At 67.3% G+C, this 111,873-nt stretch carries 109 protein-coding genes, 1 tRNA gene, 2 pseudogenes and 1 other annotated feature (2 of these 113 only partly in view); of the genes and pseudogenes, 52 read left to right on the forward strand and 60 right to left on the reverse strand.

All coding sequences use genetic code 11. The features are described 5' to 3' along the window. Positions 1 to 163, reverse strand: partial view of a hypothetical protein gene (locus EXE63_RS11815; protein ID WP_234904460.1) — the beginning only. The gene continues 197 nt to the left of window position 1, outside the view; 163 of the gene's 360 nt are visible here — the first part of the coding sequence; its start codon is at positions 161 to 163; the stop codon falls past the left edge of the window. Between the two features lie 194 nt (positions 164 to 357). On the opposite strand from EXE63_RS11815, the gene EXE63_RS11820 reads away from it, so the two are divergent. Next, on the forward strand, positions 358 to 1,629 hold the full coding sequence (locus tag EXE63_RS11820; protein WP_301335182.1) for a pyridoxal phosphate-dependent aminotransferase: 1,272 nt from the start codon (positions 358 to 360) through the stop codon (positions 1,627 to 1,629). Between the two features lie 49 nt (positions 1,630 to 1,678). Further along, on the forward strand, positions 1,679 to 2,884 hold the full coding sequence (locus EXE63_RS11825) for a YibE/F family protein (protein WP_168142120.1): 1,206 nt from the start codon (positions 1,679 to 1,681) through the stop codon (positions 2,882 to 2,884). 80 nt (positions 2,885 to 2,964) lie between these two features. On the opposite strand, the gene rfbA is transcribed toward EXE63_RS11825, so the two are convergent. The 4 genes from rfbA to EXE63_RS11845 all read right to left on the reverse strand — a co-directional run bounded on the left by rfbA (position 2,965) and on the right by EXE63_RS11845 (position 6,382). Further along, positions 2,965 to 3,828, reverse strand: coding sequence for a glucose-1-phosphate thymidylyltransferase RfbA (gene rfbA / locus EXE63_RS11830; protein WP_168142121.1), 864 nt, complete (start codon positions 3,826 to 3,828; stop codon positions 2,965 to 2,967). Beyond that, positions 3,829 to 4,194, reverse strand: coding sequence for a nuclear transport factor 2 family protein (locus tag EXE63_RS11835; RefSeq protein ID WP_105361772.1), 366 nt, complete (start codon positions 4,192 to 4,194; stop codon positions 3,829 to 3,831). It lies immediately after the preceding gene. A 119-nt stretch (positions 4,195 to 4,313) separates the two neighbouring features. Then, a complete protein-coding gene (locus EXE63_RS11840) occupies positions 4,314 to 5,051 on the reverse strand; it encodes a maleylpyruvate isomerase family mycothiol-dependent enzyme (RefSeq protein ID WP_168142122.1) in 738 nt (245 codons plus the stop codon). Positions 5,052 to 5,053: 2 nt separating this feature from the next. Continuing rightward, a complete protein-coding gene (locus EXE63_RS11845; protein WP_168142123.1) occupies positions 5,054 to 6,382 on the reverse strand; it encodes a cytochrome P450 in 1,329 nt (442 codons plus the stop codon). A 101-nt stretch (positions 6,383 to 6,483) separates the two neighbouring features. Between EXE63_RS11845 and EXE63_RS11850 the strand changes: the two genes are divergently transcribed. Further along, positions 6,484 to 7,101: a TetR/AcrR family transcriptional regulator gene (locus EXE63_RS11850; RefSeq protein WP_168142124.1), complete on the forward strand. Its 618-nt coding sequence runs from the start codon at positions 6,484 to 6,486 to the stop codon at positions 7,099 to 7,101. Here EXE63_RS11850 and EXE63_RS11855 read toward each other — a convergent pair. From EXE63_RS11855 to EXE63_RS11875, 5 genes are all read right to left on the reverse strand, one after another. Next, positions 7,098 to 7,799: an SDR family NAD(P)-dependent oxidoreductase gene (locus EXE63_RS11855; protein ID WP_168142125.1), complete on the reverse strand. Its 702-nt coding sequence runs from the start codon at positions 7,797 to 7,799 to the stop codon at positions 7,098 to 7,100. The two genes, EXE63_RS11850 and EXE63_RS11855, sit on opposite strands and share 4 nt — an antisense overlap. Continuing rightward, positions 7,796 to 8,383 (reverse strand): TetR/AcrR family transcriptional regulator, encoded by a 588-nt coding sequence (locus EXE63_RS11860; protein WP_168142126.1) that lies wholly within the window; start codon positions 8,381 to 8,383, stop codon positions 7,796 to 7,798. The genes EXE63_RS11855 and EXE63_RS11860 overlap by 4 nt, the downstream gene beginning before the upstream one ends. A 121-nt stretch (positions 8,384 to 8,504) precedes the next feature. Beyond that, positions 8,505 to 10,127 carry a DUF7159 family protein gene (locus EXE63_RS11865; RefSeq protein ID WP_168142127.1) on the reverse strand — a complete coding sequence of 541 codons (1,623 nt, stop codon included), beginning with the start codon at positions 10,125 to 10,127 and terminating at the stop codon, positions 8,505 to 8,507. 149 nt (positions 10,128 to 10,276) lie between these two features. Next, entirely contained in the window at positions 10,277 to 10,846 is a 570-nt protein-coding gene (gene dcd, locus EXE63_RS11870; protein WP_168142128.1) for a dCTP deaminase, read from the reverse strand. 23 nt (positions 10,847 to 10,869) lie between these two features. Next, positions 10,870 to 11,301 (reverse strand): cupin domain-containing protein, encoded by a 432-nt coding sequence (locus tag EXE63_RS11875; protein WP_168142129.1) that lies wholly within the window; start codon positions 11,299 to 11,301, stop codon positions 10,870 to 10,872. A gap of 57 nt (positions 11,302 to 11,358) precedes the next feature. Here EXE63_RS11875 and EXE63_RS11880 point away from each other — a divergent pair. Next, positions 11,359 to 11,432: transfer RNA gene (locus EXE63_RS11880), tRNA-Gly, on the forward strand. A gap of 129 nt (positions 11,433 to 11,561) precedes the next feature. On the opposite strand, the gene EXE63_RS11885 is transcribed toward EXE63_RS11880, so the two are convergent. After that, positions 11,562 to 12,059, reverse strand: coding sequence for an MlaD family protein (locus EXE63_RS11885; protein ID WP_168142130.1), 498 nt, complete (start codon positions 12,057 to 12,059; stop codon positions 11,562 to 11,564). A 25-nt stretch (positions 12,060 to 12,084) separates the two neighbouring features. Continuing rightward, the gene (locus EXE63_RS11890; RefSeq protein ID WP_168142131.1) at positions 12,085 to 12,759 is read right to left on the reverse strand and encodes a TetR/AcrR family transcriptional regulator; all 675 of its coding nucleotides are present in this window, start codon (positions 12,757 to 12,759) and stop codon (positions 12,085 to 12,087) included. A gap of 324 nt (positions 12,760 to 13,083) precedes the next feature. On the opposite strand from EXE63_RS11890, the gene EXE63_RS11895 reads away from it, so the two are divergent. Both EXE63_RS11895 and EXE63_RS11900 read left to right on the forward strand, forming a co-directional pair. Continuing rightward, positions 13,084 to 14,679 carry an MFS transporter gene (locus tag EXE63_RS11895; protein ID WP_168142132.1) on the forward strand — a complete coding sequence of 532 codons (1,596 nt, stop codon included), beginning with the start codon at positions 13,084 to 13,086 and terminating at the stop codon, positions 14,677 to 14,679. An 82-nt stretch (positions 14,680 to 14,761) separates the two neighbouring features. Beyond that, positions 14,762 to 15,163: a nitroreductase family deazaflavin-dependent oxidoreductase gene (locus EXE63_RS11900; RefSeq protein ID WP_168142133.1), complete on the forward strand. Its 402-nt coding sequence runs from the start codon at positions 14,762 to 14,764 to the stop codon at positions 15,161 to 15,163. Positions 15,164 to 15,229: 66 nt separating this feature from the next. Here the strand turns inward: EXE63_RS11900 and EXE63_RS11905 are convergent, their stop codons facing one another. Further along, entirely contained in the window at positions 15,230 to 16,183 is a 954-nt protein-coding gene (locus EXE63_RS11905; RefSeq protein ID WP_168142134.1) for a TIGR03557 family F420-dependent LLM class oxidoreductase, read from the reverse strand. Positions 16,184 to 16,355: 172 nt separating this feature from the next. Between EXE63_RS11905 and EXE63_RS11910 the strand changes: the two genes are divergently transcribed. Next, a complete protein-coding gene (locus EXE63_RS11910) occupies positions 16,356 to 17,603 on the forward strand; it encodes a DUF2252 domain-containing protein (RefSeq protein ID WP_168145535.1) in 1,248 nt (415 codons plus the stop codon). A gap of 21 nt (positions 17,604 to 17,624) precedes the next feature. Here EXE63_RS11910 and ppk2 read toward each other — a convergent pair whose 3' ends face one another. The 11 genes from ppk2 to EXE63_RS11965 all read right to left on the reverse strand — a co-directional run bounded on the left by ppk2 (position 17,625) and on the right by EXE63_RS11965 (position 31,881). Continuing rightward, the gene (ppk2, locus tag EXE63_RS11915) at positions 17,625 to 18,482 is read right to left on the reverse strand and encodes a polyphosphate kinase 2 (RefSeq protein WP_168142135.1); all 858 of its coding nucleotides are present in this window, start codon (positions 18,480 to 18,482) and stop codon (positions 17,625 to 17,627) included. An 18-nt stretch (positions 18,483 to 18,500) separates the two neighbouring features. Then, positions 18,501 to 19,520 carry an ABC transporter ATP-binding protein gene (locus tag EXE63_RS11920; RefSeq protein ID WP_168142136.1) on the reverse strand — a complete coding sequence of 340 codons (1,020 nt, stop codon included), beginning with the start codon at positions 19,518 to 19,520 and terminating at the stop codon, positions 18,501 to 18,503. Beyond that, a complete protein-coding gene (locus EXE63_RS11925; RefSeq protein WP_168142137.1) occupies positions 19,517 to 20,545 on the reverse strand; it encodes an ABC transporter ATP-binding protein in 1,029 nt (342 codons plus the stop codon). Before EXE63_RS11925 ends, EXE63_RS11920 begins: the two co-directional genes overlap by 4 nt. Beyond that, a complete protein-coding gene (locus EXE63_RS11930) occupies positions 20,542 to 21,504 on the reverse strand; it encodes an ABC transporter permease (protein WP_168142138.1) in 963 nt (320 codons plus the stop codon). Before EXE63_RS11930 ends, EXE63_RS11925 begins: the two co-directional genes overlap by 4 nt. A gap of 1 nt (position 21,505) precedes the next feature. Beyond that, positions 21,506 to 22,543: an ABC transporter permease gene (locus EXE63_RS11935; protein ID WP_168142139.1), complete on the reverse strand. Its 1,038-nt coding sequence runs from the start codon at positions 22,541 to 22,543 to the stop codon at positions 21,506 to 21,508. 2 nt (positions 22,544 to 22,545) lie between these two features. Further along, entirely contained in the window at positions 22,546 to 24,201 is a 1,656-nt protein-coding gene (locus EXE63_RS11940; protein WP_168142140.1) for an ABC transporter substrate-binding protein, read from the reverse strand. A gap of 183 nt (positions 24,202 to 24,384) precedes the next feature. After that, the gene (locus EXE63_RS11945; RefSeq protein ID WP_234904566.1) at positions 24,385 to 25,977 is read right to left on the reverse strand and encodes a hypothetical protein; all 1,593 of its coding nucleotides are present in this window, start codon (positions 25,975 to 25,977) and stop codon (positions 24,385 to 24,387) included. Between the two features lie 154 nt (positions 25,978 to 26,131). Continuing rightward, the gene (locus EXE63_RS11950) at positions 26,132 to 27,952 is read right to left on the reverse strand and encodes a glycoside hydrolase family 15 protein (RefSeq protein WP_168142142.1); all 1,821 of its coding nucleotides are present in this window, start codon (positions 27,950 to 27,952) and stop codon (positions 26,132 to 26,134) included. Next, complete coding sequence (zwf, locus tag EXE63_RS11955; RefSeq protein ID WP_234904461.1) at positions 27,945 to 29,345, reverse strand: glucose-6-phosphate dehydrogenase; 1,401 nt, start codon at positions 29,343 to 29,345, stop codon at positions 27,945 to 27,947. Before zwf ends, EXE63_RS11950 begins: the two co-directional genes overlap by 8 nt. Before the next feature lie 77 nt (positions 29,346 to 29,422). Then, the gene (locus EXE63_RS11960) at positions 29,423 to 30,826 is read right to left on the reverse strand and encodes an APC family permease (RefSeq protein ID WP_168142143.1); all 1,404 of its coding nucleotides are present in this window, start codon (positions 30,824 to 30,826) and stop codon (positions 29,423 to 29,425) included. Continuing rightward, entirely contained in the window at positions 30,823 to 31,881 is a 1,059-nt protein-coding gene (locus EXE63_RS11965) for a DmpA family aminopeptidase (protein WP_168142144.1), read from the reverse strand. The genes EXE63_RS11960 and EXE63_RS11965 overlap by 4 nt, the downstream gene beginning before the upstream one ends. A 93-nt stretch (positions 31,882 to 31,974) precedes the next feature. Between EXE63_RS11965 and EXE63_RS11970 the strand changes: the two genes are divergently transcribed. Further along, positions 31,975 to 32,586: a TetR/AcrR family transcriptional regulator gene (locus EXE63_RS11970; RefSeq protein WP_168142145.1), complete on the forward strand. Its 612-nt coding sequence runs from the start codon at positions 31,975 to 31,977 to the stop codon at positions 32,584 to 32,586. A gap of 3 nt (positions 32,587 to 32,589) precedes the next feature. Here EXE63_RS11970 and EXE63_RS11975 read toward each other — a convergent pair whose 3' ends face one another. Next, a complete protein-coding gene (locus tag EXE63_RS11975; protein WP_168142146.1) occupies positions 32,590 to 33,006 on the reverse strand; it encodes a DUF1398 domain-containing protein in 417 nt (138 codons plus the stop codon). A 28-nt stretch (positions 33,007 to 33,034) separates the two neighbouring features. On the opposite strand from EXE63_RS11975, the gene EXE63_RS11980 reads away from it, so the two are divergent. The 6 genes from EXE63_RS11980 to EXE63_RS12005 all read left to right on the forward strand — a co-directional run bounded on the left by EXE63_RS11980 (position 33,035) and on the right by EXE63_RS12005 (position 36,133). Next, positions 33,035 to 33,463 carry a MarR family winged helix-turn-helix transcriptional regulator gene (locus EXE63_RS11980; RefSeq protein ID WP_168142147.1) on the forward strand — a complete coding sequence of 143 codons (429 nt, stop codon included), beginning with the start codon at positions 33,035 to 33,037 and terminating at the stop codon, positions 33,461 to 33,463. Positions 33,464 to 33,601: 138 nt separating this feature from the next. After that, a complete protein-coding gene (locus tag EXE63_RS11985) occupies positions 33,602 to 34,015 on the forward strand; it encodes a phage holin family protein (protein WP_168142148.1) in 414 nt (137 codons plus the stop codon). Continuing rightward, a complete protein-coding gene (locus EXE63_RS11990; RefSeq protein ID WP_168142149.1) occupies positions 34,002 to 34,262 on the forward strand; it encodes a DUF3618 domain-containing protein in 261 nt (86 codons plus the stop codon). Before EXE63_RS11985 ends, EXE63_RS11990 begins: the two co-directional genes overlap by 14 nt. Next, on the forward strand, positions 34,259 to 34,552 hold the full coding sequence (locus tag EXE63_RS11995) for a DUF4235 domain-containing protein (RefSeq protein WP_168142150.1): 294 nt from the start codon (positions 34,259 to 34,261) through the stop codon (positions 34,550 to 34,552). Before EXE63_RS11990 ends, EXE63_RS11995 begins: the two co-directional genes overlap by 4 nt. Before the next feature lie 37 nt (positions 34,553 to 34,589). Further along, positions 34,590 to 35,609, forward strand: a complete 1,020-nt coding sequence (locus EXE63_RS12000; protein WP_168142151.1) for an iron-containing redox enzyme family protein — start codon at positions 34,590 to 34,592, stop codon at positions 35,607 to 35,609. A 134-nt stretch (positions 35,610 to 35,743) separates the two neighbouring features. After that, complete coding sequence (locus EXE63_RS12005; protein ID WP_168142152.1) at positions 35,744 to 36,133, forward strand: STAS domain-containing protein; 390 nt, start codon at positions 35,744 to 35,746, stop codon at positions 36,131 to 36,133. A gap of 45 nt (positions 36,134 to 36,178) precedes the next feature. On the opposite strand, the gene EXE63_RS12010 is transcribed toward EXE63_RS12005, so the two are convergent. Next, complete coding sequence (locus EXE63_RS12010; RefSeq protein WP_234904462.1) at positions 36,179 to 36,895, reverse strand: GAF and ANTAR domain-containing protein; 717 nt, start codon at positions 36,893 to 36,895, stop codon at positions 36,179 to 36,181. A gap of 184 nt (positions 36,896 to 37,079) precedes the next feature. Between EXE63_RS12010 and EXE63_RS12015 the strand changes: the two genes are divergently transcribed. After that, positions 37,080 to 37,763 (forward strand): ANTAR domain-containing protein, encoded by a 684-nt coding sequence (locus EXE63_RS12015; RefSeq protein WP_168142153.1) that lies wholly within the window; start codon positions 37,080 to 37,082, stop codon positions 37,761 to 37,763. Between the two features lie 10 nt (positions 37,764 to 37,773). Here EXE63_RS12015 and EXE63_RS12020 read toward each other — a convergent pair whose 3' ends face one another. The 3 genes from EXE63_RS12020 to EXE63_RS12030 form a co-directional block, all read right to left on the reverse strand. Next, on the reverse strand, positions 37,774 to 38,001 hold the full coding sequence (locus EXE63_RS12020; RefSeq protein WP_168142154.1) for a CDGSH iron-sulfur domain-containing protein: 228 nt from the start codon (positions 37,999 to 38,001) through the stop codon (positions 37,774 to 37,776). After that, complete coding sequence (locus tag EXE63_RS12025) at positions 37,998 to 38,696, reverse strand: HemK2/MTQ2 family protein methyltransferase (RefSeq protein WP_168142155.1); 699 nt, start codon at positions 38,694 to 38,696, stop codon at positions 37,998 to 38,000. The genes EXE63_RS12020 and EXE63_RS12025 overlap by 4 nt, the downstream gene beginning before the upstream one ends. Before the next feature lie 548 nt (positions 38,697 to 39,244). Next, complete coding sequence (locus EXE63_RS12030; protein WP_168142156.1) at positions 39,245 to 40,186, reverse strand: GlxA family transcriptional regulator; 942 nt, start codon at positions 40,184 to 40,186, stop codon at positions 39,245 to 39,247. A 107-nt stretch (positions 40,187 to 40,293) separates the two neighbouring features. Between EXE63_RS12030 and EXE63_RS12035 the strand changes: the two genes are divergently transcribed. From EXE63_RS12035 to EXE63_RS12050, 4 genes are all read left to right on the forward strand, one after another. Further along, positions 40,294 to 40,605 (forward strand): putative quinol monooxygenase, encoded by a 312-nt coding sequence (locus tag EXE63_RS12035; protein ID WP_006247389.1) that lies wholly within the window; start codon positions 40,294 to 40,296, stop codon positions 40,603 to 40,605. 1,245 nt (positions 40,606 to 41,850) lie between these two features. Beyond that, complete coding sequence (locus EXE63_RS12040) at positions 41,851 to 42,006, forward strand: hypothetical protein (protein WP_168142157.1); 156 nt, start codon at positions 41,851 to 41,853, stop codon at positions 42,004 to 42,006. Positions 42,007 to 42,191: 185 nt separating this feature from the next. Continuing rightward, a complete protein-coding gene (locus EXE63_RS12045; protein ID WP_168142158.1) occupies positions 42,192 to 43,961 on the forward strand; it encodes a cellulase family glycosylhydrolase in 1,770 nt (589 codons plus the stop codon). Positions 43,962 to 44,240: 279 nt separating this feature from the next. After that, a complete protein-coding gene (locus tag EXE63_RS12050; protein ID WP_168142159.1) occupies positions 44,241 to 46,127 on the forward strand; it encodes a cellulase family glycosylhydrolase in 1,887 nt (628 codons plus the stop codon). A 6-nt stretch (positions 46,128 to 46,133) separates the two neighbouring features. On the opposite strand, the gene EXE63_RS12055 is transcribed toward EXE63_RS12050, so the two are convergent. Continuing rightward, a complete protein-coding gene (locus tag EXE63_RS12055; protein ID WP_168145538.1) occupies positions 46,134 to 46,979 on the reverse strand; it encodes a glycoside hydrolase family 16 protein in 846 nt (281 codons plus the stop codon). 187 nt (positions 46,980 to 47,166) lie between these two features. Between EXE63_RS12055 and EXE63_RS12060 the strand changes: the two genes are divergently transcribed. The 3 genes from EXE63_RS12060 to EXE63_RS12070 all read left to right on the forward strand — a co-directional run bounded on the left by EXE63_RS12060 (position 47,167) and on the right by EXE63_RS12070 (position 50,564). After that, on the forward strand, positions 47,167 to 48,366 hold the full coding sequence (locus EXE63_RS12060) for a hypothetical protein (RefSeq protein WP_168142160.1): 1,200 nt from the start codon (positions 47,167 to 47,169) through the stop codon (positions 48,364 to 48,366). Positions 48,367 to 48,838: 472 nt separating this feature from the next. After that, positions 48,839 to 50,173, forward strand: coding sequence for an HNH endonuclease signature motif containing protein (locus EXE63_RS12065; protein WP_168142161.1), 1,335 nt, complete (start codon positions 48,839 to 48,841; stop codon positions 50,171 to 50,173). Between the two features lie 199 nt (positions 50,174 to 50,372). Next, the gene (locus EXE63_RS12070) at positions 50,373 to 50,564 is read left to right on the forward strand and encodes an FAD-dependent oxidoreductase (RefSeq protein ID WP_168142162.1); all 192 of its coding nucleotides are present in this window, start codon (positions 50,373 to 50,375) and stop codon (positions 50,562 to 50,564) included. A 28-nt stretch (positions 50,565 to 50,592) separates the two neighbouring features. Here the strand turns inward: EXE63_RS12070 and EXE63_RS12075 are convergent. Continuing rightward, positions 50,593 to 51,847 (reverse strand): annotated as a pseudogene (locus EXE63_RS12075) (IS3 family transposase). Beyond that, positions 51,432 to 51,563, reverse strand: a sequence feature (AL1L pseudoknot). (Overlaps the previous pseudogene by 132 nt.) Positions 51,848 to 51,965: 118 nt before the next feature. Here EXE63_RS12075 and EXE63_RS12080 point away from each other — a divergent pair. Next, complete coding sequence (locus tag EXE63_RS12080) at positions 51,966 to 52,667, forward strand: FAD-dependent oxidoreductase (protein WP_168142163.1); 702 nt, start codon at positions 51,966 to 51,968, stop codon at positions 52,665 to 52,667. 15 nt (positions 52,668 to 52,682) lie between these two features. Here EXE63_RS12080 and EXE63_RS12085 read toward each other — a convergent pair whose 3' ends face one another. The 3 genes from EXE63_RS12085 to EXE63_RS12095 all read right to left on the reverse strand — a co-directional run bounded on the left by EXE63_RS12085 (position 52,683) and on the right by EXE63_RS12095 (position 56,265). Then, positions 52,683 to 53,372 (reverse strand): VldE C-terminal domain-containing protein, encoded by a 690-nt coding sequence (locus EXE63_RS12085; protein WP_168142164.1) that lies wholly within the window; start codon positions 53,370 to 53,372, stop codon positions 52,683 to 52,685. Between the two features lie 169 nt (positions 53,373 to 53,541). Further along, complete coding sequence (locus tag EXE63_RS12090; RefSeq protein WP_168142165.1) at positions 53,542 to 55,401, reverse strand: Hsp70 family protein; 1,860 nt, start codon at positions 55,399 to 55,401, stop codon at positions 53,542 to 53,544. A gap of 96 nt (positions 55,402 to 55,497) precedes the next feature. Then, positions 55,498 to 56,265 carry a DUF3159 domain-containing protein gene (locus EXE63_RS12095; RefSeq protein ID WP_210000466.1) on the reverse strand — a complete coding sequence of 256 codons (768 nt, stop codon included), beginning with the start codon at positions 56,263 to 56,265 and terminating at the stop codon, positions 55,498 to 55,500. Positions 56,266 to 56,304: 39 nt separating this feature from the next. Between EXE63_RS12095 and EXE63_RS12100 the strand changes: the two genes are divergently transcribed. Further along, positions 56,305 to 56,784 carry a nuclear transport factor 2 family protein gene (locus tag EXE63_RS12100; RefSeq protein WP_168142166.1) on the forward strand — a complete coding sequence of 160 codons (480 nt, stop codon included), beginning with the start codon at positions 56,305 to 56,307 and terminating at the stop codon, positions 56,782 to 56,784. Here the strand turns inward: EXE63_RS12100 and EXE63_RS12105 are convergent, their stop codons facing one another. Continuing rightward, complete coding sequence (locus EXE63_RS12105; RefSeq protein WP_168142167.1) at positions 56,785 to 57,435, reverse strand: L,D-transpeptidase family protein; 651 nt, start codon at positions 57,433 to 57,435, stop codon at positions 56,785 to 56,787. A 77-nt stretch (positions 57,436 to 57,512) separates the two neighbouring features. Between EXE63_RS12105 and EXE63_RS12110 the strand changes: the two genes are divergently transcribed. Beyond that, a complete protein-coding gene (locus tag EXE63_RS12110; protein WP_168142168.1) occupies positions 57,513 to 58,955 on the forward strand; it encodes a bifunctional phosphatase PAP2/diacylglycerol kinase family protein in 1,443 nt (480 codons plus the stop codon). Here the strand turns inward: EXE63_RS12110 and EXE63_RS12115 are convergent. Beyond that, on the reverse strand, positions 58,909 to 59,598 hold the full coding sequence (locus EXE63_RS12115; protein ID WP_234904463.1) for a phosphatase PAP2 family protein: 690 nt from the start codon (positions 59,596 to 59,598) through the stop codon (positions 58,909 to 58,911). The two genes, EXE63_RS12110 and EXE63_RS12115, sit on opposite strands and share 47 nt — an antisense overlap. 83 nt (positions 59,599 to 59,681) lie before the next feature. On the opposite strand from EXE63_RS12115, the gene EXE63_RS12120 reads away from it, so the two are divergent. Continuing rightward, positions 59,682 to 60,164, forward strand: coding sequence for a hypothetical protein (locus tag EXE63_RS12120; RefSeq protein ID WP_168142169.1), 483 nt, complete (start codon positions 59,682 to 59,684; stop codon positions 60,162 to 60,164). After that, on the forward strand, positions 60,161 to 60,877 hold the full coding sequence (locus tag EXE63_RS12125) for an NUDIX hydrolase (RefSeq protein WP_168142170.1): 717 nt from the start codon (positions 60,161 to 60,163) through the stop codon (positions 60,875 to 60,877). Before EXE63_RS12120 ends, EXE63_RS12125 begins: the two co-directional genes overlap by 4 nt. 4 nt (positions 60,878 to 60,881) lie before the next feature. On the opposite strand, the gene EXE63_RS12130 is transcribed toward EXE63_RS12125, so the two are convergent. Next, a complete protein-coding gene (locus EXE63_RS12130) occupies positions 60,882 to 61,646 on the reverse strand; it encodes a trans-aconitate 2-methyltransferase (protein ID WP_168145541.1) in 765 nt (254 codons plus the stop codon). 19 nt (positions 61,647 to 61,665) lie between these two features. On the opposite strand from EXE63_RS12130, the gene EXE63_RS12135 reads away from it, so the two are divergent. Beyond that, on the forward strand, positions 61,666 to 62,553 hold the full coding sequence (locus EXE63_RS12135; protein WP_168142171.1) for an amidohydrolase family protein: 888 nt from the start codon (positions 61,666 to 61,668) through the stop codon (positions 62,551 to 62,553). A gap of 59 nt (positions 62,554 to 62,612) precedes the next feature. After that, positions 62,613 to 63,809, forward strand: coding sequence for an alpha/beta hydrolase family protein (locus tag EXE63_RS12140; RefSeq protein WP_168142172.1), 1,197 nt, complete (start codon positions 62,613 to 62,615; stop codon positions 63,807 to 63,809). On the opposite strand, the gene eccE is transcribed toward EXE63_RS12140, so the two are convergent. The 12 genes from eccE to EXE63_RS12200 all read right to left on the reverse strand — a co-directional run bounded on the left by eccE (position 63,799) and on the right by EXE63_RS12200 (position 79,314). Next, positions 63,799 to 64,698, reverse strand: a complete 900-nt coding sequence (gene eccE / locus EXE63_RS12145) for a type VII secretion protein EccE (protein WP_168142173.1) — start codon at positions 64,696 to 64,698, stop codon at positions 63,799 to 63,801. The two genes, EXE63_RS12140 and eccE, sit on opposite strands and share 11 nt — an antisense overlap. Then, on the reverse strand, positions 64,695 to 66,050 hold the full coding sequence (gene mycP, locus EXE63_RS12150; protein ID WP_272955814.1) for a type VII secretion-associated serine protease mycosin: 1,356 nt from the start codon (positions 66,048 to 66,050) through the stop codon (positions 64,695 to 64,697). Before mycP ends, eccE begins: the two co-directional genes overlap by 4 nt. 29 nt (positions 66,051 to 66,079) lie before the next feature. Beyond that, entirely contained in the window at positions 66,080 to 67,489 is a 1,410-nt protein-coding gene (gene eccD, locus EXE63_RS12155; RefSeq protein ID WP_168142174.1) for a type VII secretion integral membrane protein EccD, read from the reverse strand. Beyond that, the gene (locus tag EXE63_RS12160; protein ID WP_168142175.1) at positions 67,471 to 68,331 is read right to left on the reverse strand and encodes an ESX secretion-associated protein EspG; all 861 of its coding nucleotides are present in this window, start codon (positions 68,329 to 68,331) and stop codon (positions 67,471 to 67,473) included. The genes eccD and EXE63_RS12160 overlap by 19 nt, the downstream gene beginning before the upstream one ends. Next, complete coding sequence (locus tag EXE63_RS12165) at positions 68,332 to 68,619, reverse strand: WXG100 family type VII secretion target (RefSeq protein WP_057170423.1); 288 nt, start codon at positions 68,617 to 68,619, stop codon at positions 68,332 to 68,334. A 27-nt stretch (positions 68,620 to 68,646) separates the two neighbouring features. Then, a complete protein-coding gene (locus tag EXE63_RS12170) occupies positions 68,647 to 68,940 on the reverse strand; it encodes a type VII secretion protein EsxS (protein WP_105362393.1) in 294 nt (97 codons plus the stop codon). A 61-nt stretch (positions 68,941 to 69,001) separates the two neighbouring features. After that, positions 69,002 to 70,555, reverse strand: coding sequence for a PPE family protein (locus EXE63_RS12175; RefSeq protein ID WP_168142176.1), 1,554 nt, complete (start codon positions 70,553 to 70,555; stop codon positions 69,002 to 69,004). A gap of 1 nt (position 70,556) precedes the next feature. Beyond that, positions 70,557 to 70,868: a PE family protein gene (locus EXE63_RS12180; RefSeq protein WP_105362395.1), complete on the reverse strand. Its 312-nt coding sequence runs from the start codon at positions 70,866 to 70,868 to the stop codon at positions 70,557 to 70,559. Next, the gene (gene eccCa, locus EXE63_RS12185; RefSeq protein WP_168142177.1) at positions 70,868 to 74,824 is read right to left on the reverse strand and encodes a type VII secretion protein EccCa; all 3,957 of its coding nucleotides are present in this window, start codon (positions 74,822 to 74,824) and stop codon (positions 70,868 to 70,870) included. The genes EXE63_RS12180 and eccCa overlap by 1 nt, the downstream gene beginning before the upstream one ends. Then, a complete protein-coding gene (gene eccB / locus EXE63_RS12190) occupies positions 74,824 to 76,371 on the reverse strand; it encodes a type VII secretion protein EccB (protein WP_168142178.1) in 1,548 nt (515 codons plus the stop codon). The genes eccCa and eccB overlap by 1 nt, the downstream gene beginning before the upstream one ends. Beyond that, positions 76,368 to 78,206, reverse strand: coding sequence for a type VII secretion AAA-ATPase EccA (eccA, locus tag EXE63_RS12195; protein ID WP_168142179.1), 1,839 nt, complete (start codon positions 78,204 to 78,206; stop codon positions 76,368 to 76,370). The genes eccB and eccA overlap by 4 nt, the downstream gene beginning before the upstream one ends. A 229-nt stretch (positions 78,207 to 78,435) precedes the next feature. Then, a complete protein-coding gene (locus tag EXE63_RS12200) occupies positions 78,436 to 79,314 on the reverse strand; it encodes an oxygenase MpaB family protein (RefSeq protein ID WP_168142180.1) in 879 nt (292 codons plus the stop codon). 68 nt (positions 79,315 to 79,382) lie between these two features. Here EXE63_RS12200 and EXE63_RS12205 point away from each other — a divergent pair, with 68 nt between their 5' ends. Continuing rightward, complete coding sequence (locus EXE63_RS12205) at positions 79,383 to 80,063, forward strand: TetR/AcrR family transcriptional regulator (protein ID WP_168142181.1); 681 nt, start codon at positions 79,383 to 79,385, stop codon at positions 80,061 to 80,063. Positions 80,064 to 80,076: 13 nt separating this feature from the next. Here the strand turns inward: EXE63_RS12205 and EXE63_RS12210 are convergent, their stop codons facing one another. Next, positions 80,077 to 80,652, reverse strand: a complete 576-nt coding sequence (locus EXE63_RS12210; RefSeq protein ID WP_168142182.1) for a VOC family protein — start codon at positions 80,650 to 80,652, stop codon at positions 80,077 to 80,079. Between the two features lie 149 nt (positions 80,653 to 80,801). Between EXE63_RS12210 and EXE63_RS12215 the strand changes: the two genes are divergently transcribed. The 4 genes from EXE63_RS12215 (at position 80,802) to EXE63_RS12230 (ending at position 85,772) form a co-directional block, all read left to right on the forward strand. After that, positions 80,802 to 81,425, forward strand: coding sequence for a TetR/AcrR family transcriptional regulator (locus tag EXE63_RS12215; protein ID WP_210000474.1), 624 nt, complete (start codon positions 80,802 to 80,804; stop codon positions 81,423 to 81,425). Continuing rightward, the gene (locus tag EXE63_RS12220; RefSeq protein WP_168142183.1) at positions 81,422 to 82,555 is read left to right on the forward strand and encodes an alpha/beta hydrolase; all 1,134 of its coding nucleotides are present in this window, start codon (positions 81,422 to 81,424) and stop codon (positions 82,553 to 82,555) included. Before EXE63_RS12215 ends, EXE63_RS12220 begins: the two co-directional genes overlap by 4 nt. Continuing rightward, entirely contained in the window at positions 82,531 to 83,496 is a 966-nt protein-coding gene (locus EXE63_RS12225) for a 2-hydroxyacid dehydrogenase (protein ID WP_234904464.1), read from the forward strand. Before EXE63_RS12220 ends, EXE63_RS12225 begins: the two co-directional genes overlap by 25 nt. 86 nt (positions 83,497 to 83,582) lie before the next feature. Next, complete coding sequence (locus EXE63_RS12230; RefSeq protein ID WP_168142184.1) at positions 83,583 to 85,772, forward strand: acyl-CoA dehydrogenase family protein; 2,190 nt, start codon at positions 83,583 to 83,585, stop codon at positions 85,770 to 85,772. Between the two features lie 88 nt (positions 85,773 to 85,860). Here EXE63_RS12230 and EXE63_RS12235 read toward each other — a convergent pair whose 3' ends face one another. Further along, positions 85,861 to 86,640: an SDR family NAD(P)-dependent oxidoreductase gene (locus EXE63_RS12235; protein ID WP_168142185.1), complete on the reverse strand. Its 780-nt coding sequence runs from the start codon at positions 86,638 to 86,640 to the stop codon at positions 85,861 to 85,863. 42 nt (positions 86,641 to 86,682) lie between these two features. Next, entirely contained in the window at positions 86,683 to 88,365 is a 1,683-nt protein-coding gene (gene fadD2, locus EXE63_RS12240; RefSeq protein WP_168142186.1) for a long-chain-fatty-acid--CoA ligase FadD2, read from the reverse strand. Between the two features lie 55 nt (positions 88,366 to 88,420). Here fadD2 and EXE63_RS12245 point away from each other — a divergent pair, with 55 nt between their 5' ends. Continuing rightward, positions 88,421 to 89,674, forward strand: coding sequence for a DNA polymerase domain-containing protein (locus EXE63_RS12245; RefSeq protein ID WP_168142187.1), 1,254 nt, complete (start codon positions 88,421 to 88,423; stop codon positions 89,672 to 89,674). 233 nt (positions 89,675 to 89,907) lie between these two features. Beyond that, a complete protein-coding gene (locus tag EXE63_RS12250; protein WP_168142188.1) occupies positions 89,908 to 90,330 on the forward strand; it encodes an STAS domain-containing protein in 423 nt (140 codons plus the stop codon). Positions 90,331 to 90,484: 154 nt separating this feature from the next. Here EXE63_RS12250 and EXE63_RS12255 read toward each other — a convergent pair whose 3' ends face one another. Next, on the reverse strand, positions 90,485 to 91,213 hold the full coding sequence (locus EXE63_RS12255; RefSeq protein ID WP_168142189.1) for an SDR family NAD(P)-dependent oxidoreductase: 729 nt from the start codon (positions 91,211 to 91,213) through the stop codon (positions 90,485 to 90,487). A 19-nt stretch (positions 91,214 to 91,232) separates the two neighbouring features. Beyond that, the gene (locus EXE63_RS12260) at positions 91,233 to 91,835 is read right to left on the reverse strand and encodes a sigma-70 family RNA polymerase sigma factor (protein WP_234904465.1); all 603 of its coding nucleotides are present in this window, start codon (positions 91,833 to 91,835) and stop codon (positions 91,233 to 91,235) included. 150 nt (positions 91,836 to 91,985) lie between these two features. Between EXE63_RS12260 and EXE63_RS12265 the strand changes: the two genes are divergently transcribed. Beyond that, positions 91,986 to 92,750 (forward strand): SDR family oxidoreductase, encoded by a 765-nt coding sequence (locus EXE63_RS12265; RefSeq protein WP_168142191.1) that lies wholly within the window; start codon positions 91,986 to 91,988, stop codon positions 92,748 to 92,750. Here the strand turns inward: EXE63_RS12265 and EXE63_RS12270 are convergent. The 3 genes from EXE63_RS12270 to EXE63_RS12280 form a co-directional block, all read right to left on the reverse strand. Continuing rightward, positions 92,735 to 93,532, reverse strand: a complete 798-nt coding sequence (locus EXE63_RS12270) for an acyl-CoA thioesterase (RefSeq protein ID WP_168142192.1) — start codon at positions 93,530 to 93,532, stop codon at positions 92,735 to 92,737. The two genes, EXE63_RS12265 and EXE63_RS12270, sit on opposite strands and share 16 nt — an antisense overlap. Positions 93,533 to 93,641: 109 nt before the next feature. Beyond that, complete coding sequence (locus EXE63_RS12275; RefSeq protein ID WP_168142193.1) at positions 93,642 to 94,718, reverse strand: NAD(P)H-dependent amine dehydrogenase family protein; 1,077 nt, start codon at positions 94,716 to 94,718, stop codon at positions 93,642 to 93,644. Continuing rightward, on the reverse strand, positions 94,715 to 95,743 hold the full coding sequence (locus tag EXE63_RS12280; protein WP_168142194.1) for an aromatic ring-hydroxylating dioxygenase subunit alpha: 1,029 nt from the start codon (positions 95,741 to 95,743) through the stop codon (positions 94,715 to 94,717). The genes EXE63_RS12275 and EXE63_RS12280 overlap by 4 nt, the downstream gene beginning before the upstream one ends. A 57-nt stretch (positions 95,744 to 95,800) precedes the next feature. Here EXE63_RS12280 and EXE63_RS12285 point away from each other — a divergent pair, with 57 nt between their 5' ends. Further along, a complete protein-coding gene (locus tag EXE63_RS12285) occupies positions 95,801 to 96,412 on the forward strand; it encodes a TetR/AcrR family transcriptional regulator (RefSeq protein WP_168142195.1) in 612 nt (203 codons plus the stop codon). Between the two features lie 48 nt (positions 96,413 to 96,460). Beyond that, the gene (locus EXE63_RS12290) at positions 96,461 to 97,444 is read left to right on the forward strand and encodes an Acg family FMN-binding oxidoreductase (protein WP_168142196.1); all 984 of its coding nucleotides are present in this window, start codon (positions 96,461 to 96,463) and stop codon (positions 97,442 to 97,444) included. Here EXE63_RS12290 and EXE63_RS12295 read toward each other — a convergent pair. After that, positions 97,434 to 98,015 carry a TetR/AcrR family transcriptional regulator gene (locus EXE63_RS12295; RefSeq protein WP_168142197.1) on the reverse strand — a complete coding sequence of 194 codons (582 nt, stop codon included), beginning with the start codon at positions 98,013 to 98,015 and terminating at the stop codon, positions 97,434 to 97,436. The genes EXE63_RS12290 and EXE63_RS12295 overlap by 11 nt on opposite strands. A 228-nt stretch (positions 98,016 to 98,243) precedes the next feature. Between EXE63_RS12295 and EXE63_RS12300 the strand changes: the two genes are divergently transcribed. Then, positions 98,244 to 99,200, forward strand: coding sequence for a ferritin-like domain-containing protein (locus tag EXE63_RS12300; protein WP_168142198.1), 957 nt, complete (start codon positions 98,244 to 98,246; stop codon positions 99,198 to 99,200). A 78-nt stretch (positions 99,201 to 99,278) separates the two neighbouring features. Then, positions 99,279 to 100,217, forward strand: coding sequence for an acyl-ACP desaturase (locus EXE63_RS12305; protein ID WP_372513109.1), 939 nt, complete (start codon positions 99,279 to 99,281; stop codon positions 100,215 to 100,217). Here EXE63_RS12305 and EXE63_RS12310 read toward each other — a convergent pair. Next, a complete protein-coding gene (locus EXE63_RS12310; RefSeq protein ID WP_168142199.1) occupies positions 100,214 to 101,080 on the reverse strand; it encodes a LysR family transcriptional regulator ArgP in 867 nt (288 codons plus the stop codon). The two genes, EXE63_RS12305 and EXE63_RS12310, sit on opposite strands and share 4 nt — an antisense overlap. A gap of 331 nt (positions 101,081 to 101,411) precedes the next feature. Between EXE63_RS12310 and EXE63_RS12315 the strand changes: the two genes are divergently transcribed. The 10 genes and pseudogenes from EXE63_RS12315 (at position 101,412) to EXE63_RS12355 (ending at position 111,119) form a co-directional block, all read left to right on the forward strand. Continuing rightward, positions 101,412 to 101,933, forward strand: coding sequence for an MSMEG_0572/Sll0783 family nitrogen starvation response protein (locus EXE63_RS12315; protein ID WP_105361459.1), 522 nt, complete (start codon positions 101,412 to 101,414; stop codon positions 101,931 to 101,933). 11 nt (positions 101,934 to 101,944) lie between these two features. Continuing rightward, complete coding sequence (locus tag EXE63_RS12320; protein ID WP_168142200.1) at positions 101,945 to 102,844, forward strand: carbon-nitrogen hydrolase family protein; 900 nt, start codon at positions 101,945 to 101,947, stop codon at positions 102,842 to 102,844. Then, the gene (locus EXE63_RS12325; protein ID WP_168142201.1) at positions 102,837 to 103,133 is read left to right on the forward strand and encodes an MSMEG_0570 family nitrogen starvation response protein; all 297 of its coding nucleotides are present in this window, start codon (positions 102,837 to 102,839) and stop codon (positions 103,131 to 103,133) included. The genes EXE63_RS12320 and EXE63_RS12325 overlap by 8 nt, the downstream gene beginning before the upstream one ends. After that, the gene (locus tag EXE63_RS12330; RefSeq protein ID WP_168142202.1) at positions 103,130 to 104,404 is read left to right on the forward strand and encodes an MSMEG_0569 family flavin-dependent oxidoreductase; all 1,275 of its coding nucleotides are present in this window, start codon (positions 103,130 to 103,132) and stop codon (positions 104,402 to 104,404) included. The genes EXE63_RS12325 and EXE63_RS12330 overlap by 4 nt, the downstream gene beginning before the upstream one ends. 12 nt (positions 104,405 to 104,416) lie before the next feature. Then, positions 104,417 to 105,364 (forward strand): annotated as a pseudogene (locus EXE63_RS32885) (AMP-binding protein); the annotation flags it as partial. Positions 105,365 to 105,856: 492 nt separating this feature from the next. Continuing rightward, positions 105,857 to 106,912 (forward strand): MSMEG_0568 family radical SAM protein, encoded by a 1,056-nt coding sequence (locus EXE63_RS32890; RefSeq protein WP_234904568.1) that lies wholly within the window; start codon positions 105,857 to 105,859, stop codon positions 106,910 to 106,912. After that, positions 106,912 to 108,333 carry an MSMEG_0567/sll0787 family protein gene (locus EXE63_RS12340; RefSeq protein ID WP_168142204.1) on the forward strand — a complete coding sequence of 474 codons (1,422 nt, stop codon included), beginning with the start codon at positions 106,912 to 106,914 and terminating at the stop codon, positions 108,331 to 108,333. The genes EXE63_RS32890 and EXE63_RS12340 overlap by 1 nt, the downstream gene beginning before the upstream one ends. Positions 108,334 to 108,342: 9 nt before the next feature. Continuing rightward, on the forward strand, positions 108,343 to 109,185 hold the full coding sequence (locus tag EXE63_RS12345; RefSeq protein WP_168142205.1) for a carbon-nitrogen hydrolase family protein: 843 nt from the start codon (positions 108,343 to 108,345) through the stop codon (positions 109,183 to 109,185). 1 nt (position 109,186) lies between these two features. Next, positions 109,187 to 110,275, forward strand: coding sequence for an MSMEG_0565 family glycosyltransferase (locus EXE63_RS12350; protein ID WP_168142206.1), 1,089 nt, complete (start codon positions 109,187 to 109,189; stop codon positions 110,273 to 110,275). 22 nt (positions 110,276 to 110,297) lie between these two features. Beyond that, positions 110,298 to 111,119: a thioesterase family protein gene (locus tag EXE63_RS12355; protein WP_168142207.1), complete on the forward strand. Its 822-nt coding sequence runs from the start codon at positions 110,298 to 110,300 to the stop codon at positions 111,117 to 111,119. On the opposite strand, the gene EXE63_RS12360 is transcribed toward EXE63_RS12355, so the two are convergent. Continuing rightward, positions 111,116 to 111,574: a PPOX class F420-dependent oxidoreductase gene (locus EXE63_RS12360; RefSeq protein ID WP_168142208.1), complete on the reverse strand. Its 459-nt coding sequence runs from the start codon at positions 111,572 to 111,574 to the stop codon at positions 111,116 to 111,118. The two genes, EXE63_RS12355 and EXE63_RS12360, sit on opposite strands and share 4 nt — an antisense overlap. Before the next feature lie 72 nt (positions 111,575 to 111,646). On the opposite strand from EXE63_RS12360, the gene EXE63_RS12365 reads away from it, so the two are divergent. Then, positions 111,647 to 111,873, forward strand: the 5' end (the start) of a protein-coding gene (locus EXE63_RS12365; RefSeq protein ID WP_168142209.1) for an alpha/beta hydrolase fold domain-containing protein. Its footprint extends 685 nt past the window's final position; 227 of the gene's 912 nt are visible here — the first part of the coding sequence; it begins with the start codon at positions 111,647 to 111,649; the stop codon falls past the right edge of the window.

A 111,873-nucleotide genomic window follows, 5' to 3' on the forward strand; every position in this document is an offset into this window, starting at 1 on the left:
TCATCGGGCTCGTCCAGCCCTGATTGCTCGCGACGGTTCCCGCGCAGCCGGCCGGCCCGCAGGTACTGGCGATGTTCCAGACGTTCTCGGGGTCACCCTCCGCGCCGGAAAAGCTGCCATTGAGCAGCGGGGGCTCCGCCTGCGCGGGAACGGCGAATGCCATCCCCACCACCACGGTGATCCCGAATGCCGCGCCCAGCGAACGTGTTATCGACGTCATAATGATCCGGAAAATAGCACCGCGCCACCCAAAAACAGCAGATACGCACCGGATATACCCGTCAATTTATATGGCGGGTGCCGAATTGTTACTTCGGCCAGAAAATCGGTTTGCGAGCCCGTGGGACACTTGACCCCGTGAGTACCCACCAGCTGCCCGACAAGACGTGGCATTCCAGCCACCAGCCTCGGCCGCGGACGTTCGCACAGTCCACCAAGCTGCAGGACGTCCTTTACGAGATCCGCGGCCCGGTACACGAGCACGCCTCGCGGCTGGAGGCCGAAGGACACCGCATCCTCAAGCTCAACATCGGCAACCCGGCGCCGTTCGGCTTCGAGGCCCCCGATGTGATCATGCGCGACATCATCGGTGCGCTGCCGCACGCACAGGGCTACTCCGACTCCAAGGGCATCATCCCGGCCCGCCGCGCGGTCTTCACCCGCTACGAGCTCGTCGAGGGCTTCCCGAAATTCGACGTCGACGACGTCTTCCTCGGCAACGGCGTCTCCGAGCTCATCACCATGACCCTGCAGGCCCTGCTCGACAACGGTGACCAGGTGCTGATCCCGGCGCCGGACTATCCGCTGTGGACGGCGTCGACGGCACTGGCCGGCGGCACCCCGGTGCACTACATGTGCGACGAAACCCAGGGCTGGAATCCCGATATCGCCGACCTGGAGTCCAAGATCACCGACCGCACCAAGGCGCTGGTCGTGATCAACCCGAACAACCCGACCGGCGCGGTGTACAGCCGCGAAATCCTGGAGCAGATGGTCGAACTCGCGCGCAAGCATCAGCTGCTGCTGCTGGCCGACGAGATCTACGACAAGATCCTCTACGACGACGCCAAGCACATCAGCCTGGCGACGCTGGCGCCCGACATGCTGTGCCTGACGTTCAACGGCCTGTCCAAGGCCTACCGGGTGGCGGGATACCGCTCGGGCTGGCTGGTCATCACCGGGCCCAAGGAGCATGCGAGCAGCTTCCTGGAGGGCATCAACCTGCTCGCCAACATGCGGCTGTGCCCGAATGTGCCCGCCCAGCATGCGATTCAGGTCGCCCTCGGCGGGCATCAGAGCATCGACGACCTGGTACTGCCGGGCGGCCGGCTGCTCGAGCAGCGCGACACCGCCTGGACAAAACTCAACGAGATCCCCGGCGTGTCCTGCGTCAAGCCCGAGGGCGCGCTGTACGCCTTCCCCCGGCTGGACCCCGAGGTCTACGACATCCACGATGACGAGCAACTGGTGCTCGACCTGCTGCTGCAGGAGAAGATCCTGGTCACCCAGGGCACCGGATTCAATTGGCCCACACCCGATCACCTGCGCATCGTGACGCTGCCGTGGTCGCGCGATCTGGCCAATGCCATCGAACGCCTCGGCAACTTCCTGGTGAGCTACCGGCAGTAGTCCTGGCGCCGCCTACGCTGTTGCGGTGGCACACTCGCATTCCCACTCAATGAGCGGTCCGGCACCGCTGGGCCCGTTGGCGGCCCGGGTCGTGGTCGGTCTGCTCATCGCTCTCGGCGTGGCGACGCTGGCCGGCGCGGCCTGGTTGTGGCCGAGCCAGCAGAAGGTCGACATCCCGCTTCCGTTCCAGAGCTCCGCCGGCGGCAGCGTCAGCACCGAAGCCGGGCATGTGCAGTCCCTCAGCGCCGCGGAGTGCGGCGGGCCATCGGTCGGAGTGGTGATCACCGCCGCACCGTCGGCGACGGCAGGTGCGGACGCGCACTGCACCCAGGCGTTCATCGCCATCGACTCCGGGCCCAACGCCGGGGCCTACACCCTGCTCGAGTTCAGCGGCGGTCCCGGTCAGCCTCAGCTGGTCGTCGGTGATGACATCCGGATCACGCGCGCCGTCGATCCCACCGGCACCACGGCCTACTCGTTCTACGACTATGAGCGGGCCTGGCCGCTGGCGGTACTGGCCGCCGGCTTCGCGGTGGTGGTCGTGGCGATCGCGGGCTGGCGCGGGCTGCGGGCGCTGATCGGCATCGTCGTCGCCTTCGGAGTGCTGGTGGTGTTCATGCTGCCCGCGCTGCGTGACGGCGCCGGCGCCATTCCGGTGGCGCTGGTCGCGTCATCAATGATCCTCTACGCCGTGCTCTATCTGGCGCACGGCGTGAGCCTGCGCACCAGCGCCGCCCTGCTCGGCACCCTGACCTCGCTGGTGCTCGCCACCGTGTTGTCCTGGGGGGCAATCGAACTGACCCAACTGACCGGGTTGTCCGAAGAGGAGAACAACGCCGTCGCCACCTATCTCGGCGGGGTGTCGATCACCGGTCTGCTACTGGCCGGGTTCATCATCGGCTCGCTCGGCGTGCTCAACGATGTGACCGTCACGCAGGCCTCGACGGCCTTCGAGCTGGCCGAGCACAGCGATTCCCGGCGTGCGGTCTTCTTCGGCGCCATGCGGGTGGGTCGCGACCATATCGCCAGCACCGTCTACACCCTGGTGCTGGCCTATGCCGGCAGCGCGCTGCCGCTGCTGCTGCTGTTCAGCGTGGCCAACCGGTCGCTGGGTGATGTGTTGGTCAGCGAGAGCGTGGCCATCGAGATCGCCCGTTCCGCGGTCGGCGGAATCGCGCTGGCGCTCTCGGTGCCGTTGACGACGGCGATCGCCGCGGTGCTGTCGACCCCTGCATCGCGCGCCGCAACCAGCTGAACCAACGCCAGGCGCGCCAGATTGCGGTTATCGCGCAAAAGTGCGAGTAGCGGTGTCGCCAAGTGCAATCTCGCGCCACGTCACCGCTGCAACAACTCCAACAGATACGCCCCGTAACCGGACTTGAGCAGACCCTGCGCCCGCGCGGCGAGTTGGTCGTCGTCGATGAAGCCCAGCCGCCACGCCACCTCCTCGGGGGCGCTGATCTTCAGACCCTGGCGCTGCTCGATGGTCCGCACGAAATCGCTTGCGTCCAGCAGAGAATCGAAGGTCCCGGTGTCCAGCCAGGCGGTGCCGCGGGCCAGCGTCTCCACCGAGAGCCTGCCCTGGGCCAGGTAGATCTGATTGATCTCGGTGATCTCGTACTCCCCGCGGGCGGACTTCTGCAGCGACCGGGCGATCTCCACGACGTCGTTGTCGTAGAAGTACAGCCCGGGCACCGCGTAATGCGATTTCGGTGTGGCGGGTTTCTCCTCCAGCGACTGCGCCTTGCCGTCGGCGTCGAACGTCACGACACCGTAGGCCGACGGATTGGCCACCCAGTACGCGAAAATGGCTCCGCCGCTGACATTCTGGAAGCGCCGCAGCCCGGTGCCCAGGCCGGGCCCGTAGAAGATGTTGTCGCCCAACACCAGTGCCACCGGCTCGTTGCCGATGTGGTCGGCGCCGATCACGAAGGCCTGCGCCAGTCCGTCGGGTTCGTCCTGCACCGCGTAGGTCAGGTTGATGCCCAGATCGGCACCATCGCCGAGCAAGCGGTGAAACGCCGCAGCGTCATGGCCGGTGGTGATGATCTGGATATCGCGGATGCCCGCCATCATCAGTGTGCTCAGCGGGTAGTAGATCAGCGGCTTGTCATAGACCGGCAGCAGCTGCTTGCTGATCCCCCGGGTGATCGGATGCAACCGGGTGCCCGATCCCCCGGCCAGGATGATGCCGCGCATCTAGGTGTCGAGGTCCCGTTCGGTGAGGCCGGTCGCAGCCAGCGCTGCCTCCAGCGTCTCGTGCCGGAACACCGAAGTCACATGGTCGTGCACGACCCGGAACGCCGATGCGTCGGCCACTCCGTCGGCGCCGGTGGCGGTCTGTTCGGCGACGACGACGCCGTCGTGCACGTACAGCTTGCCGACCTCGACGACGCCGCGGCCGGAGTTCTGCACCCAGTCGAGCAGGGCCTGGTGTCCCTGGAACGCACCGTTCGAGTCGCCGACCTCGACATCTTCGCTGCACAGGGCCAGCAGGGTGTCGTTGTCGCCGGCGTTCAGCGCGTCGTGCCAGGCAAGGACGGTGGCGATCTCCGAGGTACTCATGGGTCCAACCTTAGAGTTCGGCGGGCAGGAGCGAAGCGACCTGGGGATCAGAACGGTCGGGCAGGAGCGAAGCGACCTGGGGATCAGAACGGTCGGGCAGGAGCGAAGCGACCTGGGGATCAGAACGGCGTGCGTTCCAGCCAGCCGTCCCATACCGAGGCGTCGCCCAGGATCTCCAGGCTCGCTTCGTCGGCGGTGCGCCTGCGGGTGATCGCCAGCAGCAGGTCGACGGCCGAACCGCGAACCGCCGCGTCCCCCTTGCCGTGCGCGTATGACCAGGACAGCCCGTCCTCGTCGTGCACGATCATCCACTCGCCGGTCGGGCCCAGACCCGCGTCGGTGGCGTGCAGATGCAGTGTCCGTCCGCGTTCCAGCGGCGCGTGCTGCGCGGTCGCCAGGTCGATCCACTCACTGACACCGTCGGCGGCCAGATCGGCGGGCAGACTGAACTCCTTGCCCAACGCCAGCGCGGCGTCCGCGCGGTGCACGGCCTGCTCGTGCACCCGGCGCCGGATCCACCAGCCCGGGATATGTGGGCCGACGAAGGTCCACACCTTGACGTGCGGGCCGATGCGCTCCACGGTGTCGATGAGCGCCTGCGCACCGTCGTTGAGCCAGTCGATCGCCTCGTCGATGTCCTCGGGCGGTTTACCGTCGCGCACCTCGCGCGGGTCCAGTGGTTCGGTGCGACGATCGGCGATTATCTGTGTGCACCAACGGTTCCCGCGTCCAACGTGGCGGAACAGCTGTTTCAACGTCCACTCGCCACAGGTCGGCACCGGTGTCGACGGGTCGGCGTCGCGAATCAGTTCACCGAAACTCTTGGTCTGCTCGAGCAGGGCGGCTCGGAAATCCACACTTACGACCGTAGCGCGGTACGGGACTCGCCGAGGGCGATTGGCAGGCTGGACCACCCGCGCAACACCCGGGTCTCGCGACGGGTCCCGGCACCGGCCAACTGAGCGTTCGGGTAGCGCTCGAAGAACGTCCGCAGCCCCACCTCACCCTCGGCGCGGGCCAGCGCCGCGCCCAGGCAGAAGTGCCGCCCACCGGAGAACGACAGGTGCCGGCCGGCGTTGTCGCGCTCGATGTCGAAGCGGTGCGGATCGGTGAAGACGTTCGGGTCGCGGTTGGCTCCGGAGATGTAGACGAGGATGCCGGAGCCCGCGGGCACGTGCTTGCCGCCCAGCTCGACGTCCTTGACCGCGATGCGGGCGCTGAGCTGCACCGGGGATTCCAGCCGCAGGATCTCCTCGACGGCGGTCGGCCACAGCTCGGGGCGTTCGGCGAGAGTCTGCAGGTGCTCGGGGTGTTCCAGCAGCAGCCGGATCCCGCTGCCCAGCAGGTTGACGGTGGTCTCGAAGCCGGCGGCAAGCACCAGTCCGGCGGTGGCCACCAGTTCCCGGTGCGTCAGCGGCCCTTCCTCCGACGCCTCCGAGGCGCGGATGATCTGGCTCATCAGATCGTCGCCCGGGTTGCGTCGCAGCTCCTCCAGGTGCGCCGAGAGCCAGTCATTGAAGCCTTGCACGGCGCCGCTGACCACCTTGTACTGCGGCCAGGTCAGTCCGATGTCCAGGCTCGCCGCGCCGTGCTCGCCGAACTCCAGGATGTGCGGGCGGGCCTCTTCGGGCACCCCGAGGATGTCGCCGATGACGGTGACGGGCAGCTGCCCGCAGTAGCGCTGGACGATATCGACGGTGCCGGTCTCGTCGGCGAGATCGTCGAGCAGCCGGTTGGCAGTGTCCTGCACCCTGTCCCGCAGCGCGGCGACGGCCCGGGTGGTGAACACCGAGGACACCAGCTTGCGGTAGCGGGTGTGCGCCGGAGCCTCCACCGACAGCATGGACGGTGGCTGCAAGGGGTGCAGCACATCGGGTTTGGTGCGGTCGATGACCCACTGCAGCGGTTTGGGCAGGTTCGATCCGAGTTCGAGAACGCGGAAGTCCTCGGAGCGCAGCACGTCACTGCAGATCTTGTGGTCGACGCTCATGTAGACGACGCGGGCCTTGACGAGGGGGCCTTGGGCGCGCAGTTCCTCGGTGAACGGGACCGGGTCGGTCCGCACCGAGAGGTCGGCGATCAGTCGGCCCTGGGGATCGCCGCGGCGGGCGAACCGCTTGGAGACGCCACGGATGACGCCGTGCATGGCCAGCCAGTGGAGGCGTTGTGTGATCGGGCCCTGCGTCATGACTCTCCCCTGTGCCGATTCCTGGGGTCGATACGTCCCACCCACCGGAACCGAATCGTGGTTCGGTACTGTGATGGCAGCGTACCGAATTACAATTCGGTATGGCAAGGATCCGGATCCCGGCGGCACAGCGGCGTGCCCGCATCCTCGACGCGGCCGTCGAAGCCTTCGCCGAGCACGGGTTCGCCGAGGCCAAGATGCAGGACATCGCCAAGCTCGCGGGCGTGGTGCCCTCGGTGCTCTACGACCATTTCGGTTCCAAACGCGAGCTGCACATCGCCGTCCTGGAGCTGCACGCCGAGCAGCTGCGGGAACGCTCGCTGCGCCGGGTCGAGGGCGCCACCGCCGAAGACCTGGTGCGCGCGAGCATCTCCAACTACTTCGAGTTCGTCGAGGCCGATCCGTTCATGTGGAGGTTCCTGCACCGCGATCCGCCGGCCGACCCGCAGACCGCGGCGGTGGTTCAGGAAATCGCCGACCGGGGTACCGCGGCGATCGCCGATCTGATCCGGTTCGGCGCCGGTGACACCACCTCGGTGCGGGGTATCAGCCTCGATGATTCGGCGTGGATCCTGGCGCGCGCCACCCAGTCGGCCTGCCACGGGGTGGCCACCTGGTGGTACGAAAACCGCGAGGTGCCCCGGGAACGGGTGGTGGAGCTGGTGACGATGCTGCTGTGGCAGGGCTTCGACGGGCTGCTCAAACAGGCATCGCGTTAGGTGTTGCGGCCGCCGTTGACGCCGAGCAGCTGGCCGGTGATGTAGCCGGCCTCCTCGGAAACCAGGAACGAGCACGCCGCGGCGATGTCCTCGGGTCTGCCCATCCGCCGCACCGGCGTCGCGGCGATGGTGTCGTTGATATCGCCCAGCAGCCCCCGACTTTCGGCGCCACGCAGCATCGGGGTGTCGATGAAGCCCGGTGGCACCGCGTTGACGGTGATGCCGAACTGGCCGTACTCCAGTGCCAGCGATTTGGTCAGTCCGTTCACCGCGGACTTGGCCGAGACATAGTGGCTCATGAACGGCACACCCGAATGCGTGCTGGACGACGAGATGTTGACGATGCGGCCCCAGCCCGCATCGATCATGTCGGGCAGCACGGCCTGCACGGTGTGGAAGACACCGTGCAGGTTCACGTTGATCACCCGCTGCCATTCCTCGAAGGTGATGTCGGTGAACTGCTTGAAGCCGTCCAGGCCGGCCGAGTTCACCAGAATCGCTATGGGGCCCAGTTTTTCGCGGATCTGATCCATAGCGGCGTCGACTTGCGCGCGGTCGGTCACGTCGGCGGTGAAGGAGAGGTCGTCGGCGGAGGCCGCCAGATCGAGGGTGGCGACCTGGTAGCCGTCGGCCCCGAGCCGTTGCGCGATGGCCCGCCCGATGCCGGATCCGCCGCCGGTGACCACTGCTGTCCTCATTTGGTTCCCTTCGTGAAATCGGTTGCGGGCGAACGACGTGGGGCACGCAGACCCAGCGTCCGGCGCCCGGTCTCGACCAGATGGCCGAGCAGGTCGTCGTCATCGATGGTGATCCAGCCGGGCCCGACGGCGCCGGCGATGCCGCCGACCACGACGGCGGCCTTCACCAGTCCGCCGGGTCCGGGTTCGACGTCGGCGAGCAGCCTCATCTGCCGTTCGATGAGCTCGGCCCAGCCGGGCTGGGCGCTGAGCTGGCGGATGACACTGGGATCACCGCCGAGCACCGAGACCAGCGCGCGATGACGCACCGCCATCTCGGCGTAGCCGCACAGCATGGCGTCCGCCCGGGCCGACACGCTGCGCAAGGTCTCCGCGGCATCGACGACGGTCTCCAGCTGCCGGAAGATCGGCTCGACGACGCCGGTGAGCAGTTGCTCGCGAGAGCGGAAGTGGTAGTAGATGGCCGCTTTGGTGAGGCCGAGTTCGTCGGCGATCATCTGCAGCGAGGTGCCTGCGAAGCTGTGCCGGCCGAACAGTGCGATCGCGGCATCGATGAGCCGCGCGCGGGTATCCGCTGCGTCCATGAGCCTCTCCCCACTCCCGGCGTACTAGCCGATCGTAAAGCAGACTACTTGCCGATCGTAAAGCGGGGGATGCCAAAGATCGGGCCGCGCCCGAAGACGCGGCCCGATCGGTGGAGACAGGTCAGTTGCAGAAGATCAGGAAGCAGTTGCCGCCCTGGCCACCGCCGCCCTGACCGCCTTGGCCGCCGCCGCGACCGCCGGACTCGCCACGGCCGTAGTCGCCACGCGAACCGGAGTCGCCCCGGGAGCCCTCGGAATTGCTTCCGCCCGAACCGTTTCCACCGTTGCCGCCGGTCGGCCAGGGCCACTGCGGCTGCTGCGGTTGTTGCGGTTTGGGCTGCTGCGGCTGCGGCTGTTGAGGCTGCGGGTAACCCGGATAGTCGTCATCGTCGTAGTCCGGATAGTCGGGCTGTTGCGTCTGACGCGGCTTCTGCTCCCACGGCGGACGCCAGACCGGCCACTGCGGTCGCGGCAGCACGATCACCGGTGGCGGCAGCACCACGGGCGGTGTCCACACCGGCGGCACCACGGGCGGCGCGACCGGGGCGGGGGCCGGCGGCGGGGCCACCGGCGCCGGGGCCGGAGCGGGCGCCTGCGGTGCGGGGGCCTGCTCGACGAACACCTGCCGGGGCGCCTGTTGCGGGGCCTGCTGCACGACGGGGATGGGCGCCTTGATGGTCTCGGCCGCGGTCGGGGGCGGAGCCGGGGCCGGTTGCACCGGCAGCGCTTCGGGCGCCGGCTTCGGAGCGGGGGCCTGCACGCTCGGTGCGACCGCGGCGCGCGCCGGCGCGGGGCGCTCATCGGCGGTCGGACGGATGCTGACGGCCAGCGAGATCGCGAGCGCGACGACGCCGATCACGAATATCGACGCCATGCTGCCGACCAGCAGGAAGGGCTTGTGCCCCTCCGGCGCGGGTTCGGCGTCCAGGTCGGCGAGATCGTCGGGGACATCGACGTAGTTCGGGACCGACGAGGGCGCCAGCTGGGTATCGGCGGCGGCCAGTACGGATCCCGCGGTGGGACCGTCGGGGTCCAGCGAGTAGGCCAGGCCCACGGTCGAGGCCTCGAACGCGGGGGCGCTCGCGGAGGCCAGGGCCGCGCCGCGCGCCAGTGCGAGCCCGGATTCCTCCGGAGCGCTGACCGGGATGTCGACGAGATCGCTCAGATGCTCTTTCACCGACGCCACGTCGACACCGGAGCCGACGACGAACATGCCCTCCGGTGCGGTGTCCTGCCCGGCGACCGCGGCGGCCATATCGGCCAGCACGGCCATCGCGTCGGTGCTGTGCAGGCTGCGGCTGAGCACCTTGACCACGGAACCGTCGTCGCCGCGCACCACCGACAGGGTGGCGGTGTCGCGGTTGAGGAACAGCAGGGCGGTGGAGCCGTAGCCGACGGCCCGGCCGGCCGCCTGGGCCAGCGCGCCGGCGGCGTGCAGTTCGGAGACCAACATGACGTCGTTGATGCCGTGCGCGTCGAGCGCGTCGCGCAGCGCGGAGGCGTCGGCGTGATCGGTCCAGGTGACCCCGATCGATTTCAGATGGTGCCCGCCGGCCTGCGCGCTCTCCTGGGTTCCGAGCACCGCCTGGACGACCTGATCGGCCGCGCTGAGCGTTGCTGAGTCACCCGATGCCGAGACCTCGAAGACATCGTGGTCGACGGTTGCGCCGTCGCCCTTCTCGCCCTCGACCAGCACCATGCGCACCGTGGTAGGTGTCATCGATACACCTAATACGATGTCCACTTGCCCCTCCAAAGTGTTTGCTACGTGGCTCGTTTCGTCGACGCCGAGCAGGCGACAGAAACCGGCAACTAGATAGTTCATCGCCGTGAGCAGCGCCGTCGTTACAGCCGGCGGCGTTAGCTAGAGCACGAAATAAACCCTACGCGGGTTCAGGGTTTGGCGAAGTTCAGATACGACTTCGACGGGGTCGGCCCACGCTGCCCCTGGTACTTGGAACCGGCGGCCGAGGAGCCGTACGGATGCTCGGCCGGGCTGGTCAGCCGCAGCAGGCACAGCTGCCCGATCTTCATGCCCGGCCACAGCGTGATCGGCAGGTTGGCGACGTTGGACAGCTCCAGGGTGATGTGTCCGGTGAAGCCCGGGTCGATGAATCCGGCCGTCGAGTGCGTCAGCAGCCCGAGCCGTCCCAGCGAGGACTTGCCCTCCAGCCGGCCGGCCAGATCGTCGGGCAACGCACAGCGCTCCAGCGTGGAGCCCAGCACGAACTCACCGGGGTGCAGTACGAACGGCTCCCCCTCCTTGGGCTCGACCAGCGTGGTCAGGTCGTCCTGGCGCAGCGCCGGGTCGATGTGGGTGTAGCGGGTGTTGTTGAAGACCCGGAACAGGCTGTCCAGGCGCACGTCGATGCTCGACGGCTGAACGAGGGAGTCATCGTGCGGGTCCAGCGCCAGCCGGCCCGCGGCGATCTCGGCGCGGATATCGCGATCGGAGAGCAGCACGCGACGAGCGTAACCGGCTCAGGTCAGGGACATGCCGGTGGCGCGTCGGCGCGCACCGGTGCATCGGCAGGCAACGTGTAGGTGACCACCGCGTTGGCGTCGTGCGGGCTGTCGTTGCGCACGATATGCGGCACCCCGGCCGGAATGAAGATGGCCTGACCGGCCAGGTACGGCATCGACGCGCACTGCTGGGCGGTCTGGATGGACACCGTGCCACCGGTGATGACGGTGTGTTCCGGGCCGGGGTGGGTGTGCCAGCCGCTGCTCGAAGGCGGGTGCAGCAGCAGTTCCTGGACGTAGAACGTCGTCGGGCCGGTGGTCTCGATCTGCACGGGCTCGGAGCTGGTGCCTTCGGCGAGGTCGGTGCGTTCGACGTCGCCCTCGGCGGGGGTGGCCGCCGCGGTGGGTGCCGTGATGACGGCCAAGGTCGCCAGGACGGCGGCGAGGCGTTTCATCAATCCCCCATCTCGTGAACTGGTAAGGCCTGGATGCTAGCCTTCCTGATCGAGCATGCCGATGTAGTTCAATGGCAGAACATCAGCTTCCCAAGCTGAATACGCGGGTTCGATTCCCGTCATCGGCTCCACGAAAGCCTGCAGGGGCCTCTCTATCTGCGCTCGATTGCCCATCAGGCCTGCGACAGGGCGAGAGATCATCGAGGCTATGCCACCCGCCAACCCGTTGCGCGCGAAAATACTTTCCGACAACAGGTCGATCAGGTCGTCGAGTGATGGTCCGCAGGATCGAGGTGCCGCCCTATGGACAGCGTGGGCTGTGCGGCACGCGCGATCGTGGACAGATCCGGGGTGTGGCCCGACGGTGAATAGGACGTGGTGCGTTCCAGCGGAATGGTTTCTCCCGGCTGAAGCGTGCCGGTGCCGTGGGACCGCAGCTCCATCGCCGCAGGCGCACTGCGCGTCTCGGGTTGAATAGCAGCGGTTGTCGTCTCCCCGAGATGTGCGCCGTCGCCGACCGTGAAGGTGATGACAGCATCGCCGTTAAGCAGTTGGACCCGCGACACCTCACCGACAGGTCGTCCGTTCATGACGACGTCTGCTCCCTGCCGCACACCGCCGGCGTCGTAGAAGACGGCCCGATAGTGAACCGCGCCCCGGTCAGGGGTGGCGCTGTGTAGCCACATCGCGAGTCCCGCGACGGCACACGCCACGCTGGCTGCGACCAGGCTGCGGATCAGCTTGTGGGTTCTGCGCATCGTCTGCCACCGCCCAGGACGGCGTTCATGCGGTCTTGTGCTCCCCGCGAACCGGGCCACCGGCCACCGCGGTCGCACCGAAACCGGCGGCGGTTCGTGTCATCTGGCGATAGTGGACCGCCGGGCCCAGCCACTCGGCCACGAAGCGGCGCAGGGCGGCACCGTCGCCGAGGAGTCGGCCGGGATCGACGAACAGCGAGTGGAACGTGCGGATGCAGAGTTCGACGATTTCGTCGAAGGTCGCACCGTCGAACCCGTGATGTGCCCAGTCGACATCGTAGCGTCGCAGCATGATTCGCCCGAAGGACATCGCGACCTCGGAGGTGAACGGCGTCGCCTGCACACCGTCAACCCGCGCATTGAGCACGTGCTCGAGCTGAGGGTCACCGCTGAGGGACTCCAAGGTGAACGCGACCCCCTCCACCAACGCCGCGGCGGGGTCATGCAGTCCGCGCATGTGCTCGCTCAGTCGCTCCAGGAACCCGTCGGCCGATCGCATACGACTGGCGGCGAGCATGGCCTCCGACCCAGGGAAGTACCGGTACACCGTTTGTCGGCTCACTCCGAGACTGCGCGCCACCTCCGCGACCGCGATTGACGGGCCATGTTGCCCCGCAAGCAAATCCACAACATCGAGAATGCGATTGATCGCCTCCTCATCGGATGCCGGGGTGTTCCCCGCCCACCCGTGCCTACGCATATCGCATCCCACAACCGACTTCCATGCGGACTACACTGGACACATTTAGATTGACCGTATCGTCACGCGTTGCCACCGTCAATGGCGAGCGTCCCCGACGTGACGACCACCGCCGACCAATAGCATTGGATTTGGTGCAATGTCACCCGGAGTCGCTCAACACAGGATCAGCGCATACTCCAAGCTCGCGTGTTAGCTCCCAGTCTGACGAGACAGAATCATAGGAACTGACTCGTCACTGTCTGCGGAGGCTGCTACGGTCAGCTTCAGCCGACGCTCCGAACCCGACAGTCCCGCACGTCCGCCCACCGAGAGGCACCTGACATGGCCGACGCGCCAACGAAGCGCCCTCGGTCGGACGAGGGGGTCGACAACGCATCAGCCTGCCTGTCGCCCCGCCGCAGGCGGTGGTTGCTGACCGTCGCCAGCCTCAACGTCCTGTTGGTCATGGCCTCGATGGTCGCGCTGAATGCGGCGCTGGGCGATGTGGCCCTGGATACGTCGGCCACGCAGATCCAACTGACCTGGATCGTCGACGGCTACACCGTGGCGCTGGCGTGCCTGCTACTGCCCGCCGGCGCACTCGGCGACCGCTACGGCCGCCGCGGCGCACTGCTGGTGGGCCTACTGATATTCACGCTTGCCTCCGCCGCTCCGACCATCTGGGACGCACCCTGGGAGATCGTGGCGGCACGGGCGGTCGCGGGTGTCGGCGCAGCATTGATGATGCCGGCAACGCTGTCGCTTCTCACCTCTGCGTATCCGCGTGAGGAACGCAACAAGGCGGTGGGCATCTGGGCGGGAGTCGCCGGGTCGGGCGCCATTTTCGGATTCCTGGGTGCCGGTGTACTGCTGTCCTTCTTCTCCTGGCAGTCGATCTTCTACGGATTCGCCGGCGCCGGCCTGCTGCTGTTGTGCCTCACCTTGACTCTCGGGTCCACCCGGGACGAGACCGCCACCCCGATCGACTGGCGCGGCGCGGTTCTGGTCGGCAGCGCCATCGCGGTGTTCGTCCTCGGCGTCGTGGAGGCCCCCACGCGAGGCTGGACCGACGCGGTGGTCGTCGGTTGCCTGATCGTCAGCATGCTGTTCTCGGTCGCATTTACGTGGCTGCAATTGCGCACGCCCCATCCGCTTCTCGACGTCCGACTCTTCGCCAACCCGGGATTTGGCGCGGGTGCCCTCGCCATCACCTTCCTGTTCTTCGCGATGTTCGGCTTCTTCTATCTCGTCATGCAGTTCATGCAGTTGGTCATGGGCTATTCCGCACTGCAGACCGCACTCGCTTTGGCGCCGTTGGCAGTCCCCATGCTTGCTGTCAGCAGCACCATCCACCTGTATCTGCCGAAGATCGGCCTACGCTTCGCGTTGGCCACCGGCCTGTCCCTGCTGGCCGTGGGGTTGTTGTGGATGACAACTCTCGATGCGGACACCACGTTCGTCGACCTCGTCGGCCCGTTGGTGGTGAGCTCGCTGGGCCTGGGATTCGTCATGTCTCCGGCTACATCGGCGATCATGACCGCCGCGCCCGACGAGAAACAGGGTGTCGCCTCCGCGGTCAACGACGCCACAAGAGAGCTCGGCGCCGCCATCGGCATCGCCGTCGCCGGGTCGGTACTGGCCGCGCAGTACCGCGACTCATTGGCCCCAGCGGTTGCGGACCTTCCCGCGGGCCCCCGTGCCGCGGCAACCGACTCGTTGTCCTCCGCACTTGCGGTGTCCGAGAAGCTCGGTCCGGCTGGCACCGATCTGGCGAGATTCGCGGAGGCGGCCTTCGTACACGCGATGGGTCAGGCGCTGTACGCGCTGTGCGCGGCACTGTTCGTCGGCGCCGCCGCCTTGGTATTCGTGAGTCCCGGACGGCAAGGCCGCCAGTGGGCGCTCCCGCGGCGTCGGCGTGGGCGCCATTGGTCGACGTGAGCGCCGGACACCGGCTCCGATTAGTGCCACCACATCTGTCGGCTCCCACCCATCACATCACATTGTGCGCAAAGGGGCTCTCATGCGAATGCCGCGTGCCATCGCCACGTTCAATCGCCGTGTCACCAATCCAGTGGCTCGTTCGATCACACCGTGGCTGCCGGGCCTGGGAACGCTCGAACACGTCGGACGCAACTCCGGCACCCGTTATCGAACGCCCCTCCTGGTCTTCAAGACCCGAGACGGCTTCGTCATCCTGATCGGCTACGGACCCGAATCGGATTGGCTCAAGAACGTCTTGGCCGGTGGGCCGACAGTGTTGTACAGGCGGGGAACGGCTGTCACGTTGGTGGGACCGCGGCTGATGGGGAAGGGCGAAGCGGCCCGACTCATCGCGCCTGTGTCGCGAGTGTTCTATCACCTCTTCCCCTACAACGAGGCGGCGCTGGTGCTCACGACGTACACCGACCGCAGATCGAGGTAACTATCCCGCAGCCGGCACGCTCCGGGCGCAGGATTGGTGCGCCCCCGGGCCCGCCACAGGAGCCGATCACCTGAGCTGGGGAAGAACGTCCTTCTCCCAGGCGGCGAAGAAACCCTCCTTGTCGGGTCCGATCTGCTGCACGTAGACCTCGTCGATATCGGCGTCCAGGTACGAACGTGCCTGCGCGACATGCTTGTCCACATCCGGCCCGCAGGTGATGCTCTCGGTCATGGATTCCCGCGGCACCAGCGACATCGCGTCTTCGAAATCCTGTGGACGCGGCAAGGTCTGCGCGAGTTGGCCGGGCAGCATGTCGTTGGCCCACAGCCGGTGCGCGGCATCGATGCCGGCGTCGGTCTCACGATCCCAACTCACCTTCATGCCGCCCTGCACCGGCTTGTCGCCGCCGCCCGCGGCGCGGAAGGTCTTCACCAGGTCGGCATCGGCCATCGTCAGGCAGTAGCCGTCGCCGATGCGGCCGGCGAGTTCTGCGGACTGGGGGCCGAATCCGGACACGTAGATCGGCACGGGCTGCTCGGGCAAGGTGTAGATCCGGGCCTCCTGGACCTCGTAATGCAGACCGTGATGGCTGATCACGTTCCCGGTATGCAGGAGGCGAATGAGCTCCACCGCCTCCTCGAGCATCTCCAGTCGCACGCCCGGTGACGGCCACGGGTCACCGAGAATGTGCTCGTTCAGCGCCTCCCCGCTGCCGACACCGAACACGAAGCGCCCGTCGAGTTGGACGGCCGCGGTGGCGGCCGCCTGCGCGAGGATCGCCGGGTGGATCCGGATGGTAGGACAGGTCACGGCGGTGGACACCGGCAGCGATGTCACCTCGGACAGCGCACCGATGACACCCCATACGAATGCGCTCTCGCCCTGCTCGTCATTCCACGGGTGGAAGTGATCCGATATCCACAGTCGGTCGAAGCCGGCGGCCTCGGCGCGTCGCGCCTGATCGACCAACTCTTTGGGGCTGTACTGCTCGGCCGACAGGAAGTATCCGATGCTCGTCATGGCCCACGGTTACCCGCTGGCGCAGCGATGAACCAGGCGTAGCGTTTCTACCGACGGCCGCGTGGAGGGACACAACCATGAACACAGGTGCCTGGTGACCGAGTTAGCCGCGGACGGTGCCGACCGGGAGTCGTTCATCGTCGAGACGCTCGTCGACGCCTTCAGCGATCTGATGGAGGCGGACCCGGACGCCTTCCGGACCAAGTTCCGCAAGATGGCCGCCGACCCGTTCGCATTCTTCCGCGGCAGCGCCTGCCTCTTCTATGCCGATGTGTTCGCCCTGGAGGACAGGTGGGCCGACGAGCGCACCAGTCGGGTCTGGATCCAGGGTGATCTGCATGCGGAGAACTTCGGCACCTACATGGATGGCGCCGGGGTGCTGATCTTCGACGTCAACGATTTCGACGAGGCGTACGTCGGGCATTTCACGTGGGACCTGCAGCGGTTCGCCGCGAGCGTGGCGCTGATGTGTTGGCAGAAGGCACTTTCGGACCAGACGATCACCATGCTGATCGAGACGTTTGTGCGGTCCTACCTGAAACAGGTTCGGTGGTTCGTCGAGGTCGAGGATGACGCCGCCTTCTCCCTCAATCTTGAGACCGCCCGCGGCGCCGTGCTGTCGGCGTTGCAGTCGGCCCGACTCTCGACCCGCGCCGGAATGCTCGACCGCATCACCGTCGTCGACGAATGGGACCGTCGCTTTCGCGAGCTGCCCGGTGTGGTGCAACTCGACGACGAGGAACGCAACAAAGTTGTGGCGGCGTTCCAGAGATACCTGGAGACCATCCCGGAGACCCAGCGGTTCCGCGGAATCGCCTACGACGTCAAGGATGTCATCGCCAAGACCGGCTTCGGTATCGGCAGCGCCGGCCTACCCGCCTACACCGTGCTGATCGAGGGCTTCAACCAGGCCCTGGACAACGACGCCGTGCTGTCGATGAAGCAGGGCAATGTGGCGGCGCCGGGACGGGTGGTCGACGACAAGGAAGTCCACGACTACTTCAAGCACCACGGGCACCGAACGGTGGTCTCACAGAGAGCGTTACAGGCGCATGCGGATCCGCTGCTCGGCTACACCGACATCGACGGGGTGGGTTTCGTGGTCAGCGAGATCTCACCGTACGAGGCCGATCTGGACTGGAGCGAGTTGACCGAGCCCGACGAACTCGCCGAGGTCATCGCGCAGCTCGGGCAGGCGGTCGCCAAGGTGCACTGCGTCAGTGACACGGACAGTGACCAATCGCTGGTCGACTTTCAGACCGAGGAGGCCATCGTCACCGTCATCGGGGACAACGAGCTCGACTTCACCGCCGACATCGTCGCGTTCGGACTGGATTACGCCGCCCGGGTGCGCGACGACCACCGGCACTTCGTCGAGGCGTTTCGCGAGGGGCGGATTCCCGGGGTCACTGCCACGTGACCGTTCCGCACCGAGGTCGCCCTACTCGGGATCACCCATCAGCGTCGCCACGTAGTCATCGACGTAGGTGGACAGCTCCCGCGGCGGCCGCTGGTAGCTCTCGCTGGGCGCCGCGCGCTTGGGAAGTTTCACCTTCGGCTTCTTCACGTCGTGGTAGTCGATGGTCGACAGCAGATGGTTCATCATGTTCAGTCGCGCATGCTTCTTGATGTCTGACTCCACGACATACCACGGGCTCAGCGGGGTGTCGGTGTGCACCATCATCTGGTCCTTGGCGCGCGAGTAGTCCTCCCAGCGGTACACCGATTCCATGTCCATCGGCGATAACTTCCATTGCCGCACAGGATCATTCATGCGGGACTTGAAACGCCGCAGTTGCTCGTCATCGGACACCGAGAACCAGTACTTGCGCAGCAGGATCCCGTCCTCGATCAACATCTGCTCGAACACCGGTGTCTGGCGCAGAAAAAGTTCATGCTCGGCGGGGGTGCAGAAACCCATCACCGTCTCCACCCCGGCGCGGTTGTACCAGGACCTGTCGAACAGCACGATCTCACCCTTGGCGGGCAACTGCGAGATGTAGCGCTGGTAGTACCACTGACCGCGCTCCCGGTCGCTGGGCGCGGGCAGCGCCTCGATCCTGGCGATGCGTGGGCTCAGATATTCGGTGATCCGCTTGATCGTGCCGCCCTTGCCGGCCGCGTCGCGGCCTTCGAAGACCACGACGACGCGCGCGCCGGTGTGTTTCACCCACTCCTGCAGCTTCACGAAATCGGTCTGGAGGCGAAACAACTCGGCCTCGTAGACCTCATTGGAGATCTTGGGCGGGCGGCGCTTCTTCTGCGTCTTCGCCGGTTTACCTCGTCCCGATTCGCTCATCTTCGAAGGGTAGTGCGATCAGACGATTCCGGCCCCGTGAGTGGCCGCCTCCAGGTTGCGCGGGTGATGACAGGCCGCCAGGTGCGCCTGCTCCCGCTCGACCATGTCCGGCTCGTCGGCCGAACAGACCTCGGTGGCCCAGCGGCACCGGGTGTGAAAGCGGCACCCCGACGGTGGATCGATCGGGCTGGGCACATCGCCTTCGAGGATGACCCGCTCGCGGGCCGCGTTGCGCCGCGGATCGGGGATCGGGACCGCGGACAGCAGCGCATTCGAGTACGGATGGAAAGGCCTGTCGTACAGCTCGTTCGCCGCGGCGGTTTCGACGATCTTGCCCAGGTACATCACCGCCACCCGGTCCGAGACGTGCCGGACCACACCGAGGTCGTGGGCGACGAAGAGGTACGACAACCCGAACTCCTGCTGCAGATCTTCGAACAGGTTGATGATCTGGGCCTGCACCGAGACGTCCAGCGCCGATACCGGCTCGTCGGCGATGATCAGTTTGGGCCGCAACGCGAGCGCCCGGGCGATCCCGATCCGCTGCCGCTGCCCGCCGGAGAACTCGTGCGGGAAGCGGTTGTAGTGCTCGGCCTGCAGGCCCACCCGGTCCAGCAGGTCCTGCACCTGGCGCTTGACCTCGCCGCCGCTGGCCAGCCCGTGCAGCTCGATGGGGTCACCGACGATCTGCCCGATCCGCTTGCGCGGGTTCAGCGACGCGTAGGGATCCTGGAACACCATCTGGATGTCGCGGCGGATCGGGCGCAGGTCCCGGCGGGATCGGCCCACCAGCTCCTGGCCCTGAAAACGCACCGATCCGGACGTGGGCGTCATCAGCTGCAGGATCAGCCGGCACAGCGTCGACTTGCCGCAGCCGGACTCACCGACCAGGCCCAGGGTCTCGCCTTCGTGCAAGGTCAGGCTGACCCCGTCCACGGCGCGCACCCGGGCCACCTCGCGTTCGATGAAGGCGCCCGCCTTGATCGGGAAATGCTTGACCAGGTCGGTGACCTCCAGCAGCGGCTCGCCGGTGCTCATGAGCTCACCGGCTTGCGCAGGCCGATCCGGCCGTCCACGTCACGCAGTGTCGACTTCTGCACCGGGTCCAGCCAGCACCGGTCCAGGTGGCCGACCGCTGACCGTGCCTCCAAAGGTGGTGGCTGCGTGCAGTTCTCGAACGCATGCGGACAACGCGGCGCGAAGCGGCACCCCGGTGGCAGGGACAACAGCGAAGGCGGAGCTCCCCCGATCTGCGGCAACCGGGAATGCTGCGGCGCATCCAGCGGCGTCAGCGACCCGAAAAGCCCCCAGGTGTAGGGGTGTTGCGGGTCGTAGAAGATGTCGTCGACGCCGGCATCTTCGACCACCTGCCCCGCGTACATGACCAGCACCCGGTCGGCGACCTCGGCAACCACGCCGAGGTCATGGGTGATCAGTACCACCGCGAGACCGCGTTGCTCGTTGAGATCGGCCAACAGGCGCAGGATCTGCGCCTGGATCGTCACGTCGAGAGCAGTGGTGGGCTCATCGGCGATCAGCACCTCGGGTTCCAGGGACAGTGCCATGGCGATCATCACCCGCTGCCGCATACCGCCGGAGAACTCGTGCGGATAGTCGCGCACCCGGCGTTCGGGATTGGGAATGCCCACGGTGCGCAACAATTCGACGGCGCGGTCGCGGGCCTCGGCGCGGGAGACATCCCGATGGGCGCGGATCATCTCGGTGATCTGGTCACCCACCCGGTACACCGGATTCAGCGAGGTCATCGGATCCTGGAACACCATGGCGATGTGTTCGCCTCGGACACTTTGCAATCCGCGGTCATCGAGCTCCGTCAGATCCTTGCCGCCGAACCGCACCGCGCCGCCGATGGTCGCATTCGGGGCGCGGGTCAGACCGATCACGGTCTGCGCGGTCACGCTCTTGCCGGACCCCGACTCGCCGACGATGGCCAGCACCTCCCCGGCGGCCAGGTCGAACGACACGCCGTCGACGGCGCCCACCACCCCGTCCTGAGTGGTGAAACTGACCCGCAGGTTGTCGACTTCGAGAATGGGGCTCATACCGGTGCTGCCTCTCCGAGCCGGATCCGTGGATCCAGGAATGCGTACGCCACGTCGACCAGGGTGTTGAACAGCACGATGAAGAACGCGCCGAACATCGTCACCCCGATCAGCGGCGGCAGGTCCAGCGAACCGATCGCCTGTCCCGCATACAGACCCACACCGTTGAGGTTGAACACCGTCTCGGTGAGGATCGCCCCGCCCCCCACGACGGCCCCGAAGTCGAGTCCGAACAGAGTGACGATCGGGATCATCGAGTTGCGCAGGACATGTTTGATGCGCACCTGCCGTTCACTGATGCCCTTGGCCCGTGCCGTCCGCACATGGTCGTCGTTCATCACGTCGAGCATGTTGGACCGCAGCACCCGACTGTAGAAACCGACGTAGAGCACCGCCAACGTCAGCCATGGCAGGATCAGGTGATACGCCCAGTCCAGCGGATCCTTCGTGAGCGGCACATAACTACTGGTGGGAAACAGTTCGGCCTTGAAACTCAAGTAGTACAACAGGATTGCGGCCAGCCAGAACACCGGCATCGAGATGCCCACCAACGACAGGATGGTCAGCGCACGGTCGGTGAACTTGCCGGCATGCACGGCGCTGAGATAACCGAACCAGATGGCCAGCGCCATCCACAGCACGGCGGCGCCGATGCACAGCGACAGGGTGGCCGGCAGGCCCTTCCAGATCTGCTCGACGACGTTCTGCGAGCTGGCATAGGACGTCAGCTGACCGGTGAAGATCTGCTTCATCATCGTCAGGTACTGCACATACAGCGGCTGATCGAGCCCCAGATCGGCACTGACCCTGGCGATCAGCTCCGGGTCGGCGTTCTTACCCGCGATGCGCGCCGCCGGGTCCGAGTTGGGAATCACGTTGAAGATCAGGAACACCAGCACCGAGATGGCGGCCAGCACACCGACCATCCCGGCGAGGCGTCGGATGACGAAACGCAGCATGTCAGTGCTCCAACCGGATCTTGGCGCGCGGATCCAGCGCGTCGCGCAGGCCATCACCGAACACGTTGAGCGACAACACCGTCAGCACGATCATCAGTCCCGGCACGATGGTCAGGTGCGGAGCGGTGTAGATGGTCTGGTAGCCGTCGGCGATCATGGTGCCCCACGAGGCGTTCGGGGCCCGCACGCCCGCACCCAGAAACGACAGCGCCGACTCCAGCAGCATGTTGTTGGCGATGTTGAGGGTGAAGAACACGATGATGGTCGACACCACGTTGGGCAGCAACTCGCTGACCATGATCCGCACCGGGCCCTTGCCCTGCGCCACCGCCGCCTCCACGAATTCCTTCTCCCGCAGCGCCAGGATCTCGCCGCGGATGGGGCGGGCCATATAGGGCACGTAGACCAGTCCGATGATCATGATCGGAATCCACAGCGAGTCGCCGGCCACCTGCAGCGGGCCGATCTTCAACCCGCCCAGGGCAAGCGCGGTACCCAGCGCGATGCCGAGCAGAAGTACCGGAAAGGCCCACACCACGTCCATCACCCGCGACAGCGCGGCGTCGATCCACCCGCGGTAGAAGCCGCACAGCAGTCCGACCAGAACGGCCAGCACCGTGGTGATGGCCGCGGCCGCCACACCGATGTAGATGGACGTCCGGCCGCCGTACATCAGGCGCACCATCACATCTCGGCCGTTCTGGTCGGCACCCAGCAGGTACCGGCCGTGCAGGCCCGGCCCGATCGGGGTGCCATCGGGTGAGACGATGTCGACCTGCTGCCCGTCGATCATCATCGTGTCGGTGATGTGGTTCTCGTTGGGCCCGGTGTGCGCCACCTGGTCTGCCCACAGCGGCGCGGCCAGGCAGAACAGCACGATCAGGAGGAACAGGCCGCCGAAGGCGAGGCTGACTTTGTTGCGCCGCAGTCGAAGCCACGCAAGGTACCAGGGGCTTCGGCCCCGGATCTGCGCCGCGGGAACCCCCGCCGGGAGTACGGGGTCCCCGGGCGCTTCGACGGCGTCAGTGGGGGTGGCCATCCCTACTTCAGGGCCAGCGCCGACCAGTCCTGGTTGAACAGGAGATGGTGGTAGGCCTTGTCGAAGTCGATCCGGTCGGAGACGAACGTGGTGAACTGCTCGTTGCCGTAGGGCGCCCAGGCCGCCTGCTCCATGTACGCCTTGTCCAGCGCCGCGTACTGCGCCTCGGTGTCGCCCTCGGTGAGCTGCTTGGTCAACAGCTCGTCCATCTTGGCGTCCAGCTCCGGGTAGGACGCTCGGGAGAAGTTGTTGCCGTTGGTGGGCAGGATCGCGTCGCTGTTGAGCAGCGGCCGGAAGAAGTCGTCCGGGTGCGGGAAGTCCTGGAACCAGTTGCCGAAACCGGTGTCCAGATCCGGGGTGGACTGGTTGCCGATCGTGGTGAAGTAGACGTCACCGGCGATCACCTTCAGCGTCGCGTTGAAGCCCAACTGGTTGAGCACATCGTGGTAGTACTCGCCGATACGCTTGCGGTCGGGCTCGTCGTTGGTCCACACCGTGATATCACGGTCGGCCGGGTTGGCCTCGGCAAGAAGCGCTTTGGCACGGTTCATATCGGGTCCGGGGTAGAGCTTGTACTCCTCGTAACCGGGCATGCCGGGCGGCAGGACCTGCTGCGTCGGGTGCATCCGGCCGCCGAACACCCGGTTGAGCGCCTCCGGGTCGATGGCGTAGTTCACGGCTTGGCGTACCCGCACATCGTTGAACGGTGCGGTCTGGTTGTTCATCCAGAAGTAGTAGGTGTTGATCGACTCTTCCATCCGGAATCGCTCGCCGAAGCGGGTTTTCACCTCCTGCAGGCGGTCCGCATCCGGTGGGTCGACCATGAAGTCGATGGTGTTCTGCTCGACGCCGGTGACCTGGGCGGTATTGCTCTTGTTCTGGGTGACGATGATCTTGTCGACGCTCGCGTCGGCGACCTCGGTGGCGCCGGCATCCAGGACGCTCTGGAAGTTCGGGTTGCGCTCCATCGTCAGGGTCTGCGGCGCTTCGACACTCGTGATCATGAACGGGCCGCTGGACGCGGGCGGATTGTTGGTCGCGTCATCGGACAACGGGGTGCTCGGCGGAACCGGGGCCGCGAACGGCAGTCCCAGTACGTTCTCGAACGTCCCGTTCGGACCGTCCAGCGTGATGGTGATGTCACCGGTGGCGTCGTCGGTGACGATGCCCGAGATGGTGTCGGCTGTCCCCTCGGCGTATTCGGGCGCGCCGACGATGCCGCTGTAGAACACCGACCCGCCAGAGTCGGCCTTGAACAGCCGCTGAATCGCGTAGGTGAAGTCCGAGGCCTTGATGGGTGTGCCGTCGGAGTACTTCATGTCCGACCGCAGCTTGAGCTTGTAGGTCTTCCCGTCCGGGGAGATCTCAGGCATGCCCTCGGCCAGGCCGGGCACCACCGCGGTGCCCTCTTCGCCCTTGGCATGCTTGTAGGTCAGCAGCGGGGTGTAGGTGTTGTAGAGCACTTCCCACCCTTCGAGGGTGTACGACAGCTGCGGGTCGATGTAGTCCGGGAACGACGTCATCGTGATGTTGATTTCGCCCCCGCCCGATGCGTCGGATGCTTCGTCGGTGCCGCATGCGGCGACACCGAACACGGCGACGACGGAGATACACGACAGGACGGTGGTCTTGCGCAGGGCTGTGCGCAGCTTGCTCATCTGGCTCCCTAGGTTCGCGGCTCGGGCGAGTCCCGTCCACGTTTACGCCTCTAAGGCGATTCGGGTAGCCATCTTGGACGGAAAACTGCGAGCACGCAGCGCAACGGCCGTAAATTTTCTGGTCTCTCAGGCAATTGACAGGAAACATTCCTGAAATTAACGCCTCCGCAAGCGTCGGGCGTGTCAGGGCGTGACGAGAATTCCGTCGTCCGAGGCGGCTTTCAGCAACTGCTGGATGGTCAGCTCGCCGTACCCGACGTGCACCGTGCCCCGCCGCGTCCCCAGCCAGGGAACCACGCCCGGGTCGGGATCGACATCGAGGTGATACGCCTGCACCCCCATCAGGTGGTACTGAAAGAAGTTGCCGAGGAAGTCGACCGCGAAGACGAGGCTGCCGATCAGGCTCTTGCCCCACATCGCCGCGGCGTTGACCATCGGATTCATCGCCTCGCGGTCGCCGATCAACACGATCGGACCGTAGTGCGGTTTGGCGCCGCCACCGGGCACGTACGCGGGGAAGAACGGTTGTAACCCAGGCAGATCGGTGGCCATGAACGCTGCGGGGCTGCCGTACTGGGCGATGTTGACGAAGTTCGAGTCGGCGCCGTTGCCTGCGACCTTGGTGTTCAGTCCGGGTGATTCGAATCCGATCCCGGCCAGGCCGGTCCGTTGCGCCACGAACTGCGCCTCCCAGCCGCCCAGCGAGTGACCGGTGACGAACACATCGTCGGCCGCGTAGCCCTGAAGGGCCGCCTCTTCCTGGACCCGCCGCGCAAACCGGAGCGCGTCGTAGAAGGCCAATGGGGTTGTGCCGGTGAGGATGACCTGCATATCGGCGGCCACTTGCGCCAGCGTGATCAGCGGGTTGACCAATAGGTTCGTCCCGCCGGTGGTGCCCTGGTAGGCGATGATGACCTGCCCCTCCGGGGTCACCCAGGCCTTGCCCGACATGCCGGAGAAGATGTTGGTCGACTGCATCTGGAATCCGTTGGCAGTCAACGGCACCAGTCCGCCGGGCGCGGTCCCCCAGCCGTACGCGGCCGTCGACGCGTTGAGGAACTGCGCCACCGTCGGGGTCGGTCGGTCGGTCGGTCCGGTGTAGGTCATGGTGGGCAGCACCGGCTGCACGGCCGGCGTGCGGTGCAGCCCGACCAATCGCTCCACTTCGCGGAACGCAGCGAACAGCAGATCGTTGATCGGCGCGATGTTGAACGGACTGCGGGGGCCGTTCGCGCTCGCGGTGAAGTCGAGGAACTGCAGCACGGCGTTGATGACGCGGCCGGGCAGCTCGAGCGCCCTGGCGATCGGAGACAGCGGCTTCGGCGGCGTGGGTGTGGTCACCTCGACGGCGGACGAGGCGAGAGCGCCGACCACCGTGGGCGCCGCGGTCTGGGCGGTCACCGCGGGCTCGGACGGCTGCAACGTCGGGGCTTCGATGGTCAGCACGGCCCTCGCTGCGCCGCTGCTCACGGCGCGGGGGGTGCGGACCGACCGTTCGACCCGGCGGGTGGTGAGCGGCCGGTCACGGTCCAGCGTGGCTCCGGAGCCCGCGCGCTTGGGCGCTGTCCTCGGTTCGGTGAGCGATATGCCCGGCTTGTCGGCTCCGGTTTCGGGTGTGTCGGTATCCGGCGTGTCCGGCTCGGAGCGGTCCTTGGGCTCGTCGGACGGATCCGGTTTGCCGGCAGCATCCGGGCCGGTGGAGGTCGAGGACGTCGACCCGGGGTCGTCGGCCCATGCCACGCCGTGCACGGGTGCGACGACAAGTCCCGCACTCATCAGCACCGCCGCCACGACGTACCGCAACGATCTGGCTTTCCCGCGCTCTGCAGCCTGCAACGCCGACCCCCTAGGCCCTGACAACATGCGATGTCATGTGGAGGCTAAGCGACCGCGCGCCACGACAGGGCCGTTTTGGCCATCGGCCTGCGTATCAGGCGTTCAACGCCCGGTCCAGGTTGAGAGCGGCACTGATCAGGGCCAGGTGGGTGAAGGCCTGCGGGAAGTTCCCGACCTGGTCGCCGGTCGCCGAGACCTGCTCGGCATAGAGCCCGACGTGGTTGGCGTAGGTGAACATCTTCTCCAGCGCCAACTGGGCGTCGTCGAGCCTGCCGGCACGGGTGAGCGCCTCGACGTACCAGAATGAGCAGATCGAGAAGGTGCCCTCCTTACCGTCGAGACCGTCTGTCCCCGGTTCGTACCGGAATACCAGACTGTCCGTGACCAGATGTTCTTCGATGGCCCGCAGCGTCGACAGGAACCGCGGATCGGCCGGCGACAGGAACTTCACCATCGGCATCAGCAGCAGCCCCGCTTCGAGGTCGGTACCGCCCTCGACTCGGGTGAACGCCTCCAGTTCCGGGTTCCACGATTTGGTCATGATCCGGTCATAGATTTCGTCGCGGGCCGTGCCCCAGGCCACCAGATCGCCGGGCAGCCCGCGCGCCCGGGCGATCCGGATGGCGCGCTCGATGGCCACCCAGCACATCAACCGCGATGTCGTGTACGGCATGTCCTCATCGCGGACCTCCCACATACCCGCATCGGGCCGATCCCAGTTCGCGGCGACCCAGTCGACGATGTCGCAGACATCCATCCAGGCATCGTGGCTGATCCCCGGGCCGTACTTGTTGAACAGGTAGACCGAGTCGATGATCTCGCCGTAGATGTCGAGCTGCAGCTGGGTGGCGGCCGCGTTGCCGATACGCACCGGCCGCGAATCTCGATGCCCCGACAGGTGGTCGAGTTCCTGCTCCTCGGGCAGATTGCCGTCGATGTCGTAGAGCACCCGCAGCGGCCCCAGCCGCTTGTCGTCGTCACCATCGCGCTGCCCCATCCGCTCGGACAGCCATCGCGTGAATTCCCTTGCCTCGTTGAGAAATCCGAGCCGCAACAGCGCATACATGCTGAACCCTGCGTCACGAATCCACACATAGCGGTAGTCCCAGTTGCGACTGCCGCCGATCGGTGCGGGCAGGCTGGTGGTCGGCGCGGCGACGATCGCGCCGCTGGGCTCGTGGGTGAGCAGCTTGAGCGTGATGGCCGAGCGGTGCACCGTCTCCCGCCAGCGTCCGGTGTAGGTCGAGGTGGACACCCAGTCCCGCCAGAATGCCGTTGTCCCGTCGAGCAGGGCATCGGTGCGGTCCATCGAATCGGCCGTGACCTCATCACCGTCGTCGAGCATCTCCAACACGAACAACGCGGTCTCACCGGTGCTGAGCTCGAAATCGGCTGTCACGATGCTGTTCTCGCCGCTGTCATCGATCGTCAAGTCCGTGGATGCTGACAACCCCAGCCGCACACCGTCACCGGTGACCAGCGCACCCTCCCCGGAGCGCTTCGCGGTGCACGACTGGCGGGCGTAATCAGGCCGCGCATCGAGGCGCATCTGCAGCCGCAGACGGCCTCGCACCCCGCTGACCCGCCGTACCAGCCGCTGCCGGTGCTCCGGTTCGTCCGGCGAGAGCACCGGCATGAAATCGTGCACCTCCGCCACCCCGTCGTCGGTGAGGAAACGGGTGATCAACACCGCGGTGTCCGGGTAGTAGAACTGCTGCGTGCGACTGATCTCGGTGGTGGGTGTCAAACGCCAACTGCCGCCGCGGTCTTGATCCAGGATCGACCCGAAGACACTGGGCGAGTCGAACCTCGGTGCGCAGAACCAGTCGATGGTCCCGTCGGTGCCGACCAGCGCGCAGGTACGCAGATCACCGATCAAACCGTGTTCGGAGATCGCCAGTGGGCGCTCACTCATCGGGCAGCCACCAGTCGGTCAGCGCCAGCGCGTCTTTCGGGCCCCAGGACCCTTGCGCATAGGTCTGTGCGGCCGGCGGCGCGTCGAGCACCGGCCGACATACCTGCCACAGCCGATCCACCTCGTCGGAGCGGGTGAACAACGTCTGGTCGCCGCGGATGACGTCGAGCAGCAGCCGCTCATAGGCCTCCAGCGGAGCTTCGTCGGACACCGTGTCCCCGAGATCGAAGCTCAGGTCGACCGACATCAACTCCAGGTCCGGGCCGGGACGCTTGGCAAGCAGCCGCGCACCGATCGCCGGTTCGTCCGTCAGCTCCAGAACAAGCCTGTTCGGACCGTGCCCGTCGCCACGGAACGGACCCGCGCTCGGCGCCCGGAACGTCAGCGTGACGGTGCGTCGGGTGTCACCCAACGTCTTGCCGGTCCGCAGATAGAACGGAACGTCCTGCCAGCGTGGGGCGTCGACGAACGCCTCCAATGCCACGAACGTCTCAACCGCCGAATCGTCGGCGACATCGTCCTCGTCGCGGTACCCGTCGTACTGACCGAACACCACCCGGTCGGGATCGAAGGGGCGCAACGCCTCGAACACCGCGGCTTTCGCATCGCGCAGCGACACCGCGTCGATGTGTGTCGGTGGCTCCATCGCGACGAAACCGAGCACCTGACACAGGTGGGTGGTGATCATGTCGCGGAAGCAGCCGGTCGATTCATAGAAGCTGCCGCGGCCCTCGATGCTGAGTTCCTCTGGAACGTCGATCTGCACCGACTCCAGATGCTCGCGGTCCCAGGCGGACTCGATCAGACCGTTGGCGAAGCGCAGCGCCAGGATGTTCTGCACCGCTTCCTTTGCCAGGAAGTGGTCGATGCGATACACCCGGTCCTCGTCGGCGATCTGCTTGAGCGCCGCATCCAGATCACGCGAGGATGCCAGGTCGGTGCCGAAGGGCTTCTCGATCACGATGCGAGCGTCCTCCGCCAACCCCTCACGGCCGAGCATGTCGATCATGGACTGCATGGCCTCGGGCGGCACCGACAGATAGATCACCACCCGCGCATCGTTGCCAAGCTTTTCCCGTGCCTCGCGTACCGCCGAAGCCAGGTCGGCGCCGTCATCGGCGTCAGAAGTCTGAAAAGTGATGCGGGATAATAAATCCGAGAGAACTTCTTCGTCCAGCCCGTCGACCGAACCGCGCAGTGCGGTGCGGATGTCGTCGCGGAACTCGTCATCACTGCCCGGTGAATGCCGGCCCGATCCGATCGCGGCGTAGTCGGTGGGCAGCCGCTGGGTCGCCGCGAGTCGGTACAGACCGGGAAACAGCTTTCGCCGGGCCAGATCGCCGGTGGCGCCGAACACCACGAAGACATGTGGGCTCAGTTCGGGTCGGGGCACCGGGGGTTAATGCCCGGTGGATGCCCTTCGCTAAACACCCGGGTCACGATCGCCGCATCCTCGGCAAACACGATCGATCAAGTCGAGGTGGCGCCGGCCGGCTTCCACAACAACGCGCCGATCACCAGACCGACGAACGGCACCGCAGCCAGGACGGTGCTGAGCGTGGCACTGCCGCCGGTGACGAGGGTGAAATTGGACAGCACCAGCCACAGGCTGGCGAGCAGACCCAGCACGGCCAGCACGGGAGCGATCCGGCTGTTCCACACGCCGCCGCCGAGATCGCGGTTCTTGAGAAAAAAGACCAACACCGCCACCGACGTGGTCAGCATCAGCAGCACCATGCCGACGGTGGCGACACCCGCCATGGAGCCGAAAACCCCCACCAGCGGATCGATTCCGAGGATGGCCAGGATTCCGACGATGACGGCCGCCGTCACGGTCTGCACCACCGATGAGAACGCCGGCGACTCATGGCTGTCGTGCACCGCACCGAGGCGGGCCGGTAGCAGACCCTTGCGCGACAGTACGAACTGGTAGCGCGCGATCACATTGTGGAAGGACAGCACACAGGCGAAAAGGCTGGTCAGCAGCAGGATGTTGACGATATCGCGGCCGATGCGGCCGAGCACGGCGTCGGTGGTGTCGAGCAGCATGTTGCCCTCTCCGTCGAGGGTCTGCTGGGCGGTGGCCACCACCAGGTCGGGTCCGATCGCCACCACGAAGGCCCACACGGTCAGCGTGTAGAAGGCGCCGATGAGGATGACCGCGGCGTAGGTGGCGCGCGGGATCGTCCGTTCGGGGTCACGGGCCTCGTCCCGGAAGACCGCGGTCGCCTCGAATCCGATGAACCCGGTGAGCGCGAAAAGGATGGCGATGCCGATGGCACCCTGGCCGAACACATCCGGGGTGAATGAGGCGACGGTGATGCCGGCCGGGCCGGGGTCGGCGAAGATCGCCAGATCGAGGATCACCACGATGCCGATCTCCAGGGCCAGGGCCACGCCGAGCACCTTGGCGCTCAGTCCGATGTGCCGGTAGCCCAGCACCGCGACGATCGCGAGAATGGCGAAGGAGTAGACCGGCCACGGGATGACCGGACCGTCGTAGAAGGCGACCGTGTCGCTGATGGCCCAGCCGATGTAGCCGTAGATGCCGACCTGGATCGCGGTGTAGGCGATCAGCGCCACCACGGCGATCCCCTTGCCCATCCGCTCACCGAGACCGACCGAGACGTAGGAGAAAAAGGCGCCGGCCTCGGGAACGTGCGGTGTCATGGTCACGAACCCGACGCTGAAGACCAGCAGCACCAGCGAGGCGATCAGAAAGCCGACCGGGGCACCCGCACCGTTGCCCAGGCCCATCGCCAGCGGCATGTTCCCGCCGATGACGGTCAGCGGGGCCGCCGCCGCGACGACCATGAAGACGATGCCGACGGGGCCGAGATGCCCGGACAGGCGCTTACTTTCGGTGGTGGTCATGAGTTCTCCTGAAGAGCCGACGTGAGCAGGTCGTGGTCGATGGCGTGCACGGTGTATCCCCGGTGGCCGGTGACCGTTTCGGCGGCCACCATGGCGTTGACGATGGCCTCTTCGGTGGCCTCGATGGTGAGGTCGAACAGCAGGTCCATCAGATGTGGGCCCACCATGCGCACCGGGATCTCCGCCGGGATCCCGGTGACATCCCCGTTCTCCCCGTAGGACGGGATGCCGCGGTTGCCGGTGGTGAACGCGAGCATCAGGTCACCGCTGTACTGTTCACCGGTGCCACCGAGTCGGCCGACGGCCAGCGCCGCGCGCTGGGCCAGTCGCCGGCACTGGTGCGGCAGCAGCGGCGCATCGGTGGCGACGATGACGATGATCGACCCCGAACCCGGCGCATACCCGGGCGGGTAGGCCGGCAGCGGGACACTCGGCTGGGTGACCGATGTTCCGTTGATCCGAAGCCGTTCGCGGCGACCGTGATTGGCCTGTACCAGCACACCGACGGTGTAATCGTGCGCCCGCGAGGCGGTGCCGATGCCGCCCTTGAACTGGTGGCAGATCATCCCGGTGCCGCCACCGACATTGCCCTCGGCGACGGGTCCGTCGGTGGCAGATTCCAGTGCCGCGCGGACGTGTTCGGGGCGGACGTGAAAACCGTTGATGTCGTTCAGGAATCCGTCGTAGGTCTCCCCCACCACCGGCAACGACCAGTAGATCCCGTCACCGCGCACGCGCACCTGCTCGGCCACCAGGCTGTCGCGTACCACGCCGACACTGTGGGTGTTGGTCAGTCCGATCGCGGTGGTGAGCTCTCCGGATTCGCGGATCCACTCCAGCCCGGTCAGCTCACCGCTGCCGTTGAGGACGTGCGACCCGGCGAAAAGGGGCTCGGTCCAGATGTCGTCGTGCGGGACGACGACGGTCACGCCGGTGTTGACGCCGCCGCCCTGCAGCGTGGTGTGACCGACGCGCACACCTGGCACGTCGGTGATGGCGTTGTGGGGTCCAGTGGGGTGTTTCCCGATGACCACGCCGAGATCTCTGGCACGCATTGGTTTCTTTTCGTTCAGGAGTTATTTTCCTATTTGGAAAAGAACTATGCGCCCGCCTGCGCCCCCGCGCAACAGGAACGGCAAAATAGGACGATGGCGCGACCGAACCGGCAAGAAGAGCGACGTGGCGAGATCCTGGATGCCGCCATCGCCGTCATCGAGCGCCACGACCTGGCCTCGCTCAAGCTCGCCGACGTGGCCGCCGAGATCGGCCTCACCACCAATGCGCTGCGGTATTACTTCAAGGACATGACCGAACTGCTATCAGAGCTCGCCCTTCGATCCGATGTCCGCTTCTACGACGAGCGCCTGCAGATCGGCGCCCAGACCGATGACCCGGCCACCCAGCTGGCATTGACCATGGCGGCCGGCCTCCCGTCCGGTCCCGAGGACGCCGAATGGCGCGCGATCTGGCGTGCGGTGCTGGCGGCCGGATTCGAACTCGATCAGCGCCGCGACGTACAGGCCATCTATCACCGCCAGGTCGATCTCTACCGTGAGCTGCTCACCAACGGCGCGGAGGGCGGCGCATTCCGGCTGAACTCCCCCGCCCGCGATATCGCCATGACCTTGATGTCGATGGAGGACTATCTCGGCTATCGCATCGTGGCCCGCGACCCGGCATTGGATCGCCCGACGGCGTTGCACCTGATGCGCGAGTACGCCAGGTTGGCCACCGGAGCCACCCTGCCCGACACGCAGTGATCGCTACCCGATGCTGACGGCGGGGTAGTTCTCCACATAGGTCTCACCGGAGCTGCCGTGGTACGTGCAGGTTCGGGCATCCAGATCGACCGCCCAACGCACCACACCGGCCGCCCATGCCGACGCGACGAACTGCTCGAAGGACGCCCGCCCCTCCTGGTCGGCCCGCAACGCGCGAATCAGCGCACCGGAGTCGAACGATGGGATCTCGGCGAGTCCGTGCAGCAGCGGGGTGCCCTGCTCGACAACCGCTCCCGCATCGGTGTGATAGATCCGCTGCAATGACGGCAGCAGCCATTCGTTGCGGCGAACCCCGGCGCGACGCAAAGTCTCGGCCAGATAAGGGAATCCCCCGATTTCCGGTCGCACGTCCGTCGCCGCCTGGAACGCGCGTCGCAGGTTCTCGAGTGCCATCGTCATGACCACCATCCTAGGCTAGGATGACAACATGTTGTCAAGTGGTGATGGGTTCGCGCTCCTGGTGGCAGACGTCTACCAACTCGCCGGTGCATTGCGGCAATCCGGAGAGTCATTGGCCACCATGGAAGGTCAGACGCAGGCGCGATGGCAGCTGTTGAGCGCGGTGTCCGGAGAGGGCCTGCCCGTGCCCGCCGCCGCACGCCGACTGGGCGTCACCCGCCAGGCGGTGCAGCGGGTGGCCAACGATCTCGTCGCCGAAGGATTGGCCGACTTCACCACCAATCCCGAACACCGGACGTCACCGATTCTCGAGCTGACCAGCACGGGGCGCGCGTCACTGGCGGCGATGGACCGGCGCGCCAGGACCGCCAACCGGCGCGCCGCCGCTCGGGTGGGTGACGACACCGTCACCGCGGTGCGCGCCGGAATCCGGGACATCCTCGCGGCTTTGACGTAAAGCCGTACCGCGCGGTTCCCTGCCACCAAGAAGTCATCGAGGTGGATCCTCACCGGATGCATCCGGACAGGTTTAGTCGCCGTATCGCGAGGCAATGCTCACCGTATTCCGCCGAGTAACGAGCGATTGGATTTTCACATGACGAATGTCGAGACAAAACCGCCAGAACAAGCGTCGATACCGGAGCTCATCAACCGCCTGACGGAGCAGACCTCACGTCTGGTGCGCGACGAAATGGCTCTGGCACAACAGGAATTCCGGATTGCTGCCAAACGAACCGGCATCGGTGCGGGGTTGTTCAGCACAGCTGGCCTGCTGGCATACACCGGTTTGTTGGCAGCTGTCGCCGCTGCCATCGCCGCGCTGTCCCTGGCTCTGCCGGTCTGGGCCGCCGCGGCCATCATCGCTGCAGTCCTCTTCGCTGCCGCCGGCATCGCCGGCGTCCTCGGCAAGAAGCAGGTTGAGCAGGCGCCGGCCGCCGCCCACGAAGTGACCGCCAGCGTGTCCGAAGACGTCCACGCCGTGAAGGAGGCCCGCCATGGCCGCACCTGAACCTCGGCCCCAGCCGGCACGTGGCGCCGGTGTCGATGACATCACCGATGACATCGAACGCACCCGACAGGAAGTCGGTGAGACGGTCGCGGCCTTGACCGACAAGCTGGATGTCAAGGCGCGGGTCACCGACGCGGTCGCCGACAAGAAGGGCTCGCTCACCGCGCCGGTAGCCGCGGCACTGGCCGTTGGCGTGGTGCTGCTGGGTGTCATCGTCTGGCGCCGCCGACAGGGAGGTACACGATGACGACCTACAAGCCGACCCTGACGGCCAAGTTGATGTATCGCCCCGTCGGGCTTGCCAGTTCGCTGGCCGGCGGCCTGGTCGCCGGTGCGATCTTCAAGCAGATCTGGAAACATGCCTCCGACGGCGAACATTCCGACCCGCCGACGCCGCTGGCCCGCGACTATTCCTTCAGGGAAATAGTGCTTGCCGCCGCGCTGCAGGGACTGATCTTCTCCGTCGTCAAGACCGTGATCGACCGGCAAGGCGCAAAGGCATTCGCTCGTTGGACGGGCGAATGGCCCGGCGAATGAACGTTTCCGCTCGGTGGGTGCGGGTATACGACACCGCGTGACTCTTGCCTCCATCAGCGTCGAACCCCGATTGCCCGACCCCCGTGGCCCGCTGTCCCTGGCGGTGACCGAGCTGCTCGCCGAACGCGCGCCCGTCAACCGGCTCACCCAGGTCGAGGCATCCATCAGCGACGCCGATCCGCTCGGGCTGGATCTTCAACTGGCGCTGTACATCTGCTACGAGCTGCACTACCGGGGCTTCGAGAAGGTTGACCCGGGCTGGGAGTGGAACGCCGGTCTGCTGCACCTGCGCGGACGACTGGAAACCTCGTTCCTCGACGAAGTCCGCAACCGGGTCGGCGAAATCGGCGCCAACGAGACCGCGGCCGCCGAGATGCGGCGGCTTTCGATCGAACCAGCCGACGGTGAAGGCCTGTCGTATCACCTGCGCGACAAGGGCAGCTGGGAACAGATGCGCGAGTACTTCGTGCACCGCTCGCTGTACCACCTCAAGGAGGGTGATCCGCACGCGTGGGCGATCCCGCGGTTGATCGGGCAGGCCAAGGCCGCGTTCGTCGCGGTCGAATTCGACGAATTCGGCGCCGGTCGCGGCGCACGGCTGCACCAGCAACTGTTCGCCGACCTGCTCGATGCCGCCGACCTGGATTCGCGCTACCTCGGCTACATCGACCGCGTCCCCGCCGAGGCGCTGGCGGCGGTGAACCTGATGTCGCTGTTCGGGCTGCACCGGCGGCTGCGGGGAGCCGCAGTCGGCCACTTCGCCTCCACCGAGATCACCTCACCACCGGGTTCTCAGCGGCTGGTGGATGCATTGCGCCGGATGAACGCCCCGCTGCCGTGCATCGCCTTCTACGCCGAGCACGTCGAGGCCGACGCGGTGCACGAGCAGGTGGTACGCACCGATGTCGTCGGCGACATGGTCGCCCGCGAACCGCATCTCGATCGCGACGCGGTGTTCGGCATTCGGGCGCATGCGCTCGTCGAGGATCTGCTCGCAGACCACATGATGCGGTGCTGGTCCGAGGGCACCTCCTCGTTGCGCCGCCCACTTGACTGATCCAGCCACTTCGTTGCTTGGATACGCTTGCGTCGTATGACCTTCCAGTGCCACCGGTAGCGCCGCACACTCCGACCACCGCTAGTATTCGGTCAATTATCGGGGTCGGGCGAGCATGGATATCGGAGGTGATGATGGCGGGCGAACCAGAATCGGTCGTCGGTAACCCCAAGGTGGCTGCCGGCTGCACCATCGAGGACCGCGCGATCGGCCAGGTCACTGTATTGGCAGTCTCCGGCACCCTCGATGTGCTCTCCGCCTCGGACCTCGAGACCCGGATCAAGGCGACGGCCGCAACATCCCCCGCTGCCGTGGTCGTCGACCTCGGCGATGTGGACTTCTTGGGATCATCCGGGATGGGGGTGCTGGTGACAGCGCATTCGGATCTGACGCCGGCGACACGATTTGTTCTCGTCGCCGACGGGCCTGCCACCAGCCGGCCGCTCAGACTGATCGGGATTGCCGACATCATCGACATCTTCCCCACCCTCGATGAGGCGCTTTCCGCCCTGTCTGCCGACTGACGCTCATCGATAACCCCTGCGCGACAGGGGCGCACACTACCGGCGCTAGGGACGGTCGGGACCGGCTGAGACGATCTTCTGCGCCACCTCGACCAGTTTGACGTTCATGTCCTGGGACAGATGCCGGAGTGCGTCGAAGGCTGCGACACCATCGATGTCGAAACGTTCCATCAGCATCCCTTTGGCCTGTCCGATCAGGTCACGGCTGCCAAGAGCGGTTTGGAACTGTCTCTCCCGGTGCAACGAATTCCACACCAGGGTCGTGTGAGCCGCGAAGACCCGGGCCAGTTCGGCGGCATCCTCGTCGAACGATCCGGCGGCTTCAGCCTGGAAGTTCAGCGCGGCGATTCCAGCGGAAGGCGTGTCGAGCTGCACTGACAACACCGACCGCACCGGAGTTCGCTCGGTGACCTCCCTGCAGTAGGACGGCCAGCGTCGCTCGGCAACCAGGTCGTCGATCAACATGGTGTGGTTCTCCCATGCCGCCGACAGGCACGGCCCCTCACCCAGCGTGCTCTGCAGCTCGTCGAGCGTCCTGGCAAATTCGTGCGTCGCACCCACCGATGTGACCTTGCCGTCCTCGTCGACAAGAGTGATACCGGCGTACCGGGCGCCGGGGATCGACGCCACCGTCACCTCGTTCAGCTCGCGTAGGGCCTGTTCGACGTCGGTCTCGCCCCGCTGCTGAAAAACGACGGCGCGTTGCATGGCGTCGTAGAAACGCCGCCGCTCGCCAGTGGGATCACCGTCAACCAGAGTCACAATTCATCATTGTGGGCAGCGCGCACGGCTTCGGCAACTAAGACCACCCTAACGACGCGGCAGTCCAGAAAACGAACTACCCAGCGCAACACCGGGCGGCTCTTCAGGGGATATCGGCCGGCGCGAAACCAAGCCCGTCCACGGCTCTTTGTACTGATGTTCGAGAGTAGAGCAGAATGCCGTCATGACGTTCTTGGAGAAGCGGGATCTGGCCGCGAGGATGGCCGAGTTGGCTCGCACCCTCGCCGGCCCACGCAACCTCAACGAGGTGCTCGCCGGGGTTGCCTCCGCGGCCTTGGAACTCATCCCTGGAGTCGACACCGCGGGGGTTCTGCTCATCGGCAAGGAACACACCTTCGAGACGGTGCCGAAAGACGCGAGCTTGACCAATGAACTGCACCGACTTCAGATGCAGTTCGACGAGGGCCCCTGTGTGCAGGCGGCCCTGGGCGACCTGATCGTGCGCACCGATGATTTCCGCGAAGAGACGCGCTGGCCCCAGTACGCGCCGGCATGCGTGCAGATCGGCGTCCTCAGCGGCCTGTCATTCAAGCTCTATACCTCCGACCGCACCGCGGGCGCGCTGAACCTGTTCGGATTCCAGCCGAACATCTGGCGTGGAGAAGCCGAGACCATCGGTGCCATTCTCGCGGCGCACGCGGCCGCGGCAATCCTTGCCAGCCAGGAAGGTCAGCAGCTTGAAGCCGCGCTGTCCACCCGGGACCGCATCGGCCAGGCCAAAGGAATCGTGATGGAGCGCTACAAGGTGGACGATGTGCAGGCCTTCGAGATGCTCCGCCAGATATCGCAGGACAGCAACACCAAACTGGTCGAGGTCGCTCAACGGGTGATCGACACCCGCGACTGAGCCGGCTCGGTTACGCGGATTGCGGCGTAACGCGATCCGCATTCTTGGTGCGGGCCTGGCGTCGATGGCTGGTGTCGCACAACGGGAAGTTCTTGCTGCGTCCGCACGCACAGATCGCCACCATGAAGCGATCGGACTCCACGCAGGTCCCGTCGGGCATCTCGATATTCACCGGGCCCTGCACCATCACCGGCCCTCCACGCACCACGCGCACCGTCCGGCGCTCGGGGTGTGTCATGGTTTGTCAGCTCGGATCACCAGGAGTTCCTCCTCGCGCCGACCCGGCTGCAGCAGTCCGATGTCCTCCAGCCACTGCGCGCGCGAGTTCAGCACCGGGCCGAACGGAATCCATTCCCACGCAACGATATCGGCGTCGAGGCCACCTGCGGACAGCGATTCCAGCGTCTTGCGCGGGTCCGCAAACTCCGATTGCACCAGCAGCAGGCTGCCGCCGGGGGCCAACAGGGAAGGCGCTGCTGCGCAGAGCGGGTCGAGAATCAAGCGTCCGTCAGACCCGGCATCCCAGGCACGCGCGGGGCCCAGACTCGGCGGCAGCGAGGCAGCGTCGGAATCGTGCGGGACGTATGGGGGGTTGCTTACGACCAGGTCAAACGGTCCGAATTCGGCCGCGCGGGCCCAGGATCCGAGGTGCACATCGACGGCGGCCCCGTGCATCTGTGCGTTGGCCCGGGCACAGCGCACGGCCTTGGGGCAGATATCGAACGCGGCCACCCGCGCCGCGCCCTGCGCGGCGGCGTTGATGGCGACCACGCCGCTGCCGGTACACAGGTCGGCGACCTTGGCGCCGAGCGCCAGCGCAGTCGTGTCCATGACATCGATGAGTAGCTTCGAATCTTCGCGCGGCGCGTAGACCCCGTCCGTGACGGCGCCGAGCAGACGGGAATCGGGTTCATATGGATACGCGGTGGTCACATCTGCCTCTCAAGGAGTTCAACGGGCCAGCAACTGTTCAACGGGCCACCATTGCCGCGCTTGGATGCCCTGGATCAGCGATGACCAAACAACAGCACCGCGTAGACCTCGCAAGATGGACAGTGTGCGCGGGCCGGCTCGGGCGCGTAATCCCGGCTCTTCCCAGATGAGGGTGTAGGTCGGCCGGGCGCGTCGGTCCGCAGATAGACGTCGAGGTCTCCCGACGATGGAGGTTCCTACGCCATCCATCCGAAAGACCTCGACGTGTCCGACGCTACCCCGCCGGCCGGCTTCGGCCGCCCTGACCTGACCGCCTTCGCGGCTCATCCCAATCGACCCTGATCGGGTCTGCTGACCCCCTCGACGAGAACGCAGCGACATCACAGCCACCCAACCCCGACCGTCCGGGAAGCCGGGGCACGTCACATGGCCTGTGCTGCGGGCGTGTCGAGTGGGTCGTCCAGGGGCGACGCAGGAGCGTCGACGCGACGTGCTGAGAGGTGGTTCCAACCGAGCGCTAGGACACCGGCTACAGGCATGGCGATAGGTCAGGAACGGCGTCGCTCCCTGCGCAGGAGGGAGCGCAGAGTCTCGGCGTTCGCGTAGCCGACCCGTAGCGCGATCTCGGCGGAGGTGAGGTCCGTGGTTGCTGAGAGGTGCCGAGCTCGTTCGATGCGAAGCCGTTGGACGAAGCCGAGCGGAGTGAGGTTGAGCGCCGCACGGACTCGTCGTTCGAGGGTGCGCCGGCTGGTGCCGAGCGACTGCGCGACGAAGGCGACGTTGAACGGTTCGTCCAGGCGGGCGCGCACGAAGCGTTCGAACTCGACGACGATCGGGTCCTCGTGCCGGAGATATTCGTAGGCGACGAAGGCCGCCTGCGACGGACGCTCGTCGATGATGAGGAGCTTGGCGACATGTTGGGCCAGGTCGGGGCTGATCGATCGCACGAGTGAGAGCGCGAGGTCGATGTGGGCGAACGCGGCGCCGGCGGTGACGAGGTTCCCGTCGACCACGACCATGGTGTCGAGATCGAGGGCGACGGTCGGATAGCGCTTCAGGAACTCCGGCCCCAGGAACCAGCTGGTCGTCGCCCGCCGATGATGCATCCGTCCGGTCTCGGCGACGGCGAACACGCCGGTGCACGCCGCGGCGATCCGGGTGGTCGCGTCGTCGAGGCGCCCGAGTGAGGCGATGACCGAACGTGCATCTCGGCTCTGGAGGGCGTCGTGGGTCGCGGCGGCCGTGAGGGTTCCAAGCGCAGGGACGACGACCACGTCGAACTCTCCGGACTCCGACAGCGGGTGGTCCACCGACAGGGTCATCGATGCCGTCGTGGTCACTCGCCGTTTCGGTCCGAGGATGGCGAGTTCGATCGGGTCGATCCGCGGGTCGACATCGCCGCGGGCTCCGTCGGCCACCCGCACGATGTCGATGACCGACGCGACCGCCGAACCGAAGCAGCCGTCGATCGCGATCAGTCCGATACGCATGGCGCGAACAATAGCAATACTGTCGTATACGCCACTCCCCACCGGCCCTCGCTCGTCATACGCTGAACTCGCCCCACGAAGAACCCCGACTTCAAGGAGAACCTCTCATGTCCACACCCGCATCACTTCCGTATGCCTTCGTCGCCAAGATCGTCGCGGCCGATGGACAGCACGACGCGCTCGCCGATCTGCTCGCCGGCGCTGTCGCACTAGCCAACGAAGAAGTAGGAACGATTGTCTGGTTCGCGGCTAGGACCCACGCCGACACCTTCTGGATCTTCGATGCATTCCCCGACGAGGCCGCTCGCGACGCCCACGCCAACGGCGCCATCGTCGCAGCCCTGATGGCCAACCAGCACCTCCTCGGCGCAGCACCCGAGATCCTGGCGGCCGACGTCCTCGCGTCCAAGCTCCCGTAGTCCGCCAACGCACGAGACGATCGCGCCCCGCCGAGCCGTCGGACCCGACCGCCTCGACACCCGCACCACGTTGACGATCCCCGACGGGCCGATCACGAGGAGGCCAGGCAACACCAGGCGCAAGCCTGGAGCGGCACTGTTTCACCGGTGGTCATCGAGAGAGCCAGCGCGGTTCCATGGCAGCGCAACTGTGTCAACTTGCCCTCCGTCCCGCGAGGCGCCGTGGGCGGGTCGTGGTTGCGATCCGTTGCCGTGACGGGAGACGCGTTGCGCGTCGCAGCGATGACGGGTCGTTGGCGTTCCGGGGCGTTGCGTTCGTGCGCGCCGCGCGTGCGGCATGGAGCATCTCGCTGCGCACACAACGATCGCTGCGCCGACGCACCGTTGACACCTCGCACGTCCAGGTCGCGACACAACGCCACGCTGCGTTGCCGAGCGGAGCGAGGCCTATCGGCACACGGACAGGATGCCGGCCGCGAGCGCTCAGCAGGCGAGGGGTCCGTCGCAGAGGAGAGCGACGTCGGTGTCGGGCAGAGCCGTGAGGCCAGCGCATCGCGCGACCACCAGAACCGAACCGCCCCTGCCCTGCGTTTGCGCAGGTCAGGGGCTGTTCGCCGGAGCCGCCTGTCGGAATCGAACCGACGACCTAATCACGTCGGCTCTGCGTCTATCGCTTGATGCGCCCACTGGGTGAACGAGCCGCTGACCTGCGCAAACGCCGAGCGTGGGGGACGCTGCCATCCGGTGGTGACCGACGACGACCGACCAGTACCGACCGTTTTACCGGAGTTTCACCGGAGCTCGCGGCGGCGTCGAAGCCGAGCAAGCTCCATTCTTTAGCTCACCGCGCCTTGCTCCTCGCCGGTCCCGTCGTCGTCGAAGACGTTTCAGTCCCTTGCGGGTCAAGCCGCGCTGCACCTGTTGTTCGCCGGTCTGGGCGGGCGGCAGGCCACCACCCGCGCGTGGCACGACAACCCGGCTGACCGTCCGGCGCACCGATATCGAGATCACGGGAGCAGAAGCCGTCCGGCAGTTCCTTGCCGTCTGAATCGCCCGGAGCACGTGGCAGGAGTGCCACCTGTTGCGAAGTGCCAAGAGCCACCCACGTCGACGACAACGAGCAAAATCCGCGCCGATATTGAAGGTTGGCAAATTCGATCTTGAATTTGCCAACCGATCTTGACTGTCGTCGATTCGACCGATTGACGCATTGAAAAGTCGGAGCCCACCATTAAATTGACGGTGATGGAATATATGCAGCCTGCCCGCGCGGCGAATCCGGAGTTTCGCATGAAGTTAACCGTGGCACAAATTACAAAAACCCACTTCAACTGGGATGATGGTTTTAGTGAGCACGTCGAAGTATTATCTCTTCGCCCAATTTCGCATCGCACTGATTGAATCTTTTCGCCTCGGGGTACATCTCGAGATACCGGTGATGTGACTCGCATCACAACAATTTTTCCGGTAATTCACGGAAGTTGGGAGAGGACACCATGTGGGGGCAAAAGCAGCGAGCAGCAAATCCGATTTGTGCATTCGCAGCACCATTGTTCGCGTTCACGCTGGTCGGCGCCACAGTTCACGTGGTTGCTGCGACACCGCTGAGCGCGTCGCCACAGCAGGACGCGATGCGGCAGGTATCGGCAGCCGTGTCACTGGCCGCAGCCATCGACACGTCGTCGAACGCCGTTGGCATCGCCGAATCCGAGTTGTACTTCATGACCCCGGAAGAGGTCGGCGTGGCCCTGGACACCATGCAGTCCATGGGTGTGACCCAATTCCGCATGTTCATCCCCTGGCGAGCGGTCGAGCCCACTCCGGACGCCTACAACTGGGCGGACGTCGACAAGGTCATCGACGCCGCCGAGGAGCGCGGCATGGCCGTCCTGGGCGCGGTGACCAGCACCCCCACGTGGGCATCGGACGTCCAGGACTCCGCATACGGTGCGCCACGCAACCCCGACGACTTCGGCAGCTTCATGGGCGAGCTGGCCGGCCGCTACGGCGCCGGCGAGGGCGATCCCGAATCCGCCCGCATTTCCGCCTACGAAATCTGGAATGAGCCACAGAGTTTCGTCTTCTGGTCACCGAGACCCGACCCCGCGGCCTACACCGAACTGCTGAAAGCCGGCTACACCGCGATCAAGGAGGTCGACCCGACCGGCACCGTCGTCGGCGGTGTGGTCACTGCCGGGCTGACCTGGGGTGACATCAACATCAACCCGGTCGAGTTCGTCCAGACGATGTACGAGAGTGGTGCGGCGGGGTACTTCGACGCGCTGTCCTACCACCCGTACAACTACGACTGGAAGTTCGGGGACGGTGCCGGCAACGCCATCTCGGCAGTCGGCCAGCTGGAGGCCATGCAGGCACTCATGGATCAGTACGGCGACGGCGAAAAAGACGTATGGACAAGCGAATACGGCCTGCCGACCTCCTACGTATCGGAGGCTCAGCAGGCGGAATTCATCGACGATTTCATGGACACCTGGTCCGAGCACGAGGGCACGGGCCCGATGTTCATCTACTCGTTGATCGACCGGAACAGTGCGTCGACCGATGTCGAAGACACCTGGGGTCTCTTCCGTGACGACTACACCCCGAAACAGGCCGCCGCGATCGTGGAGGACTGGATCGAGGAGAACGGCCCCCTACCGTCCGAGGTCCTGCCGCCGATCGACGACATTCCCGACATCGGGGTGCCGACTGCGCCCACTGATCCGGTCGCCGAAGAGCCGGCCACACCGACAGACCCGGTCGCCGAGGCCGTGGCGAACTGGCAGGCCGCACTGGCCGAGGCGGCCGCGAACTGGGCGGCGGCCTGGGGCCAGGCCACCACCACCGCGCCCACCACGACGGCGCTGTCGACGCGGACCGCCACCGAGCCCGAGGACGTACCGGCGCAGCACACCGACTCGGAGACAGACACCGGGGCTGCGGAGGCCACCGATACCGGTGCCGATGCCCAGATCGGGCAGCCTGCCACCGCAACGGATCCCGCGCTGGAGAGCGCTGACTCGTCCCGCGCAGCGCTGGTCGAAGCCACCCAGGCGGAGCCCGCTTCGGAAGCGGACACCGCGGAGTCGGGCACAACGGAGTCGACCGCGGCGGATGCGGCCGACGCCGAAGAGTCCGATGCCACGGAGGCCGATGCGACCGGGTCCGATACCACCGAGTCGACCGATACCGAGTCGGATAGCACCGAAAGTGATTCGGCGACCACTGGTTCGACCGCCGGCGGCACCGCGTCCGGGTCGGCTTCCGAGAGCGAGAGCTCGTCCGACGATTCCGAGAGCGAGAGCCCATCCAGCGAGTCCGGCAGCGACGGATCTTCCAGCAGTTCGGGCGAATAGCACGATCCATCAGCCGGGGCAGGCTATCCGCCTGTCCCGGCTGACACATGTTCTCCGCTAAGTGATTGCGATCGAAAGCAGGGGCGAGGTGATCGATCTTTGGTGCAGGTGGCTGGTACCCGCAAACCGCCGCGCGGCTCTCCTGTTCGACGCCTTGCGTCCTGCCCCAGATTTCGGCCATTTGTGCACGTCATTGACTATTTCTGGAGGCCCCGGGTGGACTAATGTCTGAACTGGCTGAGCTGCCGCCGGCCGATGTAGCCACCGTCGGGAGTCGTCATGGGCAGACCAGCTCTTCGGAACATCCAGCAACGGACCATCGTCACCGTCTCCTCGGCCCTCGTGCTTGCCACGGTGTGCGCAACCACCGAACAGCGGCCGACCGTCGACCTGCACGGGTCGTCCCATGCCATCGACATGGTTGCCGCCATCGAGGAGTCGCCCACCACCATCGGCCTCGCCGATTCGAACCTGGTCCGCCTCGACAACGAGGACCTCATCGACCAGCAGCTCGACATGATGCAAGCGCTGGGAGTGCAGAACGTCCGCATCGGCATCTCGTGGATTTCCACCCAGTTCAACCAGGACGGCAGTTTCTTCTGGGGTGCCACCGATTACGTGATCAATGAAGCCCATCGGCGCGGGATGGGTGTACTGGGCGTCCTCCACGAGACGCCGGCCTGGGCCGGCAGTCCGCCGCTGTCGGGGGTACCGAACCTGGATGCATTCGGCAGGTTCGCCGGCGCGGTCGCCGAACGATATGAGGGCAAGATCTCCGCACTCGAAGTGTGGAACGAACCGAACGGTCGTTTCTTCCTCAACCCGGTCGACCCCGCCGCCTACACCGGCATGGTGAAGGCCGCTTACGCCGCCATCAAAGCCCACGACGATCCTGACGACCCGGAAGATGACATCACCGTCGTTGCCGGCGTGCTCGGCTCAGGCCGCACCCTCGGTGACGACTTCACGATGAACCCGATCGATTTCCTGCAAGGCATGTACGACGCCGACGCCCAAGGCCATTTCGACGCGTTCTCCTTCCACCCGTACCACTACGACATCCCGTTCTCCGAGGGTGAGACGCAGTCGGACTCGCCGATTCTGCAGCTTCGCGCGATCAGGGAGTTGATGGAGCAGTACGGCGATGGTGACCTGAAGGTATGGGCCAGCGAATACGGTCTGCCCACAACACCATTCGATCCCTTACACCCGTTCCTGTACAACTCCCCGGAGAAGCAGGCCGAGTTCCTTGCGGACTTCCTGGCGAGCTGGCAGCGGGAGGATGGCACCGGCCCGATCTTCATCTATTCGACCAGAGACATAAACTCCGGCAGCACGAGCGATCAGGACAACTTCGGCATCTGGTACACCGACTGGACCGAAAAGCCGGCGGTCCAGGTCATCCGGGACTTCCTCGAGGACCTCGAACCCGACAACCCGATCCTCGATGCGATCAGGAACGCCATCAACCGAGTCGTCGAGATCACCGGCGAGGTGATCAACGATGTGGTCGATTTCGTCGTCTGGGGTGTGGAGGCGTTCATCGACGTGACGGTGTGGGCGGTCAAGACCATCGCTGAAGTGACCATCAATGTCGTCGAGGGCATCGCCGACCTGACGTCGAGGGTGGTGCACGGTATCGCCGACGCCATCGTCAACTCGGTGAACTGGGTGGTCGAGAAGGTCAGGAGTTGCCTCGGTATCGAACCCACCGCGCCGGAGTCGACCCGGGTGATCCCCGTTGCAGCGGCATCGGTGGTCACCGACGTCGCGGCGGAGACCGACGGGCCGGCTGCGCCGAGCGACCCGGTCGAATCGGACGTCGCCGAACTCACCGCCAGTGAACCTGACGTGACTGGGCCCGACGTTGTCCAGGCTGACGCCGTCGAGGTCGAAGGCGTCGAAACCGCGGTCACCGAGACCGGCGAGCCTGAGGGCCTCGCACCCGAGGTGACCGACGCTGAGGTGATCGACGCTGAGGTCACCGAGCACGAGGTGACCGTGCCGGAGAGCACCGAGACCGCGGAACCCGACGAAGCCGAGCAGGCACCCGCCGAGGATGCCGAGACCGCACCCGTCACCCCGCGTGCGCGACAGACCACCACGACGCGGACCGTCAAGACGGCAAAGGGCCCGAGGACCGCAGCGGCCGGTGCGGGGAGGTGAGCCGGGTCAGAACACCCGGATCCAGTCGACCAGCATCTCGGCCGGGTAGTTGCCGCCGGCGGGCTCGCGCCCACCGGATCCGCCGATGGCGATGTTGAACACCGGGGCCATGGTGAAGCCGGGATCGTTGAACGGCCAGTCCGGCAGCGAGTTCGACGCCACCGTGTAGAACGGTTCCATCCCCGGCTGATAGTCCTGCCAGAAGTACATGCCTTCGGGCTTCCACGTCATCCGCCAGGTGTGCCACGCACCGTCCACCGGATGCTTGAAGGTCTGGAACTGGCTGCCGTCCAACTTGGCGTGCACGGTCGTGCCAGAGGGCCAATCCCGGTTCCCGTACCACTCGAAGAGGTCGACCTCGCCGCCGCGCACGGGGTTGTCGTTGATCAGCCAGAAGGCGGGCCAGGCGCCATCGGTCAGGCAGTTGAGTTTGACGCGGGCCTCCCATGTGGTCCCGACCCCGCCACGCCAGTTACCGATGATCTTCGCGCTGGCGTACTTCTCCTGGATGTTCGCGCCCTCGCCGCGGGTGGCGCGGATGACGAGGTTGCCGTTGCCGTCCTGGAAGACATGCTCCTGGTCGGTGACGTAACGACCCATGTTGAAAGGCTTGTCCCATTCGACCGGGTTCCGGATGGTCTCTCGCTGCGGAACGATGAACCACGACCCGGGGTTCGGTGGCGAACCGGCCGGGCCGTTGAACTCGTCCTGGAAAAGGAACACCGGGGCCGCCGCTTCGGGGACCGGAGCCCCGGGCCCGGGAACCGGTCCTGGCGGGAAGTCACCGGGAACGGGCTCGGCATGGGCCGCCGGAGAGGGCAGCGCGGCAGCAGCCGCACCCAGTCCCAACATGAACAAGGCGCTGCGTCGATCAAAATCAGGCACAGCCGAACCATAAACGAGGTCGCACAGGTTTCGCTCGCAACCACGCGAACAGCGACCGCACAGCGGACGAAAAGGGAGCCCACATTTTCACCACGGGCTCGGCTAGCGTTTGCGACGGCAAACTATCGCATTCGACGCAGGAGTCACTAAAGGTATGGCCAACAAGGTGTTTCGACAGACCCTCACCACGGGCGTAGTTCTTGCCGGCGCCGGTGCCATCGCGCTGACCCCCGTGACCGTGACTCCGCAGATTCGTGCCGTCGCCGACACGCCGCGCGTCGTCAGCACCGATGTGATGCCGGCTGGGCTGTTCCAGGACCTGCAGCTCATCGGCAACGGCGCCCGCGCCGCGGTCGAACAGAGCATCGACGGCCTGGTGCGAAAGGTCCCCGACATCTGGTGGACCGTCGAGGAGCAGTGGCCCGACGCCGACCTGACCCACTGGAACTACGCCATGGTCGCCAACATGGTCTTTGCGCCGATCACGCCGCTGCTGATCGGGCCGCTCAACGATGCGGTCGCCGAGGCTGTGGCCCGCAACTTCCCGGTGCTCGGCGACCAGATTCGCCAGGTCCCCGAGCTCATCGAATACGCCTTCATCCGCCTTGTCGGGCCCCTGCTGAGCGCCATCGGGGGCGCCGGCCAGGCCCACTCCGAGATCTTCTACTCGATGACCACCTGGCGTATCGAGCCGTTCATCGAGGCGATCGTGAAGGCGCCGTTCCACGTGATCGACGGCCTGCTCTTCGGTGGCTACGGCGACCTCGGCCCGATCCTGCCCGGCACGGAAGGCCAGTACATCCCCGCGCCGGGCCTGTTCACGCCGTGGGGCCAGCCGCCACGGGTCCGCGATATCAAGACGCCGAACGACATCGTCACCACCACGGCCCCCGACGCCAACGCGAGCTTGGTCAGCCTGTCCACCGGCCGCGACGAGAGTGCCATCGGCACCGACACCGCGGTCACCGAAACCACCACCGACACCGTCGACGAAAACCCCGTGGACACCGCCGTCGAACCGGCCGTCGAGACCGTCACGCCCGACACCGAGACGGTCGTCGAGACGCCGGAGCCGGCCGAAACCGTAACCCCTGTCGCCGCCGACACCGAAGGCACCGACACCGAGGCTGATGTCGTCAGTGACCAGACGGAGACCACCAAGCCGGCCAAGCCCGCGAAAAAGGACCCGGCCGCCGGAATCCGGCAGGGCATCAAGGACTTTCGCGACAACGTCGGCCGTACCGTCAAGAAACTCACCGGTGGCGGGTCGTCATCGCGCTCGGACTCACAGTCGGGCAGCGACAAGAGCGAATCCACCAAGTCGGAGCCCGCCGGCCCCAAAAACTCGGAGTGACCCGGCACACGCTGTCGTCTGGATCGGTCGAGGTGGTCGACGATGGCGTCCGCGGTCGCCCGGTCGACTCATCCGCTGCAGAGTGAGCGAGTAGCGCACGTAATCCGCCGAAGCTGACCGCCGGTGTGAAGTTCTGCACCTGAACATGTTTCGGCGTTTCGGACCGGTGGTGCCGCCTGAGATTCAGCTCCGGCGAGGGATCTCAGCCGTGCCCAGCTTGCGGTTGACGACCATGAGCGTCCATGTGGCCGTCCGAGCTGTCACCGATGCCCTTGAAATTTCCCTTGCGCAGGGCCACGATTCGGCGTAGCATCGAACACAAGTTCGAATGCGACGTTGCTCCCATCTCCACCCGGTGAGCACAGACCGCGACTCCGGTCGCCGCGAGGTTCGACGGCTCCTGTGGGGGCTGTGTGGACCGTTGTGACTGATCGTGCCCCGTTGGGCACCTTCTGTGAAAGTCGGTATCCCTATGGACGCCACCCATCTCGACACGTTCATTGATGCGCTGATCGATGATCTTGCTGTTGCGCCGCCGCCCGATGACGATGCCGATCGCCGGCTGTGTCATCTGCTCGACAGTCCCCGCCGGATCGTTGATGAACAGCCGTTGCTGGCGGTGTTGGCGGCGGCGGTGACCTTACGCAATCTGTTCGATCATGTGATCGCCCAGGCCGTTGCGGCCGCGGAACGCGCCGGGATCCCCGCACGTAACCACCTGCGCACGGGCGCCGATCTGCTGACCAGTCTGGGTGTGGCACCCGGTGCGGCGCAGCGGGCGGCGCGGGTGGGGCGGGCCGCGCACACGATGCACGCGCTGACCGCGCAGCAGCGCCTGGGTGGGGTCGGTATCGAGTTCGCCGACGCGGTTGGCAAGGGAGTCGCGCATGTGTCGGGCAGGGTCGCGTTGTCCGAGGAAGACCGGGCCGCTGTCGTGACGACGTTGATGATTCAGACCACGCCCGCCGGTGTCGACAAGAAGGCCCGCGAGATCGCCATCGCGAAAGCCGCCACATCGCCGCAGGACGACGGGGCGGTGCCGGTCGCGGAGAACGCCGACCTCAACGACATGACCCTGGTGCAGACCGAGGACGGGCGGGTCAGTGCCGCTCTGGATCTCGACGCACTCACCGCAGAAGAACTGATGGCCGCGTTGGATCCGTTGTGCCGGCCGGTACCGCTGCCCGACGGGTCCCCGGATCCCCGCCCGGTCGGGCGGCGCCGCGCGGACGCGTTCGGGCAGATCATGCGCACCTACCTGTCGAGCTCGCAGCGCCCGATGAGCGGTGGCGTGCTCCCGCACGTCACCCTCATCCGCCCCGCCGCACCAGTGGGGTCCACAGCGGGGGCCGAGGGGTCTGTGGATTCACTGGGGTTCACCGGCCCGGTCAGCGCCAGCACCGCGGACCTGATTGCCTGCGACAGCACCCTGACCACGGTGCTCGTCGACCACTCGGGCATACCCCTGGACCTCGGGCGCGCCGAGCGACTGTTCACCCCGGCGCTGCGCAAAGCCCTGGGCATCCGCGACCGGGGCTGCGCATTCCCCGGCTGCGGCCGGCCCGTGTCCTGGTGCGACGCCCACCACATCACTCCCTGGAGCAGCGGAGGCCACACCAGCATCGACAACGGGGTGCTGCTGTGCCGACTGCACCACACCGCCATCCACCACGGCGGCTGGCAGGTCTACCTCGGCCCCGACCGCCACCCCTGGTTCACCCCACCGCACGACCCGGCCGAACCCGAACCGGCACACCTGCGATCCCACGCCCGACGCACCATGACCACCCTGCCCACCGCCGCATAGACCACGACTCAGCACCTTGAAAACTGAACAGAGAAAATCACCCGCACAGCGGGTCCGGCGGCAGCAGCACGCCGCCGGACCCGCCACCACGAACCGCACTGTGGTCGCGGAGTTCGCGCCAATCACGAAAGTTGCTGAAGAAAAACGTGATTCGTGAGAACACCAGGCCATGATCGATTCGAACGGGTAACTTCGAACCGTGACCACGCCGCTGCGAGCCATCGTCGTCGGCTCCGGAATCAGTGGGCTGACCACGGCCATCTCCCTGCTGGAAGCCGGCCACGAGGTGCGGATGGTGGCCGCCGAGGGCGCCATGTCCACAACCTCAGCTGTGGCGGCGGCGGTGTGGTTCCCGACCCACGTCGCACCGTGGGAGCGCGTATCAGGATGAACCGTCCTGGTCTGGATGGAGACCTCGGTTATGCCACCTCTGTTGTTGAGGCGACGGTGTGACGGTACCGGTCCTCGTACTCCGAGGGCGAGAGATAGCCCAGGGCCGAGTGCAGGCGGGTGGTGTTGTACCAATGCACCCAGGCGGCGGTTTCGCGTTCCACCTCGGCGCGCCCGGTCCAGGACTGGGCCCGATTGATCAACTCGGTCTTGTAGAGACCGATCGCTGATTCCATCAGTGCATTGTCCAAAGCATCACCGACCGAGCCGATCGATCCTGCGATTCCCGAGTCATGCAGAGCATCGGTGAAGGCCAGCGATGTGTACTGACTTCCGGCATCGGAGTGATGGATCAAACCCGTTGTCGTGAAACGGAAATCGGTTCTGCGACGGGTGAACACAGCCTGTTCGAGCACGCTGTGAACGAGCGGTGTCGCCTTGGTCGACATCACCCGCCACCCCAGAATTCGGCGTGAGTACACATCCACACAGAACGCGGTGTAGACGAACCCCGCCAAGGTCCAGGTGTAGGTGAAATCGGCCACCCACCATTGATCAGGCCGTCTCGGAGCACCCCACTGGCGGGCGATCAGATCGGGATGCCGCGGTGCGCCCGGATCAGCGGTCGTGGTCACCGTGGTGCGCCGCCGGCCACGAACGGCTCCGCTGATGCCGCAGATGCCCATCAGCCGGCTGACCTGGTCACGGCCCACATCATGGCCTGCATGTTTCATCGCGTGCCACATCTTGCGGACCCGTAAAGCCGCCGGTTGGACACAAACAACCGGTGCACGGTGTTGGCGGCGTGCGCCTCGGTCCAGGCAGTGTCGCTGACCGGGCCGCGGGCTTTGGCCGCGTAATAGGTGGACGGGGCGATCTTGACGCCGTAGCTGGTGAGCACGGTGCAGATCGGGTCGACCCCGAACTGGTGACGGTGGGCATCGATGTAATCGATGATCACCGAAGTCGGCGGTCGACCTCCGCCGCTGCGAAAAACGCTGTCGCCGTCTTGAGAATCTCATTGGCCCTGCGTAGCTCGGCGTTCTCTCGGCGCAACGACTTCAATTCCGCAGAAGAATCCACAGCCCCATCGACAACCGCCGAGTCGCTGCTGCCGTAGCGATTCTCTACCCAGTTGCGCAACGTAGCTTCATTGATTCCGAGGATCTCGCCGACATACCGGCGGGCCCCTCGCTTGGAATCCCCAGTCTGGGAAATCCGGTCCTGATACATCCGTACCGCCCGCTCACGGGTCTCTGGGTCAAACTTCCTCGGCGCAGCCACAACAACATCCTCCTGGTGCGTTCACGATCTCCACCAGCCCCAGGACGGTTCAGGATGGGGCGCACACACTTTCGACACACTCGCCGCACAGGCGGCGGCGCACGTGCCGGGGGTGGTCATGCGCGAGTCGCTGAGCCTCTATCGGGAACCGCCGGGCGAGCCCGCGTGGACGGTCGCCGTCGGCAAGGTCCGGCCCGCCGGGACACACGAGCTCCCGCCGGGCTACCCGTACGGGCTGCGCTACGCGGTGCCACTGGCGGAGATGCCCCGCTACCTGCCATGGCTGGACGCCCGATTCCGCAACCTCGGTGGCCGGGTGGTCCTGCGGGCGCTGCGGTCACTGGACGAGGTGGGCGACGGCGCCGACGTGGTGATCAACTGTGCCGGCCTCGGCGCGGGCGAACTGGTCGACGATCCCTCGGTGTACCCGGTGCGGGGTCAGATCCTGCGGGTGAGCAATCCCGGCCTGACGATGTCGGTCCGCGACGAGGGGCATCCGGACGGCCGCGCCTACGTGCATCCACGGAGCGACGACTGCATTGTGGGCGGCACCCTGGACGAGGGGCAATGGGACACCACGGTCGACCCCGCCGTCGGCGCGGCGATCCTGGCGCGGTGCGCCGACCTGGTGCCCGCGCTACGCGACGCCCGAGTGCTCGGGCACGCCGTCGGGCTGCGACCCGGGCGTCCGGCCGTCCGGCTCGAGGAGAGCGCGAGGTTGCGATCAGGCGCACGAGTGGTGCACAACTACGGACACGGCGGTTCGGGGATCACATTGTGCTGGGGCTGCGCCCGCGAGGTCACCGCGCTGGTCGGCTGACCATGCCGGACCTGATCAGCGGAAGTACTGCTCGCCACCGGACGGGTAGCCGCCACCGGTGGTGGTGACGTGCACGTGGTCGTAATGGCCGTAGCCGCCGGAGCCCGCCGCGCCGCTCGGGGTGTAGTACGTGCCGCGCCAGATGGCGTCCTGCATGCCGAATCGGGCAGCGTTCTTCATGACGTACGCGACGATCTGATTACCCAGCGCGACACCTTGTGCGGTTCCGGGGTTCGGGATCATCACGTCGAGCGCCAGGCCGTTGGGATGCCAGCGCAGCGCGTCCGGGCGCACGCCGCCGATGCTGCGGATCTCCGGGAACACCGCGCTGATGGCGCGGGCGGCCAGAATGGTCTTGACCTGCAGACCGTGTTCAGGTGCCACGCCCTTGGGCAGCAGCAGCGATCGGGTGTCCGCGCGCCACCTCGAAGCAGAGACGAGCTGCGCGGAGGCGACCTCGGGGGCGGCCACCAGGGCCGTCGGGTTCCAGCCGAAGGATGCGGGGGCGGCAATCACCTCGACGCCCAGCGCGGCGGCCTCGGCGGCCGCCACCACGGCCGGAGCAGCGACCCTGGCCCCCTGCTCGGGGGCGGTCCTCGACTGGATATCGCCACCGATGGAGAAGAGCACAGCGGCAGGCGCCACGATGGCGGCGAGCGCGGCAGACGACCGCAGTCGGCCGTGAGCCATTCCTTGACGCCGCATTCACCACACCTTCGAGTTCGCCGAGCTGACGTTCAGCAACCGCCGAGACCCGGCCGTTTGCTGGTCGTTACCTATCCGTGACTTAACCCGGGTGACTATAACCCGGCGTGTCGCAGCAGCTCAACTCTTTGTGAGATTGGTATGTGCAGGCCGAACGACGGCTGTCCGGCTATGGAGCGGCCGGCGCCGCCGGGTTGGGCACCTGGACGGGGATCGGGGGCAGCAAAGGAATGTTGATATACGTCGTCGTCATCGCCGGTGCCTGAGACACCGTGGTGACCTCCGCGGTGGTGGTCGGCAACGTGCTCGGCGGCGTGGTTGCGGTGGTCGTCCGCGGTGTCGTCGTCGTGGTGGTGGCGGTCGTGGTGGTGGTCGTGGACGGCGTCGTTGTCGTCGTCGTGGTCGTGGTGGTGGTCGTCGTGGTCGTGGTCGTGGTCGTGGTGGTGGTCGTCGTAGGCACCGTGGTGGTGGTGGTGGTGGTCGGCGCCACCGGCTGCGGAGCGACGGGCTCGGGCGGCGGAGGCGGTGCCGGCGGCGCCTCGGTCACCGTGACGATGGGCGGCGGCGGCTCGATCGCCGGCGGCGGCTCGGCAGGCGGTGGGGTGTACACCCCGGATACCGGCGCGGTCGACGGGGTCGGGGTGTCCGTTTCCGAGACACCGGTCAACGCGATCGCCACACCACCGAGCGCGACGACGGCCAGGATGCCCGCGGCAGCGAACACCGCCATCGGCAGCCGTGGTACGCCGCGCGGCTCGTGATCGTACTGGGCCGGAACATGTTGGGAGACAATGCGGGTCGACTCATCGCCGAGGTACGGGTTCGCCGCGCTGACCTCGGGGTAGTCTTCGGGGCCGGTGTAGGGCACCGGTTCGCCACCGCCGTCGTCATCCTGCGACCACGCCAGCGCCCGGAACGTCGAGGACCCGGACGGGTCCGGAATCACGATCGGCGGTGCCAGCCTGGTCGGGGCGTCAGCGCCCAGTGCCGGCGCCAGTCCGGTCTGCGCGCCGGCCTCGGCCGCACCGGCGGCGAACAGTGCCGCGCCGACAGCCGCGTCCAATGCGGGCTGTGGGGTGCTCACCACCGGCCTCTGGGTGTGCGCGGACAACTGCCGGGTGACCAGCGGAATGCTGGCGCCGCCGCCTGCGGTGGCGACCACCGACACGTCGGCCCAGCTGATCCTGTTGCGCTGCAACAGATTATCCAGCTCGTCGAGAACCTGCTGCAGCGGCTCGGCCAGCAGCGAATCCAATTCGGCGCGGGTCACCCGCACCACCGACCGGTACCCGGGCAGTTCCACCGGGATCTCGGTGGCCGTGGCCGCCGACAACCGCTCCTTGGCCTGCCGACACTCTTCACGCAGCGCGCCGAGCAGACCGACCGCGGCGGTCGCTCCCGGGTCGGCGTCCTCGATACCCGACAACACGTGGCCCAGTAACGCCTGGTCGATCAGGTCGCCGGAGAACTCGGCCACCCTGGTCGTCTCGTCGAGCGGTTCGAAGGCAGCGCCGGAATCGGCGAGCGTGACGCTGGTCCCACCGCCGCCCAGGTCCACCAGCACCACCGGACCACCGGTACTCAGCCCCGGGTTGGCGTGCAGCGAGGTGAGCGCCGCGACGGCATCGGACACCAGCCTCGGCGGTGTCCCGTTCGGGGAAAGCACCGGGTTGGATCGCAGGGTCGCGCGCAATGCCCGCAGCGTCGCAGCGTTCCAGTGCGCGGGAACCGCCACCGCGGCCTGGGCCGGCACGGCGCCGCCCACGACACCGACCATCGCCTCCAGCGCCTCAACCAACAGGTCATCGGCGGGATAGGACGAACCGTCCGAGGCCACCAACGGCACCGGATCCCCCACCCGGTCGACGAATCCGGTCAGCACCTGCCCCGGCCGACCGGACGGCACCCCGACTTCCGGCGCGCCCTGCACCGGAAGTGTCAGCACAGCGCGCCGCACCACGGGAAGGTCGCCGACACGTGCCGCGACCAGATTGGTCGTCCCGATGGACAACCCCAACGGGTCGGTCATTGGGCCCACCATAACGGTCGGCGAACCTTTCCGGCGAACGGACACTCCGCGAACGCATCGCTAGCTCGAATCATGTTCGGCCAACGTCATTTTGGATCAACTGTCGGCTCTGCCCAACCTTCGCAGGACCGCAGAACCCACCCCACCCATGACGATCAGGACGATCCCCACCGCCGTGGACACCGATTCCGATACCAAGCCCGCAATGCCGGTCACCAGTACGAACACCGGCAACCAGTCGACAGCGCCGAGCGCCGACGGCGCCGTCTCGCCCGCCTCGGGGGCGAACTTCGCGGTCGCGTAATCGGGATAGAACTCGGTGAACGACACCGCGAAGATGATCGCCCCGATCGGCACGATCCAGGCCGTCCAGAAGTTGTCGGCGTCGTGCAGCACCGCGCCACCGATCGCACCCGAGATCGCCGACACCGTGAACGCCAGCGCCCACATCGCCGAGATCACGTAGTTGATCCGGGTGAACAGCGGAGAATCCCAATGTTCGGCGGGTGTGCTGTCCTTGGCGTAGGCCAGCGTGAACGGGCGCCTGATCACCAATGTGCCCACCGCGAAGACGGCCAGCGCCACATTGCTCAGTTCCCCGGCCCACAGCTGGAGCCAATCGAGAGTGCTGTCCGGAGCAAACAGACCGATGGCTGCGAGGATGCCGAAGAACAACGCGGCGAAGGCTTCCAGCAGATGCACCTTCACCCCGCGGCGCCAGCCCACCCACATCGTCAGCAACGTCAGTCCGAGCGCAGCGGACGCGGCTTCTTCGAACCTGCCGGGACCGGCGACCAACGCAAACAGAATCCACGGCGCGATACCGGCGAACGGAGACCTGACGAAGCCATCCAAAAAGCGCATGGCTGGACCCTAAGACACCGGCGGCGACGCTGTGTTGTGATGTCGGGCATGGTCGACAACCTCGCAGAGATCGAAGCAATCAAAAAGGTCAAGTACCGCTACATGCGTGCGCTGGACACCAAACACTGGGACGACTTCGCCGACACCCTCACCGAGGACGTCATCGGCGACTACGGCGAGTCACTCGGCGAGGAGCATCACTTCACCGATCGCGCGACCCTCGTCGAGTTCATGCGGACCTCCATGCCGGCCGGCATCATCACCGAGCACAAGGTGACACATCCGGAGATCGAGATCGACGGTGACGAGGCCACTGGGATCTGGTACCTGCAGGACAAGGTCATCGCCCCCGAGTTCAACTTCATGCTCCTTGGTGCCGGCTTCTATCACGACACCTACCGGCGCACCCCCGACGGCTGGAAGATCAGCAAGACCGGCTACGACCGGACCTACGATGCGTCACTGTCCACCGAGACCCTGGGCTTCAAGGTGAAAGCCGGTCGCGCAGTTAAGATCTGACTACTTCGAAACGGCGATCAGGGCACCGGGACGCAGCCACCGGATGATCTTCACCAGGGCGGCGTCATCGATGGCGACGCAGCCCGCGGTCGCGCCGCCGTCGGTGCTGTGCAGGAAGAACGCACTGCCGGCACCGGGTACCCGGGCCTTGTTGACCCCCATCACCACGGCGTGCGCGTACTGCGGGATCTGCAGGTTCTCGGTGCCGGTGCCCTCGGTGGCAAAGGGGCACTCGGCCCGCCGACAGACCTGCATGGTGTTGTAGGTCGGGCTGTCGACATCACCGTCCCACCAGTGATCTGGCCCGACCTGCACGTAGGGCAGACCACCACCGGGGTTGGTCTCGGTGCCGAACGCGAAGTCCAGGGTGAACACCCCCATCGGCGTCTTCATCGAACCCTCGCGGATCTCCTGGGCCATACCGCTGGAACCAATGTGCGCGGGTATGCCCACCCCGATCGGGTTCCAGCCGGCGGCGGTGCGTTCCCACACATCGACCTTCGCTGTCGTGGGTCCTACGCCCACAACGGAAATGACCTGGGTGGCGTTGCCGACGGAGTTGACGAACCAGGGTGTCTCGGCGGCGTCGGCGACCGGTGCCGACGCGAACGTCAGCAAGAGCGCGCTCAACGCCGCGAGTAGTCGGCGCATCCGCCCATCGTCTGCACCACAGGTGGCCCAGGTCAAGTCAAGGTTTGGACACGGTGCTTTGTGCGTACTTTGTAACCATGGGACTTGGAACGGTCGACCGGCGGGTTTTCCTGGCCGTTGCAGAATCCGACAGCAAGGTGCTCGACACCGTGATGCCGCGGCTCACCGCGGCCGCCGACCACTCCAAATTGTGGTTCGCGATCGGTGCCGGACTGCTCGCGGCGGGCAGCCCGTCGATGCGGCGCGGCGCGGCGCGCGGGCTGCTCACGCTGTCGGTGACCAGCCTGGTGACCAACCAGGGCGCCAAGCGCATCTGGAAGAGGGACCGGCCGGACTTCGCGACGGTGCCCTTCGTGCGGCGGTCGCGGCGGATGCCGACGTCCAATTCGCTGCCGTCGGGGCATTCGGCCAGCGCGGCCGCCTTCGCCGTCGGCGTCGGCCTGGAGAACCGCACCCTGGGTGTCGGCCTCGGTGTGCTCGCCGGACTGGTCGGCCTGTCCCGGGTCGCCACCGGCGCGCACTATCCCGGCGATGTGCTGGCCGGATTCGGAATCGGCACGGCGATCGCGCTGGCCGGCGCCGGCGTCGTACCCACCATCGTTGCTCCCCCGATCACCTCCGGCGAACCGCACCGCTACGACACCAAGCCCCGGCCCGAGGGCGAAGGCGTGATCCTCGTGGTCAATCCGAACTCCGGCAGTGGCACCGGCGGCCGCATCATCGACGAGGTCCGCGAGGCGCTGCCCCGGGCCGAGATCGTCGAGGTCGGCGATGACGAGGACATCGAAGAGAAATTGCGCCAGGCCGCCGATCGGGCCGAGGTGCTGGCCGTCGGCGGCGGTGACGGCACCGTGTCCTGTGCGGCCGGCATCGCCATGGAGGCCGGGGTTCCGCTGGCGGTGTTCCCGGGCGGCACCTTCAACCATTTCGCCAAGGACATCGGCTGCGACACCGTGGCGGCCACCGTGGAGGCGCTGCGCAGCGGATCTGCCGCCTACGCCGACACCATCCAGTTCAACGACACCGACACCGTGGTCAACACCGCGAGTATCGGCGCCTACCCGAAATTCGTCCGCATCCGGGAAAAGCTCGAACACAAGATGGGCAAACCCCTGGCCGGCGCCTACGCGCTGTACCGCACCCTGAGCAGCGATGCTGCGGTGCGCATCCGGTACGACAACAAGACCGTGCAGACATCGCTGTTCTTCTTGGGCAATTCGCTGTACTCGCCATCGGGTTTCGCCCCATCGCGCCGGGTCCGGATGGATGACGGCCTGATCGACGTCCGGATCCTGGAGACCGGGCGCAAATTCGCCACGGTGCGCATCCTCGCCGCGCTGGCGACGGGCAGGCTCGTGCACAGCCCGCTCTACCATGAGCTGCTGGTACCCGAGTTCAGCTTCACCGCGGTGGACGGCCCCACCCAGATCGCCCACGACGGCGAGGTGGAAATCGTCTGCCAGGAAGCGACTTTCAAGAATCGGTATCGGTCGTTGCCGGTGTTTCGTCCGCTGCCCTGAGCCGCCGGTTGGTGAGGACCGGCAGGCACACCAGCGCCCACAGGTAGCCCAGCGCCCAGCCTGCCAGGACATCGGAGGGGTGGTGCACGTTGAGCACCACCCGTCCGGCACCGACCGCGATGACGATCGCCACACCGATCACGATGGATACGGTGCGCCATCGTCCGCGCAGCCAGGGTGAGGCGGCGAACACCATCGCCGTCACCGCAACCGCCGTCCCGAGTGCGTGACCTGACGGGAAGGCCAAGGAATGTTCGGCCACCAGCGCGGTGTCCGGGCGTGGCCGTGACACAACCGCTTTCGCGAACATCACGATGAGCGCGGAAAACTCCATCGTCGACGCCAGGTACAACACCACCTGGTACCTGTCCGGGCGACGTCCCATCAACAGGTACACGATCCAGATCAGGGCGACAAGCCGGAAGACCGCCGGGTGGAACACCGTGCACAGCACGTCCCACGCGGTCACCCACCCCGGATGCGCGAGGCCGTAGCGGTACAGCGGCTCCAGCACCGCCCAGTCGGCGTTCTCCATCCACTCCCAGCGCGCGAGCACCCCGACCGTGGCGAACAGGAACACCGCGGCGGCCGGTATCGCGCCGGCCAGCAGGGCCGGGTGACGCAGCGAAAGTTTGGACGGCAACGGTGCTCCCTACGACGGTGATCGACCTGCGGCCGAGCATAGGTGTCTCACCGGCCCGCACGGTTGCCGGTATCGTGCGGAACATGGCGGTGTTCCTGCGCAAACTGCTGCGCATCGGCAAACTACCCAGCGAGCTGCGCGAGGTTGTCGAGTCCGAGGGTGTCATCCACCTCGCCGAGTACGTGCCGGTCACCAGGCGCTTCACCGGCAAGGTGCCCGGAAAGCGTTCGGTCGGCAGCGTCACCAGCTACTCCGGATCGCTGGTGTTCACCTCCCAGCGTGTTCTCGGCACACTGTCCACCGTCCCCAAGCTCGCCGGACGCGCCATCGACCTGCGATGGGACGCACCGCAATCGGGTCCGGTGATCGCCGACATCTCCTCGGCCGGCCTGGTCATCAACCTCGATGTCGCGCAGGTCGACCCGCGGTGCTCGGGTCAGCTTTCCCTGCATTACAAAGAGCCGTTGAGCGACGATGTGCTGGCACGCCTGCCGCGCCGGTCGCTGGCCTACGACGTGCCCCCGGAGTTCATCTTCCGCGCCGTCGGGGTGCCGTACCACCCGTGACCATCAGCTACGACGAACATCTGCGGGAACGGATCCGGGCCAACCTCGCCGGCCATGACCGCCGCACGTTCACCGACACCACCAAGCGGCGCGCCGCCGTCGCGGTGACCCTGGTGGATTCCCACCTCGGCGAGGACCGGGTGGATCCGGCGCCGGTCGAGGACTGGATCGCCGGGCGGCCCATGCCCGACGCCCTGGATGGCCGGATGGTGGACGTCTCCGGTGGTGCCGCTTTCCTGTTGTGCCGCAGGTCGTCCCGCCTCAACTCGCACGCCGCACAGTGGGCGCTGCCGGGCGGGCGTCTCGATCCCGGCGAGTCCTCCGTCGACGCCGCGCTGCGCGAACTGCACGAAGAGGTCGGCATCGATCTGCCGGGCAGCTCGGTACTGGGCCTGCTCGACGACTACCCCACCCGCTCCGGCTACGTCATCACACCGGTGGTGCTGTGGGGCGGCGGCCGGCTGGATCTGCACCCATCCCCCGATGAGGTGGTCGCCGTCTACCGGGTCGGCCTGCACCAGTTGCAGCGCGAGGATTCCCCGCGCTTCATCACCATCCCGGAGAGCCCACGGCCGGTGGTGCAGATCCCGTTGGGCAATGACCTGATCCACGCGCCGACGGGCGCGGTGCTGCTCCAATTGCGCTGGCTCGGGTTGGAGGGCAGCGGCGAGGCCGTCGACGAACTCGAGCAGCCGGTGTTCGCCTGGAAGTGACGTGTCACCGAACCCGGGCGACCACAAAGATGCGCCGAAACGGGAAGAAGGTGTGCCCGTCGGCACGCACCGGGTAGGCCCGCGCCAGTTCCGGGATGATCGCCCGCCGGTACTGCTGCCACGCCTGCTCGGTCAGCCGTTCCTTCACCTGGGTCAGCGCGGTCCCGGTGATCCAGTCCAGAACCGGCGTCTCCCCCTGTAACTCGTGCACATAGGTGGTCTCCCAGGCATCCACGACGCAGCCGGCATCGGTCAGCAACCCGGCGTACTCAGCCGGAGTGCCGACCACATCGGCGTCCCGCCAAGGCATCTCGCGCAGCGCTTCGGCGAACGGCGCACGGCGGGCCACCGCGCGCACCGCCGCGTGCGAGGGCGCGTCGAAGTTTCCCGGCACCTGGAACGCGATCCATGAGCCGGGCGCCAGTTGCCCGGCCCAGCGCACCACCAACTCACGGTGTTCGGGCACCCACTGCAGCGCCGCGTTGGAGATGACGACATCGGTATCGGGCTCCGGTGACCACTCGGCGATCCCACCGAGGCGCACATCCAGACCGCGCCCGGCGGCCGCGCCCACCATCTCCGGCGAGGAATCCCAGCCCTGCACCACGGCGTCGGGCCAACGCCCGCTCAGCGTCTCGGTGAGGTTGCCGGGTCCGCAGCCCAGATCGGCCACCCGGCGGGGCTGCCGGGCTGCCACCCGGTTCACCAGATCGAAGAACGGCCGGCCCCGGTGGTCGGCGAAGGCCAGGTAGGTGTCGGGATTCCACATGCTGTCATCATCGACGGTGATGGATGAGGCAACAACGGTTCGACGCATCTGGGAGTCCCTGGGGCTACCCGGGATCATCGACGTACACACCCACTTCATGCCGAAGAACGTGATGGACAAGGTCTGGCTGTATTTCGACAGCGCCGGGCCGCTGGTGGGTCGGGAATGGCCGATCACCTATCGCGCCGACGAGAACGATCGGCTGCGCACCCTGCGGGCGTTCGGCGTGCAGGCGTTCACGTCGCTGGTGTATCCACACAAACCGCAGATGGCGGTCTGGCTCAACCAGTGGGCGGCGCAGTTTGCCGCTGCGACCCCGGATTGTCTGTCGACGGCGACCTTTTATCCCGAACCCGGTGCCGCCCGCTATGTCGCCGAGGCCGTCGAGGCAGGTGCCCGGGTCTTCAAGGCCCATGTCCAGGTCGGCGCCTACGACCCGACCGATCCCCTGCTCGACGCCGTCTGGGGCCTGCTCGCCGACACCGGAACGCCGGTCGTCATCCACTGTGGCTCGGGCCCCGCACCCGGCACGTTCACCGGTCCCGGCCCGATCGAGGCCGTGCTGGCCCGCCATCCGCGGCTCCGGCTGATCGTGGCGCACATGGGCATGCCGGAGTATGAGCCCTTCCTGGACATCTGCGAGCGCCATGCCGGCGTCCATCTGGACACCACGATGGCCTTCACGGGTTTCGCCGAGGAGACCATGCCGTTCCCGCCCGGGGCATACCCGAGGCTGCATGATCTGGGCGACCGCATCCTGTTCGGCAGCGATTTCCCGAACATCCCGTACCGCTACACCCACGCGATGACGGTGCTCACCGAACTGCCCGGCGTCGACGACGACTGGCTGCGCGGGGTGTTCCATCGTAATGCGGCCGAACTGTTCGGTTTACAGATAGCCGACTGACTGACACGTGTCGATCAGCCGGGCTACCATCGGCGGGCCGTAGTGAGAAGGGTTACCGCGTGACCGAAACCGATTCTGCACCCGTAGATCCCCCGATCCCGGTGCCCGACGTTCCCGGCGCCGACGCCACCGCGCGGGGCCTGCCGCGACGCAGCGATCTCACGGTGGCACAGCGGATGGTCGTGGACGCCTCGGCCGTCGCCGATCTGGGCCTGCGCACCGCCGTCGCCGGCATCGTCGGCGCGGCGATGCTGCCGCGGCTCGCCGGCGCCGCACTGCGCCCGAACCGGGTACCCGATGCGGACGCCGCACTCGATTTCTACATCGACCTTGCCGCGCACAAGGATCCGCTGCTGTCGTTCCCCGCGCCGACCGCTCCGCCGCGGGTATCGACGCGACCGGCCAACCAGCTGGCGTCCTGGATCGCGCACGGATCGGTGTACAACATCGAGTTCGCCAGCAGCTTCCAGGCCGTCAATCCCGCGCTGCGCGCACAACGCGGCGCCTACGCCCGCAACAACGTCGTGCACGCGCAGCACTGGGTGCACGGTGACGGGCCGCGTCCGACGCTGTGCCTGATCCACGGCTTCATGGGGTCGGCGTACCTGTTCAACGGATTGTTCTTCTCGCTGCCGTGGTTCTTCAAGTCCGGCTACGACGTGCTGCTCTACACCCTGCCGTTCCACGGCCGGCGCGCCGAGGCGAACTCGCCCTACAGCGGGTACGGCTACTTCGCCGACGGGATGACCGGGTTCGCCGAGGCGATGGCTCAGGCGGTGCACGACTTCCGTTCGGTGGTCGACTATCTGGAGTCCACCGGGGTGGATCGCATCGCGCTGACCGGGATGTCGCTGGGCGGCTACACCGCCGCACTGATCGCCGGGGTCGACGACCGGATCCAGGCCGTCATCCCGAACGTGCCGGTGGTGACGCCGGAAGCGGCGTTCGACGACTGGTTCCCGGCCAATATGCTGGTGCGCCTGGGGAACCGGCTCACCGGTGTGGACAAGGCCAAGTCCGACGCGGCGACACTGTTCCACTCACCGCTGAACTACCCGGCGCTGGTGCCCAAGGACCGTCGGCTGATCATCGCCGGGCTCGGTGACAAGCTGGCGCCGCCGCAGCAGGCCGAGATCCTGTGGCGGCATTGGGATCGGTGCGCGTTCCACTGGTTCCCGGGCAACCATGTACTGCACGTCAGCCAACCGGACTATCTGCGGCGGATGACGCGCTTCCTGCGGCCGTTCATGTTCTGACGCCCGCCCCCGTCGGCCAGCGGATCTCGGCGGCCAGACCCGGCTCGGCCGGCTGGTGCCCGCCGATGCGCCGTGCCGACAGCGGGTCCAGCGCGTCGAGCACCGTGCGCTGGCGACCGCCCAGGGTGCCCAGCCCGGAAATCGGCGCACCAGACCCGGGTCGCTCGGGGGTGCGTACCGCGCAGACCGCGGCCACCGTACCGGGACCGAATTCCACTGCGGTCCAGATCTCCTCGGACGGATGCGCCCAGACCGCGGCCAGCGCCGCCGGCAACGAGGCCGTCGGCATGCGGTAGGCGGTCAGGAACCCGGTGCCGTCGGTGATGGCACGCCAGGTTTCCTTGGCCTCGCCGGAGACCGGACGCGGGGCGACCTCCAGGACCGATACCGTCCATCCATTCTCACGGAGGTGGTCGGCCAGTCGCCGGCCGAGCACCTCGGCGGTTTCCTGCAACGGGATCCGCGCCGAACGGGCCTGCAGCGCGGACAGATTCTGCGCGGCATCAACGGTGAGGGTGACCCAGGTCCGGCGCTCCCCTGCACGGTCGCGGCTGGTGATCCGGACCTTGTCACAGCGCAACCCGTACCGGTCGGTGTAGCCGGCGATCAGCTCCACCGGGAGCTCATCGGATGCCGGTTCGTCGAGGCGTAGCAGCACCGTGGCGGTGCCTGCGTCCTCGCCGGCAGCACTCTCGGAATGGTTGCCACGCCAGATGGACCACCGCCGCGCCAGCTTGGTGGTCGCGAAATCTCCACGCCACCAAGCGAACAGCAGGATCACGACGGTGACCGCGACACCGAGAATCCAGCGCTGGGTCGGCGTCTCGTAGGGATATGCCAGCGCGGCGGGAACGATGAACAGCAGCGCCAGGGCGAGTCGGGCCGTCATGCGGCTTTGTCCTTCCGTCGGTGTGCGGCGATCGCGGCGGTCACGATGGCGGCCAATGCGAGCACCCCGGTGCCGATGTATGCGACGGTCCGTGGTGTGGAGTTCTGTGGTGCCGGTTCCGGCGGCGCCGCAACGGGTCTGGTGGGCTCGGCCGGGCTGCCCGGCCCGGGCACATCCCAGGTCAGGGCGGCCACCGGATCGATGGTGCCCGCGCCCACCAGCGAGGACGGTGAGCGGTCCGCGCCGCGCGCGGTGCTGGTGAGCCTGCGCACCACCTGTTCAGCGCTCAGCTCGGGGAAACGACTGCGCACCAGGGCCGCAACGCCGGACACATAGGCCGCCGCATAGCTGGTGCCGCTGACCGGCGCCAGTTCGCCCTTCTCGTTGGGCTGCCCGTTGGCCAGCCCGCCGTCGGGGTTGTTGCTCACCGAGGCGATGTTCTCCCCGGGCGCTGCCAGGCCGAGCCACGGCCCGGACATGCTGAACGGCGCGGGCTGACCACCCGGGTTCAGGGCCCCGACCGACAGCACGTAGGGCTGCCACCACGACGGCGTCGACACCGAGGTGACCCCGGCCCAGTTGCGCGGATCATCGGGCCGGGCCGGATCGGTCAAGGGGTTTGCCGCACAGGCGGTTCCGCCGGCGATACCGCCACCGGTGTTGCCGGCCGCGGCAATGATCACCACGTCCTTCTCGACGGCGGCATAGCGCAGGGCGGCACCGAGCGCGCTCTGATCGATCGGGGTGTTCGCCGGGACGCAGGCCACCGACGAGATGTTGATGATGCGGGCGCCGAGGTCGGCGGCGCGTACCACGGCCCGCGCCAGCGTGGCGATATCGTTGCTGGCCTCCACGATCACCGGGTCCTGGCCCGGCTGGTTCGGCGAGAACTTCTCCGAGGTCTGCCGGATGGCCAACAGCTGTGCCCCCGGCGCGACACCGGAGAAGCCGTCCGCGCCCGGCTGGCCGGCGATGAGTCCGGCGACCATGGTCCCGTGTCCGTCGCAGTCGGTCAGCCCGTCGGTGCCGGCCACGAAATCGCCGCCGGGCTCGACGTTGGGCAGCCGCGGCCCCGGTTGCACGCCGGTGTCGATCACGGCGACGGTCTGGCCGTCACCGCGACTGTGCCGCCAGGCCTCGGCGAGGTCCAGCGTCAGCTGATTCGGGCTGACGACACCGGGATCGGTGCCCGGGATGACCCCGGTGACCGTGCAGGCACCGCGCTGCGTCATGGTCTGCACGGGGCCGGCGGCACCAGAGGGGGGTGCGGTGTCGGGGTCCACCTCGGGCGGGGTGATCGCGCCCGCTGCCGGGCAGCCCACGGCTGCGACCGCGAGAACCGCTGCCAGCATGGCGGTTCCCCGGCGCAGCAGCTGTGCTGTCACCTGTTCAGCACCCACTCGAACAGGCCGACCAGATAGGCGGCCACCGGGATGACCGAGGCGTCGACCGCGGAACTGGCGAAGCCGAACAGCCGGCGCGCGGGCAGCGAGTAGGTGTCCGGGGAAGCGATCCGCGGGTTCAGCGCCACCACGATCCAGACGACGGTCACGGCCACCAGTGCAGCCAGCGCCCACCAGGCCGCCGCGTAACGCTCGGTGAGCGCGAAGTTCACCAGCAGCGCGGCGGGCAGCAGGAAGGACTGGCTCAGCAGCCACGCCTTGCACGGGGTCGAATCCCACACCCGGGCACGCAGAGTGGTGCCCAGCGTCGCGGCGATCACCAGCACCCAGGCCCACGGGGAGGCGCCCGCGGAGCCGACGAGGATCAGCGAGCCGGCCACCGACAGCAGGACACCGGCAGCCAGGAATCCGGTCTGGTGCGCGTCGGTGACGCGGATGCGGCGCGGCAGATCTTCGAGGACACGCAACGGCTGCGCCGACGGGGTCGGATCGCCGGGGGCCGGAATGGTCGGGACGGGCAGCCGTGCCCACAGCGCCGACAGCCGCGCGGCCTGCACGGTCACCAGCAGGGCGAAGACGATGAGGCCGGATCCGGTGCGGATATCGGTCATGTCCCAGATGGTGGCCAGCACGGCGAACAGCAGCACGCCGAGTCCCAGCACCGTCGATGCGGTGAAGGTGGCGATGGCGCGTTCGAAGACGACGATGCTGATCACCGACCACGCGGCCACACCGGCGGCGGCCAAGAGCAGCTGCGCGGCTCCGAAATCGCCGGGCACGGCCAACGCGAAGACCGCGGCGACCGGGGCCAGGGCGGTGAGAGCCAGCGCGGTGCCCAGACCCGGGAACCGGGCGCGGGTGGCGAACGAGGCGGTCGCGGTCACCGCGGCGATACCGGCCACGGCGAACAATCCGGCCGAGTGCCCGGTGACGACCCGGGCGGCCGTCGCGAGCGCGGTGCCCAGCAGGATCATGGCCAGCACGGCGAGCGCGGCGGCGCGCTGGATCTGCGCCGGGCCCCAGGGCCGTTCGCGTGCGGCGGAGAAGATGACGGCGGCATCGGCGATGTCCTCGATGATGCGCGGGGCGGCCGGGCCGTTCGGGATGGCCTGCAGCGCCAGCAGATCACCGTCGACGACGCCGACGGTGTCCAATGTCGCGTCCAGGCTGAACGGTGCGCCGCCGATCGGGGCCAGGCTCAGCCGCGCCGGGGCGCCCTCGGGGGCGTCTGCGGTCGGCAGCACCGTGCGCTGCACGGCCGGGATGATCTCGCGCAGCGGCAGTTCGGCGGGCAGCGCCATCTCGGTGAGCCGCCCGGCGCCGTCGGCGCCGTCCCCGGCGGCCAGCACGGCCACCCGCACGATCGGCATCACAGTGTTGTCGGGCATCGGTCTTCCGTTCTCTGGTCGAAATCTCGGTTCTGAAGCGCGCCGGGAAACCACGATCCGTGCGGCAGTGTTGCGATAAGTCTGTCGACCGCGGCGGCGATGGTCGCCGCGGTTCCGGGTGCGAACGTGGACACCCATTCGCCGTCGAAGGCTTTCGAAGGGCTCACCAGGATGCGGCCGGCCTCGGAGTCGACGACGCTGACGCCGACCTCGGTGCTCACCCGGTGACCGTCGCGGTGTTCGCCTGCGACGATCTCCACGTAGCTCCGCCTGCCGGTGAACACCGCCTCCACCACCGGCCGCGCCGAGGCCGGAATGGCCAGGTATTCAAGCACTTCGGTCAGATCGGCCCCGTCGCGCAGCTTCTCGTCGGCACGGGCCCCGGCGCGGACGGGTACGGTGAAATCATCGAAGGACGCCGCGCGCCGCCCGGCCAGGCCGGCCACCAGCACCGGGACCAGGTCGTTCGGGTGCAGCAGTTCCATCGCGGTGAAGGTCACCAGTCCGCCGCTGCGCAGCACGACCACGGAGGTCTCGTCGTGTCGCGCGACCAGACCGCGCAGCATATCGCCGTGCGCCCCCACGATTCGTAACTCGAGCCACTGCCGCGCGCGGCAGGTCCGCTGAATCCACTGGGCGACAGCCGGGTTGATGACCCCGCTGCCGGACATCACTCCCAGCCCGGTCAGCTCGGCGGCACGGTCGGCCGCGAACTGCCCGGCGGCCGCCGGCTCGCTGTAAGGCGGCGTGATCGCCAGCACCCACGGAAACGAGCCGCAGCCCAACTCTTCTGCAATGAACCACGCCTGCTCGACGGTCAGCTCGACCGCATTAGCAGCCATCTATCCCCATTTGGCGCCCTCTGCCCGGTCCCGGGCATTCATCGACATGGTATTGGTCTCATGGGTGCTCGCCATCGCCTGGTACGCACGCACCAGTTCGGTCATGCTGGCGTTCCACTGGGCCTGCCAGGCCTGGTAGGTCATACCGGTGTCGCCCTGCCAGGCGCCCGACAGCGCGGCCTGCTCGGCGGCGATATCCGCACCGACGGCGTTCAGAGCGCCTGCGAAACCGTTCATCTCGGCCGACAGCGCGAGCATGGCCGGGTAGTTGTACATGATCTGCGACATGTGAATTCTCCTGGTCGGCTTGCGTTATCAGATGGAGGTGTAGGTGCTGGCGGCCGCCGCGTCCTGCGCGACGTAGGTGCCTGCGGCATCGGCCAGGTTGGCCTGGGCGATATCGAGCAGGGCGTTCACCCGGGCCGAGACCTCGATGAAGCGGGCATGTGCGGCCTGGAAGGCGGCCGAGGACTCGCCCATGTGGAAGGCCTGCGAGGCCTGGGCGGCCTGCTCGGCCTGGGCAATCGTGCTGCGCATCAGCGCGGCCTTGGCGCCGAACGCCGACTCGGAGGCGACCAGCTGGGGGATGTGCGCGTCGAGCATGCTCATGGCATTTCCTTTCGGGTGAATCTGTGGGCGTTCCATGGGATCTGGGTTGTCCGGGGTGCGTTCAGTTGAGCTGTCCCCCTCCCGGCGCCGCGGGGTCATCGGGACTCCAGGAGCCCGGCAACATGGGGTCGGTCGGCCCGTTGCCGAACGAATCTCCGGTCAGCTCCGTCATTCCGGCGGCGTCGTCGGTGCCGTCCTTGGTGAGGGCCCCGGTGAAGCCGATCGGTCCGGCACTCGCCTCGGAGGCCGTCACCCGTGGCTCCGGGCGTGGTTCACGCGGTGCCGGATCCTCGTCGTAGTCCATGTATTCGTCGGCATAGACGCGGTCCTTGATCTCGCCGCCCTTCTTGCGACGGCGTTTCCGGCGCTCGGCCGCCGACAGTGCCGCAGCCGAGGCGACGGCCGCCGACGAACCCGACGCGGGTGCCTTGGCGGACGTACTGTCGCGCACGGTCGGGCTGAAACCACCGCCCGGGTGCCCGCCGTAGACGGCGTAGGCCAGCGCCGGCGCGGCGGCCGCGGGTGCGGCGGCCGGTGCGGTCGCGGGTGCCGATGCGGGGGTGCCTGCCGCGGGCGCCGCCGCGGTTGCGGTGCCCGCCGGGGCGACACTGGCCAGCGGCAGATTGGCGTCGGGACGCTGGGCGGCCGGAGTCTCACCGAGATCCAGTGGCGGCAGGTCGTCGAACTTCGGCAACAGTGTCAGCAGACCGAGCATCGCCAACGCGATACCGCCGAGGATCGGGATCAGCAACGGTGAGAGGAACACACCGATCCAGGTGCCCCAGCCGACCGGCTGCAGGATGGCCTGATAGGCGAGCGCGAACAGCATCGGGCCCCAGGTGACCAGTGCCGCTGAGGGATTCGTCGCGAAGTCGATCAGCATCTGGCGCAGGATGCCGAGTGGGTTCTGGAAGAACTCCAGGATGAGGTCACCACCGGGCAGCGACTTGATGTACTGCTCCAGAAACTGCACGATGAAGTTCGAATCATTGAGTGCAGCAGCGGAGTTGATGGCCTGGGCCTGCGCCAGCAGTTGTGTGGACGCCGCACCGGCGCTGCCCGCCTCGCCGACGCCCGGGGTCAGCAGCATGGGCGCGGGCTCCAGCACCGGCGTCGCGGCGACGGTGGCCGCGGACACCGCCTGATAGGTGCTCATCGTGGTGGCGGCCTGGATCCACATCCGGATGTAGTCGGCTTCGGTGACAGCGATCGGGATGGTGTTGATACCGAAGAAGTTCGTCGCCAGCAGCGCACCGTGCAGGGCATGGTTGGCGGCCAACTCGGCGAGTGTCGGCATGGTGACCAGGGCGGTGGTGTACGCCGCCGCCGCAGTCTCGTGCTGGGCCGCGGCGACCGCGCTCTTGGCGCTGGCCTGCGCCAGCCACATCAGATACGGCTGATGGGCAGCGACGTACTGCTCGGAGCTCGGGCCCTCCCAGGCGCCGGCGGCCACACCACCCAGGGTGGCGACCAGTTCGGCTGCCGCGGAGGCATACTCGGCGCTCAGCGACTGCCAGGCTCCCGCGGCGGCCAGCAGCGACCCGGGGCCCGGACCGCTGCTGAGCAGCGCCGAATGAACCTCGGGTGGCAGCGCCATCCAGACGGGAGCGGTCATCTCAGCCGCCGCGCGCGATCAGGTACGTCGAAGCGGCCTGCGCGTCACCGGTGGCGTAGCTGGTGCCGGACTGCGCGACACCCATCCCGGCGCGGCCCAGCTCTTCCACGGCCAGCGCGGCGACCGCGCTGTGCTCGTTGCCGGCGGCACTGAACCCGGCGGCCGTCTGCAAGGACACCGGGTCGGCGGCCGGCGGCACCACGACGTTCACCAGCGGCGCCGCGGCGGCGTGCGCGGCGGCCAGCCGCGCGGTCAGCGCTTCCACCGCCGAACCGGCGGCGGCCAATCCTTCGGGGACCACACGCAGAGTCATCAGCTGTATTCCTTTCCGTTCGTACTGGCAGGTGAAAGTCCTTCGGGCACGAGCGGATTCACCAGTTGGACGTAGGTCGCCTCTTCGCTGTCGCCGAGCAGCATCGCCCGGCCCGCCGGCAGCCTGCTGAAGCGCATGCCGCGGAGTTTGCCTCCGTCGGCCGGGCTGCCCGACAACATCACGGTAGTCGCCTGCAGGTCGTTGAGGCGGCGCAACAACGGCGCGGTCATCACCGCGTGCGCCGATCCACTGGCCCTGGCGGTGACGATGACGCGCAGACCGAGGTCCCCGGCCTCGGCCAACAGCCCCAGCAACGGGCTCCACGGCCGCTGTCCGACATAGGGTCCGCTGACCGCGGGACCATCCGGGATCTGGTCGACGTCATCGATGATCAGATAGTGGGTCTGGCCCTCGAAGCTCCAGCGACGCAGGTCTTCCGAGGACAGCCCGGCCGGCGGGCGGCGCTTCTCGATGAGGGCGGACAGACCCAGCATCGCCGGGGTGATCCGGTCGATGTTCGGCGTGTACTCGTTGTCGGGAAACAGCGGCTCCTCCACCAGGTGCAGCCGCCGGTCGATGACCGTGAACGCCACCTGATCCGCGGTCGAGTTGTCGCGGATGCTGCGGATCAGATGCCGTAGCAGGGTGGTCTTGCCCGACCTGCTGTCGCCGAACACCATCATCAGCGGGTTGCGTGCGAAGTCGATCGCAACCGGACGCAGATCTTCCTCACGCTGCCCGATGACCACCTGTTCCGGGCCCACGTAGATCCGGCCGACGGCGGCCGGGCTGAGCTGGGTGGGCAGCAACCGGATCGCCGGGGCGCGCTCGCCGGGGTGGCGGGCGTTGATCACCGCGATATCGCGCAGGTCCGGCGCGGCGAACAGGAAGTGTTCGGCGGCCATCGTCAGGCCGCGTCCCGGTTGATCGACGGGCACACTGTCGGCCGGCCGGGTCAGCGCGCCGACCACCCGGACATTGCTGTCGTGGGAGTCGTTGAGCTTGAGCTCAAGTCGCAGCCCGAGGCCGTCACGCATGGCCAGCGGCACCTCGAGCCAGTTCGGGGTCGTGATCACGACGTGGATGCCATAGGACAACCCGGCGTTGACCAGCTCGGTGACCCGGGCCAGCAGCGGGTTACGGGTGTTGAAGGTGTCGATGTTGTCGCGGCTGAACGCGTAGAGGTTGTCGATCAGCAGGAAGACTTCGCCGTAGCCGTCCTGGTAGCCGCCCGAGCCCGATCGCGCCCCGGTCTCCTGGCGGGTGCGCAACAGCTGCTCGAGTTCGGCGAAGGTACGCCGGATCAGTTCGGGTTCCAGCGGTGTCGCGACAGCGCCCACGTGGGCCAGGTCGGCGACCGCGCGCAGCTGGCCGCCGCCGTAGTCCAGGCAGTAGAAGCTGACCTCCCCGGGTGCGTGCAACGCCGCGGCCGACAGCATGAACGTCTGCAGCGCAGTCGACTTGCCCGATTTCGGCCCGCCGTGGATCAGCAGGTTGCCCGCCGCGGTGCCGGCGTCGAACACCAGCGCATCGCGGCGCATCTCGAAGGGCTTGTCGATCTCGCCGAGCGGCCAGCGCCATTGCCGTTCACCGATCTGGGTGCGTGCCAGCAGGTCGACGAGCGGGATGGCCTCCTCCAGCGGGGGCAGCCACAGCTGCGGGGCGCGCGGTCCGTAGTTGGCCAGCTGGTCTCCGATGGTGGCGATCAGCTTGCGCGGCGGCGGGACGTCCTCGACCTCACCGGAGAGGATGACGGTGTCCGGTGCCGGCTCCACCCAGCCCGCGGTGAACAGTTGCGGTTCGGGCACCGAATGCACGACCACGGAGTGGCCGGTGCGCGGCGGGTCGTAGATCCCGTCGACGTAGGTGCTGCGGAACTTGATCGGGTTCGCGCCGGGCGCGGGCACCAGGAAACCCTCACCCTTGTGCTCGCGGCCCGACTCGATCTGGAAGGCGTCCTCGGTGCCGATGATCTGACGGCTGATCGACGGACTGGCCACCTTGAGGCCGATGCGGTACGAGGTGTTCTTGTCGATGTCCTTGATACGGCCGACATCCAGCGTCTGCGAGGCGAACAGGATGTGGATGCGGAACGAGCGTCCCTTGCGGGCGACGTAGTCGAACAGCTCCGCGTACTCGGGGTGCTCGGCCAGCATCAGGGTGAATTCGTCGGCCACCACGAACAGCGTCGGGATCGGCGCCAGGTCGTGGCCCGCCGCGATGGCGGCTTCGTACTCGGTGACCGAGTTGAAGGCGCTGCCCTGCACGCTGCGGCCCGCCTCCTTGAGCAGGTGCTCACGCCGGGCAACCTCACCGCGCAGCGTATCTGCGAAACGGTCTGCCAGCGAACGCTTCTCGGCCATGTTCGAGATGACGGCCACGACCTGCGGGAAGTGCCGGAAGATGTCGGCGCCGGCCTCACCCTTGAAGTCGGCGTAGATGACGATCAGCCGCTCCGCGGAGTGCGTGGTGAGCAGCGACAGCAGGATCGACATCAGGGTCTGGGACTTGCCGGAGCCGGTCATACCGATCATCAGGCCATGCGGGCCCATCCCGCCCTCGGCCTCATCCTTGAGGTCGAAGATCAGCGGTTCGCCGGTTGCGGTGACCCCGATGGGAACCCGCAACTCCTCGTCGCGGTGCCGCGGGGCCCACAGTGCGGCCACGTCGAGCGCGGAGGCGTCCGGGATGCCGAACAGGGTGGTGAAGGTCGTGGCGCCGGTGGCCGCCGTGCGAGCCTGCTCCGGGTTGGTGTCCCAGCGGGCCAGCCGGCGCGCCAGATGCGCGGCCTGCGCGCCGGAGAACGCGTCCGCGGTGTCGACGTAGGGCTGCCAGCCCCCGGTCTGCCAGCGCTCGATCCTGCCGTCGGCGATCTTCAGGATGGGCCGCTCCGGATCCGAATACTGCTCGCGGTGCGGCTCTTTGGCCGACCGGTGGATCAGGGTGACCCCCGCTACGCCGGTGCGGCCGACGACGGCGTCGGGATCGGCGTCGGGATCGTCGAGCAGCACCAGCAGGTGCTTGCCCGAGGCCAGTGCGGCGCCGCTGAACGCGTCGCGCTCGTCCAGCACCGGGGCCAGCAGACCGTGCAGGGCGTCTGCGGTGGTGGCCAGGTAGCGGGCCGGACCCACACCGTCGACCTTGCCGGGGACATCGATGTGCGGCAGCCACTTCAGCCAGGACCAGTCCGGTGCCTCCAGGTCCGGGGTGCCCAGCGCCACGCCGAGCACGGCCGGGTCATGCCAGGTGACGGCCTGGGCGACCCAGGCGCGCAGGGCGTCACGGACCTCGTCGGACTCACCGAGCACGGTGATGCGGGAAACCTTGGCGAGATCGATCCCGGTCGGCGCGTTGCGTACCGTGCGGTGCACATCGAGCAGGCCGCGCAGGGTGGTGTGCGCCACCGGTTCCAGGTCGATCTCATCGGCGGCGTCCTTGACCCGCAGTGCCGTGTTCAACGGCACGTCGGTCAGACCGGTCCGCACCACCAGGAAATCACCGTCGCGGGGGTCACGCTCCCACTGCCTGCGGGTGCCGGGCACCGCGGCGAGCAGGTCCGGCTCGGGGTGCGACCACTCCAGCGCCGCCCGCTGATCGGCGGCCTGCGCGCGGACGTTGTCGCGGACCACCGACAGGTAGCGCAGGTAGTCGGCGCGTTCGGCGTCGACCTCCTCGGTGCGCAGCTTGTTGTCGGATCCGCGGTAGAGCGCGGTCGCGGCGAGCAGCAGCACGAACGGGAAGAACAGCATCGTCGGTGAGATCATCCGCATGCCGGTCGCGAACAGCGCCACGATCATGCCCACGATCAGGATGACGATCAGGTAGGGCAGCACCCGGCGCAGCAGCGACGGCGGCACCAGCCGGGGCAGCGACGGCGGCGCCTCGATGGTGATGGTGCCCTTGCGCGCCTCCGGCGCGGGCAGGCGACGGCGAGCCTCGAAGATCAAGCGACTCATCAGTTTTCTCCCTCGCGGCCGGACGCGACCGCGGACGACACGGCATCGTGCGCGACGAGCGCATCAGCCCTGGAAAGGGTGGGACCGGCCGCGAACTGGGCGAGCACCGACCACGGCACCGCCACGGGTGGCGGCGTCAGGCCGAGCGCGGCAACCGTTTTGGCGTCACCGGAGGTGTCCACGCCGTACCGCACGCCGGTATCGCTGACCCAGAAGGCCGATCCGGCCGGTGGCGCGCCGGCGTCGGAGCCGGTTGCCTGCACGAAATAGCCGCTGCCGGGCGCCAGCGCCACGCGGTTGGCGGTCGATCCGCCGCCGGCGCCGACCAGGTCCACGGTCCGCAACCCGTCGGGCAGCGGCAGCGCGGCACCGGAGAGCAGGCTCAGCGAGCTCTCGGTCGCATCGGCGGGCTTGGACCAGTAGGCGCAGGTGACCGGGGCCGGACCGGGCTCGACCAGGCTGACCTCGTCAACCGGGTAGGCGTTGGTGTCGATACCCCCGACGACGGGCAGCTTCGCCACATCGTCGGCGCCCAGGCGCGGCGGCTGCTGCAGCCCATAGGAATTGGAGTTGCGCAGGATCGCGGCCAGCACCGGCGACACCTGCTGCAGGCCGTCGGCGTGCACCGCGAAGTAGCGGATGGTGTTGTCGGCTTCGTAGGCGGCGACGACGGCGCCGACCGGGGCCGGGACGGGCAGCGCGAAGCGTGGCGGCTCACCGGCGCCGGGAAGTGCCGGGGCGACCAGCGGTGCGGACTCCGGGATCGCGTTGAACAGCCCGGGCGCGATCACCCGCGGCGCGGGGATGTCGGCGCCGAGCCCGAGGGCGTCGGTGACGGCACGGTTGCCGAGGTCGATCGGGCTGCGCTTGCCGTTCCACAGCAGCCAGGTGCCCGCATGCACGCCGCCGACGTTCTGCACGAGTACCGCGCGGTCGCCGGGCAGCATGGCGGCCCGCTCCCCCTGCTGATCCGGCGTACCGGCGATCAGGGTGACCCCGGTGGCGCTGCCGGAGACGGCATCGCACACCGTCCAGTTGGCGTCACGGGATGTGTTCTGCACCATGCGTTCCGGGGCACCGGGGATACCGATCAGGTTGCCGCGGGAGAATTTGTCGATCTCGCTGCTCTTGACCGTGGTCGGGTTGTCGGCCTGACCGGCGATCAGCCGGGCCGAGGTGAGGTTGAGCGCAGGGTGCACCACGTCGCCGATGCGCACATACAGTGCGGAGGTGTCGCGGTCGGCCAGGATGGTCGAGCTTCCCGCGTCACCGCCGGGGCGGATCAGGGAGAACACGAAGCAGCCCGCGACGACCGTGACCGAGACCAGGGCGCCGACGAGCACTGCGCGGTTCTGGGTGCGCAGCGGGTCGACGAGCATCCTGGTGTCGTGCAGTGCCACGCCGGATGCGATGCGGCGCATGACGAATCGCCAACCCGACACCTGGTGGCGGGTGACGAAGCCGCGCCGGTACACGACGCGTTCGGGGTTCTCGTTGACCGGTGTGCGCGAGGTGAATTCGCGGCGGTCCTCGGGCGTCTCACTCATTTCTGCGGCACCGACAGTCCGAGACCACGCAGCAGTGGGGCCGCCGAGCGGCTCACGTCTTCAGCGGTGATCGCCATCAGTTCTTCGTCGGTGAAGTCGTCGGAATCTGAGTGGTCCAATCGGTATTCGCGTTCCTCTTCGGAACGCTCGACGAGGTTTCGGACGAATCGGCCGTTACCGGCGATGTCGAGGCTGCGCCGCGCGGTGCCGGTGGCATCCGGGGTGGTACTGGCGGCCAGATGGGCGAACAGCGTCTCCATCTCGTCGTGGGCGACCTGTTCGAAGATGCTGTCCCGCTTCTCGGCCATCCGGGTCGCCATCTCGACGAGTTCCGGTGCGCTGTAGGACGGGAAGTCGATGCTGCGGGTGAAGCGGGACCGCAGACCCTCGTTGGTGTCCAGGAAGCGGTCGAGGTCGGCGCGATAGCCTGCGACGATGACGACCAACCGGTCGCGGTCGTTCTCCATCCTGGCCAGCAGGGTGTCGATGGCGACGAGGCCGAAATCGTTCTTGGCGCCGGTGGACACCAGGGCGTACGCCTCATCGAGGAACAGCACGCCGTCCAGCGCGCTGTCGATGATGGCGTTCGTCTTGGCTTCGGTCTCGCCGATGTGCTGGCCGATGAGGTCGGCGCGGTGCACCTCGCGCACCGTCTCCTTCTTCAGCAGGCCGAGCCCACAGTAGATCTTGGCAACCACCCGGGCAATGGTGGTCTTACCGGTTCCCGGCGGACCGGCGAAGACCAGATGGTTGGTGCGCTGCGCCACGGCCAGCCCGCGTTCCTGACGCCGGATCGACATCGCCACCGAGCTTTTCAGACGCGCCACCTGATACTTGACCTCTTCGAGGCCGATGAACTCGGCCAGTTCGGCCTCGGCTTCGATCAGCAGGTGCGCCTTGCGTTCCTTGGCACCCGGGTCGACGAAATCGGACTCACCCGGTTCGGTCGCGGGATCCCATGGATTGCTGCGTGCCTCGATCCGCGCGGCGGTGGTGGTGTCCAGCCCGAATGACTTGTCCGACAACGCCTCTTGGACTCCGACGTGCTCCGGGTTGGCGGCGTACAGTTCGGCCAGCACGTCAGCGGCCTCGTCGTCTTCGCCTTGCGCCCGCAGGCACAGACCCTTCACCAGACCACCGTCGACCGCGGCGACCGCGACCGGACCTTCCGGATTCTCCAGGTGCGACAGCGCGGGAGCGAACATGGCGAGGTTGGCCAGCGCGAGGGCAAGGGTCACCCTGGCCGCGTGGGCGTAGTGCTCGTCGAGTTCGGGATCGTTGACGACCGGAGTGAGGGTGCGCACCACATCCGACCAGCGCCGGCTGCGGTGATAGAGCGCGACCCGGACCCAGCGCGCCTGCAGCCAGGACGGACGACGTGCGATCAGTTCCTCGACAAGCTGGTCGGCGTCGGCGAACTCCCCGGCCTCGCCGAGCGTGGCCGCGTACGCCAGCGCGATATCGTCGCGGCTGGTCGCCCGGAACTGCAGGTACAGCCCGGTGTCGTAGGTGAACCCGAGATCCTCGGCGCCCAGCTCGATTTCGCGGGTGAGCGCGCCAAAGGTGCCCTGGGTGCGCCAGATGGTGGCGATGACACGTGCGGAGTTCTCGCCGGCACCGGCGGCGGCCAGGCCGATCCAGGCGTCGCACTGTTCGCGGGCGATTCGGGTCAGCTCGGTGAATCCCGACCGCGCCGCGGCCAGGTCCGCGGGCCGCTGCCGGTCGTTGACCGACAGGCCCAGCGACCGACAACAGGTCGCAAACCTGTTCACCACGTCGCGATCGACGCGTGTTCCCCCTACGCTCGAGGTGAGCGTGTCACTGACCGTATCCATATGTCATTCGCAAAGAAGCGCACGCCCCCCTGCCGTCTCCTTAAGTATGCCTAGGCTAACTCCGCAGAAGTTAGCATTGCATTAACTAACCTGTCGAGACGTTCGGGCACCACCGGGAGCGTGACGGCCGTCACCGGACGGCACCCATCCACCGGCCCGACGGGTTACCGGTGCCCGGCGGGATTGACCTCGATCAACGAGGTTTTCAGCAAATTCACCCCGGAAAGGGTCAGACCAGTGGACGACCGGTGCGGATGCGCCAGTCCAGATCCTTGAGCAACACGTTGAACGGGAACTGCCGTAGCGCGCCGGGGATCACGTTGTTGACCACCCGCAGCGCATCCATCAGCCGGTCGAAGCGACGCTGACGCTGCGGATCCCAGGGCAGCCGCATCTCGTCGCGGAACCGTTGGGGCAGGAAGCCGGTGGTGATCAGTCCGGCGGTGTCCTCGTGCAGTCGTTGCAGGGGGCCGGGTAACCGCAGGCCGCGCAGCCGGCCCACCGCGATCGGGAACAGATATTCGCGGATGGTGTCGTCGATGTGCACCTTGTCCAGCTGTTCGGTCCAGTACGCGTCGAAGGCGGCGCGGTCGGCCGGCCACATCTCGGCGGGCACCTGCAGCGTGGTGCCCAGGGTCATTCCGTCCCGATAGTGGCGGTCCGCCGTTTCCTGGTCCATTTCCCCGACGAACATCCGCTGGATGTCGACCGAACCCTTGTACAGGCAGGCGGCCACCCACATCTGCAGGTCCTTGTCGAAGGCGTTGTATTGCACCGGGCTCTCCGGCGTGGACCGCACCTGAGCGTGGGCGGTGTTCACCGCACGCCGGAACGCGGCCTTCTGTTGGTCGGTGCCCCGGCCCGCGACGGCCAGGTAGGTGAAGGTGGTGCGGGCGCGCTTGACGGGATGCCGGTCGACGCGGCCGCTCTCGACCGTGCTCTCCTGCACGCCGTAGCCCACACCGGGTCGGGCGAGTTGCATGACCACGTTCGCCGGGCCGGCCAACAGTGCGACACCCATCAGCCCGTCGTCGACGGTGGCGCCCCAGCGTCGGCGGCGGGCCGGCATGCGGACGGTCTGACTGATGGGACGTTCGGTGATCGTCATGGACACCTCTGATGAAAGTGAGAACGAATGTTTCCTGATATTGCCGAACGCGATGGACAGGTGTCAAGATGGATCTCGTGACTCAGGTCCGGCCCTACCGTGGCGTTGCGGCGCCGCAGCGATTGGCCGAGCGGCGCCGCCGCTTCCTGGACGCCGGACTGGATCTGCTCGGCCAGACCTATGACGAACTCACGGTCCGTGCCATCTGCCGACAGTCCGGTATTGCCACCCGGCACTTCTATGAGGCGTTCGCCGACAAGGACGAGTTCGTCGCGGCGGTTTTCGACTCCGTGATCGGCGAGATCGCCGGCACCACTCAGGCGGCGGTCGCGGCCGTCGCGCCACCGGAACAGAACCGGGCGGGCATCACCAATCTGGTGCGGATCATCGGCGATGACGCGCGGATCGGACGGCTGCTGTTCGACCCACAACTGTCCAACGCCATCCTGGTCCGCAAACGGGCCGAGTTGGGTGGGTTCTTCGCCGTGCTGGCCGGCCAGCATGCACAGACCGTGCTGGGCCAGGAGGACAGCCACGAGATCAAGGCGATCGCGCACTTCATCGTCGGCGGTGTCAACCAGACCATCCACGGGTGGCTCACGGGCGCCATCGCGCTGACCCGCGACGAGTTGATCGAACTGCTGACCGCCTTGCTGAATACCTTTCCCGACCCGCGGCGGGCTGGGGTACCTCCCGCTAGCGGGGAGAGCGTAGCGCCCCGGGGAATCGGCCGGCGGGTCGGAGCGTAGCGAACCGCCGGAGTCAGACCACTGCGCGCGGTCGGCGGTCGGCGGCGGTCTTGGGCACGGTGGTGGTGTCGGCCTCGGTGAATTCCTTGATCCAGCAGGCGAACTCCAGGGTGATGCCATCCGGATCCTGGAAATAGAAGGAGCGGACGTACACACCCGGATGCAGGGTCCGCGAGGCCTGCCATTCGCTTTCGTCGTGGTTGAGCACCGGCCCGACGCGCACGCCCTTGGCCTTCAGCTTTTCGCGGTACTCGTCGAACTTCTCGGCGGGCACGTGGAAGGCGAGGTGGTTCATGGTGGTCACCGCGCTGGTGATCTCCCCGAGGCCGGGCAGCGCGACCGGTGCGGAGATGCCGGGAATGCCGTCCGGGGCGTCGGTGAACCAGAAGAAGGCGACGCAATCGCCGTTGCCCGCGTCGAAGAAGAAGTGCTGCCCCATCCCACCCGGTAGATCGAGCGATTTGATCAGCGGCATACCGAGCACGCCGGAGTAGAAGTCGACGGTGCGCTGCATGTCCGAGCACACGAGTGCGACGTGGTTGATGCCTCCGAGGGTGAACTCGGAGTTGGGGTTGTCGGGCTTGATCATGGCGGCTCCTGGGGCGAGCGAAGCGACGGGGAAGGCGCTCCTGGGGCGAGCGAAGCGACGGGGAAAAGGGGTTAGCCTCTGGCGCAGATCCGAATCTGAATCTAACATCAGATTCAGATTCGATCAACGAACTCCAGGGAAAGGGTTCCGTGACCGCACGGGTAGAGCTGCCCACCGCACGCGGGCGCCAGACACAGGCAGCAATCGATGCTGCGGCGCGAACGGTGATCGCGCGCAAGGGGATTCTGGCCACCACCATTGCCGATATCGCCGCCGAGGCGGGCCGATCCACCGCGTCGTACTACAACTACTACGACTCCAAGGAGGCGATGGTCCGCGAGTGGGCCGTCCGTTTCCGTGACGAGGCGCGCGAACGCGCCATGGCCGCCGCCGAACCCGGCCTGACCGACGCCGAGCGTGCGCATGCCGCCGCCGCCGCCCATTGGAACACCTACCGGCACCGGCTCGCCGAGATCATCGCGGTCTCGCAACTGGCGACGGTCAGCGACGATTTCGCGCAGTACTGGACCGATATCTGCGCCCTGCCGATCGCCCTGATCACCAGGATGGTCCAGCAGGCCCAGCGCAACGGCTGCTGCGCCGGAGATGACGCGCACCTCATCGCCGTCGCCCTGGTGTCCATGCTGAACCAGTTCTGCTACACCCAACTCTCGGGCACCGGGGCACAGACCGCCGACGACGACGCCTGCGTCGCCACCCTGGCCGCGATCTTTCACCGCACGATCTACCACAAGGAGACAGCGCAGCCATGACGACGAAGGGCCCGACGCCGGGGGTGACCCGGGAATTCGTCGGCATGGACTCCCCGACCGCGCGCCGCGCAGGCGCCGGCGGACACCCGTGCCAGGGTCTCTACCATCGCGGGGTCGGCCGCAAACCCAAGGTCGCGGTGATCGCGACGCACTATCAGATCGATTTCTCCGAGCACTATCTCGCCGACTACCTGGCGACCCGCGGGATCGGATTCCTGGGCTGGAATACCCGATTCCGGGGTTTCGAGAGCACCTTCCTGCTGGACCACGCACTCGTCGACATCGGCGTCGGCGTCCGTTGGTTGCGCGAGGTCCAGGGCATCGAAACCGTGGTGCTGCTGGGCAATTCCGGGGGTGGCTCGCTGATGGCGGCGTATCAGGCCCAGGCCGTACACCACCACGTCACCCCGCTCGACGGGATGCGGCCGGCGGCCGGTCTCACCGACCTGCCCCCGGCCGACGGCTACGTGGCCAGCGCCGCTCACCCCGGCAGGCCAGACGTCCTCACCGCGTGGATGGACGCGTCGGTCACCGACGAGAACGATGCGCTGGCCACCGATCCCGACCTCGATCTGTTCGACGAACGCAACCGCCGCCCATACGCGAGCGACTTCATCGCCCGCTACCGCGCCGCGCAGATCGCCCGCAACGAGGCCATCACCGACTGGGCGGAGGCCGAACTCAGACGCGTGAAAGCCGCCGGGTTCTCCGACCGGCCGTTCACCGTGCTGCGCACCTGGGCGGATCCGCGGATGGTCGATCCCACCCTGGAACCGACGAAACGCCAGCCCAACATGTGTTACGCCGGGCCGCCGGTCAAGGCCAACCGGTCGGCCTACGGCATCGCGGCCGCGTGCACGTTGCGCAACTGGATAGGGATGTGGAGCCTGCGCCACGCCCAGACCCGCGCCGAACCGCACCTGGCGCTGATCGACTGCCCGGCCCTGGTCATCAACGCCGATCAGGACACCGGCGTCTTCCCCTCGGACGCCCGGCGCATCCATGACGCCCTGGGCAGCGCGGACAAGGCGCAGGTGTCGATCGACACCGACCACTACTTCACCACCCCGGGAGCCCGCAGCGAGCAGGCCGATACCATCGCCAAGTGGATCGCGAAACGGTGGCGCTGAAAGTCCTCGCACATTTCACCCCCGGTCGACGGGTACTCGATTTCGTTGCCGCAGAATCGGATTGGCTCGACGTCCGGTGGTGTGCGGAGGACGATGACGCCACCCTGCGCCGCGAGCTTCCCGGTGCCGACGTGATCTGGCACGTGCTACGCCCCTTGTCGGCCGCCGATCTGGAACTCGCCGCGAACTGCCGGCTGGTGCACAAGCTGGGCGCCGGGGTGAACACCATCGACGTCGACGCGGCGACACGCTGCGGCATCGCGGTCGCGAACATGCCCGGCGCGAATGCCCCGTCGGTCACCGAGGGCACCCTGCTGCTGATGCTCGCCGCGCTGCGCCGGTTGCCCGTCCTGGACCGCGCCACCCGCGAGGGCCGCGGCTGGCCGTCGGATCCGGGCCTCGGCGAGACGGTCCGCGATATCGGCGGGTGCACCGTCGGGTTGGTCGGCTACGGCAACATCGCCAAACAGGTCGAGGCGGTGCTGAAGACGCTCGGCGCGCGGGTACTGCACACCAGCACCCGCGACGACGGCCACCCCGACTGGCGGCCGTTGCCGGCCCTGCTCACCGAGAGCGACATCGTCTCGCTGCATCTGCCGTTGACATCGGCGACCCGGCACCTGATCGACGAGGCCGCGCTGGCGCTGATGAAACCCGATGCCGTGCTCGTCAACACCGCGCGCGGGCCGATCGTCGACGAAGCAGCACTGGCCGCCGCACTGCGGGAGGGCCGACTGGCCGCCGCCGGGCTGGACGTCTTCGCCGCCGAACCCGTCGAGCCCGCCAATCCGCTGCTCGGCCTGGACAACGTGGTGCTGACGCCGCACGTCACCTGGTACACGGTTGACACCATGCGCCGCTATCTGGAGGTCGCGGTGGACAACTGCCGCCGGCTGCGGGACGGCCGGGAGTTGGCCAACGTGGTAAACCAAGTCAGCTAGGCCACTGGTGTGGCCCCTGTCACCGCGGGGTACCCTCGGTACCCAACCGACCGGTTAATAGGGAAGTTGCCCCATGGAGGTTAAGCGTGCCCATCGCGATCAACTCTGAACACAATGACCTGGCCGATTCGGTCAAGTCACTGGTAGCCAAAGTCGCCCCGTCAGATGTCCTGCACGAGGCCCTGGAGACACCGATCTCCAATCCCCCGCCGTATTGGAAGGCCGCCGCCGAGCAGGGCCTGCAGGGCGTGCACCTGTCCGAGGCCGTCGGCGGGCAGGGTTTCGGCATTCTGGAACTGGCCATCACACTGGCCGAGTTCGGCTACGGCGCGGTGCCGGGACCGTTCGTTCCGTCGGCCATCGCCGGCGCGCTCATCTCCGCGCACGACGCCGAATCGCCTCTGCTGGGCGGCCTCGCGTCCGGTGACACCATCGCCGCCTACGCGATCGACTCCGGCCTGACCGCTACCCGCCAGGGCGACAAGCTCGTCATCCGCGGCGAGGTGCGGGCCGTACCGGCCGCCGCGCAGGCATCCCTGCTGGTGCTGCCGGTGTCGATCGAGAGCAGCGAGGAGTGGGTGGCGCTGGACGCCGACGCGCTCGAGATCGAAGACGTCAAGAGTCTCGATCCGCTTCGCCCGCTCGCGCATGTGCGGGCCAACGCTGTCGAGGTCGCCACCGACCGGGTGCTGTCCAACCTCAGCCGCGACCATGCCAAGGCGCTCATCAGCACGCTGCTGTCGGCCGAATGCGTCGGCGTCGCCCGCTGGGCCACCAACACCGCGACCGAGTACGCCAAGATCCGCGAGCAGTTCGGCCGACCCATCGGGCAGTTCCAGGCCATCAAGCACAAGTGCGCCGGCATGATCGCCGAGACCGAGCGCGCCACCGCCGCGGTGTGGGACGCCGCCCGGGCGATCGACGAATTCCACGGCGGCAGTGAAGATTCGAAGTACGCCTTCGCCGCCGCGGTCGCGGGCACGCTGGCCCCGGAAGCCGCTCAGCACACCGCCCAGGAATGCATCCAGGTACACGGCGGCATCGGCTTCACCTGGGAGCATGACACGAACGTCTATTACCGGCGGGCCCTGGTGCTGGCCGCCTCGTTCGGGCGGGCCGCCGATTACCCGCAGCGGGTCGTCGACACCTCGACCGCCAACGGTCTGCGCAAGCTGGACATCGACCTGGACCCCGACACCGAGAAGGTCCGCGAAGAGATCCGCGCCGAGGTGGCCGGCCTGAAAGCGATTGCGCGCGAAGAGCGCAACGCGGCCATCGCCGAGGGCGGCTGGGTGCAGCCGCACCTGCCCAAGCCGTGGGGCCGCAATGCCGCACCGATCGAGCAGATCATCATCTCGCAGGAGTTCTCCAGCGGGCGGGTGGCGCGGCCACAGATGGGTATCGCGGCCTGGATCATCCCGTCCATCGTCGCCTACGGCACCGATGAGCAGCAGCAGCAGTTCCTGCCGCCGACCTTCCGTGGCGAGATGATCTGGTGCCAGCTGTTTTCCGAGCCCGGCGCCGGCTCCGACCTGGCCAGCCTGACCACCAAGGCCACCAAGGTCGACGGCGGATGGCGCATCACCGGCCAGAAGATCTGGACCACCGGCGCGCAGTTCTCGCAGTGGGGTGCGCTGCTGGCCCGGACGGACCCGTCCGCACCGAAACACAATGGCATCACCTATTTTCTGATCGACATGAAATCGCCCGGCGTCGAGGTGAAGCCGCTGCGTGAGCTCACCGGTGACGCCATGTTCAACACGGTGTTCATCGACGATGTCTTCGTGCCGGATTCGATGGTGCTCGGCGAGGTGGACCGCGGCTGGGAGGTCAGCCGCAACACCCTGACCAACGAGCGGGTGTCGATCGGCAGCGCCGAACCGCCATTCCTGGCCAGCCTGGACCAGTTCGTGGAGTTCGTGCGCGACGGTCAGTTCGATCAGATCGAGCAGAACCATGCGGGCAAGCTGATCGCCGAGGGGTACGCGGCCAAGGTGCTCAACCTGCGCTCGACTCTGCTCACGCTGGCCGGTGGCGATCCGATGCCTGCCGCAGCGATCTCCAAGCTGCTGTCCATGAAGACCGGCCAGGGCTATGCCGAGTTCGGGGTTTCCTCGTTCGGCACCGACGGCGCGATCGGGGACAAGGAGCAGGATCCGGGCAAGTGGGCGGAGCGGCTGCTGTTCAGCCGGGCCACCACGATCTACGGCGGCACCACCGAGGTACAGCTCAACATCATCGCCGAGCGACTGCTGGGCCTGCCGCGGGACCCGTAACCCCCTGCGCGAGCAGACACATATGGCCCCCACATCACGTGATGTGGGGGCCATATGTTGGGGGCACCTCCCGCTCGCGGGAAGTAGGTCAGGGCAGGATGGCGTCCACGTATCCGCCGTCGACGCGTAGTGCACCACCGGTGGTCGCCGACGCCAGCGGCGAGGCCAGGTAGGTGACCATGTTGGCGATCTCCTCCGGCTCGATCAGCCGCTGGATCAGCGACTGGGGCCGGTGCTTGATCATGAACTCGCGCTGGGCCTGCTCCCACGGCAGGTCCTTGTCCACCAACTGATAGACGAAGTCCTCCACACCCGCGGTGTGGGTGGGCCCGGCGATCACCGAGTTGACCGTCACGCCGGTACCGGCGGCATCCTTGGCGAACCCGCGCGTCACCGCGAGCAGTGCGGTCTTGGACACCCCGTAGTGGATCATCTCGGCCGGGGTGACGATCGCCGAGTCGCTGGCGATCTGAATGGCTCTGCCCCAACCTTTTTCGGTCATCGACGGCAGGTAGGCGCGGATCAACCGGACCGCCGAGAGCACGTTGACGTCGAAGTAGCGCCGCCACTGCTCGTCGCTGACCTCGCGGGCCGGGACCGCCTCGAAGATACCGAGGTTGTTCACCAGCACATCGACGTCCGGGAACTTCTCGACGACGGCGTCCGCGCCGGCGGCGTCGGCCACGTCGGTGGCAATCCCGACGGCATCGCCACCGATGGTGGCCACCGCCTCATCGACCCGGGCCTGGGTGCGGCCGTTGACGATGACCCGCGCGCCGGCCGAAGCCAGCCCGCGTGCGATGGCCAGGCCGATGCCCTGGGTGGAGCCGGTGACGAGCGCGGTCTTGCCGGCGAGATCGATGTTCACGAGGTAGTACTACCCCTGCGGCGCAGCGGATATTCCGCGCCGCTAGTCGCCGACCTCGATCTCGCGCAGCTCGCGCTTCAGGATCTTGCCGGTCGGGTTGCGCGGCAGCTCATCGAGGAAGATGACCTCGCGTGGCACCTTGTAGCGGGCCAGGTTCTCCTTCACATAGGCCTTGATGACGTCCTCGTCGACGCTGGCGCCTTCGGCCTTGACGACGAAGGCGCGCAGCCGATGGCCCCACTCCTTGTCCTCGACGCCCAGTGCGGTGGCCTCGATGACCTCCGGGTGGCCGCTGATGAGGTCCTCGACCTCGGCCGGGAAGACGTTCTCGCCGCCGCAGACGATCATCTCGTCATCGCGACCGGACACGTAGAGCAGGCCGTGCTCGTCGAAGTAGCCCACGTCGCCGGAGGACAGCATCCCGTCGATGATCTGCTTGCCGCCGCCGCCGGTGTAGCCCTGGAAGGGGAACGTGTTGCGCACGAAGATGCGCCCGACGTCACCCTGGGCGACCTCGCCGCCGTTGTCATCGAGAATCTTCACCGTGATGCCCTTGACCGGCGGGCCGACGGTCGCCGGGTTGATGGACAGATCCTTGGGCCGGGCGATCGTCGCGAACGCGATCTCGGTGGAGCCGTACAGGTTGTAGATGATCGGCCCCAACTCGCGCAGGGCCCGGCCGGCGAGTTCGGCGCCGAGCTGCGACCCGGAGACGAAGACGATCCGCAGGCTCGACAGGTTCGGCTTGGGCGCCATCTTGTCGAGCTCGTCGAGCATGCGCGACAACATCACCGGCACCACCACGATGGCGGTCACCTTGTGCTTCTCGATATCGGCGAACACGGTGGCCGGTTTGAAACGTCGGCGCAGGACCAGTGTGGTCCCCAGCATCATCGCGATGGTGGCGTGCAGAAACCCCAGTGCATGGAACATCGGCGCGGGCAGGGAGGTGACCTCACCACCCTTGAACGGAACGTGCGACAGCACGCCGCCGATGGGCGCGAGCGATGGCGGCGTGCTGCGGTTGGCCCCCTTGGGGGTGCCGGTGGTGCCGCTGGTCAAAATGATGACCGACGAATGCTTGGTCACCTTAGGGGCGGGCTGCTTGCTGCTGCGCGCGATCAGGTCGGCCAGGGTGTCGTCGGTGGAACCCGAGGGCTCCTCGGAGTCCGGGTTGGTGGCCAGCGCCCGGAATTTGCCCAGCGCCGGGTCGGCCTGCGACACCGCGGCGGTGTACTCGTCGTCGTAGATGATGACCTGCGCGCCCTCGCGCTCGGAGACCTCTTTGATCTGCGGTCCGGAGAACTCGCTGTTGAGCAGGATGATGCGGGCGCCCACCCGGGCGGCGCCGTACACGCCGACCAGGAACCAACGGTGGTTGCGGATCAGCAGCGCGACACCGTCACCGCCCTTGACGCCCTTGGCACGCAGCCCGTTGGCCACCGCATGCGCCGCACGGTCCAGCTCCCCGAATGTCATCTCGCCGTCGTCGTCGATGATGGCAACGCGGTCGGGATGGCGGCGGGCGTTGAGCGCCGGGATCATCCCGAACTCGCCCCAGCGGCGGATATCGGCGAGCATGGCGGCCATCGCCTGCGGCGATTCGAGCCGCAGGGCTCCCGCCTCGAACATCTTGCGCGCGTAATGCAACTCTGCGGCGCCGCAGCTGAAGTATTGCTGGGCTTTGGCCGCTGCCTGAGCGGGCAGGTCTGTGAGACTGGGCATGAACGCCACAATATGTGACGCGTGTCGAGTCGCGGCAGATAACTACCATGGCCGTATGGGCGCTTCGGCCGGCAGTCGCAGGACGCTGGAGGTCGGCGGGCGCGAGGTCTCCGTCAGTAATCCCGGCAAGGTGATCTTTCCCGGTGCCGACGGGCGGGCCGATATCACCAAGAGCGACCTCGTCGACTACTACCTGGCCGTTGCCGACGGCGCGCTGCGCGGCGTGCACAACCGGCCGATGATCCTGAAACGCTTCGTCAAGGGCATCGACGAAGAGGCGATCTTCCAGAAGCGGGCACCCGAGAAGCGCCCGGACTTCATCGACGTGGCCGAGTTGAGGTACGCGTCCGGGACATCGGCCAAGGAAGCGGTGATCACCGAGGCCGCCGGCCTGGTCTGGGCGGTCGGTCTCGGCTGCATCGACTTCAACCCGCACCCGGTGCAGGCAGAAGATCTGGAGCATCCGGACGAGTTGCGGGTCGATCTGGACCCGATGCCCGGGGTTGAGTGGGCCCAGATCCTGGCGGTCGCCGCCGTGGCACGCGATGTGCTGCAGGAACACGGCCTGACCCCGTGGCCCAAGACCTCCGGCTCCCGCGGGTTCCACATCTATGCGCGCATCCATCCGAACTGGCCGTTCAAGCAGGTCCGGCTGGCCGCCGAGACGGTGGCCCGCGAGGTCGAACGGCGGGCCCCCGAGCTGGCCACGGCCAGGTGGTGGAAGGAAGAACGCGGCGCGCGGGTGTTCGTCGACTTCAACCAGAACGCCAAGGACCGCACCGTCGCCTCGGCCTATTCGGTCCGCGCCAAGGCCGATGCCCGGGTGTCCACGCCGCTGTACTGGGACGAGGTCGCCGATTGCCGGCCCGAGGTCTTCACCGTGGCCACCGTGCCGGCCCGCTTCGCCGAGATCGGCGATCCCTGGGCGGAGATGGACGCTCACCCGGGAGATCTGACCGAACTGCTGGAACTCGCCGAGCGGCTGGGGCCCGCGGAGAAACCGCCCGGCAAGAAGGGTGCGGACGGGCGCCGGGTCTCGCAGATGCCACTGATCGAGGTCGCCCGGACCAAGACCCACGATGAGGCGATGGCGGCGCTGGAGGTGTGGCGGGGCCGCCACGCCGAGGCGGCCGCGCGGCTGGAGCCCGTCGACGTTCTCGTCGACGGAATGCGAGGTCCGAGTTCGATCTGGTACCGCGTGCGGATCAATTTGCAGCACGTGCCGGAGGAGATCCGGCCACCCCAAGAGACGTTGATCGCGGACTATTCGCCGTGGGGCGGATATTCGGGGAAACAGTTCACACGCTGACGCCGAAATTTAGGCTACCCGGCAGTAAGTAGTACCCAACATTTTGGGTAATCAAACTCGTCAACGAAATATGTTGCAGCGCAACAGCTTACATTTCGCTCAGCGAACCCTTACCCAGCTCTCAGACTATCTTCTTAGCAAAGTCTCAATCACTACTCCCCGGTACCTTAAATTCCGCCGATAACTTCGGAGATATCGAGAACGACAGGTCAGAACCAGAAGGGAGGCAGAACATGACGATCGCATTCCGTTACGGGAACCCGGCGGTCAAGTGTGACGGCGCCGAACTGCGAGCGCAGTGCCGCCACCTCGCGATGGTGGTGACCATCTCAGGAGTCATCGATGACGACAACTTCGATCGACTCACCCACAAGGTCCGCCAACTGGTCCTCGCAGAAAAGCCGTTCGCACTCGATCTGAGTGACGTGACGTTCCTTTCCGCGCGCGGTGTGTCTCTCCTCTACGCCCTCGATGATGAGTGCGACCTCGCCGGAGTCGAGTGGGCGCTCGTCGCGAGCCCCGCCGTTCTGGACGTCCTGCGGATGCTCGACGACGCATTCCCCATCACGGTCTCCGTCCCGGAGGCGCTGCACCACTTCGCCGAGGGCACGCTCGCTCGGCGCCGGTTGCTCCCACTCCTGCACAAGACCGCATAACCAGAAAGGCGGAACACACATGTTGATCGACGTTCGCTGGCTGACCGCTCTGATGGGCCGTCACCGCAAGCCTGCCCGCTAGGGTCCCTACTTCTCCAGATGTGCCCTCCCACCGCCAGGTGGGAGGGCACATCTCGTTCAGGACTTTTGATCTCTAGGCTGCAGCCCCGCCGCCATCTGCGTGCAGGGTCAGTCCGGTGACGAAACTCGATGCGCCGGAGGCCAGGAACAGCACGGCCTGCGCGATCTCGGCGGGTTCCGCGGTGCGCCCCAACGGCAGGGCCCGACCGAGTTCGTCATTGGTATCCCCCCATTCGGCGACCACACCTTCGGTGTTCGTCGGGCCGGGCGCCACGGTGTTGACCCGCACGCCGCGCGGGCCGAACTCGGCAGCCCAGGTGCGGGTCAGTGACTCGACCGCGGCCTTCGAGGCGCTGTACACCGACGCGCCGGGCACACCCTTGAACGCCACCATGGAGGTGACGTTGATGATGCTGCCGTGGCCGCGGTCCAACATCCCCGGAACCAGCCCGGCCACCAGGAAGTACGTTCCCCGGACGTTGGTGTCGAAGGTCGACTCGAAGGACGCCACGTCCTGCTCCACGGTCAGGGCGCCGGGGAAGGTGGCGGCGTTGTTCACCAGGATGTCGACCGGCGCGCTCTGTTCGATCAGTGCCGCGACGGACTCGAGGTCGGACATGTCGGCCTGGATGAAGCGGACGTCGCCACCGATAGCGCCCGCGGCGGACTCGCCCCGCTCGCGATTGCGCCCGGTGATCAGCACCGTGGCTCCCGCGTCGGCCAGCAGTCGCGCGCTGGCCATCCCGATGCCGGCGGTGCCACCGGTCACCAGGGCGGTCTGTCCGATCAGTTTCTTTGTCATGTGGCGCATCTCCTTGTACTCAGGCGGAAATCTGTTCGAGCCGAACGCGACCCATACCGCGGTCGCGGGCGACGCCGGCGAGGGTGTCGCGCAGTTGGGCGCGCCCGCGGAACACCCGTGACATGACGGTGCCGACGGGGGTGCCCATCACCCGGGCTGTCTCGGCGTAAGTAAATCCCTGCACGTCGGCGTAGTAGAGGGCGATCCGGAAGCCCTCCGGAAGCTGTTCCAGCGCGGCCTTGATGTCGGCGTCCGGGAAGACGTCCATCACCGTTGCTTCCGCCGACGGGGCGCTGCGCATCATGGCGGTGGGCAGGTCCAGATCGGCGACCGACTCGACCGCGTACTCCGCCGGGCGTCGCTGCCTCATCCGGTAGCCGCTGATCCAGCGGTTGTGCAGGATGCGGAACAGCCATGCGTTGAGGTTGGTGCCGGGCTCGAACCGGCGGAAACCCATGAAAGCGTGCATGAGGGCGTCCTGCAAAAGGTCCTCTGCGTCGGCTTCATTGCGGGTCAGCCGGCGCGCACCCCGCATCAACACGGGCCGCAGGGGCGCGGTGTCACGTGCGAAACGCGCAGCCAGTTCGGCATCGGACTCGGTGACGGTGCTGATGAGTTTCACAAGTCCCAGACTTGCCCTTTCCGTCATCCGGCGGACCCTTGAAAACCCGTAGTCACCGGCCCGTAGGTCAGCCCGGATGACTCCGGGGCGTTTTCGCCGTTCTGGTCGTGGGGCGTCACACCCTGCCCGCAACCGACTGGAGGTTTCGCCGTGAGAATCGTTGTGATCGGGGGCACCGGGCTGATCGGCTCACAGCTGGTACGGGGATTGACCGAGCACGGCCACGACGCGGTCGCCGCCGCGCCGTCCACCGGGGTGGACACCATCACCGGCGAGGGCCTCGCCGAGGCGCTGGCCGGCACCGACGCCGTCGTCGACGTATCGAACTCGCCGTCCCTGCAGGACGGCCCGGCCATGGAGTTCTTCCGTACCGCAACCACGAACCTGCTGGCGGCCGAGACCGTCGCCGGTGTCGGCCACCATGTGGCGCTATCGGTGGTGGGCGCCGACGAACTGGCGCCGCAGAGCGGCTACTTCCGGGCCAAATTGGCGCAGGAAGCACTCATCGCGGCATCCGGCGTCCCGTTCACCATCGTGCGCGCTACGCAGTTCTTCGAATTCGTCGCCGGCATCGCCGACGCCGCGACCGAGACCGGCACCGTGCGGCTGGCACCGGTTTCCTTCCAGCCGATGGCATCCGCCGATGTGGCCGAAGCGGTTGGCATCGCCACCGTCGGAGATCCGTCGAGCGGCATCATCGAGGTTGCGGGCCCGCAGCGCTACCGGCTCGACGAGCTGATCTGCACCGCGCTCACCGCGCATGGCGACCGCCGGTCCGTGGTCGCCGACCCGAGTGCCCGGTACTGGGGCGCCGAACTGCAGGACGACACCCTGGTTCCCGGTGCCGGCGCAACCCTGTTCGGAATCCGGTTCGAGGACTGGCTACTGCGGTCCAGCGCTCATCCCTTGAAGTAGACGATCTGGTGGCTGGTGGCCAGCAGCCTGCCACCGGCCCCCCAGATCTGGGCGGCCTGGTCGAAATGACCGGACGAATACTGTTGTGCACGTGCGGTTGCCAGCACGTGATCATCGCCCTGGGCGGCCAAGGTGTCGCTGTCGGCGTGGAAGTACACGGTGATCGACACGGTGCCCGCGGGCAGCAGACGTCCGAGCCGCAGGTAGATACGCGGGTAGAAGATATCGCAGACAGCGGTCAGCGCGGCGAAATCCCATGGCCGAGGCGGGTTGTCGCGAACCCACAGGGTGGTCTCCGAGGACCCCGATTCACCGTCCCCGGCATCCGGGATGGCGCCGGTGACATAGCGCATGTCGTAGTTGCGCATCCAGGTCGGCCCCTTGTCCGGACCGACAGGCACCTCCGCGGGTGCCGGCACTGACGGCCTGGCCGGTTCGGTGTCACTCCAGGTGTCCCGCCGGACCCCGAAAACCGCGGTGGCGGTGGTCTTCACGTCGCCGTCCTGGCAGAGCTCGACGAGCCAATGCTGGTTGGACCGGTTGGTGCGCACCGCACGGGTGCTGATCTCGAAGTCACCCTCGACGATCGGGGCCAGGTAGTTCACCGTCAGCGCCACCGGTTGACCGTGCACATCGGGCTGCAGTTCTATGGCCCGCAGCAGCGCCGCGGCGGTGATGCCACCGAACGGGCCGACCATATTCGCCCATTCGGGCACGGTGCGACCGCGCAACAGTCGTTCACCGGCGGGTTGCAGGGCGATGCCATTGTCGAAGGCCGTCATCGGTCTTCCTCCTGGGTCGGGCGGTTCGCTCGGCCGACGGCGCTGCCGACCGCCAAACCAAGTTACCTGCGGACCGCCGCTCGGCTCACGCGGCCACCCCGCTCCTGCGCTAGGCGAACCGTCCGGCGAAACCGCGCAAGGGCAGATCAGCACTGGTGAGCAGGCCGGGGGCCGCCGCGACCACCGACCCGATGGCATTGAGCGCGGGCAGCCCGGTCACGGTCATCCCGATCGAGGCGAAGCTGGTCGGGTCGGAGAGGTCGACGCCCGGCTTGGGGAAGATCATGTGCTTGTTGTAGACGCAGGGATCGCCCATGATCTGAGTGATGTAGCAGCCCTTGATATCCCAGCTCGGATCGGTGTGCGGGGTCATCTGCCATTCCAGGTGGGTCTCGATCTTCGGCACGCCCCCGACCAGGCCCTGGTACTTGATGTAGTTGCCACCCAGCGAGCCCTTCGGCAACTGGTACCAGCCCAGATCGACATCCTTGGTGCACGCCCCGAGTTCGTAGCTGAACTTCACCTCGTCGAGGTGCACGTCGAAGCAGTCGGCCATCAGCAACACGCTGTCGGCGAAGACACGGGTGTACTTCTCCAGCATGCCGGGCAGTCGCGGATCGTCGACCGGAAGTCCGTAGCCGACCTCTTTCCAGGTGTCGGCCGAATGGTGGCACGACACATCCACGGATTCGATGGTGGTCACGTTCTCGATCTCAGCGACGTCGGCCGAACACACCACGCCCAGAATCTGATTGAGACCGGGATTCATCCCGGTGCCGTAGAACGTCGCCCCGCCCTTGGCGGCGGCCGCGGCCAGCACCTCGCTGACCGGGCGCCCGGACGGATGCGGATGGTTGGCGTCCCGGTGCCAGCCGGTGATCCAATCGGCGGTGGTCACGATGTTGATCCCGGCTTCGAGCACCTGCACATACAGGTCCTCGTCGGGGAATACCCCGTGGAAGGTCACCACATCGGGTTTGGCGGCGATGATCTCCTCGACCGAGCCGGTGGCGATCACTCCGTTGGGAGCCAGGCCGGCGATCTCACCGGCGTCGCGGCCGACCTTCTCCGGGGTGTAGCAGTGCAAACCGATGAGCGACAGATCGGGATGCGCGGCAATGCGTTTGATCATCTCGGTGCCCACATTGCCGGTAGCAACCTGGAAGACGCGGATCTGCTCGGTCATAGTGTGTCTACTTTCCGTACGCGAGCGAGGTCTGCGGCGGATCCGCCGAGACCGTCTGGATAGAACTGCATGGCCCACTTGCGAATTGCGGTGAAGCCCTCATACTCGGCGGTGGCCAGCGCGGGCGGATCCGAATAGCGCTGGTGCGACCAGATGTGGATGTCCTGGGTGAACTGGCGGATGACTTCCTCGCCGAAGTCGCGGGCCTTGTCCTCGGCCCGTTGGTCGTCGCGCCCCGGCGTGCGCCCGATGTAAACCATGAAACGGACGTCGGAGGTGCGCTCATCGACCGGGGTGACCGCCGAGATGGTCCGGTTGTCGACCATCCCCCAGCTCTTGGTGACGGCGATGCCGAGCCCACCGTTGATGGCCTCGACGCCGCTGTTGACGTCCTCGATCCGCTGTCCGTCGTCGCCTTCGAAGGTGATGGTGAAGTCGACGTAGGACACCGGCTCGGCGAAGTCGTGGCGGGTGAACACCGGCACGATGGGTGTCTGGTGCACGTACTTGAAGTGGGCGAAGTCCACCCCGTTCTCCAGGACGTACTGCGGGTGCAGTTCCAGGCCCTGCCGGAACAGCCGCTGCTGCGGGTAGTAGTCGCCCTCGGTGCGATCGCCGAAGTCGGCGAAGATGTCCGGCGCATCGAAGAACGGTTCCCGGCCCTCGACGTCATGCCAGATGTAGACCGACGCATTGCGCTCGAACACCGGATAGGTCCGTATCCGTCTGCCTCGGTTGGGCCGCTCCTGGTAGGGGATACAGACGTTACGGCCCTCGTCGTTCCACTGCCAGCCATGGAAAGGGCATTGCAGCACTTCGCCTTTCACCTGCCCACCGTAGCCCAGGTGGGCGCCGAGGTGCTCACAGTAGGCGTTCATCACCGTCAGCCGGCCGGACGCCGCGCGCCAGGCGATCATCTCCTGGTCGAAGTAGGTCATCCGGCGTACGTCGCCGATACCGATCTCGTCCGACCAGGCCACCTGGAACCAACCCGTCGGCTTCATCGACAGTGGTGGTTTTGCCATGGGGCCAAGAATCACAGTGGGTTCTATTAAAGTCAAGAGTCGCGTAGCATCCATCCGGTGACCGAAGCCGCCGAGCGCCGCACCAACCGGCGGGGGCAGGCCAGTCGAGAGAGCATGCTCGATGCCGCGCTGGAGGCGCTGGCGTCCGGGGCTCCCGGCTCGGTGTCGGGAAATCGCATCGCCAAGGACGCCGGCGCAACCTGGGGCACGGTCAAGTACCAATTCGGCGATATCGACGGGCTCTGGGCCGCGGTGCTGCGCCACACCGCCGAGCGCCGCGGCACCATCCCGGCGCACGCGGCGCCGCACGGTTCCCTGGCGCAGCGTGTCACCGGCATCCTGGATGTCCTCTACGACGGGCTCAGCGCCACCGATTCCCGGGCCATCGAGAACCTGCGGGCCGCGCTCCCGCGCGACCGGGCCGAGCTGGAACACCACTATCCACAGACCGCGGCCGAGTTGGCCTCGTGGCAGAAGACCTGGATCACCGACTGCCAGAACGCTTTCTCCGATCTGGATGTGGATCCGGCGCGGGTGCGTGAGGTCGCGCTGTTCATCCCCGGAGCGATGCGTGGCATCACCTCCGAGCGTCAACTCGGTTCCTATATCGATCTCGACGAGGCCCGGCACGGTCTGTCCAAGGCGATCGTCGCCTACCTCAAGAGTTAGGGACTTCCGGCCCTACCCTGGCACGACGCAGCGCCGCAGACTTGTTCCATGGCAACGACATCGCCGACTCTTGGCCCCGTGAGAATCATCGAGGATGCCATCCACCTCGCATGCCGCGCTCCCTCGTATCACAACAGCCAGCCCTGGCGATGGGTCATCTCGGCCGAGGGCGTGCAACTGTTCGTCGACACCGACCGGCTGGTGGCCACCGATACCAGCGGCAGGCAGGCCGTGATCAGTTGCGGCGCAGCGCTTGACCATTTCCGCGTGGCGGCGGCTGCGGCCGGATTGGACGCCCATGTGGAGCGCTATCCGAATCCGAACGATCATCATCACCTGGCCACCATCACCTTCGGCAAACTGTCCACCGTCACCGATGGGCATCGGCGCCGCGCCGATGCCATCCTGCGGCGCCGCACCGACCGGCTACCCATGGCGGCCCCCACCGATTGGGAGTCCTTCGAGCGGCTGTTGCGCGAAACCGCCGGATCCGACGTGGCAATGGACGTCATCGCACCCGCCGATCGGCCCACCGTCGCAGACGCCTCGCAACTCACCGACGCACTACGGCTCTACGATTCCGCCTATCACCACGAGATTGACTGGTGGACATCGCCCTTCGAGGTGAACGACGGCATCCCGCACAGCTCACTGGTGTCGGCGGCCGAGGCCGATCGCGTCGACGTCGGGCGGTCCTTTCCCGTCACACACCACCGCGAACGCCGCCAGAACGTCGCCGAGGACACCGCTCAACTGGTGGTGATCTCCGCGCTCGACGACACCCGCGCCGACCTGCTGCGCTGCGGTGAGGCGCTCTCCGCTCTGCTGCTCGACGCCACCATGGCGGGGTTCGCCTCGTGCACCCTGAGTCACCTGACCGAGGTGCCGGTCAGCCGCGATATCCTCAGCGCGCTCGTCGGCCAGCCATACCCGCAGGTCGTGGTGCGCCTCGGACGGATTTCCGAACTCGACGAGGTGCCACCGCCCACGCCGAGGCGACCGCTCCAGGATGTGTTGCGGGTCAAGCTCTGAGCGCGGCCAGCATCGCGTGTAGCCGGCGGCCGACCGCGGCCAACGGATCGGTGCTGCGTTCGGCGCGGCTCATGGCCACCGCCCCCTCGACGGCGGCCACGATCAGGGTCGCCGTATCGGCGGCCTCGGGGTTGGCCACACCCGCATCGCGCAGCGACCTGACCAGGATGGTCGTCCAATTGCTGAACGCGAATACCGCCGCATCCCGCGCGGCGGCGTCATCGTCATCAGTCGAGTTCTGCACCGCGACCGCCAGCACGGTGCAACCCCGCTGAAAGTCGCTCTCCACCAGAGACTCCCGCCATGATCGCAGCAACGCATCCAGCATCGCGCCCGGGCCGGCTCCCGCGGCGCGGTGCAGTTCGGTTGTCGTGCGCGCATCGGCCCAGCGGACCGCTTCGGCGGCCAGCTGCGCCTTCCCGCCGGGAAAATAGTGGTAGGTCGACCCCAGCGGTGCGCCGGCATGCCTGGCCAGTTCCCGCACGGTCATCGCGCTCAGACCGCGCCGCCCCAGCATGTCGGCGGCACCGGTCACCATGCGGTTGCGCGCATCGTGATCGGATCCCACCATGACCACCACCCCCTATGACAGACGTCATAGTACATCTGGACCAGCGATTATTACGAGCGACATAACAATATTGGCGGCTTTTGGCGCGGCACGAAGGAGACGTGGGCCACATACCCCGGGCTTTCCGTGTCAAGCACCGAGGGTCCGGGTAGCCCCAATGCACAGGGCGCATTCGCGTCGCACGGTCAACAAGACCGATGACAACCAACTCATACAGGGGCCCACGTCATGACTGACACCACCACTCTCATCACAAACTTGCGTACCGTGCTGGAACTGACCAGCACCGAGATCCAGATCGCCGAGTTCCGCACCAGCCAGGCGCGCACCGATGCGGTACACCAGGAGTTGTCCAAGAACGCCGAGAACGCCCGCACGCGCGCTGCACTGATCGAGGCGACCATCCGTGAACTCGGCGGCACACCCACCTTCTTCGGACCCTTCGTGGGGCGAGCCGCCGCTCTCGTGAAGGCGCTGACCGAGCAGGCCGAACCGTTCGCCGAGGCGCTGCTGGGCGATCTCGCACTGGAGCACCTCCTCGTGGACCGCGCGCGCTACCTCAAGTCGCTGGCCGTCGCGGCCGGTAACACGCAGGTCCAGGACCTTGCCGATTCGCTGATCGAGGCGCACAGCGCGACCGTCATCTGGCTCAGCACCGTTCTCGCCGAGGACGCCCTCGGCGGCCCGGCGGCACTGCGCCGCACCCCGATTCAGGCCGCGGCCGGCGCTGCGGTCAAGCTGGCCAACCTGCCGGGGCAGCTGGCCACCCGCGCGTTCGATCGGGTGCTGACCACGGTCCGCTCCGCCCGCCCGGCCGTCGACGACGCCTTGGCCCGCGGCAGCCACGCCGGTGAGATCGCGGCCAAGACGCTGTCCGCGTCGCGGGACGCGGCCCTGTCGGCGGCCGAGAAGGTGAGCCGGCGCGAGGGCGCCGACGAGGTGGCCGATGCGCTGCACACCGTGCGCGGCAACACCGGCGTCTTGGAGGCGGCGGAACTGCCGATCGCCGGCTATGACGAGCTCAACGTCAACGACGCCGTCGCGGCGGTCAAGGAACTGGACACGCCTGCGGACATCCGCGTGGTCATCGCCTACGAGGAATTCCACAAGAACCGCCAGCGGGTGGTGTCGGCCGCCCAGTCGCGACTGAGCGCCATCGCCCAGGAGATTGTCGGCATCAGCTAGCAGAACCGGATCTTGTGATCCGTTCCCCTCGACAACGACCTACGGTACCGTAAGTTACGGTACCGTAGGTTTCGTTGTATGGAGGGAACGGAGTCGGCCATGATGGATCAGACCAGCGTCTTGCACGAGTTGGAGCCGGTCGTCGAGCAGAACCTCGAGCGCCACCTCAGCACGGTCAAGCCATGGGACCCGCACGACTACGTCCCGTGGAGCCGGGGACGCGACTTCGCCTTTCTCGGCGGCGAGGACTGGGCTCCCGAGGACTCCCCGCTGGACCCGGTGGCCAAGGCGGCGCTGACGGTCAACCTGCTGACCGAGGACAACCTGCCGTCCTATCACCGGGAGATCGCCACCCGGTTCGGGCGCGACGGCGCCTGGGGGACCTGGGTCGGTCAATGGACCGCCGAGGAGGGACGCCACAGCATCGCGCTGCGCGACTATCTGGTGGTGACCCGCGGCGTGGACCCCTCCAAACTCGAGGCGCTCCGCATGGAACACACCGTCGCCGGGTACGACTCGGGCGACAAGACACCGTTGGCGGCGCTGGCCTACGTGTCGTTCCAGGAACTCGCCACCCGCGTGTCGCACCGCAACACGGGGCGGGCCTCCGGCTGCCCGATCGCCGATCAGCTACTCGCCCGGATCGCGGCCGACGAGAACCTGCACATGGTCTTCTACCGCAACCTGATGGCGGCCGCCCTCGACATCGCACCGGATGCCGCCATGGCCGCCATCCGCGATGAGGTCGTCGGGTTCACGATGCCCGGTGCCGGCATGACCGACTTCCACGAAAACTCCATCCTCATCGCCAAGGCCGGGATCTACGACCTGCGTATCCACCACGACGAGGTACTGCAACCGGTGTTGCGCTTCTGGCGAGTCTTCGAGCGCAGCGATTTCGGCCCGGCCGGCGAACAGGCCCGCACCGAGCTCGCCCAATTCCTGGACGCCGTGGACGAACGGGCCCGCTACTACGAAGAGAAGGCCGCCCGCCGCAAGGTCGGCGCGCCGGCCTAGCCGGCACGCTGCCGTAGCACAGCGGCGGCGCTCAGCACGGCAGCGCCGACGGTACCGACCAGCACGCTGTCCATCTTCCAGCTTTGCCAGTACAGCGGCACGTCCAGGTGCACGTCGGCGATCTGGACGAAGTCCGTGTTGACGAGCTGCTCGGGGTACATGCCCCAACCCAGGCCGGCCCGCACCGCCGCCCCGAAACCCTCGGCGGTCGGCACCAGGTGCACCGGGCGCCCGATAGGCTTGCGGAAGACCTTGCGAATCAGATTGTCCTGCAGAGCATCGTCTCGATTCCATGCCAGCGACGGAGCCTTGGCAGCCGCGGCGGCGGTGAATCCACCGGGCAGGTACTCACGGACATATTCCTCGACCGCCACCGGCACGTAGCGCATCACACCGAGCGGCTGCACGCGACACCCCGGCACTGCGGTGCGTTCGGTGGTGACCGCACCCATCACCGCGCCCTCCCGCAGCAGCTTCGCCGAGTGGTCCTGATCCTCGATCCTGATATCGAGCAGCACGCCGGGCAGCCGGGCGAACACCGCGCTGAACCAGGTAGCCATGGAATCGGCGTTGACCGCGAGCGCGATCCGGGTACGTTCGGTCGAGCCACCCGCGGTCTCGGCCAGCGCCTCGGCCTCCAGGATCGCGGTCTGCGCGGCCAGCCGCAGCAGTGGGACGCCGGCCGTGGTTGCCCGACAGGGTTTTTCGCGGACCACCAGGACTTGGCCGACCCGCTGCTCGAGGCCCTTGATCCGCTGACTGACCGCGGACGGGGTGACGTGCAGCCGCTCGGCGGCGGCATCGAAGCTGCCGAGCTCGATCACCGCGGCGAACGCGGCCAGCTGCTGTCCGTCCAGCTTCATCCGCTCAGGCTAATCGAGTCGGAAAATCTTCAGCGAGATTCAGCACCGAACTCCCGATTAGATAGCCTACTAACCATTAGTGTAGTATCTAAATGGCCGCCGACGCAGCGGCGCCCGCAGGACCTCGGCGATTTCCGCACGGGTCCTAATTTTGTTTGTGCACAACACTATTCAATGTTTCACAGGCGTTTCCGGTGTGAGCCGCACGCAACGCAGACGTATTCCATCCCTAACCACCCGGCAATGGACAGCGCCTGTAATGGAACCAGCCGACCTCCCCGGCATCCGGCACCGTCGCCGACCGACAGACACGTGAAACACGGAGACCCCCATGTCTTTTGATTCGTCCATCGCTGAGAACATCGCCACCTCGCTGGCCGAGATCCCGCACCCGTCCCTGCCCAAGGGATCCAACATCTATGGCAGCACCAAGATCTTCCCCGACTACCAGGCCGAGGCGGGGGAGAGCTACTTCACGCTGGTGCACGGCATCGCCCACGAATCCTCCGTCGCCTTCGTGGCGGTGCTGCAGGCCACCAGGGCGCTGCGCAAGGGCTTCGAGTCTGCGCTGTACTTCTACGGGCCCGGGGCCATCAACTGCCTGGCCACCCGCGGTTTCCCGAAGACGGGCGACTCCGGTTTCCCCGGCGAACAGAACATCAACGACGCCCTGGGCACGTTCATCAAGGAGGGCGGCACCGTGTTCTGCTGCCGCTTCGGGCTCGGCCTGCACGGTGGGCGCGAAGAGGATCTCATCGAGGGTGTCATCCCGGCGCACCCCCTCGACGTGCAGGACGCACTGATCTACTACGCCCGTAAAGGCGCCATCATCAACTCCACCTACATGGTCTAGGGCAGCCCGCCGTGACCACACTGGCCGCCGTCTCGGCGAACTTCACCCGAGATCTGGAACAGAACTACGCACTCATCGCCGCGCTGACCGAACAGGCCCGCGAACGGGGCGTCGACTTCATGGTGCTGCCCGAGGCCGCCGTGGGCGGCTACCTGTCCTCGCTCGGCAATCACGGTGACACCGTGAAGACCACCCAACGCTCACTGCCCCCGGCCATCCGGCTCGACGGGCCCGAGATCACGCGGATTCAGCAGATCATCGGGGACCTCGTCATCGCGATCGGGTTCTGCGAACTCGCCGAGGACGGACAGACCCGTTACAACACCGCAGCCGTACTGGACGGCGATCAGATCTACGGCACCTACCGGAAGGTGCACCAACCGCTCGGGGAGGGCATGTCCTACTCGGCGGGCTCCGGCTACGGCGTTTTCGATACACCGATCGGCCGTGTCGGATTGCAGATCTGCTACGACAAAGCCTTTCCGGAGGCGGCCCGCATGATGGCGCTCGACGGCGCCCAGATCATCGCCAGCCTGTCGGCATGGCCCGCGGCCCGCACCGCGACCGCGGAGAATCTGCAGGACGACCGCTGGACCTACCGGTTCAACCTGTTCGACATGGCACGCGCCCTGGACAACCAGGTGTTCTGGATCGCGTCGAATCAGAGCGGCACCTTCGGGTCCCTGCGCTACGTGGGCAACGCCAAGGTCGTCGACCCCGGTGGAAACATCCTCGCCACAACACTTCTGGACAGCGGTATGGCGGTCGCAGACGTCGACCTCGACACCACGTTCCGCACGATGCGCGCCGGCATGTTCCACCTACGCGACCGCAGGCCCGATGTGTACGGCCCGCTGACCGCCACCGACACCACGCACACTGCGAAGTGGCAGGAACTCGCCCATGCCTGAGATGACCTTCGAGGTCCGCTGGCCCGACGGCAGCACCCAGCGCTGCTACTCCCCCAGCCTCGTCATCCACGACTACCTGCACACCGGAGGGCGCTACACCGTTGGCGAGTTCGTCGACCTGTCCGGACGGGCACTGACCGAGGCCAGTGACCGGGTCCGCGCCAAGTTCGGCTTCGCCTGCACCTCGGCGGCAGAGACCAACGACCGGATCACCAGTGCAGCAGCCGGATTCCCGGCCGACGCACTCATCGAGATCACCGCCATGCACCCCCCACTGGAGCGATCATGACCACCACCCACGTCCCCGTCGTCGTCATCGGCGCCGGACAGGCCGGGCTGTCGGTCAGCTGGTATCTGGGCCGGGCCGGGATCGAACACGTCGTGCTGGAGGCCGCCACCCCGGTACACGCCTGGGCCGATACCCGCTGGGACAACTTCACTCTGGTCACCCCCAACTGGCACTGCCGGCTACCCGGCTACCACTACGACGGGCCTGACCCGGACGGCTTCATGACCCGCGACGAGGTCATCACCTGGCTCTCGGGTTGGCTGGACACGTTCGACCCGCCGGTGCGCACGCACACACGGGTGACCAGACTGGCCAACGCTGCCTCCGGTGGATTCGAACTGACGATCCGTTCCGGGAGTGGTGAGCAGACCATCACCTGCGATCACGCCGTCGTCGCGACGGGTGGTTACCCGCTGCCGGTCATCCCGTCGTACGCGGATTCGCTGGAAGACTCGGTGGTCCAGCTACATTCGGAGCAGTACCGCAATGCCGGGCAGCTACCCGAGGGCGCGGTGCTGGTGGTCGGCACCGGACAGTCCGGTGCGCAGATCGCCGAGGACCTGCACCTGGCCGGGCGACAGGTCCACCTCGCGGTGGGCAGCGCACCGCGGGTCGCCCGGACATACCGCGGACGCGACTGCATGACATGGCTGTCGGATATGGGACTCTACGACAGGCCCGCCGCCCAGTATCCCGGCGGTAAGGCTGCCATCGAGAAGACCAACCACTACGTCACCGGCCGCGATGGCGGCCGCGATGTGGATCTGCGACAGTTCGCCACCGAGGGCATGAAGCTCTACGGCGCGCTGGCCGACGGCTCCGGCGCCGTGCTGCGCTTCGCCCCGACCCTCACGGCTGCCCTCGACCATGCCGATGCGGTCTACAACTCGATCTGCGCCGATATCGACCGCCACATCGACACGCACGGCATCGACGCACCCCCGGCCACCCGGTATGAGCCGGTCTGGGTCCCCGAAACCGAAACCACCACCTTGGATCTCGGCACCGAGAACGTGGCGGCCATCGTCTGGGCCATCGGCTACCGGCCCGACTACCGGTGGATCGAGGCCAGCGCCTTCGACGGTGGTGGCCGCCCCATGCAGACCCGCGGCGTCACCGGCGTACCCGGGTTGAGCTTCGTGGGCCTGCCGTGGATGCACACCTGGGGATCGGGCCGCTTTCTCGGCATCGACCGCGACGCCCAGCACATCGCCGCCACCATCATCAGCACCTACCACGAGTCGGTGCTGCGGCTCGCGGTCGGGCACTGAGGCCGGCCACCGATGCAGGGACGACAGTCGTTCGGCCGGGTCATCGCGGCACGCGCGGCCTCCGACCCCGATCAGGTCGTGGTCATCAGTGACCACGAGGGGCGCAGCCTCACCGCGGCCGAGCTCGATGCGGCGAGCAACCGGTTGGCCCGAGAGTATCTGGCCCACGGCGTTTCCCGCGACAACCTGGTCACCGTGGCCATGCCGAACAGCATCGAGTTCATCGTGGCGTGTGTCGCGGTCTGGAAGGCCGGCGCCACCCCGAGCCCATGGGCGCCGGCAGGCGGTGCACACGAACGCCGCCACCTGGAGACGCTGGCCCGACCGGCACTCGCCGTGGGTTCGGCGCCGGAAGATCCCTCGATCCCCTGGCTGCCGGGCGGTCATCGCAGTGCTCACCCAGCCGGGCCGCTACCGGACACCTGGGCCTCCAGCTGGAAGGCGCCCGCGTCCTCCGGAAGCACCGGTCTGCCGAAGCTCGTGCTGGCCGCCGCGCCGGCGCTGATCGATCCGGACCGCGAGGTGGCGCCGTTCCTGCCGCGCGCGTCCACTCAGCTGGTCACCGCTCCGCTGTGGCACTCCGCCCAGTTCACCTACGCGTTCCGTGGCCTGTTGACCGGGCATCGGCTGGTCCTCACCGACACGTTCGACGAGCATCGGTTCTGCACGCTGATCGAACGGCACGGCGTCAGCTGGACACTGCTCTCCCCCCGCGATATTCACCAGTTGGTGCGCCTACGCCCCTCGGCGGATCTCCCGTCGTTGGCATCGGTGCTGCACCTCGGCGCACCGTGCGCACCTGCGGACAAGCACGCCCTCATCGACTGGCTCGGTGCCGACCGCGTCATCGAGGTCTACGCGGGTAGCGAATCCAACGGGCTGACCATGATCTCCGGCTCCGAATGGTTGCAGCGACCGGGAAGCGTCGGAAAACCCATCGGCGGCACCGAGGTTCGCATCACGGCCCCCGACGGTACGCCCGTCCCCACCGGTGGGGTCGGCCATATCTGGATGCGCCGGGGAGCCGAACCGGCCTACCGGTACCTGGGCGGGCAGTCCCGACGCACCCACGACGGCTGGGACAGCCTCGGTGATCTCGGTTGCCTGGACGCCGACGGCTACCTGACCGTCGTCGAACGCGCTTCCGACGTCATCGATGCCGGGGGCACCCCGGTGTACCCGACCCGTGTCGAACACGCACTCATCCAGCATCCTGCGGTCCGGGAGGCGGTGGTGACCGGGGACGCCGCGTCCGGGCTCACTGCGACCGTCGACATAGGTACCGCAGAGGTCGAGTCCTCGGCACTCATCGAGTTCAGCCGGAGCCGACTCTCCGCCCCCGAGGTTCCCGCCGTCGTCCACATCAGGCGCAGTCGACTGCGCAATCAGGCAGGCAAGGTGCGCCGGAGCGCCTTTCAATCCACCGCAGCACCCGTCACCCAGGAGTCACCTATGTCGGTTTCCACCAGAGTCGACCTGGCTCTGCTCGGCTTCCGCGGCCGGCCACCCGTCAGCCGCTCCGCCGGTGCCGGCCCGAGCGCCGACGGACACCTCGTCATCGACGGTCTCAATGCCGCGATCCCCCGCAATGCGGACAGCCCGTTCGTGTTCGACGGCACCCGGGTGCTGCTGGACGGTCAAGATACCGGACTCGACGTCGAGGTCATCGAACGACCCACGTTCTACGACCTGCGCACCGCCGACGGTGTGCCATACGAGAAGCTGGCCCGCCTGCACGGTCGAAATGTGCTCGCCACCACAGTGGTTCAGACCTGTATCCGGTACACCGCGGATCAGCGCTGCCGGTTCTGCACCATCGAAGAGTCGTTGCGCGACGGCGCCACCACGGCGGTCAAGCGACCGGCCGAACTCGCCGAGGTCGCCGAGGCGGCGGTGCGTCTGGACGGCGTCACGCAGATGGTGATGACCACCGGAACCTCGGCCGGTACCGACCGCGGTGCCCGTCATCTGGCCCGGTGTGTGCGGGCAGTGAAGGCTGCGGTGCCGGCACTACCGATCCAGGTGCAGTGCGAGCCTCCTGCCGACCTCGCCGTCCTCACCGAACTGCGGGACTCGGGCGCCGACGCCATCGGCATCCACATCGAATCCCTCGACGAGGAGGTCCGCAGGCGCTGGATGCCGGGCAAGGCGACAGTGCCGGTCCAGCAGTATCACCAGGCCTGGCGCGAGGCCGTGCGGGTGTTCGGACGCAATCAGGTCTCGACCTATCTGCTGGTCGGTCTCGGTGAGGATCCCGACGAACTCGTCGACGGCGCAGCCGAACTCATCGAGATGGGCGTGTACCCGTTCGTGGTGCCGTTCCGTCCCCAGCCGGGCTCGCTGGCCGTCGATATCGACCGCGCCGGCGCACCCGACGCCGCCGTCGTCGAGAAGGTGTCCCGCGAGGTCGCCGCGCTGCTCACCCTTGCCGGGATGGCGGGCGCCGACCAGCGCGCCGGGTGTGCGGCCTGCGGGGCCTGCTCGGTACTGCAGGGACTGGGCGCCTGATGATCCAGTTCGACAGCAGCGCACACGGATTTCCGGCAGACCTGTCCATCCTGGCCGGATCACGGCCGCCCGCAGCGTTTCTCATCCGGTGCGCCGAGAGCGCGGCCGACCTGGACGGCTACCGACGGTTGCGCAAGGACGAGTTCGTCGACGAACAAGGATTGTTCACCGGCAGTGACCGCGATGACACCGACGACGATCCCCGCGCCGTGGTGCTGGTGGCCACCGACGCCGCAGGCACGGTGCTGGGCGGGGTGCGGCTGGCGCCGGTCGGTTCGGTCGATCTGGGCTGGTGGACCGGCAGTCGGTTGGTCACCGCTGCCGAGATCCGTTCCGCCGGGGTGGGACCCGCACTGATCAGAGCCGCGTGCGCCTACGTCGAGTCGGCCGGAGTGCTGCGGTTCGAGGCCACCGTGCAACGGCGCTACCGGTCACGGTTCACCGCCCTGGGCTGGGACAGTCTGGGCCAGACCGTGGTCGCCGGGCAGCCACATGAGCGGATGCGCTGGCCGCTCAATCCCTTTGACGGCCTGGCCCAGGCCACGAAATCGTTCCTCGGCGCCACGCTGGCCCCACTGCGTTCCGTGCGCGGCGGGCTCGGCCCGGCCGGGTTCGTCGGTGACGACGGTGCGCCGGTTCCCGGGACCGACCTCGTCGCCGCCTGCGATGCCATCATTCCGTCGATGGTGGAACGCGACCCGGAGTGGGCCGGCTGGTGCGCGGTCCTGGTGAACATCAACGACCTGTCGGCGATGGGTGCCAGCCCGACCGGTCTGCTCGACGCCGTCGGTGCGCCGACCCGTTCGGTACTGGACCGGGTGATTCGCGGTATCACCGCGGCGTCGGTGGCCTGGCAGGTTCCGGTGCTCGGCGGGCATACCCAACTCGGGGTACCCGCGGCGCTGGCGGTGACGGCGCTGGGACGCACGACCGATCCGGTCCCGGCCGGCGGTGCGGCCGCCGGTGACCGGATCCGACTCACCGCCGACCTGAGCGGCGGATGGCGGCCGGGCTACACCGGCAAACAATGGGATTCGACCAGCGCGCGCAGCTCGGCCGACCTGGCCGCGATGGCCGGTCTGGTGGCGGCGACGCGGCCCCGCGCCGCCAAGGACGTGAGCATGGCCGGCGTCGTCGGCACGCTGGGCATGCTGGCCGAGGCCGGAGGCACCGGCGCCGAGCTCGACATGTCTGCGGTGCCGCGTCCGGCTGCCGCCGACATGGGCCCCTGGCTGACCTGTTTTCCGGGTTTCGCCATGCTGACCGCGGGTGTGCACCGCAGCCCGGCCGAACTGCCCGACGGGGTGGTGGCCGCGGACTGCGGGTCGCTGACCGCCGCGCCAGGTGTACGCCTACGCTGGCCGGACGGGGTGACGACGACCGCTTTGGCATCGCCGGTCACCGGCATCGGCCCGGCCTGAGGGGAGCGCATGGCACCGGTGACCCTGGGCGCGGTGGCGGCACATTTCGGCCGCGACGTGGACCGTGGTGTGTCCAAGGTGGTCGGCATCGTGGAATCCGCGGCCCGTGAGGGCGTCGACTTCCTGGTCCTGCCCGACGCCAGCCTAGGCGGGTACATCGGGGACTTCCGGGCGCCCGACCCCAACGATCCGCCGCCCGCGCTCGACCCGGACGGCCCCGAGATCAGCGCGGTGATCGCCGCGGCGGGGCCGATGACGGTGTGTGTCGGGTACGCGGAGGCCGCGGCCGGTGGCAGCCGGTACAACGCCGCGATCTGTGTGTCCGGCGACGGTGTTCTCGGTAGTTACCGCAAGGTGCACCAGCCGGCCGGTGAGGCGTTGACGTATCTGGCCGGTGACCGGTTCAGCACCTTCGACACCCCGGTCGGGCCGGTGGGCATGCTGATCGATTACGACAAGACCTTCCCCGAGTCCGCCCGTGCGCTGGCCCTGGACGGTGCGCACATCATCGCGGCGTTGTCCGCCTGGCCCGCGAGCATCACCGACCGCGCATCCCGGCTGCCCGCGGACCGCCAGTCGCGGCTGTTCGATCTGTACGACTGTGCGCGCGCCGCCGAGAACCAGGTGGTGCTGGTGTCGTCGAACCAGACCGGCGTGATGGGGAACCTGCGTTTCCTCGGCCAGGCGAAGATCGTCGGGCCCGGTGGGGACATCCTGGCCAACACCCGCTCCAAGGGTGGGCTGGCCAAGGCCGAGATCGATGTGCAGGCCGAAATCAGCCGGGCCCGAAGGGTGTTGAATCACCTGTCCGAGCTACGTCCGGACATCTATCACGCCGGATCGCAGGGCTGAGATGCGGATCGCGCTGCTGACCTATTCGACCAAGCCCCGCGGCGGTGTGGTGCACACCGTGAACCTGGCCGAGGCGCTGGCCCGCCGGGGTGCCGATGTCACCGTGTGGTCGCTGGCCAGGGCCGGCGATCGGGGCTTCTTCCGGGCCGTGGACCCCGCGGTCGGCATCCGGCTGGTCGAGTTCGCCGACCTGCCCGGCGACACCGTCACCGACCGGATCGTGCGCTCGATCGAGGTGCTGGCCAGGGCCTTCACCCCGGACGACTACGACATCGTGCACGCGCAGGACTGCATCAGCGCCAACGCCGTCGGCGACTGCATCCGCACCATCCACCATCTCGACGAGTTCACCACCCCGATTCTCGCCGAGTGCCACGAGAAGGCGATCGTGGCACCCTATGCCCGCATCTGCGTGTCGGCCGCGGTGGCGGCCGAGGTGCGGTCCGGGTGGGGCCTCTCTCCGGAGGTGATTCCCAATGGTGTTGATGCGCAACGGTTCATCGATGCCGCCTCGGACACTCAGGGCCGTCGGCGCTGGCGCCACGAGCTGGGTCGCTATGTGCTGACCGTCGGCGGTATCGAGCCCCGCAAGGGCACCGTGGATCTCGTCGAGGCCTTTCACCTGCTCCGCCGGGATCACCCGGATCTGCAGCTGGTCATCGCCGGGGGCGAGACGCTCTTCGACTACCGCGATTACCGCGCCGAATTCGATTCTCGCTGCGCGGCCCTGGATATCACTCCGGTGATCCTCGGCGCCATCGCCGACGACGCACTGCCCAGTCTGGTCGCGGCCTGCGAGGTGTTCGCGTTCCCGTCGGCAAAGGAGGGATTCGGCCTGGCCGCGCTGGAGGCACTGGCGGCGGGCCGCCCGGTGGTCGCCCGGAATCTTCCGGTGCTGCGTGAGGTGTTCGGCGACACCGTGCGGTACGCCGATGATCCCGCGGGGTTCGCCGCCGCGATGGCGCACCTGCTCACCGAACCGGAGGATTCCGCCCAGGGGCGCGCCCTCGCCCGCACCCTGACCTGGGACGACGCCGCCCGTGCGCACCTCGACTTCTACCGCGAACAGCTACCGTTGTTGCAACGGTAACTGTGTTTGTAATATCGCCGGTATGACCGGCACCACGGCGACGCCGTTTCTCACCCCGCGCGGCGACGAGTTGGTGCCCAACCCGATCGCCCACGGCGGCTGGGGCCCCACCCTGGGCGGGCAGGTCGTCGGTGGGTTGCTCGCCCGCGCCATCGAGGCCCAGGTCGATGACCCCGATCTGCACCCCGCCCGGTTGACGGTCGAGATCCTGCGCCGGGTGGCCACCGAACCGGTCCGGGTCAGCGCCACCGTCGTGCGTGCCGGTGGCCGGATGCGCGCCGTGGACGCCGCGATGATCCAGGACGGCCACCTCGTCGCCCGCGCCTCGGCGCTCTACCTGCGCCGCGGCACCCAGCCCGCCGGCGAGTTCTGGAGCACGGCGCTCACCCTGCCGCCGATACCGGCCGAACCCACCGATATCGGGGACAACGTCCCGATGTTCATCCGGGCCTACGGGCCGACAGCAGACTCCAACAGCCTGGAATTCCCTTGGCAGCAGGCGGGACCGCGTTATGCCTGGGTCCGCGAGTTCCGCGATCTGGTGGCCGGCGAAGCACCGACGCCGTTCATCCGGGCGGCGATGGCGGTCGATGTCACCAGTTCGATGACCAACTTCAGCACCGCGGGCCTGGCCTTCATCAACGCCGACTACACCCTGGCGCTCAGCCGTCTACCCGATGGCCCGTACATCGGGCTGGCCGCACTGAGCCACACCAGCGCCGACGGGATCGCCACCGGATCGACCGGGCTGTTCGACCACCTCGGCCCGATCGGTACCGGGTTATCCACCGCGATAAGCAATTCCGGTTTCGACCCGAAGGGCAAGTACCGGCGGCCCAACTAGCGTGGCGGCGGGAAGCCGCCGGTGGCCACCGGGCCCCAGCGCCGAGGGGTGATGCGCAGCAGGCACTTTCCCTGATCGACCATGGCCTGGCGGTACTCATCCCAGTCCGAGTGCTCCCCGGCGACCGCACGAAAGTAGTCCACCAGTGGCTCCACCGCCTCCGGCAGGTCCACTCGTTCGGCGTCACCGTCGATCTGAACGTAGGGACCGTGGAACTCCTCGGACAGCACGGTCACGCTGGCCCGCGGGGTCCGCCCGATGTTCACCGATTTGGCGCGCTGCGGATAGCTGGCGACGACGATGCGTCCCTGCTCATCCACCCCGCCGGTGACCGGGGAACTCTGCACCGAGCCGTCGGCGCGGAACGTGGTCAGCACCATCGCGTGACGAGGACGGACGAACGCCAGCAATTCCTCGAGTGAGACCTGGTCAGCGGTTGCGTAGTTGCGGGCCATACCCGGCAGTCTAGGCCGCGGCTCGTCGGCGATACCGCCGCCGCGCGAATAGCTCCCGGTACGGTATCTGCCATGCCGAACCCCCGGATCGCGCCGCTGGAGTACGCGCTGGCGTACCTGGCTCAGCAGGCCGCTCCGCTGGTGTTCCGGCCACCCAACATCCCCCGCCCGGCGCACCGCCTCGACCCGCCCGCCGTGGTGCGGGTGCCCACCCGACACGGCCCGGTTCGCTGCTTCGTCTACCGGCCGCATCCGGCGTCGCCGCTGAGCGGCACCGCCACCCGCCGTCCGCCGCTGCA

Origin of the sequence: Mycolicibacterium frederiksbergense (genome assembly GCF_012223425.1) — a bacterium.
GTDB classification, from domain to species: domain Bacteria; phylum Actinomycetota; class Actinomycetes; order Mycobacteriales; family Mycobacteriaceae; genus Mycobacterium; species Mycobacterium frederiksbergense.

What these genes read in the sequence shown, in the direction of transcription:
- EXE63_RS11845 (WP_168142123.1), bottom strand. Translation starts at nt 6,382, where the DNA reads ATGACGCAGGGCCCGATCACACAACGCCTCCACTGGCTGGCCATGCAC.
- eccB (WP_168142178.1), bottom strand. Translation starts at nt 76,371, where the DNA reads ATGAGTGAGACGCCCGAGGACCGCCGCGAATTCACCTCGCGCACACCG.
- EXE63_RS11985 (WP_168142148.1), top strand. Translation starts at nt 33,602, where the DNA reads ATGACGAATGTCGAGACAAAACCGCCAGAACAAGCGTCGATACCGGAG.
- EXE63_RS11925 (WP_168142137.1), bottom strand. Translation starts at nt 20,545, where the DNA reads ATGAGCCCCATTCTCGAAGTCGACAACCTGCGGGTCAGTTTCACCACT.
- EXE63_RS12165 (WP_057170423.1), bottom strand. Translation starts at nt 68,619, where the DNA reads ATGTCGCAGATCATGTACAACTACCCGGCCATGCTCGCGCTGTCGGCC.
- EXE63_RS11885 (WP_168142130.1), bottom strand. Translation starts at nt 12,059, where the DNA reads ATGCGCAGAACCCACAAGCTGATCCGCAGCCTGGTCGCAGCCAGCGTG.
- EXE63_RS12130 (WP_168145541.1), bottom strand. Translation starts at nt 61,646, where the DNA reads ATGTGGAATCCCGACACCTACCTGGCCTTCGCCGACCACCGGGGCCGG.
- EXE63_RS11900 (WP_168142133.1), top strand. Translation starts at nt 14,762, where the DNA reads ATGCGAATGCCGCGTGCCATCGCCACGTTCAATCGCCGTGTCACCAAT.
- EXE63_RS12065 (WP_168142161.1), top strand. Translation starts at nt 48,839, where the DNA reads ATGGACGCCACCCATCTCGACACGTTCATTGATGCGCTGATCGATGAT.
- EXE63_RS11850 (WP_168142124.1), top strand. Translation starts at nt 6,484, where the DNA reads ATGGCAAGGATCCGGATCCCGGCGGCACAGCGGCGTGCCCGCATCCTC.
- EXE63_RS12325 (WP_168142201.1), top strand. Translation starts at nt 102,837, where the DNA reads ATGCCTGAGATGACCTTCGAGGTCCGCTGGCCCGACGGCAGCACCCAG.
- EXE63_RS11890 (WP_168142131.1), bottom strand. Translation starts at nt 12,759, where the DNA reads ATGCGTAGGCACGGGTGGGCGGGGAACACCCCGGCATCCGATGAGGAG.
- EXE63_RS12085 (WP_168142164.1), bottom strand. Translation starts at nt 53,372, where the DNA reads ATGCGGCGTCAAGGAATGGCTCACGGCCGACTGCGGTCGTCTGCCGCG.
- EXE63_RS11910 (WP_168145535.1), top strand. Translation starts at nt 16,356, where the DNA reads ATGGAGGCGGACCCGGACGCCTTCCGGACCAAGTTCCGCAAGATGGCC.
- EXE63_RS12330 (WP_168142202.1), top strand. Translation starts at nt 103,130, where the DNA reads ATGACCACCACCCACGTCCCCGTCGTCGTCATCGGCGCCGGACAGGCC.
- EXE63_RS11965 (WP_168142144.1), bottom strand. Translation starts at nt 31,881, where the DNA reads ATGCGTGCCAGAGATCTCGGCGTGGTCATCGGGAAACACCCCACTGGA.
- eccE (WP_168142173.1), bottom strand. Translation starts at nt 64,698, where the DNA reads ATGACGGCCCGACTCGCCCTGGCGCTGCTGTTCATCGTTCCCGCCGCG.
- EXE63_RS12015 (WP_168142153.1), top strand. Translation starts at nt 37,080, where the DNA reads ATGACGTTCTTGGAGAAGCGGGATCTGGCCGCGAGGATGGCCGAGTTG.
- EXE63_RS12340 (WP_168142204.1), top strand. Translation starts at nt 106,912, where the DNA reads ATGATCCAGTTCGACAGCAGCGCACACGGATTTCCGGCAGACCTGTCC.
- EXE63_RS12110 (WP_168142168.1), top strand. Translation starts at nt 57,513, where the DNA reads ATGGGACTTGGAACGGTCGACCGGCGGGTTTTCCTGGCCGTTGCAGAA.
- EXE63_RS12210 (WP_168142182.1), bottom strand. Translation starts at nt 80,652, where the DNA reads ATGATCAAGCCCGACAACCCCAACTCCGAGTTCACCCTCGGAGGCATC.
- EXE63_RS12200 (WP_168142180.1), bottom strand. Translation starts at nt 79,314, where the DNA reads ATGACGATCACCGAACGTCCCATCAGTCAGACCGTCCGCATGCCGGCC.
- EXE63_RS12060 (WP_168142160.1), top strand. Translation starts at nt 47,167, where the DNA reads ATGGCCAACAAGGTGTTTCGACAGACCCTCACCACGGGCGTAGTTCTT.
- rfbA (WP_168142121.1), bottom strand. Translation starts at nt 3,828, where the DNA reads ATGCGCGGCATCATCCTGGCCGGGGGATCGGGCACCCGGTTGCATCCG.
- eccA (WP_168142179.1), bottom strand. Translation starts at nt 78,206, where the DNA reads ATGGATACGGTCAGTGACACGCTCACCTCGAGCGTAGGGGGAACACGC.
- mycP (WP_272955814.1), bottom strand. Translation starts at nt 66,050, where the DNA reads ATGCTGGCAGCGGTTCTCGCGGTCGCAGCCGTGGGCTGCCCGGCAGCG.
- EXE63_RS11920 (WP_168142136.1), bottom strand. Translation starts at nt 19,520, where the DNA reads ATGAGCACCGGCGAGCCGCTGCTGGAGGTCACCGACCTGGTCAAGCAT.
- EXE63_RS12100 (WP_168142166.1), top strand. Translation starts at nt 56,305, where the DNA reads ATGTCGGGCATGGTCGACAACCTCGCAGAGATCGAAGCAATCAAAAAG.
- EXE63_RS11980 (WP_168142147.1), top strand. Translation starts at nt 33,035, where the DNA reads ATGTTGTCAAGTGGTGATGGGTTCGCGCTCCTGGTGGCAGACGTCTAC.
- EXE63_RS12220 (WP_168142183.1), top strand. Translation starts at nt 81,422, where the DNA reads ATGACGACGAAGGGCCCGACGCCGGGGGTGACCCGGGAATTCGTCGGC.
- EXE63_RS11825 (WP_168142120.1), top strand. Translation starts at nt 1,679, where the DNA reads ATGAGCGGTCCGGCACCGCTGGGCCCGTTGGCGGCCCGGGTCGTGGTC.
- EXE63_RS12345 (WP_168142205.1), top strand. Translation starts at nt 108,343, where the DNA reads ATGGCACCGGTGACCCTGGGCGCGGTGGCGGCACATTTCGGCCGCGAC.
- EXE63_RS12305 (WP_372513109.1), top strand. Translation starts at nt 99,279, where the DNA reads ATGGAGGGAACGGAGTCGGCCATGATGGATCAGACCAGCGTCTTGCAC.
- EXE63_RS12295 (WP_168142197.1), bottom strand. Translation starts at nt 98,015, where the DNA reads ATGGTGGGATCCGATCACGATGCGCGCAACCGCATGGTGACCGGTGCC.
- EXE63_RS12035 (WP_006247389.1), top strand. Translation starts at nt 40,294, where the DNA reads ATGTCCACACCCGCATCACTTCCGTATGCCTTCGTCGCCAAGATCGTC.
- EXE63_RS12250 (WP_168142188.1), top strand. Translation starts at nt 89,908, where the DNA reads ATGACGATCGCATTCCGTTACGGGAACCCGGCGGTCAAGTGTGACGGC.
- EXE63_RS11895 (WP_168142132.1), top strand. Translation starts at nt 13,084, where the DNA reads ATGGCCGACGCGCCAACGAAGCGCCCTCGGTCGGACGAGGGGGTCGAC.
- EXE63_RS12055 (WP_168145538.1), bottom strand. Translation starts at nt 46,979, where the DNA reads ATGTTGGGACTGGGTGCGGCTGCTGCCGCGCTGCCCTCTCCGGCGGCC.
- EXE63_RS12270 (WP_168142192.1), bottom strand. Translation starts at nt 93,532, where the DNA reads ATGACGGCCTTCGACAATGGCATCGCCCTGCAACCCGCCGGTGAACGA.
- EXE63_RS12350 (WP_168142206.1), top strand. Translation starts at nt 109,187, where the DNA reads ATGCGGATCGCGCTGCTGACCTATTCGACCAAGCCCCGCGGCGGTGTG.
- EXE63_RS11950 (WP_168142142.1), bottom strand. Translation starts at nt 27,952, where the DNA reads ATGAGTGAGCGCCCACTGGCGATCTCCGAACACGGTTTGATCGGTGAT.
- eccCa (WP_168142177.1), bottom strand. Translation starts at nt 74,824, where the DNA reads ATGAGTCGCTTGATCTTCGAGGCTCGCCGTCGCCTGCCCGCGCCGGAG.
- EXE63_RS12160 (WP_168142175.1), bottom strand. Translation starts at nt 68,331, where the DNA reads ATGGCTGCTAATGCGGTCGAGCTGACCGTCGAGCAGGCGTGGTTCATT.
- EXE63_RS32890 (WP_234904568.1), top strand. Translation starts at nt 105,857, where the DNA reads ATGTCGGTTTCCACCAGAGTCGACCTGGCTCTGCTCGGCTTCCGCGGC.
- EXE63_RS12245 (WP_168142187.1), top strand. Translation starts at nt 88,421, where the DNA reads ATGGGCGCTTCGGCCGGCAGTCGCAGGACGCTGGAGGTCGGCGGGCGC.
- EXE63_RS12170 (WP_105362393.1), bottom strand. Translation starts at nt 68,940, where the DNA reads ATGAGCATGCTCGACGCGCACATCCCCCAGCTGGTCGCCTCCGAGTCG.
- EXE63_RS11875 (WP_168142129.1), bottom strand. Translation starts at nt 11,301, where the DNA reads ATGAAACGCCTCGCCGCCGTCCTGGCGACCTTGGCCGTCATCACGGCA.
- EXE63_RS12020 (WP_168142154.1), bottom strand. Translation starts at nt 38,001, where the DNA reads ATGACACACCCCGAGCGCCGGACGGTGCGCGTGGTGCGTGGAGGGCCG.
- EXE63_RS11930 (WP_168142138.1), bottom strand. Translation starts at nt 21,504, where the DNA reads ATGCTGCGTTTCGTCATCCGACGCCTCGCCGGGATGGTCGGTGTGCTG.
- EXE63_RS12300 (WP_168142198.1), top strand. Translation starts at nt 98,244, where the DNA reads ATGACTGACACCACCACTCTCATCACAAACTTGCGTACCGTGCTGGAA.
- EXE63_RS12095 (WP_210000466.1), bottom strand. Translation starts at nt 56,265, where the DNA reads ATGCGCTTTTTGGATGGCTTCGTCAGGTCTCCGTTCGCCGGTATCGCG.
- EXE63_RS11860 (WP_168142126.1), bottom strand. Translation starts at nt 8,383, where the DNA reads ATGGACGCAGCGGATACCCGCGCGCGGCTCATCGATGCCGCGATCGCA.
- EXE63_RS11940 (WP_168142140.1), bottom strand. Translation starts at nt 24,201, where the DNA reads ATGAGCAAGCTGCGCACAGCCCTGCGCAAGACCACCGTCCTGTCGTGT.
- fadD2 (WP_168142186.1), bottom strand. Translation starts at nt 88,365, where the DNA reads ATGCCCAGTCTCACAGACCTGCCCGCTCAGGCAGCGGCCAAAGCCCAG.
- EXE63_RS12050 (WP_168142159.1), top strand. Translation starts at nt 44,241, where the DNA reads ATGGGCAGACCAGCTCTTCGGAACATCCAGCAACGGACCATCGTCACC.
- EXE63_RS11990 (WP_168142149.1), top strand. Translation starts at nt 34,002, where the DNA reads ATGGCCGCACCTGAACCTCGGCCCCAGCCGGCACGTGGCGCCGGTGTC.
- EXE63_RS11975 (WP_168142146.1), bottom strand. Translation starts at nt 33,006, where the DNA reads ATGACGATGGCACTCGAGAACCTGCGACGCGCGTTCCAGGCGGCGACG.
- EXE63_RS12175 (WP_168142176.1), bottom strand. Translation starts at nt 70,555, where the DNA reads ATGACCGCTCCCGTCTGGATGGCGCTGCCACCCGAGGTTCATTCGGCG.
- EXE63_RS11905 (WP_168142134.1), bottom strand. Translation starts at nt 16,183, where the DNA reads ATGACGAGCATCGGATACTTCCTGTCGGCCGAGCAGTACAGCCCCAAA.
- eccD (WP_168142174.1), bottom strand. Translation starts at nt 67,489, where the DNA reads ATGCCCGACAACACTGTGATGCCGATCGTGCGGGTGGCCGTGCTGGCC.
- EXE63_RS12275 (WP_168142193.1), bottom strand. Translation starts at nt 94,718, where the DNA reads ATGACCGAGCAGATCCGCGTCTTCCAGGTTGCTACCGGCAATGTGGGC.
- EXE63_RS12315 (WP_105361459.1), top strand. Translation starts at nt 101,412, where the DNA reads ATGTCTTTTGATTCGTCCATCGCTGAGAACATCGCCACCTCGCTGGCC.
- EXE63_RS11945 (WP_234904566.1), bottom strand. Translation starts at nt 25,977, where the DNA reads ATGAGTGCGGGACTTGTCGTCGCACCCGTGCACGGCGTGGCATGGGCC.
- ppk2 (WP_168142135.1), bottom strand. Translation starts at nt 18,482, where the DNA reads ATGAGCGAATCGGGACGAGGTAAACCGGCGAAGACGCAGAAGAAGCGC.
- EXE63_RS12120 (WP_168142169.1), top strand. Translation starts at nt 59,682, where the DNA reads ATGGCGGTGTTCCTGCGCAAACTGCTGCGCATCGGCAAACTACCCAGC.
- EXE63_RS11960 (WP_168142143.1), bottom strand. Translation starts at nt 30,826, where the DNA reads ATGACCACCACCGAAAGTAAGCGCCTGTCCGGGCATCTCGGCCCCGTC.
- EXE63_RS12310 (WP_168142199.1), bottom strand. Translation starts at nt 101,080, where the DNA reads ATGAAGCTGGACGGACAGCAGCTGGCCGCGTTCGCCGCGGTGATCGAG.
- EXE63_RS12205 (WP_168142181.1), top strand. Translation starts at nt 79,383, where the DNA reads ATGGATCTCGTGACTCAGGTCCGGCCCTACCGTGGCGTTGCGGCGCCG.
- EXE63_RS11995 (WP_168142150.1), top strand. Translation starts at nt 34,259, where the DNA reads ATGACGACCTACAAGCCGACCCTGACGGCCAAGTTGATGTATCGCCCC.
- EXE63_RS12180 (WP_105362395.1), bottom strand. Translation starts at nt 70,868, where the DNA reads ATGACTCTGCGTGTGGTCCCCGAAGGATTGGCCGCCGCCGGTTCGGCG.
- EXE63_RS12105 (WP_168142167.1), bottom strand. Translation starts at nt 57,435, where the DNA reads ATGCGCCGACTACTCGCGGCGTTGAGCGCGCTCTTGCTGACGTTCGCG.
- EXE63_RS12040 (WP_168142157.1), top strand. Translation starts at nt 41,851, where the DNA reads ATGGAATATATGCAGCCTGCCCGCGCGGCGAATCCGGAGTTTCGCATG.
- EXE63_RS11835 (WP_105361772.1), bottom strand. Translation starts at nt 4,194, where the DNA reads ATGAGTACCTCGGAGATCGCCACCGTCCTTGCCTGGCACGACGCGCTG.
- EXE63_RS11970 (WP_168142145.1), top strand. Translation starts at nt 31,975, where the DNA reads ATGGCGCGACCGAACCGGCAAGAAGAGCGACGTGGCGAGATCCTGGAT.
- EXE63_RS12090 (WP_168142165.1), bottom strand. Translation starts at nt 55,401, where the DNA reads ATGACCGACCCGTTGGGGTTGTCCATCGGGACGACCAATCTGGTCGCG.
- EXE63_RS12355 (WP_168142207.1), top strand. Translation starts at nt 110,298, where the DNA reads ATGACCGGCACCACGGCGACGCCGTTTCTCACCCCGCGCGGCGACGAG.
- EXE63_RS12135 (WP_168142171.1), top strand. Translation starts at nt 61,666, where the DNA reads ATGGATGAGGCAACAACGGTTCGACGCATCTGGGAGTCCCTGGGGCTA.
- EXE63_RS12005 (WP_168142152.1), top strand. Translation starts at nt 35,744, where the DNA reads ATGGCGGGCGAACCAGAATCGGTCGTCGGTAACCCCAAGGTGGCTGCC.
- EXE63_RS11855 (WP_168142125.1), bottom strand. Translation starts at nt 7,799, where the DNA reads ATGAGGACAGCAGTGGTCACCGGCGGCGGATCCGGCATCGGGCGGGCC.
- EXE63_RS12030 (WP_168142156.1), bottom strand. Translation starts at nt 40,186, where the DNA reads ATGCGTATCGGACTGATCGCGATCGACGGCTGCTTCGGTTCGGCGGTC.
- EXE63_RS12255 (WP_168142189.1), bottom strand. Translation starts at nt 91,213, where the DNA reads ATGACAAAGAAACTGATCGGACAGACCGCCCTGGTGACCGGTGGCACC.
- EXE63_RS12290 (WP_168142196.1), top strand. Translation starts at nt 96,461, where the DNA reads ATGGCAACGACATCGCCGACTCTTGGCCCCGTGAGAATCATCGAGGAT.
- EXE63_RS12360 (WP_168142208.1), bottom strand. Translation starts at nt 111,574, where the DNA reads ATGGCCCGCAACTACGCAACCGCTGACCAGGTCTCACTCGAGGAATTG.
- EXE63_RS11935 (WP_168142139.1), bottom strand. Translation starts at nt 22,543, where the DNA reads ATGGCCACCCCCACTGACGCCGTCGAAGCGCCCGGGGACCCCGTACTC.
- EXE63_RS12280 (WP_168142194.1), bottom strand. Translation starts at nt 95,743, where the DNA reads ATGGCAAAACCACCACTGTCGATGAAGCCGACGGGTTGGTTCCAGGTG.
- EXE63_RS12080 (WP_168142163.1), top strand. Translation starts at nt 51,966, where the DNA reads ATGCGCGAGTCGCTGAGCCTCTATCGGGAACCGCCGGGCGAGCCCGCG.